We start from the raw sequence: 115343 nt of genomic DNA, 5'->3' as shown, positions 1-115343 counted from the left end.
CCGGTGTGGCGGATCTGCTCCAGCAGGTCGACGACACGGTTGCACCAGCGGACGAAGTCACCGGCGCTCAACGTCGCACCGGACGCCTCGGCGGCACGGAGGCAGTAGTCCAACGGCGCACCGGCGGCCCACTGGTGCACGGCCGTGGCGAAGCCCATGTCGGGGTCACGGGTCAGCGGGAGACGGTGCCGGGCCTCGTCGGAGACCAGCTCACCGTGGATACGGAACACCGCGGACACCGCGTCGGCCAGGGCCTCGGTCGGCACACCGTCCGCGTGGCTCCCCTCGGTCTCCCGCCGGTTCTCGAAGACACAGGTCGACACCACGGCGGCGAGCTCGGCGGGGTCGAGGTCGTCCCACACCCCACGCCGCAGGCACTGGGCGACGAGGAGGTCCGCCTCGTGGTGGACCTGTGCCAGGCGCCGTCCCTCCGCGGTGATACGGGTGCCGGTCCGGTCGCCGTCCTGTCCACCGTCCTGTTCGACGTAGTCGAGTTCCCCCAGGAGGTCGAGGATCCGGTCGAAGGTGCGCGACAGCGACTCCGTCTCCGGGGCGGCGGCCTCCGCCTCACGTTCGAGGGTGCGACGTGCCGCGACGACGCGCTCCGCCGGACGGACGATGTCCTCACGCTCGGCCAGCAGGTGGACCGGGTGGACGTGCACCCGGTCGCGGAGCTCGGCGGCTTTCCGCGACCCGCCCTTCGCCTTCGGCTTGAGGACGCGGGGACGGTCCACCTTCTGGCGCCGCAGGTTGGACGCCACCGCGCGGGAGTGCCGCTTCGGGCTACGCTGCACGCCCTTGTGCAGCGACATGTGGCCCAGCGGCACCGGCACATTGCCAAACGTCTCGGCGGTCACCGGACCGCACCAGCCGTCCTCGGTGATGATCCACGGCCGGGGGCGGCGGTGGTCGGAGTCGCTGCGGGCGACGGTCGCGATCTGCGGGTGCCGTCCCGTCGGCAGGGCGATGATGTCGCCGACCGACAGGCTCGACAGCAGACGGGAGGTCTCCACCTGACGGTCGGCGGCCGAGTCCTTCTTCGCCCGACGCTCCTCCAGCGCCAGGTCCCGCCGGAGTCCGGCGTAGGCCACCGCCTCGTCCGCGCTGACCCGGGCACCCTTCAGGGACGACAGGGTGGTCGCCAGCTCGCGCTCCAGGCGGGCCAGCTCGCGGCGCCGGCGGCTGACCCGCTCGGCCTGCTCCACCACGGTGGACGCCGCCTGGTACTGGGCGAAGGACCGGTCCAGCAGCCGGTGGGACTCGGTGTACCCCTTCGTGGAGATCAGGTTGACCGCCATGTTGTAGCCGGGGCGGAACGTGGAGTCCAGCGGGTAGGTACGGGTCTGGGCCAGGTTCGCCACCGCGTACGGGTCGATCCCCTTCGACCACAGCACCAGGGCATGGCCTTCGGTGTCGATGCCACGCCGGCCCGCACGCCCGGTGAGCTGGGTGTACTGGCCGGGTGTGAGGTCGACGTGGGTCTCGCCGTTGAACTTGACGAGTTTCTCGAGCACCACCGTGCGGGCCGGCATGTTGATGCCCAGCGCCAGGGTCTCGGTGGCGAAGCAGACCTTCAGCAGCCCGCGGGAGAACAGGTCCTCGACGATGTGCCGGAAGGCCGGCAGCATGCCGGCGTGGTGGGCCCCGTAGCCGTTGCCCAGGGCGCGCCGCCACTGCCGGAACCCGAGCACCCCGAGGTCCTCGGTCGCGATCCCCTCGACCCCCCGGTCGACGGTTGCGAGGATCTCGTCGCGGTCGGCGTCGGTGGTCAGCCGCACACGGTCGACGAGGAGCTGGCGGACGGCGCCGTCGCAACCGGCGCGGGAGAAGATGAAGTAGATCGCCGGGAGCATCGAGGCACCGCGCATCTGCGCGACGACGTCGGAGCGCTTCGGCCCCTGACGGCGGCCGGACTCCTCCGCCCGGGTGGCCGCGGCGACCACGGCACGGTTGACGTCGGCGTCACCGTCGGCGCCGCGCCTGTCGTCGTAGAGCGGCATGATCTGCGAGCCCACCGTCATCGACTGGTGCAGCGGGACCGGCCGGTGGGTGGTGACCACCAGGTCGGTGCGTCCGCGCACCGTGGACAGCCACGCGCCGAACTCCTCGGCGTTGCTCACCGTCGCCGACAGACTGACCAGGATCACCGCCGGGTCGAGGTTGAGGATGGTCTCCTCCCACACCGGGCCGCGGGACGGGTCGGCGAGGAAGTGGACCTCGTCCATGACGACGTGGGTGAGGGTGTCGAGGCGGTCGGAGTCGGCGTAGATCATGTTGCGCAGCACCTCGGTGGTCATCACGACCACCGGGGCGTCGCCGTTGATGCTGACGTCACCGGTGAGCAGGCCGACCCGGTCCTCGCCGTAGCGGGCGACGAGGTCGTGGTACTTCTGGTTGCTCAGTGCCTTGATCGGGGTGGTGTAGAAGCAGGTGCCGTCGAGGCGGAGCGCCTCGTGGACGGCGAACTCCCCCACCACCGTCTTGCCGGCGCCGGTGGGGGCGCAGACGAGGACGCCGCGGCCCTCGGCGACGGAGGTCGCGGCGGTGAGCTGGAACTCGTCCAGCGGGAAGGGGTATGCGGCCGCGAACGCGGCGACCGGTGCCGGGAGCGTCCCCGGGTCAGAGGAGGTCATCGAGATTGCTGTCGTCCATCCTGGTCGATGTCGGGTGTGGGGGTGCCTGTGGGGTGGCGCGGGGGACGTTGACCGGGGCAGCGGGTGCGATCGACGACGCGGTCTCGTCGTCCAGGTCGTCGGGCACGGTCTCCAGCCCGTCGAGGCCGGCCTTCTTCGCCCGCCGTCTGTCGTTAATCCGGGTGACCTGGATCGCGATCTCCATCATCAGGCTCATCGACAGGGCCAGGATCAGCATGGACACCGGGTCGCCGCCGGGGGTGACGAAGGCGGAGAGGACGAACAGGACCAGGACGACGTACCGCCGCTTGTCCTTCAGGGTCTCGTAGCTGAGGATGCCGATGACGTTGAGCATCACCGTGATCAACGGGACCTCGAAACTCACGCCGAAGACGAGCATGAGCGTCATCAGGAAGTTGAAGTAGGAGGTGCCGTTCAACGCGGCGATCTGGGTGTCGTCGCCGATGGTCATCAGGAACTCGAGGCCGAAGGCGAGCACGAAGTAGGACAGCACCGCACCGAGCGCGAACAGCAGGGTCGCGGCGGACACGAAGACGCGGGTCCACATCTTCTCGTTCTTCCTCAACCCCGGGGTGACGAACCCCCACAACTGCAGCAGCCACACCGGGGCGGACAACACCAGGCCGGCGAGGAAACCGATCTTCAGCCGCAGCATGAACATCTCGAACGGGCTGGTGGCGAGCAGCCGGCATTCGCCGGTGAGCTCCCCGCCGAACCGCTGTTCGGGCGGGAGCTCGCAGTACGGGGCCTTCAGCAGTTCACCGAGGCTCGGGGTCCCCAGGACGCCGTGGCCGTACCACAGGTACCCAAGGATCGTGCCGACGCCGATCGCCGCGAGCGCGACGAGGATCCGCCGCCGGAGCTCCTTGAGGTGCTCGACGAGGGACATCTCGGCCTCGGTCGGCCGACGACGCTTCCTCGCCAGACGTGTGCGGGGCACCCGGACGCGACGGGGGGCGTCGGGAGAACGGTCAGTCATTGCGGGTCGGGGTGGCCTTCAGGTCGTTCAGGTCGGTCGCGGTGACCGGCTCGTCCTCCACGGACGCCGCCGGCGCGGCGGCCTGCTCGACCTGGGGTGCCGCACCGTCCTTCTTCATCTCGTTCATCTCGGACTTGAAGATGCGCATCGACCGCCCCAGCGAGCGTGCCATGGTCGGCAGCTTGGAAGCGCCGAACAGCAGGACGACAACGAGGACGATAATGAGCAATTGCATGGGTCCGGGCATCATGTGGTGATCACTCCTCGGCCGGTCAGGCCTGGTTCTTCTTGGTCGGGTCGGTGACCGGGTCAGTAGCCGGCTTCGTCGCCGGGTCGGGGACGACGGTGTCGGCGGCCGGCGGTACGGCCCCCTCGACGGGCGACGGCTTGCCGTCGTTCTTCATCTCGTTCATCTCGGACTTGAAGATACGCATCGACCTGCCGGCGGACCGGGCGAGGGTCGGCAGCTTCGCCGCCCCGAAGAGCAGGACGATGACGAGGAGAATGATAAGAATCTCAGGCCAACCGAGGGATCCCATGGGGCAGTGCCTTTCCGTCGCGTGGGTCAGTCATGGATGAGCCATGACTCAGTCAGGGATAACCCTACGCCAGTGAGCGGTAGGCATCCACCGCAGCGCGGGCCCGGGCGGCCACACGGTGTCCGAGATCACACCCCGGGGTGTCCTGCAGGCCGTCCGGGGCGACGACCCCGCGGATCGACGGTGCGTAGGCCAGGAGGAAACGCTCCAACCAGTCCCCCGTGTCCGGGATCGCCGCGCGCAACGGGCCGGGGCCGTCCACCTGCCAGATCGGCAGGTACTCGAACATCCAGGCGGCGTCGTCCTCGAGCTCGATCACGGCCCAGCGCTGTCCGTCGCGGTCGAAGCCGAACGGGTCCTCGGCGTCGACCGTCCGTTCGCGGGCCGGGGGCGCGGGCCGGTCGGTCACCCGGACCGACGACATCCGGGAGACGTTGAAGCACCGCTGGTCGACCGTGTCCGGCGCGTCCCCGCGGGCCCAGAGGTAGGCCTGCCCGTCGATGAACTCCAGCTGGTCGGGAACCAGGGTGCGTGGGGTCACCGAGTCCGAGGACGCCGACCGGTAGGTCAGCTCGATCCACCGGCGCGTCGACAGCGCCTCGCGTAGGGCCGGCAGGTTCTCCGCCAGCACCGGGGCCGTCCCCTGCCCCGGGCCGTCGCCCGCCACCGTGGGCCGGGACGCGGTGGTGAACTCGTCGGGGACGAACCGGTCGCGGCGGTCCCGGACGTCCTGCTGCAGGTCACGGATCATCTCCGCGGCGGAGTCCACGTCCGCCCGGCCGGGGCCGGACATCACGCTGGCCAGGCGTTCCAGGCTGAGCAGCAGGGCCCCCGACTCCGCCGCCGTCAGCGACGGTGCCCGGTCGAGGCCGAGGGAGGTGACGACGTCCACGTGCATCCCGGAGGTCGAGAACTCCAGCAACGACCCTGGCAGGTACGGCGGGAGACCGCAGGTCGCCGCCTGGGTCAGCTCGTGGCGTAGCTGGGGCACGGACACCCCGAACTGGGCCGCCGCGCGCATCAACGAGCCGTCCGGATGGTGCCGGAACCAGGCGATGACCGCCAGGACGCGACGGACCTGCCAGGTGGTGTAGCCGACGGTGCGTCGGCGGGGAACGGGGTCGGTCACGGCCGGTGCTCCTCTCCCCCGAAGGTGCGCACGGCATCCTCCAGGTGCGTGACGATGTCGGCGACGACGTCCGGCGGGTCGACGACGAGGCAGTCCGTGGCGTAGGAGGCGGCCGTGCGGACCAGCCACCGCCGGTCGACCGGGCCGACCAGGCCGTCGGGAGACGCCAGGGCACGGAGTTCCTGGGCGCCGTCGGTGAGGAAACGCACCCGGGCGGTGACCATCGTCGAGGAGGCGCGGAGCCCCTCGGTCACCAGCTCGGCGACGGGACGGTCCGGTGCGGGGTGGCGGATCAGGGTGGCGGCGGCCTCCAGGTCGGCGATGCGCGAGAGCCGGAACGTCCGTTGGCTGTCCCGGTCGAGGTCGAACCCGGTGAGGTAGAGCCTGCCGTCGACGGCGGCGACACCCCACGGGTCCAGACGGCGTAGCTGCGGATCCTCGGTCAACGCCGGCCAGTAGTGGAACCGCAGGCTCAGGTTACGGTCCATCGCCACGTTCAGCGCCTCGATGTCGGCGTCGGTGAGGTCGACGGCGTCGGGCACCGGGGCGGAGAACCCGGGGCCGTCGTCGAGGTCGGACGCCGGTGCCACCGTCGACAGTTTCTGCAGCGCCTGGCGCACCGGGGCGGCGAGCGACTGGTTCGGGACCCACTGCGCGGCAGGGCGCAGGGCCTGCCACCGGGCGTCGGTGACGGCGAGGTCGGGCAGGAAACTCGGGGCGGGGTCGATCCCGTACCGGACCTCGGGGTGTCCGTCGTCGTCGGTGCCGGCGGTTTCCACGACGACCAGGCCGAGCTCGTCGAGGAGCGGCCGGTCGCGGTCGAAGCGCCGGCGGACGGTCTCGACGTCCCCGGAGTAGCCGTCGACGTGCGTCCGGATCCACTGGAGCGACCGTGACCGGTCCGTCAGGGCCAGCACGAGGTTGAGCAGCCGCGACGACGCCGGGTCCCAGTGGATCTCCGCCGGGCGGTTCGCGGGGCTCACGGCGAGGGCTCCGCGAGGATGTCGAGGAGGTGCTCCAGCCCCTCGGCGGTGGGGTCGAAGGGGTCGGGCAGGACGATCTCGTCGCCGCCGTCGCCGTTGACCTTCAGCCGCGTCCAGTCGACCGTCGTCTGGCGGTGGCTGTCCAGCGCCGCGGTGAGGAACCGGCCCCGGGCGGCGGCGCGCGTGGTGGTGGGTGCCGTGTACGTCGCGGCGGTGATGTCGTCGGGGTCGACGAGGGTGGCGACCTCTCCCCTGCGGGCCAGCAGGTGGAACAGGCCGCGGTCCGGGTTGATGTCGTGGTAGGTCAGGTCGACCTGGGCGAGCCGCGGGTCGGTGATCTCCAGACCGCCGCGCTCGGCGATCCGGTCGAGGAGCTTCTTCTTGATCACCCAGTCGATCTCCGTGTCAACCGCGGAGAAGTCACCGGACTCCGCCCCGTCGAGCACCCGGCCCCACAGGTCGACCACCGGGAGCAGCTGGTCGCGCGGTGTCCCTGGGGCGCCCTCGGCCGGCTCCGGACGGTCCTCCATCCAGCGCACCGCCGCGGCGTGGAAGTCGCGCTGGATGCCCAGCGGTGTCGCGGTGCCGCCGTCGCGCAGCGCCAGCGGGGTGGTCCCCGTGGAATCCCGGGCGATCTCGCGGATCGACCGGATCTCGTTGGACAGCTCGCGGTCCGGCAGGTCGACCCCGGCCTCGATCATCTCCAGCACCAGGAGCGTCGACCCCACCTTCAGGGCGGTGGTCGTCTCGGACATGTTGGAGTCGCCGACGATGATGTGCAGCCGGCGGAACCGGGAGGAGTCCGCGTGCGGCTCGTCGCGGGTGTTGATGATCGGCCGGGAGCGTGTCGTCGCCGAGGACACCCCCTCCCACACGTGGTCGGCGCGTTGGGACAGGCAGTACCCGGGCCCGAAGTTCTCGTTCGGGGCGCCGGCGGTCGGCACACTGATCTTGCCGGCCCCGCAGATCAGCTGCCGGGTGACCAGGAACGGCAGCAGTTGGGCCGACAGGCTCTTCAAGGGCATGTCCCGGCCCACCAGGTAGTTCTCGTGGCAGCCGTAGGAGTTGCCGACCGAGTCGGTGTTGTTCTTGAGCAGGTAGACCTTGCCGCCGATCCCCCGCTCCGCCAGCGACGTCTCACAGCGCGACGCCAGGTCGTGGAAGATCTGGTCCCCCGCCCGGTCGTAGGTGATGAGTTGGTGGAGCGAGTCGCACTCGGCGGTGGCGAACTCCGGGTGCGCGCCGACGTCGAGGTACACCCGCGAGGCGTTGGGCCAGTAGACGTTGCTGCTGCGGTAGCGCTCCACCACCGGGGCGAAGAGGTGCCGGGCGACCTCGTCCGGGCCCAGCCGCCGGTGGCTGTCCAGGACGCTGGTGATGCCGAACTCGGTCTCCAGGCCCATGATCCGGCGGGTGAACACGGCCGCCGTGACTACTGCCCGCCCTTCTGGACGTAGGACTTCACGAACTCCTCGGCATTGGACTCCAGCAGGCCGTCGATCTCGTCGAGCAGGTCGTCGGTGCCACTGACCCTGAGCTGCTCCTGGCCGGAGGCGACGGGGTCGGTGGCACCGGCGACGTCACCGTCGTCGGGCCCGCGCCCCCCGTGGACCTGGTTTTGGCTGGAGCCGCCCGTCGAGCCTGATCCGGCTGCCATGGGGAACCACTTCCTTCACGAGTGCTAGAGCGATGGTGGAATCTGTGTTCCGGTGCCTACAGGATATCAGTCGACACCGCCGAGGGAGCCCGGGAGCAGCTCCCCGAGGACCCGGACGAGCCCGGCGGCGTCGTCGACGTCGGCCAGGGCGTCCTGCAGCTGCGCCGCGGTGCCCTGCAACGGGTCAGGGAGCAGGACGCGGGTCGTCGACGACGCCCCGTAGGGGGTGTCGAGGACCAGGGTGTCCCAGTTCGCCGCGAGCAGGTCACCGGAGAACCGGCGGGCCACCTCGCCACGCAGCCAGGCCCGCGTGTCGGCCGGGGCCCGGGCAGCCGCGGCGGCGACATCGTCGGCGGGGACGAGGGTGCGCATCCTGCCCTTCCGGACCAGGGCGTTGTACAGGCCCTTCGCCGGGTCGATGTCGTGGTACTGGATGTCGACCACGGCCATCGTCGGGTGGTCCCAGTCGAGTCCGCGGGCGCGGTAGGCGGTGAGCAGGCTGAGCTTGGCGGTCCAGTCCAGACGGTCGGCGGTGCTCGCCGGGTCGCGCTCCAGGTCGTCGAGGATCTCCCCCCACACCTCGAGCACGAGGTCGTCCCCGTCGTGCCGGTGCGCGGCCGGGACGGCCTCGACGACCCGACGACGGATCTCCCGCTGGATCTCGACCGCGGTGCGCTCCACGTTGCCGTAGAGCCGCACCGGTGCCGAACAGTCCAGGTCACGGGAGATCTGCCGGACGGCGGCGACCGGTTCGTACAGGGCCAGGTCCGAGAAGTCCGCGCCCGCACCGACGGCGTCGAGGACCAGCGCCGTGGTGCCGAGCTTGAGGAAGGTCGCGTACTCCGAGAGGTTCGCGTCGCCGATGATGACGTGCATCCGGGCCCAGTCGTCGCCGACGTGGGACTCGTCGCGGGTGTTGATGATGCCGCGGTTCAGGGTGGTCTCCAGCGACACGGTCGTCTCGATGTAGTCGGCCCGCTGGCTGATCTGGAAACCGGGGGTCTGGCTCTCGGCCCCCAGGCCGAGCCGTCCGGCCCCGGTGTAGACCTGACGGGTCACGAAGTGGGGAATCAGCGCGGCCTGCACCGCCTCGGCGTCGTAGGACCGGGGGTAGAGGTAGTTCTCGTGGGCGCCGTAGGAGGCGCCCTTGCCGTCCACGTTGTTCTTGTGGATCGTCAGCGCCGGCTGGTCGTCCACCGCCGCGGACGCCTGTGCGGCGGTGTGCATCACCAGCTCGCCGGCCTTGTCCCAGATCACCGCGTCCCAGGCGTTGGTGGTCTCCGGCGACGAGTACTCCGGGTGCGCGTGGTCCACGTAGAACCGGGCGCCGGCGGTGGTGACCACGTTCGCCGAGCCCAGCGCGTTGGGGTCGACGACGGGGGCGGTGCGGTAGCGGCGCAGGTCGAAGCCGCGCACGTCGCGCAGCGGCGACTCGGCGTTGTAGTCCCACCGGGTGCGTCGGTTCACCCCCAGCCCCGTGGCGCCGGCGTAGGCGACGACCGCCTGGGTGGAGGTCTCGATCGGGCTGGCGTAGGGGTCGCCCGGGGCGATGATGCCGAACTCGGTCTCGGTGCCGATCAGCCGGCGTGGTGCGGTGCTCACCGGTCGGCCCCCCGGTCTGCGCGCCGGTCTGCCCGTCGGTCTGCCATGGTGATCTCCACGACGCGGCGGGACGAGTGGCCGGAGATCCTGGCCCACTCGGCGGGGTTGGTGGTGTCGGGCAGGTCGTCGTTGTCGCGGCACTCCTCGTCCACCGCGGCGTCCACGTGGGCTTCGGTGACGCCGTCGCCCTCGCCACGCAGGACGTCCTTGATGGCGAGCTTCTTGACCCGGTCGACGATGTTGGCCAGCATCGCCCCCGAGGTGAAGTCGCGGAAGTAGAGGTCGGAGTGGGTTCCGTCGGCGTAGTGCAGGGTGAGGTACGGGCGGTCGTCGGAGTAGAGGTCGTCGATCACCCGGGCGCGCAGCCGGGCGGCCGCCGCGTCGGCCCCGCCGGCGGCCTCGAGGAGCGCGGCGGACACCGGGACCGCGGCGGTGAGGTACTTGCCCAGGATGTCGGCGGCGGCCGCACGGTCGGGCCGCTCCACGCGGATCTTCACGTCGAGCCGGCCGGGGCGCAGGATCGCCGGGTCGATGAGCTCCTCACGGTTCGAGGCGCCGATGACGATGACGTTGCGCAGCCCCTCCACCCCGTCGATCTCGGCGAGCAGCTGCGGGACCACCGTGGACTCGACGTCCGAGGAGACACCGGTGCCACGGGTGCGGAAGATCGCCTCCATTTCGTCGAAGAAGATGATGACGGGCTGGCCGGCGGAGGCGATCTTGCGGGCGCGCTCGAAGATCAGACGGATCTGCCGCTCGGTCTCGCCGACGAACTTGTTGAGCAGTTCGGGGCCCTTGATGTTCAGGAAGTAGGACTTCGCGTCCGGGGTTCCGGCGTCGGTGTTGATCTTGCGGGAGAGGGAGGACGCCACCGCCTTGGCGATCAACGTCTTCCCGCAGCCGGGCGGCCCGTAGAGCAGCACACCCTTCGGCGGCAGCAGGCCGTAGTCGCGGTAGAGATCCGGGTGCAGGAACGGCAGCTCGACGGCGTCGTGCAGCTGCTCGATCTGGCTCTCCAGTCCACCGATGTCGGAGTACGAGACGTCCGGCACCTCCTCGAGGACGAGGTCCTCGACCTCGGCCCGCGAGATCACCTCGAAGGCGTACCCGGCGCGCCGGTCGACGATGACGCTGTCTCCGGGGCCGACCTGCTTGGCGGCGACTTCCGAGGTGAGGGCGCCGGCGCATTTCATGAGGGTCTCTTCGCCGAGCTTGTCGGCGACGACGATGCGGGAGGAGTCGACGACCTCGACGACGGTGCCGATGTCGCCGGAGTCGGCGTATCCGCAGACTTCGACGACCTGTTGGCCCTCCCCCAGGCGGACGAGGGAGCCGGGGGTGAGTTCGCCCGGGGACACCCGGGGGCTGACCGGCAGGCGCATCCGGCGTCCGGCGGTGTGGACCTCGGCGGTGAGGCCGTCGGGGCCGGTGTCGAGCAGGGTGCCGTAGGTGCTCGGGGGTTCGGCGAGCGCGTCCAGCCGGGAGTTCAGTTCGTCCAGCTTGTCGCGGCTGGACCTGAGCATTTCGGTGAGTTTCGCGTTGCGGGTGCCCAGGGTCCGGTTGGCCAGTTGCAGCTGGCGGTAGGACTCAGGGCCGGAGTCGACCCGTGAGGTCGGTCCGCCGTGGAGATTCTGGTCCGTGGTGTGCTGCGTCATAGAGGGCCAGTCTACATGTGGGGCAAAGGTAGCCTATCCAGAACCACGGAACCGCCTCTGTGCCACCCCTGTGCAGGTTCCCCGGTCACGTGCGGGGGTCACGTGCGGGGGTCACTTGCGGGCGCGGCGTTGGGGCTTCGGGGCGACGGTGCCGTCGGCGAGGCGGCGGGCCCAGACGAGGAAGGCGGTGTGGGCGTTCATCCGGTGTTCGGGGCGGGTGGCCAGGCCCTCGACCTTCCATTCGCGGACGAGGGACTCCCAGGCCTTCGGTTCGGTGAAGCATCCCAGTTCGCGGATGCCCTCCATGACCTTCATCAGCTGGGGGACGGTGGCGACGTAGGTCATGAACACCCCGCCGGGGATCAGCAGGTCGCGGACGGTCTCGAGGCATTCCCAGGGGGCGAGCATGTCGAGGATGACCCGGTCGACCGGGCCGTCGGTGTCCTCGACGGTGACGTCCTTGAGGTCGCCGAGGCGCAGGTCCCAGTTGGCGGGGTGTCCCCCCATGTACTCGGTGACGTTGTTCTCGGCGTAGTCCAGGTGGTCCTCGCGGATCTCGTAGGAGATCAGCCGGCCGTGGTCGCCGACGGCGCGTAGCAGGGTCATCGACAGGGCGCCGGAGCCGGCGCCGGCCTCGAGGACCTTGGCGCCGGGGAAGATGTCGCCTTCGACGAGGATCTGGGCGGCGTCCTTGGGGTAGATCACCGCGGCGCCGCGGGGCATCGACAGGACGTGGTCGACCAGCAGGTGGCGGAAGCAGAGGTATTCGCCGCCGACGTGGGAGACGGCCACGGTGCCTTCGTCGCGGCCGATGATGTCGTCGTGCTTGATCTCGCCCTTGTGGGTGAAGTAGCTGCCGCCGGTCTCCAAGGTGATGGTGTAGTGGCGACGCTTGGCGTCGGTGAGCTGGACCCGGTCGCCGGGCTGGAACGGGCCGGAGTAGGCCACGGGGTTCCCCTTTACGTTGGTGCGGCTGTGGACCCGATCAGTGTAACGGCCGGCGGGCCGAGGCACGTCACGGGGCTCACTGGGGTCACAGGGCGGTGGGGACCCCGCAGACCCCGGCCCGGCACACCTGGACCAGTGCCTGCCCCTCCCCCGCGTCCGGGGAGCCCAGGAGCCGGGCACCGTGTTCGACCGGCAGGACCAGACAGGACGTCCCGAGCTGCGCGCGCAGTGCCGCCACCTGGGCGGGGTCGGCGGCGGAGACGGTCGCCTGGACCGGTCCGGCGAGGTGGCATTCGAGGGCGCACAGCCAGCCGCCGGCCTGTGCCAGGTGCTGGTCGACGACGCCGGTGTGGGCGTCGAGGATCCGGCGGGCCTCGGCCGACCAGCGTGCGCCGACGGCCCGGACGTCGGCGTCGTCGAGGGAGGTGGCGAGGGTGCCGGCCATGCTGAGGGCTTCGGCGAGGACCGCCACGGCGGTGGGGGTCGCGCCGTCGTAGGGGTCGCGGGGGCGTACACCGGTGCCGGCGACGGGTGTCGCGGCGTCGTACCAGGTCCCGGCGGCGCGGTGGAAGGTGACCTGGGTGTGGCGCACCAGTTCCGACACCGCCGCCGGTACGTCCAGGCCGTCGTGGGTGTCGCCGCGGTGCTCCCACAGCCGGACCAGGGCGAGCAGCAGCCAGGCGCAGTCCTCGAGGGTGCCCGGCGCGTGGGGGGACCCGGTGCAGCGCACCACACTGCGGACGGTGCCGTCGTCGTCGACGGTCACGGCGTGTTTCCACAGGGCGGTGGTGAGTGCCGCCCCGGCCTCCGGGTCGCCGGCCTCGGTGAGGGCGACGGCGGCCATGGCGTTCCAGGCGGTGACGACCTTGCCGTCGACGGCGGGGCGCGGCCGGGTGGACCGGGCCTGGCGCAGGGTGTCGCGAAGGTCGTCGGGCAGGGGCATGCCGTCGCGCCGGGCGAGGACGACGCGGCCGTCCACGTCGCCCTCCCCGGACAGCCCCAGGTCCTCCAGTTCGCCCGGGGCCCAGGTGTAGGTGTAGCCCTCGACCCGGGTGCCGTCGACGACGGTGTCGGCGTCGAGGCCGCTGGCGAGCAGATGCGGGTGCTCGGTCGCCAGGCCGTCCGTGAGGAAGGCGCGGGTCAGGTCGACGGCTTCGGCGACGAGGGCGTCGTCGGGCCGGTGGGTGCGGTAGGCGGCCAGGGCGCGCAGCAGCAGGGCGTTGTCGTAGAGGGTCTTCTCGAAATGCGGCACCGTCCAGTCGCCGTCCACGCAGTAGCGGTGGAATCCGCCGTCGACGGGGTCGGTGAGCCCGCCCTGCAGCATCGCGGTGGTGGTCCGTCCCACGATGTCGAGCACCTGGTCCCTGGCGGTGGCGGAGTCGGTGCGTTCGGCCCAGCGCACCAGGCCGAGCAGCGTCGCCGACGGCGGGAACTTCGGGGCGCCGCCGAAACCGCCGGTGGGGTGCTCGGAGGCGCGCATCTTCTGGACGACGCGGGTCGGCAGCTCCGCGGTGGCCTCCTGCGCGGCCCAGGACGCGGTGCCGCCGTCCCCGCCGTCCCTGCCGTCCCCGTCTTCCCCGCCGGTGGCGATCGCGTCGTTGAGCCGGGCGGTGAGCCCGTCGACGCGGTCGCGGTCGGACTCCCAGGTGCGCGACACCGCCTCCAGGACCTGACGGAACGACGGCCGGCCCTGCCGCGGGGCCGGCGGGAAGTAGGTGTCGGCCAGGAACGGGCGTCCCGCGGGGTCGGTGAAGACGGTCATCGGCCAGCCGCCCTGCCCGCTGAGGGCGAGGGTGGCCTGCATGTAGTACGCGTCGACGTCCGGGTGCTGCTCGCGGTCGACCTTGACCGCCACCATCCGGGAGTTGATGATCTCGGCGACCGCCGGGTCGCTGAAGGACTCCTCGGCCATCACGTGGCACCAGTGGCACGTCGCGTAGCCGACCGACACCAGCACCGGCACGTCACGCTCGCGGGCCTCGGCGAAGGGGCCGGGCCCCCACGGTTGCCAGTGCACCGGGTTGTCGGCGTGGGCCAGCAGGTAGGGGGACGTCGATCCGGCGAGACGGTTGGAGTTCATGCCCACCACGGTAGCCGGACGTCCCCGCCGACCACAGGAGCGACGAGGGGCGACTACAGTGGCGGCAATGACGTCCCGACAACCCTCCGGAATCGCCGGGCGGCTGCGCCCGGTGCTGTCCGGGTCCGTGACCGACGACCCGGACGTGCTCGCCGCCCACGCCACCGATGAATCGCTCTACAGTCCCGTGGGCGCCCCGGCCGCCCTGGTCCGCGCCGCCGACGCCGACGACGTGGCCGCCACCCTGCGCTTCGCCCACGCCCACGGCATCCCGGTGGTGCCCCAGGGCGCGCGGTCGGGCCTCTCCGGCGGGGCGAACGCCGTGGACGGCTGCATCCTGCTCTCACTGGCGGCCATGACCGACGTCGTGGAGGTCGACGAGGCGAACATGACCGTCACCGTCCAACCGGGGATCGTCAACAAGGACCTCAAGGACGCGCTGCGTCCCCACGGGCTGGCCTACCCACCGGACCCCGGCAGCGTGGCGATGTGCTCGATCGGCGGCAACATCGCCACCAACGCCGGTGGCATGTGCTGCGTGAAATACGGGGTGACCCGCGAATACGTCCGGGAGCTGACGGTCGTGCTGGCCGACGGAACCGTGACCCGGCTGGGCCACCGCACCGTCAAGGGTGTCGCGGGCCTCGACATCGCCGGACTGTTCACCGGCTCCGAGGGCACCCTCGGGGTCATCGTCGAGGCGACCCTGAAGGTCGTGCCGCTGGGACCCGACCCGCTGAGCGCCCTGGCGACCTTCCCCACGGTCCGGTCGGCGGCCGAGGCGGTGTCCGCCTACACCGCCACCGACGCCAGCCCGTCGATGCTGGAGATGATGGACGCCGCCACCATCGCCATGGTCAACGACCTCGGTGACTTCGGCCTCGACGACACCGTGGGGGCACTGCTGCTGATGCAGTCCGACTCCTCCACCGCCGCCGCCGACACCGAGGAGTTCGCCGGCGTCGCCGAGGCCCACGGCGCCCTCGACGTCGCCTTCGCCGACAACCCGGTCGACGCCGAACTCCTCGTCGCCGCACGCCGCTCCGCCCAACCCGCCTGGGAGCACCACGCCCGGGCCCACGGCGGCGGCCAACTGCTCGACGACGTCTGTGTGCCGCGCACCCGGATCGCCGAGTTCTGCGACCGCGTCGAGGACATCGGCAAGGACACCGGAGCACAGGTCGCCGTCATCGGCCACGCCGGCGACGGCAACATGCACCCCTCGGTGTTCTTCGACACCGCCGACGATGCCTCGGTCGCCGCCGCCCAGGACGCCTTCGACCGGATCATGGCCCTGGGCCTGGAACTCGGCGGCACGATCACCGGGGAGCACGGCGTCGGCAACCTCAAGAGCCGGTGGCTCGCCGCCGAACTCGACCAGGGCAACCGCCGCCTGCACCGAGAGATCAAGAACGCCGTCGACCCGACCGGGGTCCTCAACCCCGGCAAGATGCTGGAGCACCTGTGAACACCACCCCCACCGCGCCGGGCCGCTCGGCCGACGTTGCCGACCTTGCCGACCTTGCCGCTGTCCTCGTCGGCTCGCTGAGCACCGATCCGGACATCCTGGCGACCTACGCCACCGACGAGTCCGTCCACCCCGGCAAGGACGCCCTGGCGCTGGTCCGTGCCGCCGGGGTCGACGACGTCGTGGCGACCATGCGCTTCGCCCACACCCACGGCATCCCGGTCGTCCCGCAGGGCGCACGCTCCGGACTGTCGGGCGGCGCGTGCGCCGAACCGGGCTGCATCCTGCTCTCGGTGGCCGCCATGACCACCGTCCTGGAGGTCGACGAGGCGAACATGACCGTCACCGTCGAACCCGGCGTCATCAACAAGGACCTCAAGGACCTCCTCCGGCCCCGCGGGCTGGCCTACCCACCGGACCCCGGGAGCATGGCGATCTCGTCGGTCGGCGGCAACATCGCCACCAACGCCGGCGGGATGTGCTGCGTGAAGTACGGCGTGACCCGCGAATACGTCCGGGAACTCACGGTGGTCCTCGCCGACGGGACCGTGACCCGCCTGGGCCACCGCACCGTCAAGGGCGTGGCGGGCCTCGACCTGGTGTCGCTGTTCACCGGCTCCGAGGGCACCCTCGGGGTCATCGTCGAGGCCACCCTGAAGGTCGTGCCGCTGGGACCCGACCCGCTGACGGCGTTGGCGACCTTCCCCACCGTGGCGGACGCCGTGCGGACCGTGTCGTCGTACATGGCCACCGGGGCCAGCCCGTCGATGCTGGAGATGATGGACGGCACGACCGTCGGCCTCTTGTCGGAGATCGGGGACTTCGGCCTCGACGACACTGTCGGCACTGTCGGCGCCGTGCTGATCATGCAGTCCGACTCCCCCACCGCCGCCGCCGACACCGAGGAGTTCGCCCACGTGGCCGAGGCCCACGGCGCCCTCGACGTCGCCTTCGCCGACAACCCGGCCGACTCCGAACTCCTCGTCGCCGCACGTCGTTCGGTACAGGTCGCCAACGAGCGCTACTGCTCGTCACACGGCGTCGGGCAGATGATCGACGACGTCTGTGTGCAGCGCAGCCGCCTGGCCGATTTCTGCGCCGGCGTCGAGGCCATCCGCGAGGACACCGGCACCATGGTGACCCTGGTGGCCCACGCCGGGGACGGCAACGTCCACCCCTCGGTGTTCTACGACCTCTCCGACGAGGCGTCCGTCGCCGCCGGGATGACCGCCTTCGACCGCATCATGGACCTCGGGCTCAGCCTCGGCGGCACCATCACCGGCGAACACGGGGTCGGTGCGCTCAAGGCCCCGTGGCTGCCCCGCGAACTCGACGACGGCAACCGGCACCTGCACCGCGTGATCAAACACGCCGTCGACCCGACCGCCATCCTCAACCCCGGAAAGATGCTGGAGGCCCTGTGACCCGCCGCCCCCTCGCCCTGTCCCCGTCGCGTGTCGGCGACTACCGGCAGTGCCCGCTGCTCTACCGGCTCCGCGCCATCGACCGGCTGCCCGAGCCCAGTACGGTCGCACAGGTCAAGGGCACGCTGGTGCACGCCGTGCTGGAGGACCTGCACAACCTGCCACGTGACGAACGGACCTACCCCGCGGCGGTGAAGATGCTCACCCCGCACTGGACGGCGATGAAGGACGCGGACGCCCAGCTCGGTAAGCTGGTCCCCGAGGAATCCACGACGGACTTCCTGGTGGACGCCCGCTCACTGGTCAAGGGCTACTTCCAGATGGAGAACCCCGCCGGTTTCGACGCGGAGTCGGTGGAGAAGTACGTCGACACCACCCTGCCCAACGGCGTGCCCGTCCGCGGGTTCATCGACCGGGTGGACGTCGCCCCCACCGGCCAGGTCCGGGTCGTCGACTACAAGACCGGCAAGAAGCCCATCCCCCGGTTCTCCGCGCAGGCGGTGTTCCAGATGCGCTTCTACGCCCTGGTGTGGTGGCGCATGTTCGACCACATCCCCGAACAGCTGCGGTTGATGTACCTCAAGGTCCGTGACGACATGGTGCTCTCCCCCACCCCGGCGGAGCTCAACTACGTCGAGCGCGACCTGGAGGATGTCTGGACCAGGATCGGCGAGGACGCCCGCAGCGGGGACTTCGCGCCGACGACCTCGAAACTGTGCGGGTGGTGCTCCTTCCAGTCCCTCTGCCCCGCCTTCGGCGGGACCCCGCCGGAGTACCCGGGGGTGCCGCAGGAGTTCGCCTGAGTAGTGGCGGGGGTGGTTGCGGGGGTGGTCAGTAGATCCCGACGGCGTCGATGAGGTCGAGGAACGCCGGGGCGACCTGGGTCCGCCACACGACGTCGGCGGTGCGGTCGGCCCGCCCCGGTCCCCCGTTGATCACGAAGACGGGCCTACCCTGCCTGCGGGCGTCCAGCACCAGCCGGTAGCCGCTCATCACCGCCAGGGAGGAGCCGACGACCACCAGGGCGGAGGATTCGGACAGCATCCGTGAGGCCTGTTGCTTCCGCTCGGTGGGCACCGGTTCGCCGAAGTACACGACATCGGGTTTGAGCAGTCGGGAACCGCACCGCAGACAACCGGCCATGGAGAAGTCACGGACCGCCGCGTCGTCGAGGGTGACGTCGCCGTCCGGGTTCACCAGCGACGGATCCAGGTCGATGCTCTCCAGGTAGCCGGGGTTCCTCTCCGCCAGCCGGCCATCGAGGGAGTGCCGGTCTTCGGTCCTGCCGCACTGCAGGCACACCACCTGGGCCAGGTCGCCGTGGAGGGTGAGCAGGTTCCGCGTGCCGGCCCCGGCGTGCAGACCGTCGACGTTCTGGGTGACCACCCCGGTGACCAGGCCCGCCTGCTCGAGTTCAGCGAGGGCGTAGTGCGTGGGGTTCGGCCGGGCTGCAGCCATCCGCCGCCACCCCACGAAGGACCGGGCCCAGTAGCGGTGCGAGGCCTCCGGGTCGTGGCGGAACTCCTGGTAGGTCATCGGGCGGTGCCGGGTCAGCGACCCGGACGGCCCCCGGTAGTCGGGGACGCCGGAGTCCGTGGACACCCCGGCGCCGGTGAGCACCAGGGCCGGTGCCGCGAGCAGCTGGTCGGCCACCGCGGACAGGGCCACCTCAGGGGGTGTGGGGGTGGCGGTCTCGGAGACCACGCGGGCGATGGACCGCAACGCCGACCGGTGTGCCGGAGCCACGAGATCAGGGAGCATCCCCTCAGGCTACCCCTGCAGCTCCAGCCGGGACCACGGTGAGTCCGGGTGGTTCAGGGCCACGGCGACGTCCCGGACGAAACGCAGGCACGAGTCGTCCAGCCGCCCGTCGGCCACCGCGCGTCCCACCACGACGCCGTCGGCGTACTCCGCCCACGTCCGGTAGACCGACCGGGCCGAGTCGAGGGCGCGGGCCAGCAGGTCGGAGCACTCGTCGCCGGTGACCAGACCACCGCCGTGGGCCAGCCAGAGCAGGTGGACGGCGACCGAGACGTCCCACGCCGTGGTCTCGGCCGGAGGCACCTCCGGGAGCGCGGCGACGGCCGTGTCGCTGAGGAACGGGACGACAACGTGGTGGTCGGCGGGGTCGACGGTGCCGAGGACGGTGTGGGCGGCGGGGCGCTGCCCGGCCGGGGTGGAGCACAGGGTGGCCAGCAGTCCACGGTGGGCGCGGTAGCGGGGGTCGCCGCCGGTCGCCAGGCGGGCACGCACCGCCTCCAGGGCCTCACGGGCGGTCCGGATGCCGTAGACGGTGGCCAGGTGGTGCCGGTGGGCCTCGCCGGGGTCGACGACGAAGAGCTTCTGGAACCCCGTATTCGGGAGGTGGGCTTCGGCGGGTCCGTTGACGACGCGGCCGTCGCCCAGGCCGTGCGGCAGGCTCAACGCCCAGGCCCGGGAGGATTCCGGGGTGCGGTCGTCGTCCCAGACCAGACGGAGCGCCGCCCCCGTGGGCGGAAGGGTCAGGAGGGTCGAGCGGTAGGTGGTGGTGTGCGTGGTGGTGTCGACGGGGTGTGTCACACCAACTACGTTAGCCCGGTGAACTACCGAGGGTCGTCGACGACCCGGTTCCCCCCTTGTTCAGGGGTACCCGGGGAACACCCCCGGTGTCCGGGGCCGTCGGTCGCCGTCGGTCGCAGTCCGTTCAGGACTCGACGTACAGCTTCCCGCGCCACACCGGGTGCAGCAGGTTCTCCTTGCTGAGCACCTGGTCGAGGGTCTCCTCGTCCAGCAGCCCACGCTCGAGGACGACCTCACGCACGGACTTGCCGGTACGGGCGCACTCCTTGCCCACCAGGTCACCGTTGTGGTGGCCGATCAGCGGGTTGAGGTAGGTCACGATACCGATGGAGTGCTCCACGTACGACCGGCACACGTCCTCGTTGGCCGTGATGCCCACCACGCACAGCGTGCGCAGCGTGGTGCAGGCGCGGGCGAGCAGCCGGATGGACTCGAACAGCGACTGCGCGATCACCGGCTCCATCACGTTGAGCTGCAGCTGGCCGGCCTCCGCGGCCATCGAGATGGTGACGTCGTTGCCGAAGACCTTGAAGCAGATCTGGTTGACGACCTCCGGGATCACCGGGTTCACCTTCGCCGGCATGATCGACGAACCGGCCTGACGCTCCGGCAGGTTGATCTCGTTGAGGCCGGCGCGCGGGCCGGAGGAGAGCAGGCGAAGGTCGTTGCAGATCTTCGACAGCTTCATGGCCACACGCTTGACCACCGAGCTGGCGTTGACGTACGCCCCGGTGTCGCTGGTGGCCTCCAGCAGGTCGTTGGCGGCGAGCACCTTGAGTTCGGTGACCTCACGCAGCGCGGCGACGACCTGCTGCTGGTACCCCGACGGGGCGTTCACCCCGGTACCGATCGCCGTACCGCCGAGGTTGACCTCCAGCATGAAGTCCGCGGCCCGGTTGAGCTGGGACTGCTCCTCGGAGAGGTTCTGGGCGAAGGCGGTGAGCTCGTCGCCGAGGCTGACCGGCACGGCGTCCTGGAGCTGGGTGCGCCCCATGGTGATGACGTCCCGGAACTCGTCGCCCTTGTTGGAGAAGGCGCGCTCCAGGGCGCTGAGGTGACGGATGAGGTCCTGGAACGCGGTGTGGATGCCCAGCCGGAACCCGGTCGGGTACGCGTCGTTGGTGGACTGGCTCATGTTGACGTCGTCGTTGGGGTTGATGATGTCGTAGCTGCCCTTGGGCTCCCCCAGGTACTCCAGCGCCAGGTTCGCCACGACCTCGTTGACGTTCATGTTCGTCGAGGTGCCGGCCCCGCCCTGGTAGACGTCGATCGGGAACTGGTCCATGCACCGGTGCTCGAGCAGGATCTGGTCGCACGCCCAGACGATGGCCTCGGCCTTGTGCCGGGGCAGGGCGTGCAGCCGCTGGTTCGCGATCGCAGCGGCCTTCTTGACCTGCACCATGCCGCGGATGAACTCGGGCAGCTGGTTCAGGGTCGTCCGCGAGATCTGGAAGTTGTCCACCGCGCGCAGGGCGTGGATCCCGTAGTAGGCGTGCTCCGGGACCGGCATCGTGCCCAGCAGGTCCTCCTCGGTCCGGAAACTGGTGGCGGCGTGCGCACTGAGCGAGTGCGTCTCCGCCGCGGTGATCAGCTGCGTGGACGAGGTGACCGGGGTGGATTCCGGACGGAACTCAGGGACAGTCATGGTGGTACCGGCCTTTCGTGGTGACGGACGACTCGTGGTGGAGCCGTCAGATACGTGCGATGCGGATGTCGCTGGCGAGGATGGCCTCAGCGCCCAGGGCGGAGAGGTTGTCCATCAGGGTGTTGGCGTCCCGTCGGGGCACCATCGCCCGGACGGCGACCCAGTTGTCCTGGGCCAGGGGGGACACCGTCGGTGCGGACAGGCCGGGGGTGACGGCGGCCGCACGGTCGAGGACGTCCCGCGAGCAGTTGTAGTCGAGCATCACGTAGTTGCGGGCGTGCAGGATGCCCTCGATCCGCTTGAGGAGCACCCGCTGACGGTCGTCGACGGACGCCCCGCGACGCCCCACGACCACGGCGGTCGAACTGATCACCGGGTCGCCGAAGGGACGCAGGCCCTGCTGCCGCAGGGTCCGCCCCGTGGACACCACGTCGGCGATGGCGTCGGCCACGCCGAGGCGGATGGAGATCTCCACCGCGCCGTCCAGACGGACGACGGTGGCGTCGATGCCACGGGACCGCAGGTCCCGGCGCACCAGGTTCGGGTAGGACGTGGCGATCCGGCGCCCCTCCAGGGCCTCCACCGTCCACTCCTCGTCCGCGGGGGCGGCGTAGCGGAACGTGGAGTCGCCGAAACCGAGCTCCAGGAGCTCCTCGGTCTCCTCACGGGTGTCGGCGGCGAGGTCGCGGCCGGTGATGCCCATGTCCAGGTGCCCGCTGGCCACGTAGATCGCGATGTCCTTCGGGCGGAGGAAATAGAACTCGACGCCGTTCTCGGCGTCGACGACGGTCAACGACTTCGAGTCGCCACGCCCCGGGTAGCCGGCCTCGGCGAGGATCTCGGTGGCGGTCTCGGACAGCGACCCCTTGTTCGGGACGGCGACGCGCAGCAGGTCAGGAGTACTCACGGCAACCCTCTCAGAGGAACTTGTAGACGTCGGACGGGGTGAGGCCGCGACCGACCATCACCACCTGCAACCAGTAGAGCAGCTGGGAGATCTCCTCGGAGAGCTCGTCGTCGGACTGGTACTCGGCGGCCAGCCAGACCTCCCCCGCCTCCTCGACGATCTTCTTGCCCTGGAAATGCACCCCGGCGTCGAGTGCCTCCACGGTACCGGAGCCGGCGGGTCGTTCCGCGGCACGCTGGGACAGTTCCTCAAACAGGGAGTCGAAGTTCTTCACGGGACTCATTCTGTCACATCCTGCACCGACGTGGTGACGCGGTCACCCTACACGCAGCCGCCCGATCCGCTCCCAGAATCCCCGCAGGTCGGCGACGGTCAACCCGGCCAACCCCGCCTGTCCGTCGCGCAGGGCCGTCACCGGCACCGCCCCGTCGGGAACCTCGGCGTCGGCGGAGGGCAGGCCGACGACCCGGCACCCCGCCCGCACGGCCGCCGTCATCCCGTTGGTGGAGTCCTCGAACACCAGGCAGTCGTCGGGGGCGACCCCGAGACGACGGGCGGCGGTGAGGTAGCAGGTCGGGTCCGGTTTGCCCGCCGGTACCTCGTCGCCGCAGACCGAGCCGACGAAGTGCTCCGTACCGATGGTCTCCAACGCCTGGTCCGTCAAGGAACGGAAGGTGTTGGTCACCACCATCATCGGCACACCCGAGGCGCTGCCCTCCGCCAGGAGGTCGGCGACGCCCGGCAGCAGGTCCAGACCCTCGGCGAAGAGGCGGGACACGTGGTCGTAGACCCACCTGATCCACTCACCGACCTCCTCGTCGGTGGGGTCGAGACCGGCCCACTGCGCGCACAGGCGCACCGTCCCGTCCGCCGTGCCGCCGACGGTCGTCGCCCTGACCTCGGGGGTCAGTTCACGCCCCATCTCGGCGGCCATGGCGTAGGTCGACTCCCCCCACCGTGGCTCGGTGTCGACCAGTGTGCCGTCCATGTCCCAGAGTATCGCCTTCACCCTTGCCATCATGCCTGGGCCGATAGGATCGCACACCATGAGCTACATCACCGACGCATACTTCCTGCAGGGCGCCACGACCGCCGACGACACCGGGACCCCCTGGACCGCGTACACCGCCACCGAGCACACCGTGAGCCCCTGGGGCCCCGACTTCCAGCACGGCGCTCCCCCGTCCGCACTGGTCACCCACGCCATGGAGGGCATCGCGCCCGACGGCGGCCGGCTGGTGCGGGTGACCACCGAACTCCTCGGGGCGGTGCCGGTCGCGCAGCTGCACGTCACCGCCCGGGTGGTCCGCCCCGGCCGACGGGTCAGCTACCTCGAGGCCGTGGTCGTCGACGGGTCCGGTCGCGAGGTCGTCCGCGGCAGTGCCTGGTGGGTGCGCAGCGACGACACCACCGACGTGGAGAACCCCGGTGTGCCGGCTGCCGCCGCGATGGTGCCCCTGTCGCAGGCCGGCGGGCCCGACGCCGACACGTCGTTCCTGGCGACCTGGTCCGGGGCGTTCATCGACTCCCTCGACTTCCGCCCCGTCCCGCCGACGGTCGGCGGACAGCTGTGGGTGCGCAGCCGGATGGCGGTCGTCGCCGGGGTGGAGGACACCCCGTGGAGCAGGCTGATGTCCGTGGCCGACGTGGCCAACGGCACAGACCGGGTGCTCGACCCGCGCGAATGGCAGTTCATGAACACCGACCTCACGGTCTCCCTGCACCGGCTGCCGGTCGGCGGGTGGACCGGGATCCAGGCCGAGGCCAACTTCGGGCCCGACGGGACCGGATTGACCATCGGCCGCCTCTTCGACGAGAAGGGCCCGGTCGGGTCGACCACCCAGTCGCTGCTGCTGCAGCGGCTCGGGTAGCCTACTCCTGCTCGATGATGCGGTCGAGGTCGTCGAGCACCTGACGGGCGTCCGCGCCGACCTCCTCGCACAGCACCGTGACCAGCGCGCGGAAGTCGGTGACCTCCTCGTCCTCGTAGACGGCGCCGGCGTGGCGGTCACTGAGCGCCCGCAGGGCGTCGTGGGCCGAGATCACCTGCAGGACGACCTCCCCGGTGGGGTCGGCCCGCACACCGGAGATCAGGCGGTGGAGGATCTCGGCGGCCTCGTCCACCACGGTGGTGGGGTACGGCGCCTCCCAGAACTCACGGTCCTCCTCCCGCAGGTAGCTGCCGGTGGCCATGGCGTTCAGGTTATCGATGAACTCGTGGCGGGCGGCGTCGGTCGCCGCGGCGAAGCTGTCGGAGCTCACAGTGCCACCCCCAGCAGCGACGCGCACAGCGTGCGGACCCGGTCGCCGGCCGAGTCGTCGGGGGTTTCCGGGCTGTCAGGGCCGTCAGCGGCGGTGACGTCAGCGGCGGCGGTGACGTCCGTGACGTCCCGGCTCCACGCGTCGATCAACGCCAGTGCAGCCGGGGTGTCGAGGTCGTCGGCCAGGGCACCGCGGACCTCCCGGACCAGGCCGTCCACCTCCGAGGCAGGACGCTGCCCCGCCGCCGCGACCGCCCGACGCCAACGCTCCAGCCGCTGCTCGGCGCGTTCCAGGACCTCCGCCGACCAGTCACGGTCACTGCGGTAATGGTCCTCGTACAGGCCCAGCCGCACCGCCGCGGGGTCGTGGCCGTCGGCGGTCAGCCGGGAGACGAACACCAGGTTCCCCAGGGACTTGCTCATCTTCGTCCCGTCCAGACCGATCATCCCGGCGTGCACGTAGTGCCCGGCCATCCGGTCCACACCGTGTGCCGCCTCGGCATGGGCGGCGGAGAACTCGTGGTGCGGGAACCGCAGGTCGCTGCCGCCCCCCTGGACGGCGAACGTCGCCCCCAGCCGGTTGGTGGCGATCGCCGAACACTCCACGTGCCAGCCCGGGCGCCCCGGGCCGAAGGGGGACTCCCACGCGGGCTCGCCCTCACGGTGGGCACGCCACACCAGGGCGTCCATCGGGTGACGCTTCCCCGGACGCTCCGGGTCACCGCCGCCCTCGGCGAAGAAACGGCTCATCGTCTCCGCGTCGTACCGGGACTCGTAACCGAACTGCGCGGTGAAGGTGTGGTCGACGTAGACGTCGGGGAACTCGTCGTCCAGACGGTAGGCCGCCCCGACCGCGAGCAGCCGCTCCACCATGCGGACGACCTCGTCGACGGACTCCATCGCCCCGACGTAGTCGCGCGGAGGCAGCACCGACAGTGCCTCCATGTCCGACCGGAACAGGTCGATCTGGCCGGTACCCAGCTCACGCCAGTCCACCCCGTCCCGGTCGGCACGCTCGAACAGCGGGTCGTCGACATCGGTGATGTTCTGCACGTAGTGCACGCCGTGCCCGTTGTCGAGCAGCTGACGGACCACCAGGTCGAAGGCGACGTAGGTCGCCGCATGGCCGAGGTGGGTCGAGTCGTACGGGGTGATGCCGCAGACGTACACCCCCACCTCCCCCGCGTCCGTGACCATGCCGGTGTCGACCGGCAGGACGCGGTCGGCGGCCGTGTCGTGGAGTGTGAGGGGGACACCGTCACCCGGCAGGGCGGGGACGTCGGGGGCGGACCATGAACGCATGGTGCCAGATTCTAGTCACCGTACGGACCGGCCCGCCCACCGGTCCGGCCGTCAGGCGCTGATGGTTCCGGTGGCCAGCAGGATCAGCACAGCCACACCCACCGGGATCCGCCACAGGGCGAACCAGGCGAACGAGTGGTTGGCGACGAACTTCAGCAGCCAGGCGATGGAGATGTAGCCCAGGACGAAGGCGATCGAGGTGCCGACGGCCAGCTGCAGCCCGGTGGCGGCCTGCCCGGACGCGGGTTCGAAGGCGTCCGGCAGGCTGAAGAGCCCGGACGCCAGGACCGCCGGGATCGCGAGCAGGAAGGAGAACCGTGTGGCGACCTCACGGTCGAGGTTCAGGAAGAGACCGGCGGACACCGTCGCCCCCGAGCGGGACACCCCGGGGATCAGGGCGAGGCACTGCGCGAAGCCCATGATCAGCGCGTCCTTCATGGTCAGTTTCTCGTAGGTGCGCTTGTGGGAGCCGACCTTCTCCGCCCAGATGAAGACGAACGAGAACAGGATCAGCACGATCGCGGTGATCCACAGGTTACGCAGGTTGTCGCGGATGAGGTCCTTGGCCAGGAAACCGATCAGGCCCACCGGGATGGTCGCGGCGATGACCATCCACCCCATCCGGTAGTTCAGGTTGTCCCGTTTCGCCGGGTCGAAGACGCCGGCGAACCACGCCGACAGGATGATCCAGATGTCCTTCGCGAAGAACACCAGCACCGCCAGCTCCGTGCCCAGCTGGACCACGGCGGTGAAGGACGCGCCGGCGTCCTCCCCCCACACCAGCTGCGAGACGATACGCATGTGCCCGGACGACGAGACCGGGAGGAACTCGGTGAGCCCCTGCACGATCGAGAGGATGATGGTCTGCAACCACCCCATGTCGGTGGTGGTGACGGTGCCGCCGGCGTCGGCGGCGAGATACGAGGAGAGCTCCATGGCAGAAGAGCGTACCGTCCCGGAGCCCGCCGCCTCATGTCGGGCGGGGACGGCGTGGCGTCCGGTGTGTAGTAGCGTGATCCCCGTGAGAAGCCTGGTGAACCGGCCCCCAACGTGGCCACGCAAGAGGATGGCGGCGGTCGTGGCACTCCCGGCCGCCGCAGCCCTGACACTGACCGGATGTGCCGAGCAGATGTTCGGCACCGACGGCGACGACGGGCCCGACGGGGAGGGAGAGGTCGTGGTGGGGGTCCCCGCCGAACCCCTGGACTCCCCCGACCGGCCCGGTCCGTCGGAGGCGACCGGGTCGCTCGAGGACGGTGACGAGGTCCTCGGCCTCGTCCGCGCCGGCCTCGTCCGCGCCGGTCTCGGCGACGGGGTCTCCGCCGACTCCCCCGCCCCGGTCGCCGCCCTCGAACAGGGGCGGCTGTCCATCGGCACACTCGGGGACGTCGCCAGCGGACGTGCGACCACCGTCGACGTCGACGACTCCTGCACCACCGTCAGCGGCGCCGTCGACGGTGTCGTCCTCGGATGCGGGACCACCGTGCGCGTCCTGGACGCCGAGGGCGAGGAACAGCGCCGGGTCGACGCGCCGGGTGAGGTGACCGCGGCCGCCGTCCACCCCGACGGGTCCCTGGCGGTGACCGTGGAGTCCGACGCCGACGTCCACTGGTTCTCCCCCGACGGCGAGTCGTCCGGCTCCGAGCACATCACGGACAGCGCCAGTGCGCTGCAGCTCGTCGGCAACACCCGCGACGGCGACCCGCAGTGGCGGGCGGCGCTCGTCGACGCCGCGCAGACCAGCGTCACCGACATCGACATCGCCGACCGGAGCAGGCTCGCCGCGCTGCGCATCGGCCAGGGCGTCGGCACCGTGTCCGCCGGGACGCGGCCCGACGGGGTGCTCGTGGCCTCCGACCCCCGGCGCAACCAGGCGTTGGTCTACACCCTGACCGACGTGATCAGGCACACCCAGTCCGTGCCCACCGGCGACGGCGCCTGGGCGGTGCTGTGGGACTCCGACCGCGAGTTGATGTGGGTGTCCACCACCGGCGACAACACGCTGACGGGCTACGACCTGTCCACCGGGACCCCGGTCGCGGTCGGTGAGGTCACCACCGCCCCCGACGTCCGGCACATCATCGACGACGGCAGCGGTGACCTGCTCCTGGTGACCGCCGACGGCACCCGTGAGTACATCCCCTCCGACGACCTCCCCCGAAAGGACTGACCCATGACCAGCTTCCGTACGATCCGGGGAACGGTGTACGACGCCTCCCTCACACAGCTGTTCCGGCTGCGTGCCGAGCGGATCCACGGTCTGATGTCCCGCGCCCTGGTCGCGGCCGCCGGGTCGGCGACCGCGCGGGCAGCGTTGCGACGGAGCCTCGTCGTCGCCGACCCGGTGCTCGCGCAGTCGGTCGGCGGGGTGCACTTCCCGCGGCCGCTGGGACTGGCCGCCGGTTTCGACAAGAACGCCACCGAGGTCGATGTCTGGGGTCCGCTCGGGTTCGGGTACTCCGAGGTCGGCACCGTGACCGCGGTCCACCAGCCCGGGAACCTCACCCCCCGGTTGTTCCGGCTGCCCGACGACCGCGCGCTCCTCAACAGGATGGGCTTCAACAACGACGGTGCCCTGGCCGCCGCGTACCGGCTGCGGGACCGGGTCGAGCCGGAGCCCGTGGGTGTCAACCTCGGCAAGACGAAGAACACCCCGGCCGACCAGGCACCCTCGGACTACTACGAGTCCGCCCGGGCCGTCGACGCCGTCGCCGACTACCTGGTGATCAACGTGTCGTCGCCGAACACGCCGGGCCTGCGGGACCTGCAGGCCGTGGAGAGCCTCCGGCCGATCGTCGACGCGGTGCGCCGCGCCAGCAACCGTCCGCTGTTCGTGAAGATCGCCCCGGACCTCTCCGACGCCGACGTGGACGCGGTGACCGACCTCGCCGGGGAACTCGGCCTGACCGGGCTCATCGCCACGAACACGACCATCAGCCGCGACGGTCTGCGTACCCCCGCCTCCGACGTGAAGGCACTCGGTGCCGGCGGAATCTCCGGGGCCCCGGTGGCCGAGCGTTCGCTGGAGGTGCTGCGCCGGATCCGTGCCCGCGCCGGCGACGAACTGGTGCTGGTCGGTGTCGGCGGTATCGAGACCGCCGAACAGGCGTGGGAACGCATCGGTGCCGGCGCGACCCTGCTGCAGGGCTACACCGGCTTCATCTACGGCGGTCCGGACTGGATCCGGGACATCCACCTCGGGTTGGCCCGGCAGGTCCGGCGCCACGGGTTGTCGAACCTGTCGGAGGCCGTGGGCGCGGAGCTGCCCTGGATGGAGTGAACCGGCTGAACTGACCGTGAGGGGCGGTCAGTTCTCCGCCCACCCCCACAGCAGCCCACGGGCCGTGGCGGTGAAATTGAGGTTGAACCCGAGGATCGTCGGTGTCGACCGGTCGTCGATCTCCAGGAACGTCGGAAGGGCGTGGACGGCGAAGATGTAACGGTGGGGGCCGTGGCCGGCGGGGGGCTCGGCGCCGTAGTAACCGTGGCTGCCGGAATCACCGCGCAGCGCCACCGCCCTGTCGGGCAGCCCGATGAGCTCGGCGTCGCCGGTGCCCGCGTCCAGCGAGGTGACGGACGCCGGGATGTTGAACACCGCCCAGTGCCAGAACCCGGACGTGGTCGGTGCGTCCGGGTCGTAACAGGACACGGCGTAGGACTGTGTGCCCTCGGGTGCCCCGGACCAGGACAGCTGCGGGGAGACGTCGTTGCCGCCGAGCTGGGCGGTGGGGAGACGGTCACCGTCGTTGAAGTCCGCACTGGTGACGGTGAGGGGCGGGAGGTCGGTCAGCGGCGCGTAGGGGTCGGCCGCGGGGAAGCGGTCGTCGATGTACGTGGGCCGGTGGTGTCGGGGTGAGTCGTTCATGGGACCCAGTATGCCGCACGTCTTCGTACAGCGCAGAAACTATTTCTGTTGATATATGCAGGTGGCCTGTCGCCTGACGGCCGTCTGCCGGGCGGTGCGGCCGTGTGCGGCACGACCGGCGGCGAAATGCGGTTGACCTGTGGTTATCCGGGTCGCTGCGGTCCGATTTGTCACCGCAGCGGTGAATCATTATAGTTACCGGAGTGCGACGGACACGGGGTTGAAAACCTGAACCGTGTTCGGCGTCCGCATCCATGTCCGGGTGGCGGAATGGCAGACGCGCTAGCTTGAGGTGCTAGTGTCCTATTAACGGACGTGGGGGTTCAAGTCCCCCTCCGGACACCACAGAAAGAGACCCACTACGGTGGGTCTCTTTTTTCGTTCCCGCGGCACGGTCCCCGGGTGACCACGGCAGAGACAGGACAGCAGGACATGGGCAGAGACCACCGGGCGTCGCTCCTAGGGCTCGCCGCCCTCGCCGTCGTGGTCCTCGCCGCCGCCGTGCTGCTCCCCACCCCGGACCTCGACACGATCCGCGCCGGCGTCCGCGGCAGCGGTGCACTCTCCTGGGCGACCTTCCTGGTCCTCATGGTCGGCGCCACCCAGCTCCCGGTGCCCCGCACGATCTGGACCGTGGCCGCCGGCGTCCTCTTCGGTCCCGTCGTCGGCAGCGTCCTCGCGCTGGCCGGCATGGCGGTGTCGGTCACGCTGTCACTCGTGCTCGTCCGCTGGATCGGTGGTGCCGCGGTCCGACGGGCCGAACAGGCACCGCGGTTCCGGGCGCTGCAGGGCGCCCTGGAGGACCGGGGCTGGGTCGCGGTCCTCGGGCTCCGGATGATCCCCGTCATCCCCTTCAGCCTGCTGAACTACGCCTGCGGGCTCAGCCGGGTGCCGCTGCTCCCCTGCGTCGTGGCCACCGTCGCCGGCTCCGCCCCGCTCACCGTGGCCGTCGTGGCGTCCTCGGACGTCGTGGTCAACGGCGGGGAACCGTGGTTCCTCGGGGTCAGTGTGGCGCTGGCGGCCGCCGGTGCCCTGCTGACCGTCACCGAATGGCGCAGGATCCGGACCCGGATGGCCGTAGAACCCGGGACGGTCAAGCCCTCACCGTAGACGTGGACTGTAGGATGGCAGGTATGTACGCCGTCCACGCAGCCTACCGGGGAAACTCACTCCGTCGGGCCGACTACGTCCGCCAGGTCGCCGAGGCGCTCGGCAACGCCCCCGACGTCGTCGACGTCCGTGTCCACGGGCCCGAGGACCTCGTGGTCCTCGCCGCCGACGCCGACAGCACGGCGGGGGTCGTGATGAACCTCATCCAGGCCGTCGACTTCGCCATCGGGATCGGCGCCGTCCTCGACGACGGCGCCGGCGAGCCGACCGAGGACGCCACCCTGCGTGAGCACCTCATCGCCGCCGCCGGCCGCGCGGTCCAGGGTGTCCGCCGCTCCGGGGTGATCCGGGCGCGGGTCGAGCTGCCCGGCCCCGGCGGGGTCCAGGCCACCGGACTCGGCGCCGACGTCGCCGGCGACATCGCCGCCGCCTTCACCCTGGTCTCGCACCTGCTGAGCCGCCGCACCGCCGAAGGGCGCGAGGCGACGGCCCTGGTCCGGCAGGGCTACCTGCAGAGTGAGGCCGCCGAGATGGTGGGGATCTCGAAGCAGGCCATGTCCCAGCGTCTCGCCGCCGCCGGCTGGCAGGCGGAGCAGGCGGGCTGGCTCCTCGCCGTCCACATGCTGGCCAGGACCGAAGGTCTCCTACCGGACTGACGGGTCTGTCAGGCCCGGCTCCGTGACGAAGTCGACCAGCCGCTCGACCGCCCCGATCAGCGTGGCGTCCAGGTCACGGAAGGTCTTCACCTTCGAGTAGACGTGCCGCCACCCGTCCGTCGGCGTCCCCCATCCCAGGCGCCGGCAGACCCCGGTCTTCCAGTCCTCGCCGTACGGCACCTGCGGCCACGCACGGATGCCCACCGTGGCGGGCTTCACGGCCTCCCAGATGTCGATGTACGGGTGGCCGGTGACCATCACGTCCGGACCGAGGCCCCGGGTGAGACGGGTCTCCTTGGAGCCCTCCACGAGGTGGTCGGCGAGCACCCCGACCCGGCGTCCCGGCCCCGGCCGGAACTCCGCGAGCATGTCCGGGAGGTTGTCCAGCCCCTCGATGAACTCCACGACCACACCCTCGACACGCAGGTCGTGCCCCCAGACCTGCTCGACGATGGCGGCGTCGTGCAGGCCCTCGACCCAGATGCGCGACGGTGCGGCGACCTTGGCACGCACGTCCTGCACCCGTCGTGACCCGGAGTTGGACCGCTGCTGCCGCGGAGTCTCCGACGGGGCGACGTAGCGGGTCAGGGTGACCGGACGGCCGTCGACGAGGAACCCCCCGGGACGCATCTTGAACAGCCGGTCGCGTCCGTGCCGGTCCTCCAGCCGCACGAACTCCCCGTCGTAGGTCTTCTCGAAGCCCACCACCGCACCGACCCAGCCGCCGTCGGCGACCTCCACGACGGTGCCCGGGGCGGCGGGCACCTCGGGCAGGTCGGGACGGGGGCGTCCACCGGCGGAACTGGGGGCGTGGGGGGATCCGGACCCTCCGAGGATGTCACGGCCGTACCTGTCGTTGAAGCTCATGGACACCGACTCTAGGCTAGGAGCAATGTCGTCCAGAAACCCCGCCGGTGACACCGGCACGATGAAAGCCACCCCACTGCGGGAGCAGCTGTGGTCCCCGGTGCAGAACACCACCGTATGGTTGGGATGGTGGCTCCACGGGCTCGTCTCCGCCGATGACGTGATCGACGCGTTCCAGGACGTCCAGGGCCCGGCCCACACCCTGCTCGTCGACCCGGGCGGCGAGGACCCCTTCGACGGACGTTTCACCGACCGTCCCACCGGCCTGGTCGACCTGCTGCACGCCGTGCGTGAGGTGACACGCGGTGCCCCGTCCGAGCTCTCGTCCCGGCCACTGGTCGGTCTGGTCCTCGCCGGCCCCGGCGACCCGCCCGCCCTCCCGGCCGGCACCCGCGGGGCCACCGCGGTCTCGCAGGCAGGTGCGGGGATCGCCGTCGCCGACGAGGATCCGTCGGTGACCCACGTCCTCGTCCCCTGGGTCGTGGACACGTCCCTGGTGCAGTGGACCTGGTACCGCTGCGTCGGACAGGTCCGGGCCGGGGAGTTCTACAGTCCGGGCGAGGCCGACACGAAACTGCGGGAGGCGACCGAGGCGGCGGCGTCGCTGGTCGAACAGTCCGGGAACCTGCCGGTCAGGCACCGCTCCCCCCGCCTCGCGGTGGGCGCCCTGTCGGACTTCTTCGGTCTTCCCGGTCTGCCCGCCGGAGTGGCCCCGCGGGCCGAGAAACTCATGGCCCGCGCCGATGTCGTCGCCTCGGTCATCGAGGTCACCCGCTCGACGGACCAGGGCGCGGCCCTGGACCCCCACCTGCTCCCCCTCGCCGGGGCCGTCCGGACGGCGAGAATCACCGCAGTCGACCACGCGATGCGTGAACTCCTGCGGTGACGCTGCGGCCGGTCGTCCGGCCTACCCGATCATGCGCACGGCCATGGGCTCGATGCCGTCCCAGCGCACCGGCGAGACCTTGACGACGTCCCCGGACTGCGGGGCCTCGAGCATCGTGCCGTCGCCGAGGTAGAGCGCCACGTGGGAGCTTCCCCCCGGGCCCCAGAAGAGCATGTCGCCACGCTGCGCCTCGGCGACGGGGAGCTGCGTGCCGGAGGTGTACTGGTAGCCGGAGTACTTCTCGAGCTGGATCCCGGCGGCCGCGAACGCGTAGACCATCAGACCGGAGCAGTCGAAGCCGACCTTGGAGTAGTCGCCGTGGGCGTCGGCGACGCCGCCGTCGCGCACACCGAGGGTGGGGCCGTCCTGGTTGCCGCCGCCCCAGGCGTAGGTGACACCGAGCTGGGTCATCCCGCGCTCGATGACGCGTTCAATCTTCTCCTCACGGGTGCCGGACGCGTCGGGCGCCACCGGCGGCTGACCTTCTCCCGGGGCCCCCGGCAGGATGCCGCCCTGGCCGCCCTGCCCGTCCTGGCCCTGCGGGAGGTTGCCGTAGGCCTCCGCGGCAGCGGCGCGTCCTGCGTTCGCCGCGGCCTCGAACGCCCCGTCCGGGTCACCCTGCAGGTGGGAGTTGATGCCGGCGAACGCGGCCTGCCCGGCGGCGTTGATCAGGCCGTCGATCGCCGCCTGGCGCCGTTCGTCCCCGGCCGTGCTTCCCTCGAAGCTGCCGGGAACCGCGTCGAGCCCGGGCAGGTCGACCGAGGACTGCGCGCCGGCCGGATCCTCGGTGGCGGGGTCGGTTGCCGGGACGTCGGCAGGGGTCCCGGCACTGCCCTCGACGCCTTCCTCGAGACTCCCGGTGGCTTCCGGTGCCACCCCGGTGGCGCCGGACTCGGCGGTGTCGGCGGAGCTTGCGGCGTCCTCCCCCGGACCGGACTGTCCGGCTGCCGCGGCGGGGCTCTGCGGCCCCACCTCCTGGTCCTTCGTGTCGACCGGGGCCGGGGTTGCCGGGGTTGCAGGAGTTGTTTCGACGCGTTCGGCGGCGGCCTCGGCGGCGCGCCGCTTGTCGAAGGAGCTGGCTCCCGCGTTCGCCGACACCCGGTCCACGGCCTTCTTCGCGACCGCGAGACGTTCCCTGGTGTCGGAGAGCGTGTTCCTGACCCGGTCGAGCTCCGCGCTCTTCGCGGCGATCGACGACGTGGCGTCGGTGTAGGCCTGTTCCGCCGTCCGGTGCGCGTCCAGCGCCTTCTGGACGAGGCCGTCCGCCTGGTCGCGCGAGTCGCGCAGCGACGCCTCTTCGTTCGCGGCCTGCGTCCGGGCGAGATCGAGGCGGTCGATGTCCGCCTGCTTCTTCTCGGCGGCGAGCCGCATGTAGGTGGCACGGTCGATGGTGTCGCCCGTGGCGTCGGAACCCGACGCGAGGACGACGGGGGATGACTCCCCGCCGCGGCTGTACGCCGACCGCGCGAGCTCGTCGAGGGTGGACTGCGCGTCCTGGACATCCGAGTCCGAGTCGTCGAGACGGCCACGGGCGTCGGTGACCTTGTCCTGGGCCTCCTGGGCGGCGCGCTGGCTCCGGTCGACGTCGACGCGGGCCTTGTTCACCGACTCCCGCAGTCCGCCGAGTTCGAGTTCCAGGGAGGAGACCTCGCCCTCGGTCCTGGACACCTCGCCGACGAGTTCGGCGAGGTAGGCCTCAGGGGACTGGTCGGACGCGCTCGAGGAGGTGTCGGACGGGGCCGCGACGGCTGTCGCCGCGGGGACGGTGAGTCCCGCGGCCACCGCGAAAGACAGCAGTGCCCGAGTGGACCGGACGGTCGACCTACGGACAGTGCCGCGGGCGTTCAGTCGAAGTGCCACGGTGAGTCTCTCCTTGGGGATGGCGTACCGGGTCATCAAGTTCAAGCCGTCGTCCTTGACAGCTTCCTGGTACGGCCGCCTGTCCACCGCGCTTCCCCGCGTGGTGGTCCAGGGCCCGAGGGCCAGGTTCCGGTGGGCCGGTTGTTCACCGCCGGAATTGTCACGAACAGGTCTCGTTCCGATATCGGATCGTTACCAAATGACGACAACTGAACCGTAAGACACTCGCGACCCATGCGAAACCCGGACCCCACTATTCACATAAGAATCACGAAGAACATGTGTCACGCTGAATGCCTTGACCTGCACCGGGAGGCGGAGACTCACAAAGTGTGATCTTCGTCACATCGGTGGCGCTGTCGGCGTGTCTCATTGCGGTGATGACCTCGGCCGTACTCAAACTCTGAACCTTGACTTGAGCATCGACAAGTCGACACCCTTGACCGTGTATGGCTGGATCATGCCACCGCGACGGCGGGTGTCGGTCGGGAGGGTGTCGGAAGAGTAAAGGCCCTGGGCTGGAACGGGCTGGAGCGGTCAGCGCCGGTAGCCGAGCCGCGCGAATGCGGCGGCGACGGCGACGGTGACGAGGACGCCGACGAGGACGGCGACATTGAGCGCGGTGAAGTCCGGCTCGGCGGTCTCGGCCCCGGCCAGGAAGTCGACGACGTCCTGGGGTGCGGTCGACCCCTGCAGGATCCCCTGGTTCGACTCGATCTGGAAGCGTGACATCGAGTCGCTGACGACCTGCGCATTGTGCGGTGCCCGCACGATGACCGTCTGCGCCCCCTCGGAGCCGTCCGGGCGCGTGGAGTCCTTCACTGTCTGCGCGAGGTTCCGCAGCCCGGTGCCTTCCGCGGAGGTCCCGTCGAGGATCACGACGTCGACCCCTTGGTCGGCGAGATCCCGGTAGCCGGCGACGTCGTCCGGGCTGAGGTCGTCGCCGGTCTGAGAGGTGGAGAACCCGGACTCGGCGATGTCGTCGAGGATCGCCTGAAGGTCGATGTTCTCGAAATCCACGGGTGACTCATTTCCTGGCAGGGCCGACAGTTGTTATCTCGCTGTATAGATTTCTAGCATCCACACGGGCTGTGCGGCGGTGCCGACACGCGGGCGGATGGAGGCCTGAATCACGTCGTCCTGCGGTTATGAAGCATTACGTTCGTACTGTTACACTGGTTCCGACGGAATCCGCGATGACTGCTGACACAATGGAGGTAGTCCGCGTCGGCGCCAGTCTTCCCGGTGCCGGGGACGAGGCCGAGACGAGGCCTGCAGGTCCGCGCGGCGGGATGACGTCAGACGAACGTCGTACAACTCGACGACGATAACGAGAAGAGATTCAGGAGCACTGTCGTGACTGAAAGCAAGAATTCCTTTGGAGCCGAGGGGACTCTCGAGGTCGGTGACCGGTCCTACACGATGTACCGCCTCAGCGCGGTCCCGGGCATGGAGAAGCTGCCTTACTCGCTGAAGGTCCTCGGCGAGAACCTCCTGCGCAACGAGGACGGCGCGAACGTCACTCGTGAGCACATCGAGGCCATCGCCAACTGGGACCCCTCCGCCGACCCCAGCATCGAGATCCAGTTCACCCCGGCCCGCGTGATCATGCAGGACTTCACCGGTGTGGCCTGTGTCGTCGACCTGGCCACGATCCGTGACGCCGTCGTCGCCCTCGGTGGCGACGCCGACCAGGTCAACCCCCTGAACCCCGCAGAGATGGTCATCGACCACTCCGTGATCATCGAGGCGTTCGGTGACGAGAACGCCCTCGAGCGCAACGTCGAGATCGAGTACCAGCGCAACGAGGAGCGCTACAAGCTCCTGCGCTGGGCCACCGGCGCCTTCGACAACTTCCGCGTCGTCCCGCCCGGAACCGGTATCGTCCACCAGGTCAACATCGAGTACCTGGCCCGCTCCGTCTTCGACAAGGACGGCCTGGCCTACCCCGACACCTGCGTCGGCACCGACTCCCACACCACCATGGAGAACGGCCTGGGCATCCTGGGCTGGGGCGTCGGCGGCATCGAGGCCGAGGCTGCGATGCTCGGCCAGCCGATCTCCATGCTGATCCCCCGCGTCGTCGGCTTCAAGCTCTCCGGTGAGATCCCCGTGGGCGTCACCGCCACCGACGTGGTGCTCACCATCACCGACATGCTCCGTCAGCACGGCGTCGTCGGCAAGTTCGTCGAGTTCTACGGCAAGGGCGTCGCCGAGCTGCCGCTGGCCAACCGTGCCACCATCGGCAACATGTCCCCGGAGTTCGGCTCCACCGCCGCGATGTTCCCCATCGACAAGGAGACCATCGACTACCTGGCGTTGACTGGCCGCGACCAGGAGACCCTGGACCGCGTCGAGGCATACGCCAAGGAACAGGGCATGTGGCTCGACCCGGAGAACGACGCCGTCTACTCCGAGTACCTCGAGCTGGACCTGTCCACCGTCGTGCCGTCCATCGCCGGCCCGAAGCGTCCCCAGGACCGCATCGAGCTCTCCGACTCCAAGGCACAGTTCCGCAAGGACCTGCACAACTACGCCGACAGCAACTCCGGCAACCAGGAGGCCCAGGACTTCGTCGCCGAGGGCGGCAACGTCGGCGGCCACACCGGCACCCCGGCGAGCGCCGCGGACGCCAAGGGCAACGTGCCCTCCGCCGCGACCGGCAACGAGGGCCGTCCGTCCAACCCGATCAAGGTCAACTACGACGGTCAGGACATGATCCTCGACCACGGCATGGTCGGCATCGCCTCCATCACGTCCTGCACCAACACCTCGAACCCCTCCGTCATGGTCGGCGCCGGCCTGCTGGCCCGCAAGGCCGCGGAAAAGGGTCTGAAGTCCGCACCGTGGGTCAAGACCTCCATCGCCCCCGGCTCCCAGGTCGTCACCGGCTACTTCGAGAAGGCCGACCTGTGGAAGGACCTCGAGGCCATGGGCTTCTACCTCGTGGGTTACGGCTGCACCACCTGCATCGGTAACTCCGGTCCGCTGCCCGAGCCGATCTCCGAGGGCATCAACGAGGCCGACCTGGCGGCCACCGCCGTGCTGTCCGGTAACCGTAACTTCGAGGGACGTATCTCCCCCGACATCAAGATGAACTACCTGGCGTCCCCGATCCTGGTCATCGCCTACGCCATCGCCGGCACCATGGACTTCGACTTCGAGACCCAGCCGCTCGGCCAGGACAACGACGGCAACGACGTCTTCCTGCGCGACGTCTGGCCCTCCACCGAGGAGATCGAGTCGGTCATCAAGTCCTCGATCACCAAGGAGCTCTACTCCGACGACTACGCCGACGTCTTCAAGGGCGACGAGCGCTGGCAGTCGCTGCCCGTGCCGGAGGGCAAGACCTTCGCCTGGGACGACGCCTCCTCCTACATCCGCAAGGCACCGTACTTCGACGGCATGTCGACGGAGCCGGCCCCGGTCTCCGACGTCGCCGGCGCCCGCGTCCTGGCCCTGCTGGGCGACTCGGTCACCACCGACCACATCTCCCCGGCGTCCTCGATCAAGCCCGGCACCCCCGCCGCGCAGTACCTGGACTCCAAGGGTGTCGAGCGCAAGGACTACAACTCCCTGGGCGCCCGCCGTGGTAACCACGAGGTCATGGTCCGCGGAACCTTCGCGAACATCCGTCTGCAGAACCAGCTCCTCGACGGCGTCTCCGGTGGCTACACCCGCGACTTCACCCAGGAGGGCGGCCCGCAGTCGTTCATCTACGACGCGTCCGTCAACTACCGTGAGCAGGGCACTCCCCTGGTCGTCCTCGGTGGCAAGGAGTACGGCACCGGTTCGTCCCGTGACTGGGCCGCCAAGGGCACCCTGCTGCTCGGCGTGAAGGCCGTCATCGCCGAGAGCTTCGAGCGCATCCACCGCTCGAACCTGGTCGGCATGGGCGTCATCCCGCTGCAGTTCCCGGCCGGCGAGTCCTGGAAGTCCCTGGGCCTGGACGGCACCGAGACCTTCGACCTGGCCGGTATCGAGGCCCTGAACGAAGGCACCACCCCGGACACCGTCCACGTCACCGCAACCAAGGAGGACGGCACCACCGTCGAGTTCGACGCGGTCACCCGCATCGACACCCCCGGTGAGGCCGACTACTACCGCAACGGCGGCATCCTGCAGTACGTCCTGCGCAACATGATGAGCAACAAGTAAGAACCGTGTTCATTCCCCGCCCGCCCCGCGGTTGCCGTGAGGCGGGCGGTCGCGTACCGGAAAGGGGCACTGTCCATGCCTAAGGTCAGTGAAACCGACCTTTCCGAGCGGCGCACCGACATCCTGCGCTCAGCCAGGACCTGCTTCGTCACCCACGGGTACGACGGAGCCACGGTCTCCCGGCTGGAGAAGGAGACGGGCAAGTCACGGGGGGCGATCTTCCACCACTTCCGGAACAAGGAGACCCTGTTCCGGGAGGTCGCCCACCGCGACATGGTCCGGATGACCGACCTCGCCGGCAGCCGCGGCATGATCGGGCTGATCCGGCACCTCCTGGAGGACCCCGAGCTCGCCGAATGGTGGGGTCTGCGGGTGGAGATCACCCGCCGCATCCGCCACGACGACCAGCTCCGGGAGGTCTGGGAGCAGGACCAGAACGCACTACGTGCGGCGGTCACCGAGCGACTCGAGGAGCAACGGCAGTCCGGCCGGCTGCGCACCGACATCTCCACCGCCACCACGCTCCAGCTCCTGGAGCTGGTGTTGGAGGGGGTCATGGCGCACCTGGTCTCGGACCGCGAGAGCGGCCTGCTCCCCGAGGCGCTCGACATCGTCGAACAGTCCCTGCGCTCCACGGAGAACCGGGACTGACCGGGGGCCGCGTCGTCCCCCACGCACCGCTCGGCACACGGCACCCACCGACCACGGCCCGTCCGGCCCGGTGGGTGCCGTCGTGCGCCCGGCAAGTAGCATGGGGACCCATGATCGCGATCATGACCGTCACCGGACGGGACCACACCGGAATCATCGCCGCAGTGTCGACCGCCTGCGCCGACCTGGGGATCAACATCCGCAACGTCTCCCAGACCATCATGGACGACTGGTTCACGATGATCCTGCACGTGGAACTCCCCGACGCACTCCCCGTGACCGACGTCAACACCCGCATGTCCACGGTGGAACAGGCCGAGAAGCTGGTCATCACCGTCCAGTCCCAGGCCATCTTCGACGCGATGCACGAGATCTGAGGCGTCCCGGACATGACTGCATTCCTCCCGTCGTCCTCCGTCCTCGAGACGATCGCGATGATCCAGCGCTACCGGTTGGACATCCGCACCGTCACCATGGGGATCAACCTCCTGCCGGCCGTGCGCGCCACCCCGGAGGCCACCTGCGAGGCCGTCTACGACCTGGTCACCTCCCGCGCCGAGCAGCTCGTCCCGGTGTGCACCGGGATCGAGGAGGAGCTCGGCGTCCCGATCGTGAACAAGCGACTCTCCGTCACCCCGGTGGCGCTGGTGTCGTCGGCCGTCCCCGGCTGTGACCCCGTCGACATCGCCCGGGCCCTCGACCGTGCGGCCGTCGCCGTCGGCGTGAACTTCATCGGCGGGTACTCCGCCCTCGTCGAGAAGGGCGGGTCCGCCGGCGACAAGCGGTTGATCCGGTCCATCCCGGAGGCGCTCAGCGAGACCGACGTGGTCTGCTCCTCGGTGAATATCGCGTCCTCGCGCGCCGGCATCAACATGAACGCCGTGCGTGAGATGGGACAGGTCGTCAAGGACTGCGCCGAGGCGACCGCCGACCGCAGCTCCATCGCGTGCGCCAAGCTGGTCGTCTTCGCCAACTCCGTCGGCGACAACCCGTTCATGGCCGGCGCGTTCCACGGGATCGAGGAGCCCGACTGCGTGGTCAGCGTCGGTGTCTCCGGCCCCGGGGTCGTCGACCGCGCTGTGGCGGCGATGGGGCCGGACGCGTCCCTCGACGAGGTCGCCGAGGAGATCAAGAAGGCCGCGTTCAAGGTGACCCGCACCGGCCAGCTCGTGGGCACCATGGCCGCCGAACGCCTCGGCGTGCCTTTCGGGATCGTGGACCTGTCCCTGGCCCCCACCGCCGACATCGGCGACTCCGTGGCCCATATCCTGGAGCACATGGGCCTGGGACAGGTCGGCGGCCACGGCACGACCGCGGCCCTCGCACTGCTCAACGACGCCGTCAAGAAAGGCGGCATGATGGCCTGCTCGCGGGTCGGCGGACTCTCGGGGTCCTTCATCCCCGTCTCCGAGGACGCCGGGATGATCGACGCGGTGCGTGCCGGGAACCTGACCATCGAGAAGCTCGAGGCCATGACGGCGATCTGCTCGGTCGGCCTCGACATGGTCGCCATCCCCGGCGACACCCCGGCGTCCGCCATCGCCGGCATGATCGCCGATGAAGCGGCGATCGGCGTGATGAACCACAAGACCACCGCGGTGCGGGTCGTGCCGGCGGTGGGATCGGTCCCCGGCGACGACGTCGACTTCGGTGGTCTGCTCGGCCACGCGCCGGTGATGCCGGTCAGCACCGTCGACAGCTCGGCGTTCATCGCCCGCGGCGGCTACATCCCCGCGCCCGTCCACGGGTTCCGCAACTGAGGGAGGTGGTCGGACGCGTGCCCCGGATATTCACCCACGCCCGTAGCGCCACCGCCATCGCCGACCCGGGTGGCCTCATCGAGGACGGCGCCGCGACGGGACGCTTCGCGGCCCCGTGTCCCCTGCCTCCCGACGACGAACGCGTCACCGCGGCCCTGCGCGGATCCGGGACGATGCCGGTCTCCGGTGCGCGTCTCCTCGGGCTGGCGACCTCACAGCTCGTCCTCGCCGTCGCCGCGTGCGGTGTCCTTCTCGTCGGCGCCCTGCTGCTCGGCGCCGGGTCGGTGTCCGGCACCGGCGTGGGCGTCGTCCTGCTGCTGCTGGGGGCCGGGATACTGGGGTTCACCTGGACCTCGGCGCGCGGTAGGCGGCGCAGGCTGCTGGCCCTGGCGTCGGCGTGGCAGAACGGCTGGCTCCGCTTCGCCCCCGCCCGCGTGGGAGCCGTGTGGGTCGACCGGCAGGTGACCCACGGCAGGGCGAACAGCCAGGGCGCCAACCAGGACAACCGCTACTGGTTCCGTGCCGTCGTCGAGGTCCACCCCACCGACAGCACCCCGGTGTTCACGGTGGTCACCGACCCCTTCCAGGCACTGGCCGACCACGAGGGCGCCCCGCACGACCTCGTCAGCGCCCCCAACCCCGTCGACGCCTTCGAACCGGAATGCACCAACGGGTGGACCGTCGCCCGCTACCTGGCCGGGGACGACGAGACCCGGTTCGCGTCCGCCACGGTCACCACGAACCTGTCGGTGGCGCAGATCTCGGCCGCGCTCACCGCGGCGGGGGTACGCTGACGGGCGTGCCGCAGGGACACTCCCGCCGCAGCTCCGTCCGGCGCAGTGAGGCGATGTCCGACGCGCCGGTCAGCGCCATCGTCAGGTCCAGCTCGGCCAGGACGTTCTCCACGACCTCCTGGACGCCCCGCTCGCCCGCCACCGCCAAGCCGTACAGGTGCGGCCGCCCGAGCAGGACGGCGTCCGCGCCGAGGGCCACGGCGACCGCCACGTCCCGCCCGGTCCGGACCCCCGAGTCCAGCAGGACGGTGGGGCCGTCACCGAGACGCTCCCTGATCTCCACGAGTGCGTCGAGGGAGGCCACGGCACCGTCCACCTGCCGGCCCCCGTGGTTCGACACGACGACCGCATCCGCCCCGGCCTCGAACGCCCGCTCGGCGTCGTCCGGGTGCAGGACCCCCTTCACCACCACCGGGAGGTGGGTGCGGTGCCGCAGGGTGGCCAGCATGTCCCAGTCGAGACCGGGATTGGAGTAGATGTCCAGGAAGGTCTCCACCGACGCCCGTGGTTCGGGCGCAAGGAGGTTGCGCAGGGTGGGACCCGGGTGATGGCGGGCGATGGAGAACAGCGACGCCACCGCCGCGGGGGTGACCCGGACCCCGGCCGTGCCACCGGACGTCCGGTCGCGCAGACGTCGCCGGACGATCTGGAGGAACCGGTGGTCGGAGGTGTACTGGGCGATGCCCTGCCCCCGGGAGAACGGCAGCGACCCCAGGTTCAGGTCCTGGGGGCGCCATCCCAGGACCGTGGTGTCGAGGGTGACGACGAGCGCCCCCGCCCCGCTGTCCTCCGCGCGGGCAATGAGACTGTCCACGAGGGTCTCGTCCGTCGACCAGTAGAGTTGGAACCAGTGTCCAGCATTTCGGCTTGACTCAGTGGTGTGACGGGCGTTCCGGTAGGTGCTGGCGATCTCCTCCAGTGGCGAGCTGCCCTGGTTGCTCACCACATACGGGACATCCGCCCGGGCGGCGGCGCGGGCGATCATCAGGTCACTGTCCGGGTGGACCAGCGCCCCCGCGCCGACCGGCGCAAGCAGGACCGGGGACGTCAGTTCCTGGCCGAGGATGGTCGTCGACAAGTCCCTTTGCTTGACTCCGTGTGCCATTCGCGGGACGATCCGGTACCTGTCGAATGCCTCCCGGTTGTTGTCCCGGGTCCGCCCCTCCCCGGCAGCACCGTTGACGTAGGCCCAGGCCTTGCGGGACATCGCCCGGCGTGCGGCGCGTTCCAGCCCGGCGGCGTCGGTGGGGACCTTCGGCCGGATGCCGGCGACGCCGGAACGGTAGATGGTGTCCTGGCGGGCCCGGCCGGGGCCTGGTGAGGTGGCGTTGGTGCGGGCGGTGCTGGTGCTGTCCGTGCTGTCCATGGCGCGATGGTATCTCCGGAGAAAGGAACCCCAGGGGCGTTCGGCGAAATCAGCGTCGCCTCCGCTGGGGACGGAGCAACCCGGGAGGTTGGCCACACCGGCCTCCGGGGTTGCTCGCTCCTCCGGTGCGGAGGGAGCTCGGCAGCCGTCGACCGGGCGGACATGGGCTGGGGCACTACGGTCGCGTGTTCGGGAGGGCCCGTCGCCTCCGCTGGGGACGGAGCAACCCCGGAGGATGGTCACACCGACCTCCGGGGTTGCTCGCTCCTCCGGTACGGAGGGAGCCCGGCAGTCGCCGACCGGGCGGACACTGGCTGGGGAACTATGGTCACGTGCTCCGGAGGGCCCGTTGCCTCCCCTGGTGACGGGGCAACCCCGGAGGTTGGCCACACCGGCCTCCGGGGTTGCTCGCTCCCGCAGGATGGATGCGGGACCAGGGGATGATGACGACCTGGGGAAACCCGGTCTAGCTGGGGTTTAGTCAGGCCAGCTCCACGATCTCCATGTAAGCGTCCGACCACAGGTCCTCGTCGCCGTCGGGCAGGACGATGACCCGCTCCGGTTCTAGCGCCCGGACGGCGCCCGGGTCGTGGGTGACCAGGATGACGGCACCGGTGTAGGTGCGCAGGGCGTTGAGCACCTGTTCACGCGACTGCGGGTCCAGGTTGTTCGTCGGCTCGTCCAGCAGCAGGACGTTCGCCCGGGAGCTGACCAGCGTGGCCAGGGCCAGACGGGTCTTCTCACCACCGGACAACGTACCGGCGGGCTGGTTGAGCTGCTCGCCGGAGAACATGAACGCCCCGAGGAGACCACGCAGATCCTGCTCGCCGGCTTCGGGGCAGGCCTGGATCGCGTTCTCCCAGACGCTGGCGTCGGGGTCGATGGTGTCGTGCTCCTGGGCGAAGTACCCGACCTTCAGACCGTAGCCGCTGACGATGCCGCCCTCGCCGTCGGTGCGTTCCACCCCGGCGAGGAGCTTCAGCAGCGTGGTCTTGCCCGCGCCGTTGAACCCCAGCACGACCACCCGCGACCCACGGTCCACGGCGAGGTCGACGCCGGCGAAGACCTCCAGGGAGCCGTACATCTTCGTCAGGCCCTTGGCGTTCATCGGGGTCTTGCCGCACGGTGCCGGCTCCGGGAAGGAGATGTTGGCGTACTTGTCCTCCTGGCGGACCTCGTCGAGATCGTCGATCATGCGGTCGGCACGGGCGATCATCTGCTTGGCGGCGGCGGCCTTGGTGGCCTTGGCACCGAGTTTCGCGGCCTGTTGGCGCAGTGCACCCGCCTTCTTCTCGGCGTTGGCCTTCTCCCGGCGGCGACGTGCCTCGTCGGTGGCACGGGCGTCGAGGTACTTCTTCCACGTCATGTTGTAGACGTCGGCCTCGCCCCGCACCGCGTCGAGGAACCAGACCTTGTTGACCACGGCCTCGAGGAGCTCGACGTCGTGCGAGATCATCACGAGACCACCCTCGTGACGCTGCAGGAAGTCACGCAACCACGTGATCGAGTCGGCGTCGAGGTGGTTGGTCGGCTCGTCGAGGAGCAGTGTCGTCGCCGACCGGCCGGAGCCCGATGTGGCGGCGAAGAGGATCTGGGCGAGCTCGACACGTCGGCGCTGTCCGCCCGACAGTGTCTTGAGCTGCTGGTCGAGGATCCGCTGCGGCAGTCCCAGGCCGTCACAGATCCGGGCGGCCTCGGAGTCGGCCTCGTAGCCGCCGAGGGAGGCGTAGCGCTCCTCCAGGCGGCTGTACTTGATGATGGCGGCATCCCGCTGGGAGTCCGTGCCGGTCTCCATGAGCTCCTGCTGGCGGTCCATCGAGGACCGCAGCTGGTCGAGCCCCCGGGCAGACAGGACCCGGTCGCGGGCGGTCTGCTCGATGTCGCCCTCCTTGGAGTCCTGCGGGAGGTAGCCGATCTCGCCGGAGCGGGTCACGCTTCCGCCGTAGGGCTCGCCTTCACCGGCGAGGATGCGCATGGAGGTCGTCTTGCCGGCGCCGTTGCGGCCGACGAGTCCGATGCGGTCGCCGGGTTGGACGCGGAGCTGCTGACCGGGCGCGTTGAGGAGGGTGCGCGCCCCCACCCGCACCTCGAGGTCCTGAGTAACAATCACAACGGTCCATCGTATCACCGGGGCACAGCAGTTGTGGGGGTGGGCGCCGCGCTCTCCTTCTCCCCCCTAGGGAGAGAGCCGCGTCGTACCTCGCGCCGAGGTCCGAGGGCAGCCCACCCGCCACTTCCGCTGTGGTCCGGTGCAACGGTTCCCCCCGAGCATCCGGACATCAGGTCCCACCGGCCGGGGCCCGTCGGACAGATCTCAATATAACCATTCGCCACCGGTTCGGGGCAGGGTTTGTAAATGATATTTACCGGCGGCGTTAAGGTCGGGGGTAGAATACCGTGGGTGGGTGTGGGGCGGCCGGCTGCGGTCGTCGACTGTTGCCGCCTATGAGCGTATCTTTCGTAGGCAGTTAAGGAACGAGCCAGGAGTGCCCCGGGCCGGGGGTGCCACGACGCCGACCGTCGGACTCCCCTCCCCGTCGTTGACCGATCAAGCCCAGGAGCCCCGCCACCATGCACATCGCCGTCGTCGGTCTCGGTCCAGCCGGGGCGTTGCTCGCCCACCGCGCGGCGGGCCGCGGATGGACCGTGGACGCCTACGACCCGCGGTGCGAGACAACCTCCGACGGGGTCCTGCTCCCCCGGTGGACCAGCACCTACGGTGTCTTCCTCGACAGCCTGCCGGCGTGGGCGCGGGACGTGCTCGCCTTCTCGTCGGTCACCGGGGACCTGGAGGTCCACACACCCCGCCGCAGGACGCTGGGTCGGCGTCCGTACGGTGTCGTCGACCGCGACCTCACCCGTCGCCGGCTGCGGGAGGTGGGTGGGCACCTGCGCCTGCACCGCCGGAAGGTCGACGACCTGAGCCCCGGGGCTCTCGGGGTGGACGTCGTCGTGGACTGCCGTGGCGTCGTCGACCGGGTCGGGGATATCCGGCAGATCGCCTACGGAGTCGTCGTGCCGTCCATGCCGGAGACGCACCAGACGCCGCAGGCGCCTGTCCCCTCGGTGTTCATGGACTGGCGCCCCGCGGGGGGCCCGGGGCACGCGGACCCGCCCAGTTTCCTCTACGTCCAGCAGGTCGACGGCGGAACGCTGTACGAGGAGACCATCCTGGTGACGAGGCAGCGGACCCGGCCGATGCTCGACCTCCTGGAACGCCGGCTCGCCGCCCGGTTACCGGGGCTCACCGGCTGCACCGCGACCGAGACCGTCCATTTCCCGGTCGACCGCCGGGTGCGGGGCTGGTACACCGGCGTGCGGGACGGGGTCGCCGTCTTCGGTGCCGCCGGCGGGCTGACGCATCCGGCGACGGGATACTCGGTCGCCGAGTCGGCGGCCACGGTGGACCGGCTGCTCACGCTGCTCGAGCGCGGTGCACTCCCCTGGCGTGAACGCCTGTCGGCGGCCTGCGCCTACCGGCTCCGGTTGTTCGGCGCCGAACTCGTCACCGCGGCGGACGGGCCGACGCTGCAGCGGTTCTTCGACGCCTTCTTCGCGCTCCCCCCGCACCGGCAGACGGCGTACCTCACCGGTCAACACGGTGGCCGTGTGGCGCTGACGATGCTGGCCCTGGCGAGGTACCCGCGTCGCGTCCTCCCCTTCCTGCGGCCCCTGCCCCGTGTCCTGTGGGCCATGGCCGTCGGCGGCCGGCGTCCCCGGGGTGCGACCCGCCGACGCGGAGAAACCACCACCCGGGGTACGCCTACGGGTCCGTAGGTGTACCCCCGGGTGGTGGTCATGTGCCCGGGTGGGCCGAGCTGTGCGGTGTCACACGCTGAAGCCGAGGTAACGCAGCTGCTCGCGGCCGTCGGCGTTGATCATGTGCGGACCCCACGGCGGCGACCACACCCAGTTGATCCGCAGGGCGGAGATCTGCTCGATCCCGTCCACCACCGCGGTCGTGGCCTGGTCCTGCAGGATGTCGGTCAACGGGCAGGCCGGGGACGTCAGCGTCATGTTGATGACCGCCTCGGTGCCGTTGTCGGTGTGCTCCACCCAGATCTGGTAGACCAGCCCGAGGTCCACGACGTTGATCCCCAGCTCGGGGTCGATGACGTCGAGCATCGCCTCCTCGATCTGGTCGGAGAGCATCACGTCCTCCGGCGGGATGTCCGCCGGTGGTTCCGGCACCGCGTCCAGCGGGTTCGGGTCCATCTGCGGGGCCGTCGGCTCGGCGGCCCGGTCGGGCGCCGCGCCGGTGGTGTCGTCACTCATGGTTTGGTCCTCACTTCTTGTTGGTTGACTCGCTGGTGGCGGCCTCGAAGGCTTTCCACCCCAGCAGGGCGCACTTCACCCGGGCGGGGTACCGGGACACGCCCGCGAACGCCACGCCGTCGCCGATGACGTCCTCGTCGCCCTCGACGGTGCCCCGGGAGGTGACCATCTTCTCGAACTCCGCCAGCTTCGCCATGGCCTCGGGCACGCTCAACCCCGTGAGCTCCTCGGCCATCACCGACGTCGCGGCCTGGCTGATCGAGCACCCCGTGGCGTCGTACGAGATGTCGGCGACGGTGCCCAGGTCCTCCGAGAGGGTCACCCGCAGCGTGACCTCGTCGCCGCAGGAGGTGTTGACGTGGTGCACCTCCGCGTTGAACGGCGTCCGCAGGCCGGCGTGCTGCGGGTGCTTGTAGTGGTCCAGGATCACTTCCTGGTACATCTGCTCGAGCTTCACTGGGGCTGCCTCACGTTCTGGTCCTCCTCGACGGCGGTGCCGAAGAACTGCTGGGCGGCGCGGATGGCGTCGACGAGGGCGTCGACCTCCTCCGCGGTGTTGTACAGGTAGAAACTGGCGCGGGCCGTCGCCTGGACACCGAGGGCACGGTGCGCCGGCCATGCGCAGTGGTGGCCGACCCGGATGCACACGCCGTGGTCGTCGAGGACCTGGCCGAGGTCGTGCGGGTGGATGCCGTCGACGACGAAGCTGACCGCCGAGCCGCGGTCCACGTTCTCGGCCGGACCGACGATGCGGAGCCCCTCGACCGTGGACAGCCGCTCCAGGGCGTAGCCGGTGAGCTCGTGCTCGTGGGCGGCGACGGCGTCCATGCCGAGCGCCTGCAGGTACTCCACCGCGGCACCGAGGCCGACGACCTGGGACGTCATCTGGGTACCGGCCTCGAACCGCTGCGGCGGGGCGGCGTAGGTGGTCTTCTCCATCGTGACAATCTCGATCATCGACCCGCCGGTCAGGAACGGCGGTAGCTCCCGCATCAGCGAGGACTTCCCGTAGAGCACCCCGACGCCGTTCGGCCCGAGCATCTTGTGCCCGGAGAACGCGGCGAAGTCGACGTCCAGGGCATGGAAGTCCACCGACATGTGCGGCACGGACTGGCAGGCGTCCAGGACGAACAGTGCACCCACGGCGCGGGCACGCCGGACGGCCTCGGCGACGTCGAGCTGCGCACCGGTCACGTTGGACTGGTGTGTCAGCGCCACGACCCTGGTCCGCTCCGACAGCCCGAGACTGTCGAGGTCGATCCGTCCGTCCGGGGTGGCCGAGTACCAGCGCAGTGTGGCACCGGTACGCTGCGCGAGCTCCTGCCACGGCACGAGGTTGGCGTGGTGTTCGATCTCGGAGACGACGATCTCGTCGCCGGGGCCGACCGCGAGGTCACCGGCGCGGGGGTCGCCCAGCACGTAGGCGACCTCGTTCAGCGCCTCGGTCGCGTTCTTGGTGAAGGCGATCTCCTCGTCGGCGGCACCGACGAACCGCGCGATGGCGTCGCGTGCGGACTCGTACGAGTCGGTCGCCTCCTCGGCGATCTCGTAGGCACCACGGTGGACCGGGGCGTTGTGCTCCGTGAGGAAGGTCCGCTCGGCGTCGAGGACCTGGAGCGGCCGTTGCGCGGTCGCACCGGAATCCAGGTACACGAGTGGACGACCGTCCCGTACCGTGCGCGACAGGATCGGGAAGTCCGCCCTGATGGCGGCGGTGTCCAGTGGGGTCATTCGGTATCAGACCTTTGCGGTGAATCGCTCGTAGCCGTGCTCCTCGAGGTCCTTGGCCAGCTCGGGGCCGCCGGACTCGACGACACGTCCCTTGGCGAAGACGTGGACGAAGTCGGGGGTGACGTAGTTCAGGATGCGCTGGTAGTGGGTGATCATGATCAGGCCACCGTTCTCACGCTCCTTGTAGCGGTTGATGCCCTCGGAGACGGTACGCAGGGCGTCGACGTCGAGACCGGAGTCGGTCTCGTCGAGGACGGCGAACTTCGGCTTCAGCAGCGAGAGCTGCAGGATCTCGTGGCGCTTCTTCTCGCCACCGGAGAAGCCCTCGTTGACGGAGCGCTCGGAGAACGCCGGGTCGATCTCCAGCTCGTCCATGGCGGTGCGGGCCTCCTTCACCCACTGACGCAGCTTCGGGGCCTCGCCGCGCACGGCGGTGGCGGCGGAGCGCAGGAAGTTCGCCATGGAGACGCCGGGGACCTCGACCGGGTACTGCATGGCCAGGAAGAGGCCGGCGCGGGCGCGCTCGGAGACATCCATGTCCAGCAGGTTCTCGCCGTCGAGGAGGACCTCGCCCTCGGTGATCTCGTACCGGGGGTGGCCGGCGATGGCGTACGACAGGGTGGACTTGCCGGAGCCGTTCGGGCCCATGATGGCGTGGGTCTCGCCGGACTTCACGGTGAGGTTGACACCGTGGAGGATCGGCTTGGGATCCTCGTTCTCGTCCTGCGGGACCACCTGTGCGTGGAGGTTCTTGATCTCGAGAGTGCTCATGATTTCTGTGTTGTTCCTAACCGGGGTGTGGGTGGATCAGAGGACGGTGTTGGCGAGTTCCTGCTCGACGACGTCCTCGAGGTTCTCGCGGATGCCCTCGACGGGGACGCGGCGGATGACGTCGGTGAAGAAACCGCGGATGATCAGTCGGCGGGCCTCTTCGTCGGAGATGCCGCGGGACTTCAGGTAGAACATGTGCTCGTCGTCGAAGCGTCCGACGGTGGCGGCGTGGCCGGCACCGACGATCTCGCCGGTCTGGATCTCCAGGTTCGGCACGGCGTCGGCACGTGCGCCCTCGGTGAGCACGAGGTTCTTGTTGGTCTCGTAGGTGTCGGTCCCGGTGGCCTCCGGACGGATCAGCACGTCGCCGATCCACACGGTGCGGGCCTCGGAACCGTGGCGCCCGGACTCGCCCTGCAGCGCCGACTTGTAGAGCACGTTTGAGCGGCAGTTCGGCACGCTGTGGTCGACCAGCAGACGCTGCTCGAAGTACTGGCCGGAGTCGGCGAAGGAGACCCCCAGCAGCTCGGCGTCGCCGCCGGGGCCGGCGAAGCGGACGTGCGGGACGGAGCGCACGACGTCGCCGCCGAACGTCGCGACGGTGTGCCGGACCGTGGCGTCGCGGCCGACGAGGATGTGCGAGTTGGACAGGTGCACCGCGGTGCGGCCCCAGTCCTCCCACACCACGGCGGTCAGGCGGGCGCCGTCACCGACGACGAACTCCAGGTTGTCGGAGTGCACGCCCTCGCCCTGGTAGCGCAGGACGACGATCGCCTCGGCGTGCGGCTCGAGCTCGATGACGGTGGTGCCGTAGGTGGTCACGTCGTCGCCGGCGCCGGTGACCGTCACGGTGACGGGGGCCTCCAGGACGGTGTCCTTCGCCACGAGCACGTGGTCGGCCACGGAGCTGTTGACCCAGGCCTCGGCGGCCGGACGGTCGACGGGCAGGCCGGCGCGGCCGGTGCGTTCGTCGTCCATGGCCAGCTCGGAGTAGGTCACCCCGGCCTGGTCGCCGGTGTCCACGGTGACCGCGGGACGGGCCGCCGGGGCGGCCTTCCCCGCCGACGCGTCCTCCAGGCCCCGCAGGCGGCGCAGCGGGGTGAAGCGCCAGTCCTCGTCCTTGCCGTGCGGGACCGGGAAGGCCGCCGGGTCGGTGGACTGGAACCGGTCGCCCTTGGTGGGCATGCTGTTGGCGGGGGTTGTCACGGGAGTGGTCATCGGTTAACCCACCGATCCTTCCATCTGCAGTTCGATCAGTCGGTTGAGCTCCAGGGCGTACTCCATCGGGAGCTCCTTGGCGATGGGCTCCACGAAGCCGCGGACGATCATCGCCATCGCCTCGTCCTCCTCGAGCCCACGGCTCATCAGGTAGAACAGCTGGTCCTCGGACACCTGCGAGACCGTGGCCTCGTGGCCGAGGGTGACGTGGTCGTTACGGATGTCGTTGTAGGGGTACGTGTCTGACCGGGAGATCGAGTCGACCAGGAGGGCGTCGCACTCCACGTTGGCCTTCGAGTGGTGGGCCTCCTTGTTGATCTGCACCAGGCCGCGGTAGGCGGCGCGCCCACCGGAGCGGGCCACCGACTTCGAGACGATGTTGCTGGAGGTGTGCGGTGCCATGTGCACCATCTTCGCGCCGGTGTCCTGCACCTGGCCCTCGCCGGCGAACGCCACGGACAGGACCTCGCCCTTGGCGTGCGGGCCGGTCATCCACACCGCCGGGTACTTCATCGTCACCTTGGAGCCGATGTTGCCGTCGACCCACTCCATGGTCGCGCCCTCTTCGGCACGGGTGCGCTTGGTGACCAGGTTGTAGACGTTGTTCGACCAGTTCTGGATGGTGGTGTAGCGGCACCGGCCGCCCTTCTTCACCACGATCTCGACGACCGCGGAGTGCAGGGAGTCCGACTTGTAGATCGGCGCGGTGCAGCCCTCCACGTAGTGGACGTAGGCGTCCTCGTCCACGATGATCAACGTGCGCTCGAACTGGCCCATGTTCTCGGTGTTGATCCGGAAGTAGGCCTGCAGCGGGATGTCGACGTGCACACCCTTGGGCACGTAGATGAACGAGCCGCCGGACCACACGGCGGTGTTGAGCGCGGAGAACTTGTTGTCGCCGGCGGGGATGACCGTGCCGAAGTGCTCCTTGAACAGCTCCGGGTACTCCTTGAGCGCGGTGTCGGTGTCGAGGAAGATCACACCCTGCTGCTCGAGGTCCTCACGGATCTGGTGGTAGACGACCTCGGACTCGTACTGGGCGGCGACACCGGCGACCAGGCGCTGCTTCTCCGCCTCGGGGATGCCGAGCTTGTCGTAGGTCTCCTTGATGTCCTCCGGCAGGTCCTCCCAGGTCTGGGCCTGCTTCTCCGTCGACCGCACGAAGTACTTGATGTTGTCGAAGTCGATGCCGTCGAGGTCGGCGCCCCAGGTCGGCATCGGCTTGCGGTCGAAGGTCTTCAGGGCCTTGAGACGGCGCTCGAGCATCCACTCGGGCTCGTTCTTCTTGGCGGAGATGTCGCGGACGACGGCCTCGGACAGGCCGCGCTCGGCGGCGGCACCGGCGGCGTCGGAGTCGTGCCAGCCGTAGCCGTAGGCGCCGATCGAGTCGATGATCTCGTCGTCGGTCTGCGGCTTCGTCGGCGCCTCCGCGGGCGTCTGGGCCTTGTTGTCGGGTAGTTGTGCAGCTTGAGTCATGTCAACTCTCCTTCGTGGATGAAGGGTGGATTGTGGTCAGCGGGATATGTGTCGTGCAGATACCGTTGCCGTCGGCGATGGTCGCCAGGGGTTGGGTGTGGTGGCCGAGGAGGTCGGTGACCACACGGTGCTCCGCCGCGCAGAGTTCGGGGAACTCGTGGGCGACGTCCTGGATCGGACAGTGGTGGCGGCAGATCTGGACCCCGGTCGCCGCCTCGTCGACGGTGGCCGCGTAGCCCCGTTCGGTCAGGGCCTCGGCGATGCGGCCCGCACGGTCCACGACGTCCTCCGGCACGGAGTCGTCGACGGTCCTGAACAGGTCCTGCATGCGTTGGTCGGCGAACTCGGCGACCGCGTCGTCACCACCGGTGTCCCGGAGGGCCCGGAGGGCCAGGAGCGCGAGTGTGTCGTAATCATGGCCGAAACGGCCCCGTCCGGCGTCGGTCAGCCGGTACAGTCTGGCGGGACGGCCGCGCGTGCGGCCACCGACCGCCCGTGGCGCCTCGGCGGTCTCGGCGAGTCCGTCGGCGACGATGTTGTCGAGGTGCCTCCGCACACCGGCGGCACTCAGTCCGAGCGCCTCGCTGATGTCGGTGGCGCTGACCGGTCCGTTCCGGAGGATCTGCGCCAGAACTTCACGGCGTGTGTCCCGTTCGCTCATGAGCTGTTCCCTCCTCGACGACAGTTGTGACAGCGGGTCATGATTAGACAACACGAGTGTCGCGTAAATCATTCCCGTTGTCTAATAAGGGCAGGCTGACCTGTTGTTTCGCTGCTCTACCGATCCCGGCATTTCCGCAACACCGGGCGTCCCGTGCCCGGTGTCCGCGACCCGGCCCGTAGAATGCCGGTGTGACCCAGCCACCTCCCTCTGACAACACCGTCTCCGGTGACGGGCCCCGCCGGGTCCGCGGGCTCGGGGGCATGTTCGGGCTCCTGCCGAACATCGGCACCGCGGGCTCGCGCAGCGCCCTGCTGCACACCGCCAGCCCCGCCGCCTCGACCCGCCGCTTCACCTCGTCCGAACTGCTGAGGCTGCGGCTGGGGATCTTCACCGGCATCGTCGGCTCCGTCCTCATCGGTGTGGGCGGCATCGGCGCCGGCGCACTCCCGGTGGTCGGCAACTCCCTGTGGTCGCTGCCGGTCAGCGGCTTCCTGTCCCGCATGCTGCACTCCACCACCGTGGCGGTGTTCGTGGGGATCAGCCTGCTCATCGTCGGCTGGCTCCTGCTCTGGCGCTACTGCGTGCCGTCGAAGGACACCCCTGCCCCGCTGCTGCCGATGGCGTCGCTGGTGCGTATCGGCGTGCTCTGGGTCCTCCCCCTGCTGGCCACCGCTCCGATGTTCACCCAGGACATCTACTCCTACCTGGCGCAGGGCTCGATCGCGGCGCAGGGGATGGACCCGTACTCCGCCGGGCCGGTGGACCTGCTCGGGGTGGACGACGACCTGGCCCGGTCCGTGCCCTTCGAATGGTCCCACTCGCCGGCGCCCTACGGGCCGGTCGCCGAGGGGATGGCCGCGGTTATCTCGAAGGCCACCGGCGACGTCATCGCCGCCGGCGTAATCGTCCACCGGCTCATCTCGGTCGCCTGCGTCTTCGTCGCGGCCTGGGCCGTGGTCCACCTGGCACGGCGGTGCGGGGTGCACCCCCAGGCCGCGCTGTGGCTCGGGATCCTCAACCCGCTGGTCTACCTGCACCTGGTGGCGGGCGTGCACAACGAAGCGGTGATGATGGGGCTGCTGCTCGCCGGCGTCGAGTGCGGGCTGCGCGCCGTCGACCCGGACCGCGCCACCGTCGCCGGACGGTGGATGTGGGGCGCGGTGGGTGTGGTCCTGATCAATTCCGCGGGGATGGTGAAGGTCACCGCATTCCTGGCGCTGGGGTTCGTCGGCGTCGCCCTGGCCCGTCACCTGGGCGGGAGGTTCCGCGACCTGGTCGTGGCCGCCCTGGTGTACGCCGTCGGGACGGCGGCGGTCGTGGCGGCGGTGTCGCTGGGCTCCGGGCTCGGCTTCGGCTGGATCATGGTGCAGGGCGGGGCGACCGAGGTCATCAGCTGGATGTCCGTGACCACCGACATCGGCCTGCTCACCTCGAACACCGGACAGTGGCTCGGTCTCGGCGACCACGGTGAGGCCGCCCTGGCGACCGCCCGGCTGATCGGCCTGATGATCGGGGCCTTCTGGGTGGTGCGCATGCTCTGGGCCGCGTTCCAGGGGCGGGTGCACCCCGTCGGCGGGCTGGGGGTGGCGACGTTCTTCCTCGTCGTGTTCTTCCCCGTCGTCCACCCCTGGTACGTGCTCTGGGCCGTCATGCCGCTGGCGGCGTGGGCCAACCGCGCGACGTTCCGCGTGGCCGTGGTCGCCTACTCCGCGGTCCTGAGCTACTTCATCCTCCCCCGCGGCCTGAACCTGCCGCCGTCCACCGTGGCGGTGATGTACCTGATGTCGGCACTGTTCTCCGTGGTGCTCATCGTCCTCGGCTGGCTGCTTTACCAACGCCGCAAGGCCACCGGCTAGACTCTGGGCCGTGGATAGCGCTGGGATGGACGCCGACGGTCGACCTGCACTCCGCCTGCGGGGCGTGGTCAAGAGGTACGGGGACCTCACCGCCGTCGACGGTCTGGACCTCACCGTCGGGCAGGCCGAGGTGCTCGCCCTGCTCGGCCCCAACGGCGCCGGCAAGACGACGACGGTCGAGATGTGCGAGGGGTTCCTCGTCCCCGACGCCGGCACCGTCGAGGTCCTGGGCACCGACCCCGCCCAGGACACCGACCGGCTGCGCGGGCGCATCGGGGTGATGCTGCAGGGTGGCGGGGCGTACCCGGGGATCCGGGTCGGCGAGATGCTGGCGCTCGCCGCGTCCTACTCCGCCGACCCGCTCGACCCGGCCTGGCTCCTGGACACCGTGGGGCTCACCGGGCACGAGAAGTCCAGCTACCGTCGACTCTCCGGCGGCCAGCAGCAACGGCTCTCCCTGGCTCTGGCCCTGGTGGGGCGTCCCGAACTGGTGTTCCTGGACGAACCGACCGCCGGGCTCGACGCCCAGTCGCGTCTGGCGGTGTGGGACCTCATCGCCGCGCTGCGCAACGACGGGGTGTCGGTGGTCCTCACCACCCACCTCATGGACGAGGCCGAGGCCCTGGCCGACCAGGTCGTGATCATCGACCACGGCAAGGCCGTGGCGCAGGGCACCATCAGTGAGCTCACCAGCAGCGCCGACCCACGGGTCGCGGTGGCCACGGACCGCGAGATCGACCTGCGCGTCCTGTCCGACCGCCTCGCACCCCTGGGGGCCACCGTCTCGGTGACCCGTCCCACCCTGATCACCGTCTCGGCGCCGGTCACCCCGGAACTGATCCGCGAGATCACCGACGAAGCCGCCCGCCAGGAGGTGCTGGTCACGTCGCTGGACGTCGACCAGCGCAGCCTCGAGAGCGTCTTCCTCGACATCACAGGAAGGGAGATCCGGGCATGATCCGGTCCCGACAGACCACGGGGCGTTTCACCCCCGGGCAGTTCACCCCCCGCCCACGGCAGGCACCGACCGGACGCATGCTCCTGGCGCAGGCCCGCATCGAGACCCTGCTGTTCCTCCGGCACGGTGAGCAGCAGCTCCTGTCGCTGGTGATCCCCCTGGGGCTGCTCGTCGCGCTGAGCCTGATCCCCCTGGTCCCGTTGGACGACCCGGTGCAGAGCATCTACCCGATGACCGTCGGCGTCGCCCTGATGAGCGCCGGCTTCACCGGACAGGCGATCGCCGTCGCCTTCGACCGCCGCTACGGCGCCCTCAAACGCATCGGCGCCTGCGGCGTCCCCCGTCACATCCTGATCAGCGGGAAGGTCCTGGCGGTCGGTGCCGCGGTCCTGGTGCAGCTCGTAGTGCTCACCGTCGTCGCACTGCTGCTGGGCTGGTCCCCGAGCGCCACCGGGGCCCTGCCGGCACTGCTGTTCACCGTGGTCGGCGTCGCCACGTTCACCGCCCTCGGCCTGCTGCTGGGCGGCACGCTGAGCTCGGAACTCGTCCTGGCCCTGGGCAACACCATCTGGTTCGTGCTGATGGGTGCGGCGGTCCTCACCACCATGGACACCGACATCCCCGGACCGGTGGAGGGCGTCCTGGGGGTGCTGCCCTCGGTGGCGCTCACCGACGGCCTCGTCGACTCCGCCGCAGGGTCGTTCAACCCCGCGGCACTCGCCGTCCTCGCCGCCTGGGGCGTGGTGGGTGGCGCATTGGCGGTCCGGTTCTTCTCCTTCACCATGGACGACGACTGACCGGTCGCCGGGACACCGTCCCGTCGCTGATTACGGTCGCCGTGCCCGGGGGCGATAGACTGGACGACCGTGAAGGTCTCGCAGAAAACCCAGGACAACAGCCCTCCAGCCAGTGAGAACAGTGGGAACCAGGCCACCGCAGCCAGGGTGGGAGACACCACCCTGCCCCGGATGCGCGCCCGGGTGGACGCCACCGGCCACCCGGTCAACCGGTTCCTCCTGCGCCTCTACACCGCGATCCTGGTGTTGTGCGCGAAGACCCCCGTCCCCACGGTGCGCCGGCAACGCCTGTACGCGGTGATCCTCATGGTGTGCCAGGGAGGGATCACCTTCACCGGGTCCCTGGTGCGCGTCACCGGCTCGGGCCTGGGGTGCCCGACCTGGCCGCAGTGCCACCCGGGGTCACTGGTCCCGGAGTCCGGCACCACCCCGGCCATCCACCAGGCGATCGAGTTCGGTAACCGGATGCTCACCTTCGTCCTGATCATCGCGGCGTTGGTGGCCTTCCTGGCCGTCCTGCGCGCCGCCCGGCGTGACTCGATCCTGCACATCGCCTTCCTCCAGGGGCTGGGCATCATCGCCCAGGCGGTCATCGGCGGCATCACGGTGCACCTCGACCTGGCCTGGTGGATCGTGATGGCGCACTTCCTGCCGTCGATGGTGCTCGTGTTCTTCGCCGCGGTGATGGTGGTCAAGATCGGCGAGGACGACGACAGCCCCCGTCGCGCGACCATGCCGAAGGCCCTGCGGTGGGCGACGTGGGGGTCGGCGCTGACCCTCGCCCTGACCCTGGTGACCGGCACCATGACCACCAGCTCCGGCCCGCACGCCGGTGACGAGGCCATCCAGGAGAGCGACCGGCTGCAGCTCGCGCTCTTCGAGATCGCGAACCTGCACGCCCACGCGATGTACCTGTACATGGGCATCACCATCGGTCTGCTCGCCGGCCTGCTCGCCGTCCACGTCGACCGCCGCATCAAGACGGCCGCGGTGGTGCTGATCATCGGGATCATCCTGCAGGGCGTCGTCGGCGTCGTCCAGTACAACCTGGGCGTGCCCCGGTGGACGGTCCCGCCGCACGTGCTCGGCTCGGCGGTCGTCGCCGCGGCGACGGGGCTGCTGTGGTCGATGCGGTTCCGGCGCGGTGAGGACGCCGCCGACCGGGACTACGACACCGAGGACGCCGTCGCACAGCGCTGAGACTCTCCGCTGAGCCACGCGAGACGACCGACGCCCCGTCCCCCACCGAAGGGGGACGGGGCGTCGCTCGTCGTACCGGTCAGAGCCGGGCGGAGCGGGTCAGAGCCCGAGCAGCTGCGGGACGGTCTCCAGTCCGAGCACGGCGTCGACGGACAGGCCGACGAAGAGGACCGAGAGGTAGTTGTTCGACAGGAAGAAGAGGTTCATCGGCTTGACCTTCACACCCTTCTTCACCCCGTTGTGCAGGCCGTGTGCCCGCAGGATGAACCACGCGCCGCTGAGCAGGGCCACCACGGTGTAGACCCACCCGGTGGCCGGGACCAGCAGCAGGGAGGTGACCACCGTCGCCCAGGTGTACCAGAGGATCTGACGGGTGACCTCGAGCGGAGGCTTCACCACCGGCATCATCGGCACACCGGCGGCCTCGTAGTCCTCGCGGTACCGCATCCCCAGCGCCCAGGTGTGCGGCGGCGTCCAGAAGAAGATGATGAGGAAGAGCACCAGGGCCTGGGCCCAGGACAACCAGCCGGCGTTGAAGGAACCGCCGTCGGCCTCGGTCACGGTGGCCCAACCGACCATCACCGGCATACAGCCGGCGGCACCGCCCCAGATCACGTTCTGCCAGGTGCGCCGCTTGAGCCACTTGGTGTAGACGAAGATGTAGAACCAGATCGTCAACAGGATGAACCCGGACGCCAGCCACGAGTCGCAGAGCAGGCCCAGCCACAGCACGCTGCCGACGGTCAACGCCCAGGCGAAGATCCTGGCCTCGGTCTTGTTGACCGTGTGCTTGGCCAACGGCCGGCGGTGGGTACGACGCATCTTCTGGTCGATGTCGTAGTCGGCGACCATGTTGAAGGTGTTCGCCGCGGCGGCACCCATCCACCCACCGACGAGCGTCAACAGGATCAGCCCGAGGTTGATCTCCCCGCGCTGCGCCTGGAGCATCGACGGGATGGCGGCGACAAGTAGCAGTTCAATGACCCGGGGTTTCGTCAGCGAGATATACGCCTTGATCTTGTCCACCGGTCAGTCCGCCTCCATAAACGCCATCGGTCACCGTGCATCCCTGGTCGTCGGGACGCACGGATCTGCCAAACGGACAGGTTACCTGAGGCAGTGGTGGGACCGGAAACCGTTGTCGCCGAGCCAGGTGACCACCGGCCCCGCCTGGGTCCGGCCGGGGTCTGCCTGGGTCCGGCCCGGGTCCGCCGGTGACACGGCGGACCCGGGGACACTAGACTGGTCCGGGTTACACGGGCTCCGCCCGGCGGCCAGCCGTGGTCGCTGTGCCGGTCGCTGTGCCCGTGTCCCCTTACGCCACAGACGACAGGAAGGCTACCCAGCGTGACACTCCCCAAGGACCTCGAAGCCCGCACGGTCCGGAAGTACCCGGACGACTGGACCGAGCTGGACACCCGGGCCGTCGACACGGTCCGGGTCCTCGCAGCCGACGCTGTCGAGAACTGCGGCTCCGGGCACCCCGGCACCGCCATGTCCCTCGCCCCGCTGGCCTACACCCTCTACCAGCGGGTGCTGCGCCACGACCCGTCGGACCGCAACTGGCTGGGCCGTGACCGGTTCGTCCTGTCCGCCGGCCACAGCTCGCTGACCCAGTACATCCAGCTCTACCTCGGCGGCTTCGGTCTGGAACTGGACGACATCAAGGCGCTGCGCACCTGGGGCTCCAAGACCCCGGGCCACCCGGAGGTCGGCCACACCGACGGGGTGGAGATCACCACCGGTCCCCTGGGCCAGGGACTGGCCTCGGCGGTGGGCATGGCCCTGGCCGCCCGTCGTGAACGTGGGCTGTTCGACCCGGAGGCCCCGGAGGGCACCTCCCCGTTCGACCACCACATCTACGTCATCGCCTCCGACGGGGACCTGCAGGAGGGCGTCACCTCCGAGGCGTCGTCGTTCGCCGGCACACAGCAGCTCGGCAACCTCATCGTCTTCTGGGACGACAACAGCATCTCCATCGAGGACAACACCGACATCGCCTTCGGTGAGGACGTCGTCGCCCGCTACGAGGCCTACGGCTGGCAGACCCTCGACGTCAACGCCGAGGACGTCACCGCCATCCTCGAGGCGGTGGAGACGGCGAAGGCCGACACGACCCGTCCGAGCTTCATCCGCGTGCGTTCGGTGATCGGCTACCCGGCGCCGACGAAGATGAACACCGGTGCCGCCCACGGTGCCGCACTGGGTGCCGAGGAGATCGCCGCGGTCAAGGAGATCCTGGGCTTCCCCACCGACGAGAACTTCCCCGTCGAGGCGGAGGTGGTCGAGCACACCCGGCAGCTGGTGGAGCGTGGCCGCGAGGCCCACGACGCCTGGCAGCGCGACTTCGACGCCTGGGCGGAGAAGAACCCCGAAGCCCGCGCACTGCACGACCGCATCGCCGCCCGCGAACTCCCGGAGGGCTTCGACGCAGACCTGCCGTCCTGGGACGCCGGTGAGAACCTCGCGACCCGTAAGGCCTCCGAGGCCGCCCTCCAGGCACTGGGTGCCACCCTGCCGGAGCTGTGGGGCGGTTCGGCCGACCTCGCCGGCTCCACCAACACCATCATCAAGGGCGAGAAGAGCGTCGGCCCGGAGTCCATCTCCACGGACACCTGGTCGGCACACCCCTACGGCCGGAACCTGCACTTCGGCATCCGTGAGCACGGGATGGCCGCGATCCTCAACGGCATCGCCCTGCACGGTGCGACCCGTCCCTACGGGGCGACGTTCCTGCAGTTCGCCGACTACGCCCGTGGTGCGGTACGCCTCGGCGCCCTGATGAGCACCGACGTCTACCACGTGTGGACGCACGACTCCATCGGCCTCGGCGAGGACGGCCCCACCCACCAGCCGGTCGAGCACCTCGCCGCGCTGCGTGCCATCCCGAACTTCGCGGTGATCCGTCCGGCGGACGCCAACGAGACCGCCCAGGCATGGGCCGCGGCGCTCAAGGCCCCCGCGGGCCCGAAGGCACTGGTGCTCACCCGTCAGGGTGTGCCGGTGCTCGAGGGGACGAAGGAGAAGGCGGCCGAGGGTGTCGCCCGCGGCGCCTACGTCCTGGTCGAGTCCTCCACCGAGACCCCGCAGGTGATCCTGATGGGGTCCGGCTCCGAGGTGCAGCTGGCCGTCGAGGCCGCCGCCGCCCTCGAGGCCGAGGGTATCGGCACCCGCGTGGTCTCCGTGCCCTGCATGGAGTGGTTCGACCAGCAGGACGCCGACTACCGTGAGTCCGTCCTCCCCTCCTCGGTCACCGCCCGGGTGTCCGTCGAGGCCGGCATCGCCATGCCGTGGAAGGGCTACACCGGCACGGCCGGACGCACCGTCTCCCTGGAGCACTTCGGGGCGTCCGCCGACTACAAGACGCTGTACCGCGAGTTCGGCATCACCGCCGACGCCGTCGCCGCGGCCGCCCGCGAGATCCTCTGAACCTGCACCACCTCCGACGCCTCCCGCACGTCGGGACTCTGACACCCCTAGAGCAGAAAGCTGGTTGATCACCCGTGAACCACGTACATGAACTCTCCGCCGCCGGTACCTCCGTGTGGTTGGACGACCTCTCCCGAGACCGGCTGACCTCCGGCAACCTCGCTGAACTGATCAGCGGGACCGGGATCGTCGGGGTCACCACCAACCCGGCGATCTTCGCCAAGGCGATGTCGGCCGGCACCGCCTACGACGAGCAGATCGGGGCGCTGAAGGCGGCCGGCGCCGGTGCGTCCGAGGCCGTGTTCACCATGGCCGTGGAGGACGTCCGCAACGCCTGCGACGCCTTCGCCGCCGTCTACGAGGCGTCGGGAGGCGTCGACGGGCGGGTCTCCATCGAGGTCGACCCCGGTCTCGCCGACGACCGCGAGGGCACCGTGGCACAGGCGAAGCAGCTGTACGCCGACGTCGCACGCGAGAACGTGATGATCAAGATCCCCGCCACGGAGGCCTGCCTCCCGGCCATCACCGAGGTGCTGGCCGCCGGGATCAGCGTCAACGTCACCCTGATCTTCAGCGTCGAACGCTACCGTCAGGTCGTCGCCGCGTTCATCGAGGGCATCTCCCAGGCCCAGGCCAACGGCCACGACCTGTCCCGTATCCACTCGGTGGCGAGCTTCTTCGTCTCCCGCGTGGACACCGAGGTCGACCGCCGGCTCGCCGAGATCGGCACCGCGGCGGCCCTGGCAGTGCAGGGCAAGGCGGGTCTGGCCAACGCACGCCTCGCCTACGAGGCGTTCACCGTCGACCTGCTGCAGGACTCCCGGTGGGAGCAGCTGCAGGCCGCCGGCGCGCACGCCCAGCGTCCCCTGTGGGCCTCCACCGGGGTGAAGAACCCGGACTACCCGGACACCCTGTACGTCACCGGCCTCGTCGGTCCGCAGACGGTCAACACCATGCCCGAGGACACCCTCGACGCCACGATCGACCACGCCACCGTCACCGGTGACACCCTCACCGGCACCGGCGACGACGCGCGCGAGGTCTTCGCCGCACTGGAGGACCTGGGCGTCGACCTCGCCGACGTCTTCCGCGTGCTGGAGCACGAGGGCGTCGAGAAGTTCGTCAGCTCCTGGCAGGAGCTCCTCGACACCATCGGGGAGCGTCTGTGAGTTCCGGATCCCCGCTGTGGGAGAACCCCTTACGCGACTCCGCGGACCGTCGTGTCCCCCGGATCGCCGGTCCCAGCGGCCTGGTGATCTTCGGGGTCACCGGTGACCTGGCACGCCGCAAACTTCTCCCGGCGGTGTACGACCTGGCCAACCGGGGCCTGCTGCCCGCGGGCTTCAGCCTGATCGGTTACGGACGCCGGGACTGGACCAAGGAGGAGTTCGAGGCCGAGGTCCTCTCCGCGGTCCGTGACCGGGTGCGCACTCCCTGGCGTCAGGCCGTGTGGGAGCAGCTCGCCGCCGGTATCCAGTTCGTCAAGGGCGATTTCGTCACCGACTCCGCCTTCGACGACCTGGCGGCGATGACCCGCCGTATGGACGAGGAACGTGGCACCGGCGGAAACTGGGCCTACTACCTCTCCGTCCCGCCGCAGTACTTCTCCGAGGTCTGCAACCAGCTGGAGCGCTCCGGGCTGGCGGACTCGACCGACGGGTGGAAGCGCGTCGTCATCGAGAAGCCGTTCGGGCACGACGAGGAGTCCGCCACCGAGCTCAACCGGATCGTCAACTCCGTGTTCCCGGAGTCGTCGGTGTTCCGCATCGACCACTACCTGGGCAAGGAGACCGTCCAGAACATCCTGGTGCTGCGGTTCGCCAACCAGATGTTCGAGCCGTTGTTCAGCTCCGGCTACATCGACCACGTGCAGATCACCATGGCCGAGGACATCGGCCTCGGCGGCCGTGCCGGCTACTACGACGGCATCGGTGCCGCCCGCGACGTGATGCAGAACCACCTGCTGCAGCTGCTGGCACTGGTGGCGATGGACGAACCGGTGACCTTCTCCCCCGACGAACTCAAGGCGGAGAAGCTCAAGGTCCTCAAGGCGACCCGTCCGGTCGGCCCGTTCGCCCAGACCACCGCCCGCGGCCAGTACACGGCCGGGTGGCAGGGCTCGGAGTTCGTCCCCGGACTGCGCGAGGAGGACGGTTTCGACCCCGCCTCCACCACCGAGACCTACGCCGCGGCCACCTTCGAGATCAACTCCCGTCGGTGGGCCGGGGTGCCGTTCTACCTGCGTACCGGCAAGCGCCTGGGCCGTCGGGTCACCGAGATCGCCCTGGTGTTCAAGGACGCCCCCCACCAGTCCTTCAGCCCGGAACAGACCGAGGCGCAGAACTCCAACGTGCTCGTCATCCGGGTCCAGCCCGACGAGGGTGTGCTGCTGCGCTTCGGTTCGAAGGTCCCGGGATCGGCGATGGACGTGCGCGACGTGAACATGGACTTCTCCTACTCCGAGGCGTTCACCGAGCAGTCCCCGGAGGCCTACGAGCGACTGATCCTCGACGCCCTGCTGGACGAGGCCAGCCTGTTCCCCACCAACGAGGAGGTCGAGGAGTCCTGGCGGATCCTCGACCCGGTGCTGAACTACTGGGCCACCGCAGGACGCCCCGAAGACTACGAGTCCGGCACCTGGGGCCCGTCCGGTGCCGACCGGATGCTGTCCAGGCACGGCAGGAAATGGAGGCGTCCCTGATGCCATCGACAACATTCATCGACGCCGGCGACCACGCCGCCGTCGTCGACCTGGGTACCACCACCACCCACGAGCTGACCGACCGGCTGCACCGGCTGCGGGAGGAACGCGGCGAGATCGCCACCGGCCGGGTACTGACGCTCATCGTGTCCGTACGGTCCGAGGAGGACCTCGACACGGTGGTCAACGCCACCGTCGACGCCTCGCGGGAACACCCGGCCCGGGTGATCTTCGTCGTGCACGACAGGTCGACCTCCCAGGTCAGCATGGACGCGGCGATCCACCTGGGCGGTACCGCCGGTGCCTCCGAGATGATCCTGATGCGTCTGCACGGCGAGCTGGCCGACCACGCCGACAACGCCGTGACCCCCCTGCTGCTGCCGGACACCCCGGTGGTGGTGTGGTGGCCGTTCACCTCGCCGCGGAACCCGGCGGCCGACTCCCTCGGCGCGTTGGCGACCCGCCGGATCACCGACAGCTTCGCCGACGCGGCGGCCGGACGCGGTGCCGAGGCGATCTTCCGTCGCCGCATCGGCTACTCGCTGGGTGACTCGGACCTGGTGTGGAGCCGGATCACCCCGTGGCGTGGGCTGCTGTCCAGCGCCCTGGACCAGCGTGCCGGCGACACGGTGCAGTCGGTGGAGGTCTCCGGCCCCGCCGACGACCCGGCCGTCGACATCGCCGCCGGCTGGCTGGCCGACAGGTTGAACGTCCCGGTCACCCGCTGCGCCGACGGGTCCCCGGCGGTGCCGCTCGACGACGAGGACGAGCCGATGTTCCCGATCCAGCGCACGGTGATCAACTGCAGCGGTGGCACCGTGGAGCTCACCGTGCTGAACCACCGTTCCGTGCGGGTGAGCACCGGTGTCGGCACCGACACCGTGGTGAACCTGTCGCGTCGTCAGGTCGGCGACTGCCTCGCCGAGGAACTGCGGCACCTGGAACCGGACCGCGCGTTCGGCCAGGCGCTGCACGGCCTCCCGCGGGTCCGGACCCCGCGCGACGGCATGAGCGCCTCGATCCCCTTTTCCGCCCAGGAGAGCACCCGATGAACGATCCGACGAATGACCCGAGGAACCTGCACGTCAGCGGGTGGGACACCCCCGACTCCCTGGCACAGGGGGTCGCCCGCGAGATCGTCGAGCTCGTGGCCGGCGTGCAGCGCGACGGCGGGGTCGGCGACGACGGCTACGCCCGGATCGTCCTGACCGGCGGCGGCGCCGGTGGCGCGGTCCTCCGCGAGCTCGCCGCACTCGACCACGCTGCCCGCGTCTCGGCGGACTCCTTCCCCGTCACCGCGGTCGACTGGGCGAAGGTCCACGTCTTCTTCGGCGATGAGCGGTTCGTGCCCGCCGGGACGACCGGGCCCACCGCACGCAACGACGAACTGGCGGACACCGAGCTGCTCTCCCACGTGGAGATCCCCGCGGCGAACGTCCACCGGGTCGCCGTCCCCGGTGACGACGGACCGGCCGACGGTCCGGCGCTCGACGCCGCCGCGGCCGGGTACGCCGCCACCCTCGCGGTCTTCGCCCCCGACGGTTTCGACCTGCACCTGCTGGGCATGGGGCCGGAGGGGCACGTCAACTCCCTGTTCCCGCACACCGCGGAACTCGCCGCGGCCCCCGGGACGTCCGTGGTGGCGGTGCGTGACTGCCCCAAGCCACCGGCGGAGCGGGTGTCGCTGACCCGCGAGGCGGTCCACCGGGCCGCGGAGGTGTGGCTGTTGGTCACCGGTGAGGCCAAGCGGGAGGCCGCCGCCGAAGTGGTCTCCGGAGAGGATCCGGAGCAGTGGCCCGCCGCCGGGGTGTCGGGGTTCCGTCGCACCGTCCTGCATGTCGATGCGGCGGCCGACCCCCGCTGAACCGGCGACCGGGTAACCGGGACGTCGGCCGGCGCCCCACCACGATGAAGGCCGCCCCCGGTCACGGGAGCGGCCTTTCTCTGTCGCGGGGACTGCCCGGTGTCAGCCCACGTTGTAGTGGACGACGAGGTTCAGCCCGACGATGGCGGCGATCCAGATCACGGCGGTGGTGACCGTCAGCCGGTCCAGGTTCTTCTCCACGACCGTGGAGCCGGAGAGGCTGGACTGCATCCCACCACCGAAGAGGCTGGACAGACCGCCGCCCTTCCCCTTGTGGAGAAGAACGGACAGCCCCAGGATGAGGCTGGTGACCACCAGAACGATCTGGAGGGTGAGAACCATGCGAACTGCCTTACGTCGGTCGGGGCCATGCGGTAACCACACCATCATAGCCCACGTGGGGGAAACGGGACACCTGCGACACTACCCGGAGTTACGCAGCCCCGTCGCCAGGCCGTTCATGGTCAACCGGATGCCGTCGAGCACGTCGTCGCCGCGGTCACCGGCACGGTACCGTCGCAGCAGCTCCAGCTGCAGCAGATTCAGCGGCAGCAGGTACGGGAAACGGTTGCGCACCGACAGGGCCAGGGCCGGGTTGTCGGCGAGCAGGCTGTCCTGCCCGGTGATCTCCAGGCACATCCGCAGGGTCAGGTGGAACTCCTCGACGATGGTGTCGTAGATCCGCCGGGCGTCGTCCCGGTCGGGCACCAGCTCCGAGTACAGCTCCGCCACCGAGAGGTCGGCCTTGGCCATAACCTGCGCCATGTTCGACAGCACGGAGCGGAAGAACGGCCAGGTGCGGTGCAGCTCCTGCAGGTACCCGAGGCGGCCCTCCCCCTCCGCGGTCCAGTCACGCAGCGCCGATCCCACGCCGAACCAGCCGGGCAGCATGATGCGGGACTGCGACCACGACAGCACCCACGGGATGGCGCGCAGGTCGGCGATGCTGCTGGTCTGTTTGCGGGAACTGGGCCTGGAGCCGATGTTCAGGTTGCCGATCTCCTCCAGGGGCGTCGAGGAGGTGAAGTAGCCGATGAAGCCGGCGTCCTCGTGCATCAGCGAGGAGTACGCCGCGCGTGACAGCCCGGCGATCTCGCGCATGGCGGTGTAGGCGCGGTCGGGGTCGTCGATCCGGTCGACCGGCAGCAGGCTGGCCTCCAGGGTGGCCGACACCAGTGCCTCGAGGTTGCGACGGGCGACGGAGGGCACACCGTACTTGGCGGAGATGATCTCCCCCTGCTCGGTGATCCGGACGCTGCCCTGCACCGCACCGTCCGGCTGGGCGAGGATCGCCTCGTGGCTGGGGCCACCGCCACGCCCGACGGTGCCGCCGCGGCCGTGGAACAGGCGCAGACCCACCCCGGCGTCGCGCGCGGCGTCGACGAGGGCCAGTTCGGCGTCGTAGAGCGCCCAATTCGCCGCGAAGTAGCCGCCGTCCTTGTTGGAGTCGGAGTAGCCCAGCATGATCTCCTGGACGCCGCCGCGCTGGGCCACGTAGTCACGGTAGAAACGGTGGCCCCACAGCTCCTGCACCACCGCCGCCCCGTTGGCCAGGTCGTCGATGGTCTCGAACAGCGGGATCACGTCCACCCCGCCGGTGACCACCCCGTCGGTGACGTCGATGAGCCCGACCTCCTTGAGCAGGATCATCGGTTCGAGGATGTCGGAGACACTCGAGGCCATGGAGATGATGCAGTGCGGGACGGCGTCGGGACCGAACCGGGCGACGGCGTCGGCGGCGGCGCGGAAGATCCCGAGTTCGCGTTCGGTCGCCTCGCTCCACCGGGCACGCGGGTCCGTGAGCGGTCGCGGTGAATGCAGCTCCCGGGTCAGCAGGTCGACGCGCTGCTGTTCGTCGAGTGTGCCGTAGTCGCCGGTGCCGTCGGTCACGCCGGCGCGGGCGAACATCTCGGTGAGGATGTCCTCGAAGCTCTCGGAGTTCTGCCGCAGGTCGAGGCTGCTGAGGTGGAAGCCGAAGGACCGGGCGGCGGCGATGACGGTCGCCAGGCGGTGGTCGGCGATGAGACCGTCGGCGCTGGCACGGAGCGAGGCGTCGACGGTGTGCAGGTCGGCGAGGAAGTCGTCGGCGTGCGCGTAGGGCTCGTGGGGGCCGAGGGAGGTGATCTCGGCGGCGACGGACCCGCTGATGCGGGCGGTGGCTGTGGCGGCGATGCGGCCGCGGATGCCGTGCACCGCGCGCCGGTAGGGTTCGTCGGCGCGGGACGGGACGTCGTTGTGGCCCCGGTCGGCCAGTTCGTCGAGCCCGGCGGTGACGACGGTGAAGCGGCTCGACAGGCTTAGCTCGTGCTCCAGGTCGTGGAGCTGGGTGAGGTACCAGTCGAAGACGGTCTGCGCCGCGCGGGAGGTGGCGTAGTCCACGGTGTCGCCGGTGACGAAGGGGTTGCCGTCGTGGTCACCGCCGATCCAGCTGCCGGGGCGCACCACCGGGGTGGACGGGACCGAGTCGCCGTAGCGTTCGCGTAGTTCGCGGGTCACGCGCCGGTTGATCTGCGGGATCTCCTGCAGCAGGCTGATGGTGAAGTAGCGCAGCCCCACGTTGATCTCGTCCTCGATGCGGGGACGCACCGAGCGGATCAACGCGGTCTGCCACAGGATGGTGACGCGGCGGCGGATGTTGCGGTCGATGCCGGCGAGCCGTTCGTCGCTGCGGGCCGTGCGCCCGGCGGTGAGGATCCGGCCCCGGTTGCGCATCAGCCGGGTGATGTCCCACTGCACGTCGAAGACGGTCCGCCGACGGGTCTCGGTGGGGTGCGCGGTGAGGACCGGGGCGACGTAGGCCGACTCCACCGCACGGGAGACCTCGGTGGCGGTGACACCGCCGTCGTCGAGCGCCTTCCACGCCGCCTGCAGCGACGCCCGGCTCGGGGGTTCGCCCTCGTCGGCGAGCCGTTCACGGAGGCGTTCCTCGTGCAGGTCCTCGGCCAGGTTGGCCAGCAGGGCGAAGTGGGAGAACGCCCGGATCAGCGGGAGGGACCGCTCGGCCGGGAGGTCCCGCAGCCGGTCGGCGAGTCCGGAGAGCGTGCCGTCGCCGTGCCGGACGCTGAAGGCGGCCCTGCGGGTGTCCTCCACGAGCGCGAAGACGTCCTCCCCCTCCTGCTCCCGGATGACGTCGCCGAGGATCGCGCCGAGGTACCGCAGGTCCTGCCTCAGCCCGGGGACGATCTCGGGTTCCTCCCGGACCGGTGGGACGACGGGGATCGCGGTGCCGGGCACCGTGGTGTCGGAATCATCGAGGGGGGAAGTCATTCCCCCATTGTGCCCTCAGCGACCGGCCTTCGCAGCGGCTGCGCACAGGCGTGCGAAATCCTCGCCGTCGAGGCTGGCCCCGCCGACCAGTCCGCCGTCGACGTCGGGCTGGCCGACGATCTCGGCGACGGAGTCGGTCTTGACCGAGCCACCGTAGAGGATGCGCACACCGTCGGCGGTCTGCTGGTCGGCGAGCTCGGCGACGAGCCCGCGGATCGCCGCGCACACCTCCTGGGCGTCCGCGGCGGAGGCGACCTTGCCGGTGCCGATGGCCCACACCGGCTCGTAGGCGACGACGACCTCGGCCAGGTCGGCGGCGGACAGCCCGGCGAGGGAGGCGCGGGTCTGCTCGACGACGTAGCTGACGTGCCCGCCGGACTCGCGGACCTCCAGGGGCTCACCGACGCACACGATCGGTGCGATGCCGGCGCCGAGGGCCGCCTTGGCCTTCGCGGCGACGGTGGCGTCGTCCTCACCGTGGTACTGGCGACGCTCGGAGTGCCCGACGACGACCCAGCTGCAGCCGAGCTTGGCGAGCATCGTGGCGGAGACCTCGCCGGTGTAGGCGCCGGACGCGTGGACGGAGACGTCCTGGGCACCGTAGGTCAGCGGGATCTTCTCGCCGTCGACGACGGTCTGCACACTGCGGATGTCGGTGAACGGCGGGATGACCGCGACGTCGACATGCTCGTAGTAGTCCTTGGGCAGCGCGAAGGCGAACTTCTGGACCACCTGGATGGCCTCCAGGTGGTTGAGGTTCATCTTCCAGTTGCCGGCGATCAGGGGGGTGCGTGACATGGTGGGTGCTCCTCAGTTCTCGAGAACGGTGATACCGGGCAGTTCCTTGCCCTCGAGGAACTCGAGGGAGGCCCCGCCGCCGGTGGAGATGTGGCTGAAACCGTCCTCGTCGAGGCCGAGGGTACGCACGGCCGCGGCGGAGTCCCCGCCACCGACGACGGAGAAGGCACCCGCGCCGGTGGCGGCGATGATCGCCTCGGCCACTCCCCTGGTCCCCTCGGCGAAGGCCGGGAACTCGAAGACGCCCATCGGGCCGTTCCAGAAGACGGTCTTCGCCGCACCGAGGGTCGCGGCGAAGGCGGCGACGGCGTCCGGTCCGATGTCGAGGCCCATCTGGCCGTCGGGGATCGCGTCGGCGGCGACGGTGGTGGCCGGGGCGTCCGCGGCGAACTCGGGGGCCACGACGACGTCGGTGGGCAGGGCGATGACGTCACCGAAACGGTCCAGCAGGTCACGGCAGGTGTCGACCATGTCCTCCTGCAGCAGCGAGCTGCCCACGGAGTGCCCCTGCGCGGCGAGGAAGGTGAAGCACATGCCGCCGCCGATGATGAGGGTGTCGACCTTGGGGGCGAGCGCCTCGATGACACCGAGCTTGTCGGAGACCTTCGACCCGCCGAGGACCACGGCGTAGGGGTGCGCCGGGTCCTCGGAGACGGTGCGCAGCACCTCGAGCTCGGACTGGACCAGACCGCCGGCGTAGTGCGGCAGCAGGGCGGCCACGTCGTAGACGGAGGCCTGGCGGCGGTGCACCACGCCGAAACCGTCGGAGACGAAGGCGCCGTCGTCACCGGTCAGGGCGGCGAGTTCGGCGGCGAAGGCCTGGCGCTCGGCGTCGTCCTTCGAGGTTTCACGGGCGTCGAAGCGGACATTCTCCAGCAGGAGGATGTCGCCGTCGTTGAGGCCGTTGGCCCGCTCGTGGGCGTCCTCGCCGGTGACGTCGCCGGCCAGCGGGACCCACTGGTCCAGGCGCTCGGCCAGGGCCTCGGCGACGGGCGCGAGGGAGAACTCCGGGTTCGGCTCACCCTTCGGACGGCCGAGGTGCGCGGCGACGATGACGCGGGCGCCGGCGTCGATGAGGCGGCGCAGCGTCGGCACGGAGGCGTCGATGCGGCCGGGGTCGGTGATGTCGCCGTCCTTGAGCGGGACGTTCAGGTCGGCGCGGACGAGGACGTGTCGTCCCTCGACGCCGTCGGCGATGAGGTCGTCGATGGTCTTCACGGTCATGGCTTCAAAGTCTCCTGGGGTGCGAACGTGGGGGTCGGACAGGGTGGTCGGACAGGGTGACGGCGGGTCGGCATGTGCCGACCCGCCGTGGGACCGGAGGAACCGGCCGGTACAGCTACCAGACTACTGGACGGACTAGAGCCGCTCACCGACATAGGCCGTGAGGTCGACGAGACGGCGGGAGTAGCCCCACTCGTTGTCGTACCAGGAGACGACCTTGACCTGGTTGCCGATGACCTTGGTCAGGCCCGAGTCGAAGATCGAGGAGTGCGAGTCGCCCACGATGTCGGTGGAGACCAGCGGCTCGTCGTCGGAGTACGCCAGCACGCCCTTGAGGTCACCCTCGGCGTGCTTCCTGATGGCGGCGTTGACCTGCTCGACGGTGACCTCGGAGGCGGCCTCGAAGGTCAGGTCGGTGACCGAACCGGTCGGCACCGGCACGCGCAGGGCGTAGCCGTCGAGCTTGCCCTTGAGCTGCGGGAGCACCAGGGACACGGCCTTGGCCGCGCCGGTGGAGGTCGGCACGATGTTCAGGGCCGCGGCGCGGGCACGACGCAGGTCCTTGTGGGGGGCGTCGTGCAGGCGCTGGTCGCCGGTGTAGGCGTGGATGGTGGTCATCAGACCCTTGACGATGCCGAACTCCTCGTCCAGGACCTTCGCCATCGGGGCCAGGCAGTTGGTGGTGCACGACGCGTTGGAGATGATCGTGTGCTTCTCCGGGTCGTAGTCGGTGTGGTTGACACCGACGACGAAGGTCGCGTCCTCGTTCTTCGCCGGGGCGGAGATGATGACCTTCTTGGCGCCGGCGTCGATGTGCGCCTTGGCGGCGGTGGCGTCGGTGAAGAACCCGGTGGACTCGATGACGATGTCGACGTCGAGCTCGCCCCAGGAGAGGTTCTGCGGGTCGCGCTCGGCGGTGACCACGATGCGCTTGCCGTCGACGGTGATCGACTCGTCGTCGTAGCTGACCTCGGCGTCCAGACGGCCCAGGATGGAGTCGTACTTCAGCAGGTTGGCCAGCGTCTTGTTGTCGGTGAGGTCATTGAAGGCGACGACCTCGAGGTCAGCGCCGCTGTCGCGGAGAGCCCGGAAGAAGTTGCGGCCGATCCGGCCGAACCCGTTGATTCCTACCCGTACCGTCACGATGGATCTCCTGTTCTCGATGAGTGGTGAGTTGCCGCCACCAGACTACAGCGGAATCAGGCGGGGTGTCGGGAAGCTAGTCGGTGTCGGTGTCGTCCGAGGTCGACCGGTCGTCCCCGGGCTCGCCGGTCTCGGCAGGACCGTCGGTGCCGTCACTGTCGTCGAGGTCGAAGATGTCGTCGGTGACGGCGGCGTGGGTGTCGGGGATCCCGAGCTCGGAGGCGCGGTGGTCGGCCATGGTGAGCAGCCGGCGGATCCGGCCGGCGACGGCGTCCTTGGTCATCTGCGGGTCGGCGAGCTGACCGAGTTCCTCCAGGGACGCCTGGCGGTGCTGGACGCGCAGGGTACCGGCCTGCACCAGGTGCTCGGGGACGTCGTCGCCGAGGATCGTCAGCGCCCGGTCGACCCGCGCGGCGGCGACGACGGCGGCCCGGGCGGACCGCCGCAGGTTGGCGTCGTCGAAGTTGGCCAGCCGGTTGGCGGTGGCGCGCACCTCGCGGCGCATCCGCTGTTCCTCCCAGTCCAGGCGGGTGCGCTGGGCACCCATCCGGGTCAGCAGGTCGCCGATGGTCTCCCCGTCGCGGATGACCACGCGGATCACCCCGCGGGTCTCCTTCGTCTTGGCGGTGACGCCGATGCGGCGGGCGGCGCCCACCAGTGCCAGGGCCGCCTCGTTGCCGGGGGTGGTGACCTCCAGGGAGGACGACCGGCCGGGTTCGGTCAGCGAGCCGCGTGCCAGGAAGGCACCCCGCCAGGCGGCCGTGCACTGGTCGGCCGTGCCGCCGATGATGTAGGGCGGCAGGCCGCGCACCGGACGTCCCGCCCGGTCGATCAGGCCGGTGCGGCGGGCCAGCTCGGTGCCGCCGCGGGCCCACCGCAGGACGTACCGCGAGGAGTTGCGCAGGTTCCCCCCGCTGACGACCTGCAGCTCGGCGGTGAGGTCGAAGAGGTCGTCGACGAAGCGGGCGACCCGCCGGGCGGTGGCGCCGCTGTCGACCTCGGCCTCGACGACGACCTGCCCGGCGACCAGGTGCAGCCCGGCGCAGTACCGCAGCAGACCCGAGACCTCGGCGGTCATGACCTCCGGCCGGGTCTCGGTGACCCTGGCCAGTTCATCCTTCACCTCAGACGTCAGTGCCACTGTGGCTGTCGCCCCTTTCCTCCGGGTGTCCCGGCTCGTCGTGTGTACCGGGTGATCCTACCGTGGCGGTGGCGGGACGTTCCCAGTCGGCGAGCTCACGCAGGACGCCGGCGAGCTTCTCGGAGGAGTGGCGGTCGGTCCACCGGCCGCGGTCGTCGTCCTCACGGACGTCGCGGTACAGGACGGTGGCCCCCAGGCGGGCGGCGGCGCGTTCCATGTGTCGGCGTTCATGGCCGGGCAGCAGCACGGAGGTGTCGACCACGACCACGTCGACGCTGAGCGTGGGACAGTGCTGCAGCAGCATGTGGATGTGCCGTTCCATGGAGAACCCGCTGGTCTCCCCCGGTTCAGCGACGAGGTTCATGATCACCGCGCGGGTGGCGGTGGTCTCGGCGAGGGCCTCGACGATGCCGGGCATCAGCAGGTGCGGGATCACCGAGGAGAACCAGGAGCCGGGCCCGAGGGTGACCAGGTCGGCGTCGAGGATCGCCTGGACGGCCTCGGGGGACGCCTCGGGGTCCTGCGGGATCAGGCGCACCCGGCGGACCTGGCCGAGGGTGGAGGCCACGGCGACCTGGCCGCGTACGGAGTTGACCTCGCGGGGGTCGTCGCCGATGCCCTGGACCTCCGCTTCGAGGTCGAGCGGTTCCGGTGACATCGGCAGGACGCGCCCGCGGATGCCGAGCAGGTCACTGAGTTCGTCCAGGGCCTCGATGCTGGAACCCAGCACCTCGGACAGGCCGGTGAGCACCAGGTTGCCCACGGCGTGCCCGGCCAGCGCCCCGTGCCCGGAGAAACGGTGCTGGAGGGTGCGTTCCCACAGGTGTCCGCGCGGGGTGTCGCGGACCAGGGCGGCCAGGGCCATACGCAGGTCGCCGGGGGGCAGTGAGCCGAGTTCGCGGCGCATCCGGCCCGAGGAGCCGCCGTCGTCGGCGACGGTGACCACCGCGGTGACGTAGTCGGCGGCGGCGCGGGCTGAGCGCAGGGTCGCGAACAGGCCGTGTCCACCGCCGAGCGCGGTGACCCGTCCGAGGGCGAAACCGGGATCGTCGGTGGAGTCGGTCGAGTCGGTGGGGCCGGTCATGCGTTGGTCTCCTTCCCCGCGCTGGTGCGTCCGGGACGCCCCGGTTCCAGGTCCCGGTGGATCGTCCGGACGTCGAGGTCGGGGTTCGCCGACAGGCGGGTGGCGAGGGCCTCGGTCACCGCCGGGCTGCGGTGCTGGCCGCCGGTGCAGCCGATGGCGACGGTGATGAACCGTTTGCCTTCCCGTCGGTATCCGGGTAGTGCGGTGGACACCATCGCCTCCAGCAGGTCGAGGTACTCGGTGGCCTCGGGCCGCGACAGGACGAAGTCGGCGACGGGGGTGTCCAGTCCGCTGTAGTCGCGCAGCTCCTCCTCCCAGTGCGGGTTGGGCAGGAACCGTGCGTCCAGCATGATGTCGACGTCGCGGGGGGCGCCGTTCTTGAAGCCGAAGGACTGCACGGTGATGTGCTCGCGGCGGTCGGACAGCGCCTCGAAGTACCCTTCGAGCGCCCGGCGCAGGTCGTGGACACTGGTGCCGGAGGTGTCGATGACGAGGTCGGCGCGCTGCCGGATGCCCTCCATCATCTCGCGCTCCCGGTCGATGCCGGCCTGCAGGGTCTCCCTGCCCTGCAGCGGATGGGTGCGACGGACCCGGCCGTAGCGGCGGATGAGGGTCCTGTCGTCGGCGTCGAGGTAGAGCACCACGGGACGCCGGCCGGAGTCGTGCAGGCTGGAGAGGACGTCAGTCAGGGAGCCGACGAAGTCACGGGAGCGCACGTCGGTGACCACGGCCAGGCGTTCGACCGGGGAGTCGGACTCGAAGCTGAGCTCGACCATGCGCATGATCAGCTCGGGCGGCAGGTTGTCGGCGACGTACCAGCCCATCTCCTCGAGGACGGTGGCGGCCTCCTTGCGGCCGGCCCCCGACATCCCGGTGATGAGGACCAGCGACGCCTCCTGCTGGTCAGGTCGCGTGCCCGTGTTTCGGGTGGCATCGTTCATGACACGATTCTAGACCGAACCCTCCGGCTCCGTCAGTGCGTCGACCACAGCCTGGGCCAGGGCCGGCCCGAATCCCGGGACCTGCGATATCCCCTCCACGCCGGCCTCGCGGACCTTCGCCACCGACCCGAAGTTCCGCACCAGCTCGGCACGTCGTTTCGGCCCGAGTCCCTTGACCTCGTCGAGGGCCGAGCGCGTCATCCGCCGGCCCCGGCTGGAGCGGTGGAAGGTGATCGCGAAGCGGTGGGCCTCGTCGCGCAGCTGCTGGATGAGGTACAGCGCCTGGGAGTTACGGGGCAGGATCACCGGGTACTCGTCGCCGGGCACCCACAGCTCCTCCAGACGTTTGGCGACCCCCACCAGGGTGACGTCGGTGACCCCGAGTTCGTCGAGCACCGCCTGGGCGGCATTGACCTGCGGTTTCCCGCCGTCGACGACGAAGAGCTGCGGCGGGTAGGCGAACTTCCTCGAGCCCGCCTCGACCTGCTCCACGGTGACCTCGCCGTCGAGCAGGTCACCGCCGTCGTCGCCCTCTGGCACGGCCGTGCGGTCCTTGTGGTGGCGCTTGAAACGGCGCCGGACGACCTCGGCGATCGAGGCGACGTCGTCGGAGTGCCCGTCGCCGGCGGCCTCGCGGATGCGGTACCGGCGGTAGTCGGACTTGCGCGGCAACCCGTCCTCGAACACCACCAGGCTGGCCACCACGTCGGTGCCCTGGATGTGGGAGATGTCGGTGCACTCGATGCGCAGCGGGGAATCGTCCATCCACAGCGCCTCCTGCAGCTCCTGCAGCGCCGCCGAGCGGGTGGTGAGGTCACCGGCGCGGGCGATCTTGTGCTGCCGCAGGGCCTGGGTGGCGTTGGTGGTGGCGGTCTCCATGAGCGAGCGCTTGTCCCCGCGCTGCGGCACGCGCAGGGTCACCCGGGCGCCGCGCAGGACGGTGAGCCAGTCGGTCAGCCGGCCGGCGTCGGTCGGCTGCACCGGGACGAGGATCTCCCGCGGTACCGGTTCCAGGGTGACGCCGTCGGGCTCGCTGACCCGGGAGTTGCCGCCGACGGCGGATTCGGTGGCGTCGGCGAGTTCGGCGTTCTGGCCGTAGAACTGGGTGAGGAAGTCCTCCAGCAGGGTGGGCCACGTCGGGTCGGAGCCGTCGGTGCCGTCGGTGGCACCGGTACCGTCAGTGCCCCCGGCACCGGTGGTGTCGTCGGTGGACGCCTTCTTCTCCACCACCCAGCCGCGCTGGCCGCGGATCCGTCCGCCGCGCACGTGGAAGACCTGCACGGCGGCCTCCAGCTCGTCACTGGCCACGGCGACGAGGTCGGCGTCGGTGTCGTCGGAGAAGACCACGGCCTGCTTCTCCACCGTCTTCTCCATCGCCCCGAGCTGGTCCCGCAGCGACGCGGCACGTTCGAAGTCGAGGTTCTCGGCGGCCTCGGTCATCTCCCCCCGTACCTCGCGCATCACCCGGTCGGTGTTGCCGCCGGCGAGGAAGGAGCAGAACCCGTCGACCAGCTCGCGGTGCTCCGACGGCGAGACCCGCCCGACACAGGGTGCCGAACAACGGTCGATGTAGCCCAGCAGGCAGGGGCGCCCCAGCTGCTCGTGGCGCCGGTAGACCCCGGTGGTGCAGGTACGGACGGGGAAGACACGGGTCAACGACTCCAGGGTGTCCCGGATCGCCCACGCCTTGGGGTACGGCCCGAAGTAGCGCACGCCCTTCTTGCGCGGGCCCCGGTAGAGGAAGGCCCGCGGGTACTGCTCCTTCACGCTGACAGCCAGCATGGGGTAGGTCTTGTCGTCCCGGTACATCACGTTGAACCGGGGGGCGAACTTCTTGATCCAGGTGTACTCGAGGTTCAGTGCCTCGATCTCGCTGCCGACGACGGTCCACTGGACGTGGTCGGCGGTGTGCACCATCGCGCGGATCCGCGGTTCGAGGTTGCCGGGGTCCTGGAAGTAGTTGGACAGCCGGCTCCGCAGGTTCTTCGCCTTGCCGACGTAGATGACCCGGTCGTCGTGGTCGCGGAAGGTGTAGACCCCCGGACTGGTGGGGATCGTTCCGGGGGCGGGGCGGTAGGAGGCGGGGTCGGCCATGAACTCGAAGCCTACCCTCCTACTCGTCGGGCATGTAACGGTCCTCCAGGACGCGGAACTCCTCCACCTTCGCGGCGATCGTGGACTTGTCGGCGACCTGGAAGGCCATCATGGGGACGAACTCGAAGTCCGGCAGTTCCAGCCGCGCCCAGCGGGCGTTACGGGGGAACGAGAGGCCGTGGATGATCGACCAGCGGTAGAACTGGGCGCCGAAGATGTTGCGTACCTCGACCCCGTCCTCGTTGACGCGCACCCGGGGGCGCAGCAGCATCAGCACGACACCGGAGATGATCACCCCGATGCCGATGAAGGACCACTGGTCGACGGTGCTGACGGTGGCGCCGGTGTCCCCCACACCGGAGACGACCGCCATGAAGACGTGCACGGCCATGACCACCACGGCGCCGATGACCGCCCACCACCGCAGGCTGGTGGAGGTGACGGTCAGCAGCCACTCGCCCTGCTGCCTCCCCGTGCCCTGGTGTGCGCTGACGGGCGCCGGAGCGGCGTCCTGTCCGGCGACGGACTCGGCGGTCTTGGACACTGATTCAGAGCTGCTCACGGCTCACCAGCCTACCCCCGCCGTTCGACGACGGCGAAACCATACGGCGGAACGGGGACGGTGCGGGCACCCCTGAGACCCCTACCGTGCCGAGCGGATGTCCCGCAGCACCAGCAGGGAGTGCAGGGCGGCGCGGGCGGCGTCGGCGCCCTTGTCCTCCAGGGCCCCCTCGCCGCCGGACCGGGCGACGGCCTGCTCCTGGTTCTCCACGGTGAGCACACCGTTGCCGACGGGCTTGCCGGAGTCGAGCGACACCCGGGTCAGCCCGTAGGTCACGGCGTTGCAGACGTGGTCGAAGTGGGCGGTCTCCCCACGGATCACGCAGCCGTTGGCGACGACGGCGTCGAAGTTCTTCGCCGCCTCCGCGGCGACGACCGGCAGTTCGACCGCCCCGGCGACCCGCCACTGGCCGACGTAGGCGCCGGCGTCGCGCAGCGCGGAGACGGCGTGGTCGTGCAGCCGGTCGGTGATCTCCGCGTTCCAGGACGCGGTGACCACGGCGACGCGGTATCCGGCACCGGAGTCACGGGTGAGGGTGATGTCGGCGAGTCCGTCCGAGGGCATGGTGTCTCCTTCTCAGGGTGCGGGTGTCAGGGTGCCGCGGGGGTCAGTGAGTCGATCTGGTGGCCCATCCGGTCACGCTTGGTGCGCAGGTAGGCCTCGTTCTCCGGGTTGGCGGGCAGCTCCACCGGCACCCGGCGGGTCACCGGGATGCCGTGGCGCTCCAGGTCAAGCCGCTTGCCCGGGTTGTTGGACAGCAGGGCCACCGAGGTGACCCCGAGGTCGCGCAGGATCTGCGCGGCGGCACTGTACTCGCGCGAGTCCACCGGCAGGCCCTGGGCGGTGTTGGCGTCGACGGTGTCCATGCCGTTGTCCTGCAGGTTGTAGGCCTTGAGCTTGGGCACCAGGCCGATACCGCGGCCCTCCTGGCCGCGCAGGTACACCAGCACCCCGCGGCCCGCCTCGGTGATCCGGTCGAGGGAGGCGGCGAGCTGTTCACCGCAGTCGCACCGCAGTGAGCCGAAGATGTCGCCGGTGAGGCATTCGGAGTGGATGCGCACCAGCACGTCCTCGCCGTTGTCGGCCCGTACGTCACCGGCGACGAGGGCGACGTGCTCGACGCCGTCGACCAGGCCGCTGTAGGCCACGGTGTGGAAGTTGCCGAAGCGGGTGGGCAGGCGTGCCTCCACGCTGCGGGTGACCACCGGGGTGTGCACCCGGCGCCATTCGGCGAGCTGCTCGATGGAGATCAGTGACAGGCCGTGTTCGTCGCAGAACCGGCGCAGTTCGGGCAGCCGGGCCATGCCGGTGGGGTCGTCCTCGGAGACGACCTCGCACAGCACACCGGCGGGACGTAGTCCGGCGGCGCGGGCGAGGTCCACCGAGGCCTCGGTGTGGCCGCCGCGCTGGAGCACGCCGCCCTTCTTCGCCCGCAGCGGGACGACGTGGCCGGGGCGGTTGAAGGACTCGCGGGTGGCCGTCGGGTCGGCGAGCAGGCGCAGGGTGCGGGCACGGTCGGTGGCGCTGATACCGGTGGTGATGCCCTCGGCGGCGTCGACGGTGACGGTGTAGGCGGTGCCGCGGACGTCCTCGTTGCGGGCGACCATCGGCGGCAGCCCGAGCCGGTCGGCCTCGTCGTCGGGAATGGCGGCGCAGATGTAGCCGGAGGAGTGCCGGACGGTGAAGGCGACGGTCTCCGGGGTGGCCATCTCCGCGGCGAAGATGATGTCGCCCTCGTTCTCCCGGTCCTCGTCGTCGACGACGACGACCGGCTTGCCGGCGGCGATGTCGGTGATGGCGTCCTCGACGGGGTCGAGCAGGCTGACCCGGTCGCCGGCGGGACGGGTGGTGTCGTTGAGGTCGCTCACTGGGCGTCTCCTTCTGCCTGGGCGAGCCGGTCAAGGTACTTGGCCAGGACATCGCACTCGATATTGACGGTGTCGCCGGCGGCGAGGTCGCCGAGCATGGTGTCGGTGAGGGTGGTGGGGATCAGCGAGACCTCGAACCACGGGTCGGTGACGGGCCCGACCTCGGCGACGGTGAGCGAGACCCCGTTGACGGCGATGCTGCCCTTCTTCGCGATGTAGCGGGCCAGACCGGCACTGTCGGCGGAATTGTCTCCGTCGGCGAGGGTGAAGCGGAAGACCTCCCACTCGCTGCCCCGGGTGCGGGACACCAGTGTCGCGGTGCCGTCGACGTGTCCCTGGACGATGTGGCCGCCCAGGCGCCCGCCGGCCGGGGTGGCGCGCTCGAGGTTGACCCGGTCCCCGGGGCGTGCGGACCCCAGGGCCGTGTAGTCGAGCGTGACCTTCATGCAGTCGGCCCAGAAGCCGGTGTTGTCGAACTCTGTGACGGTGAGGCACACCCCGTTGACGGAGATGGAGGCCCCGTGGGTGGCGTCCTGCACCACGTGGTTGCAGGAGATGCGGATACGCTGGGCGTCTGCGGTGCCGTCGACCTCGGCGACCGTGCCCGTCTCCTCGACGATTCCGGTGAACATAAGTGTTCAGTCTAGGGCAGGACGGCGCCCCGATGTACAGCGGGGCACGTCACTGCCCGGGGCTGTGCGCGACCTGGACCACACGGGCCACACGCGACCGGTCAAGCCATTGCGCCCGGCCGGGAGGCATACGGCGGAACTTCATCCCGGGCCAGATCTGCCCTTCCTGGAGGGCGCCGGAGAGCTGCACGCCGTTGGCACCGGTGGTGTTGTTGGTCGAGCGCCGTGATCAATCTGCCGTTCGCCGGCCGCGCGGGTCACATGGTCAGGATGGTCGGCGTGGACGCCGAGCTAGCCAGGATTCTCCGACTTGTCCCGTGCCGATCCGACTGGGCCGCGGGCGGTGGTAGTGGCCGGGTCTCCACCACCGACCACGGTCCGTTCAGGGGGCCGGCACGGCTCAGGGATAACGAGGGTCCCAGCTACTGGATCCGTAGGTGTTCTCTGAGTGGAAAAGCGCAATCGACGGAGGTCGTCAGCATTCAGGCCAATGAGCCTCACAATCACAGACCGGGTAGGCAATGCGTTTCTACTGCATTTGACGGATAGGCCGGGACCTTTAACGTCCAGATCGGCGCTGCTTGGCAACTATGTTGACCCTTCATCAGTATAGAAACGTGATAACTAACCCGTTCCGATTCATAAAAATCAACAGAAACTCCGCCCCTCGTCGGCACCTTAACGTGGATTGCACGCCCGCGTCGTCACGGTCAGCACGTCCCCGCCGATGGTCTCTGCCGACCTCAACGTGAACCGCTGGATACCAGCCATCGTCGTGGTCGTTCCCGGGCCGGCCACCACCGCAGGAAGACCCGCGCCCAGCAACGCCGGAGCGGTGTACGCCTCCACCGCGTGGACAAGGCCGGCGGCGATGAACGCCGCCGCCAGATGCGGGCCACCCTCCACGAGTACGTCCACCACACCCCTGGCCGCAAGCTCGTCGAGCACGACCTCCAGGTCACGGGTCGGCACATGCACCGCCGGGTGGATCGCCGCCTGCCCCGGGAGACCGGTCAGGCCCACCACCACACGCAACGGCTGGTGGTCGTAGAGGCTGCCGTCCGGCCGCCGGGCCGTGAGCCGCGGATCGTCCGCCGCCACCGTGCCCGTGCCCACCACGACCGCGTCCCGCCGGGAACGGTCCAGGTGCACCCGGGCACGCGCCGGCTTCCCGGTGATCCACTGCGAGGACCCGTCCGTCGCCGCGGCGAAACCGTCCATCGTGGCCGCGTACTTCAGCGTGACATGCGGACGCCCCAGCCGGCGCGACACCAGCCACGGCTCCACACTGAACACCGGCATCCCCACCGGGAGGTCACCGTCCTGCAGCAACGGGCCGACGACCTCCACCCCACGGGCCCGCAGGTACCCGGCCCCGCCACCCTCGGCATCCCCCGGGTCGGCGAAGACGTACACCACCCGGCTGATCCCCGCCTCCAGCAACGCCTGGCTGCACGGACCGGTCCGACCGGTGTGGTTGCACGGCTCCAGGGTGACGACAGCCGTGCCACCCCGGGCCCGCTCCCCCGCCTCCGCCAGGGCCACGACCTCGGCGTGGGCACCGCCCGGCGGATTCGTCGCACCGACACCGGCCACCGTGCCGTGGGCGTCGAGGACCACCGCACCCACCGGAGGATTCGGCGAGGTCGTCCCCCGCACCCTGTGGCCGGCCGCGTCCGCCTCGAGTACCGCGTCCGCGAGGGCCCCGGCCTCGTCCCGACCGACCCCCGCCGCGGTGAGCAGAGGCAGCAGTGCCGCCGCCGTCATGCCCCGGCGACGGCCGCTGCCGCGGTGGTGCGCAATTCGGTGACACGCGCCTCCGGCTTCTCCGCACCGAAAACGCTCGATCCGGCGACGAACACGTCCACCCCCGCCTCGGCACTGACCCCTACCGTGTCCGGGCCGATGCCGCCGTCGATCTCCACGAGCGTCCCCAGCCCGTCGGCGTCGATCCGGGCGCGCAACGCACGGACCTTGTCCAGCACCTCCGGCATGAACGACTGCCCGCCGAAGCCCGGCTCCACACTCATCACCAGCACCGTGTCGAACGCGTCGAGGTGGTCCAGCAGCGGCTCCACCGGGGTCCCCGGCTTCACACTCACCCCGGCCTTCGTCCCCGCCTCCCGCAGCGTGGTGGCCAGTGCGACCGCGGCGTCGACGTCCTCCACCGCCTCCAGGTGGAAGGTCACGTTGCCGAACGCGGCGTAGTCCGGCGCCCACCGGGCCGGGTCCTCGATCATCAGGTGCACGTCCAGGAACGTGTCCGTGGACCGGCGCACCGCCTCGGCCACCGGCAGCCCGAAACTCAGGTTCGGCACGAAATGGCCGTCCATCACGTCGATGTGCAGCCAGTCCGCCCCCGGCACCAGGGCGATACTGCCCCGGAGGTCGGCGAAATCGGCGGCGAGGATGGACGGGGCGATCAGCGGTGCTCGGCGTGCGGAACTCATGCCCGCGATTCTAGCCGGTCGCTGTCGGCACAGGCCGGCGAAGCACGGCGAAGAACATCGCGTCCGTGCCGTGGCGGTGCGGCCACAACTGGACGAACGGGCCGTCGACACCGGTGAGCTCCGGGAACAACGCCGTGGCGTCCTCGATCACCGCACCGGTCTCCTCGGCCACCGCGCGCACCACCTCCGTGGTCTCCGCCGGGTGCGGCGAACAGGTCGAGTAGACCGTGACCCCGCCCGGCGCCGTCGCCGCCAGCGCCGAACGCAGCAGGTCGCGCTGCAACGACACCAGCGGCGCGACATCGGCGGCGTCCTTGCGCCAACGTGCCTCCGGGCGCCGACGCAGCGCACCCAGACCCGTGCACGGGGCGTCGACCAGCACCCGGTCATACCCCGGCCGGTCGCCGGCCGGCACGTCCAACCCCTGGATCCCGGACAGCTCGCGGCCGTCACCCACGTGCACCGTCACCGGCAGACCGCGGGTGGCCGTCCGCACGAGCTCGGCACGGTGCTCCGCCGGCTCCACCGCATCCACCCGGGCACCGTCGCCCATGGCCCACGACGCCAGGAACGCCGTCTTGCCACCGGGACCCGCGCACAGGTCCAGCCACCGGCCCCGGTCGCCGTCCACGGCGGCACGCAACAGGGCCAGGGCGATGAGCAGACTGCCCTCGTCCTGCACCGACGCCAGGCCCTCCTGCACCGGCTCGAGCGTGCCCGGATCACCCTCGGGCAGGTACACCGCGTACGGCGACCACCGGCCCTCCTCGCCGCCGGTGACCAGGGCCAGCTCCTCGGCGGAGATCTGGCCCGGCCGCGCCGCCAGGTGCACCTGCGGACGCTGGTCGTCGGCGTCCAACGCCGCCTCCAGCTCCTCCGCCGGGGACTCCGTCGTCCCGCCGAGGGCACCGTTGAAGACCTCGGCGACCCACAGCGGGTGGGCGTGGCGCAACGCCAACGCCGCCAACGGCTCCGCCCCGGCGGTCACCGTGTCCAGCCACTCCTGCGGCGACGACCGGGTGATCCGACGCAGCACACCGTTGGTGAACCCGGCGGCCTTCTCCTCACCGTTGGCCTTGACCAGCTCCACCGTGGTGTTCACCGCTGCATGGTCGTCCACCCGGGTCCGCAGGATCTGGTAGGCGCCCAGACGCAGGGCATCCAGCACCGTTTCGTCGATCTTGCCCACCGGCCGGCCCGCGGCCTCGGCAATCACCGCGTCCAACAGCCCCCGGGCACGCAACGTGCCGTAGGTGAGCTCCGTGGCGAACGCGGCGTCGCGTCCCGACAGGCCGGCGGACTTCAGCGCCCCCGGCAACACCAGGTTGGCGTAGGCGTCCTGCGCACTGACCTGCCGCAGCACCCCGAAGATCACGTCGCGCACCCGGTCGCCCGACCCGCGGGCCGAGCGCTTGTCCTCGTGCTCCTTGCGGTGCGACTCACTGCGCCGCCGGTAACCGGCGGTCCCTTTCTGCCCCGGGCGCCCCTTGGCGGGCTCGCCGGACGTCGACCGTGCGCGGAAACCCGCCATCAGGACACTCCCTCTGCTGTGCTGTCGAATACCACCGTACGCCCCTGGCCGAACAGGTCCGACCGGCCACGGGCCCAGTCGGCGGCGGCCATCATCTTCTTGCCCGGCGGCTGGACCCGGGTGACCTCCAGGACACCGTCGCCGGCGCCCACGAACACCGCGTCCTTCGTGGCGTGCACCTGGCCGGGTGCGAGCGCGGGTGTGCTGTCGGTGCTGTCGGCACTGTCGGTGACGCGCATCAGCCCAAGCTTGTAGCGCTCCCCGTCGAGCACCGTCCACGGGCCCGGTGCCGGGGTGTGTGCCCGCGCCGTACGCTGCACCACCGCCGCCGGGGCACGCCAGTCGACCCGGGCGTCGGCACTGGTGATCTTCGCGGCGTAGGTCGACTCCTCCTCCGACTGCGCCACCGGCACCACCGCGCCGGACTCCAGGCCCGTCAGCGTCTCGGCCAGCAGTACCCGCCCGGAGTAGGTCAGCCGGGTCAGCAGGTCGTCGGCGGTGTCCTCGGGCCCCACGGCCTCGGTGACCTCCCCGGTGACCGGGCCGGCGTCCAGCTCCGGGACGATCCGGAACGTCGTCGCCCCGGTCGTCTGGTCCCCCGCGGCGATCGCGGCCTGCACCGGCGCCGCACCACGCCACCGCGGCAACAGGGAGAAGTGCAGGTTGATCCAACCGTGGGTGAAGATGTCCAGCACATCCCCCGGCAGGATCTGGCCGTAGGCCACCACGGCCACCGCCTCGACACCGTCAGCGGCGTACCCGCGCAGGATCTCACGGACCTCCGCGGCGTCCTCGTGGCCGGGCTTCAGGGAGGTGAACTTGTGCACCGGGACCCCGTGGGCCCCGGCGACCTCGGCGACCTTCGACGGGTGCAGAGTGCGGCCGCGGCCGCGTCGGGCGTCCGGCTGGGTCAGCACGGCGACGACCTCGTGGTCGGATTCGTTGAGCAGGTACTCCAGCGTCACGGCAGCCGGCTCCGGGGTGCCGGCGAACAGGATCCTCATCGGTTGAACCACCCACTCGCCCGGATGTCCGCCATCACCGCACGCCGGTCGGTCGGCTCCATGCGCTGGAAGAACATCACCCCGTCCAGATGGTCGGTCTCATGCTGGACACACCGGGCCATCAGGCCGCTGACCTCACGGTCCACCGGCGCGCCGTCCACCGTGACACCGGTGACACGCACCCGGTTGTGACGGGTCACCTGCCCGCCGGCGTCCGGCACCGACAGGCAGCCCTCCCGGGCGGTCTGCACCTCGTCGTCGAGCGCCTCCCACACCGGGTTGATGATGTGGCCACGGTCGCCGTCGCAGTCGTGGACGAAGACCCGGCGGGTCACGCCGACCTGGTTGGCGGCCAGGCCCACCCCTCCGGCAGAGTCCATGGTCTCCAGCATGTCGTCGATGAAGGCGGGCAGGGAGTCGTCGCCGGTGGGGTCGTCCACCGGGTCGGCGACCGTGCGCAGCACAGGGTCACCGAAGAGACGGATATCGAGAACGGTCATGGCGCCACAGTCTACCGTCGCCGGGTCACGGCGCCGCTACCGGTCCGCTGGCCCCAGACCCGGATGCCACCACCACACCTCGCGGTCCGTCGGCAGCTCGCGGGTCCGCAGCACCCGGGCCCGCGGGTGCGCCAGATTGTGCTCCACGGTGTCCAGCACCTCGGCCACGACCTCGTCGAGCGCGATCTCGACACTGGCGTCCGGGTACCGCAACAGCGTCCACCCCCACCGCACCGCCGCATTCCCCTTCCACCGGTCCTTGATGAAGTCCTCGGCCGACGCAGTCTCCGAGGAGTGGTACAGCCGGCTGTCGATCTCGACGCACACCCGGGCCTCGGGGATCACGATGTCGAAACGGTACCCCCTGACCAGCATGTTGACCTCCACACTGACCTCCAGCCCGTCGAGCGCGGTCATGAGCGCACGCACCACCTGCAACTCGAGGTAGCTGGCCGTGCCCGTGACCAGGCCCGCGGTGAGATCAGCGGCTCGGGCGCGGTCCGTGGGGCCCAGGGCCGCGAGGTCCGCCGCCAGCCTCTCGTTACCGCGCACCCCGGTGTAGGCCTGCTGCAGGAAGTTGCGCCGCCGCCAGACCGCGACCTCCCCACAGGCGACGGCGGTGGCCAGCGGTGTCAGGACCGGCAGACCGTCCACCACGACCCCGCGCGTCCGTCCGGCGCCCGACAACCGCAGATACCGGCCGCCTTTCCTGCTGGTACCCCGTGGCACCGCCGCCTCGGCCGGCCAGACCATCGGCTGTAGCCCGTGCAGGAACCCCGCCGTCCGGCCGGTGTAGACCAGCCCGGGCCGGGCCCACACCAGTGCGGCGAGCCGGACCAGGTCGGTCGGTTCCTCCGTGCCGTAGATGCCGTGGGCCATCCTGTGGATCTCCCCGCGCCGGACCGCCCCGGCGATCTCGTCGGCGCTCTTGCCCGCCGCCCGCAGTTCGCTGGTACGCCAGAACCTCTTCTGCATGGACTTCCCCCTAGTTTCCCCCGAGAGCCGGCCCCCTGCCGCTCCTGGTGCCCCCGACGATAGCCTCCCGAGCCGTCGTCGGGTACCGGAATCCGCGAACCGGTGACGCCGGACGTCGAATCCTGGCATCCATCACCGGGGGTCCGACCCGGCTACCCCACCCGCACCGGGTCGACGACGATCCGCAGCGGGTCGGTCTGACGCCGGGTGGCACGCAGGGACTGCGCCGCACGCAACGACGCCCCCAGCGCCTCCACCGTCTCGCCCGGGGCCTCCGCCGGCACCGGCACCCGGATGATCAACCGTCGCGCCTGGTCCGCCTCCCGGTCGCCCAACCCGGCCGGAAGACGCACCCCCGGCGGCAACTCCACCGGGCCGAGGCGCTCGACCCCACCGACTTGCTCCGGCGGGGTCCAGGCGGCCTCGAACTGCTCCAGCGAGGTCGACGTCCCGTCCACCGCGATCAGCGTCACCGCCGGCGGGAAGGACGCCTCCCTCCGTGCCGCCAGCTCACGGGCGGCCGCACCCTCCGGGTCCCACCGGATCAGCGCCTGCACCGTCGGGTCGTCCGGCGCCACAGCCACCACGACCTCACCACCGCGTTCCCGCGGCACCGCCAGACACGACGCCTGCATCCACTGCCGCAGGGCGTTCTCCCCGGCACGCAGATCCTCACGGCCCAGGGTCAGCCAGGTGTCCAGCACCACCACCGCACCGTAGCCGCCACCGTCGACGACCGGTTCCGCCCCCGGAGTCGCCACCACCAGACCCGGACGGGACGGGACACCGGTGCGCGTCTGCCCGCCCCCGGAGACCACCACCGGCACCCCGGGGAAGGCACGGCCCAGCTCCTCGGCGGTTCGCTCCTGGCCGACCACCGACATACGCAACGCGTGACCGCCACACCCGCCACAGGTGAAGTGCCCCTCTAAGGCACCGCACCACCGGCACCGCGGGGAGACAGGCATGGCCCCGCCGGATCCGCCTGACCTGTCCGACCCCGCCGGCAGCTCCAGCGGCCCGTTGCACCGCCGGCACCGTGCCGGGGTGCGGCACGTCGCACACGCCACCGCCGGGGCGTACCCACGCCGCGGCACTTGCACCAGGCACGGCAGACCCGCTTCCAGGCTCCGGCGCATCGCCTTGACCACCGTCGAGGACAACCGGGCGTGACCGGCGTGGGCGTCGTGGATGTCGTCGAGGGCGTGAACCCACGGCATCCGTTCCCGGAGCGTGCCCTGCTCCGGGCGCAGCGTCGGGGTGAACCCCTCCTCGACCCACTGCTGGACCTCCGCCGACCGGTGCGCCCCACCGACCAGCAGGGCCGTGGACTCCAGCTCCGAGCGCAACCGCAGCACCTCCCGGGCGTGCAGGTACGGCGCCCGCGGGTCCACCAGACTGTCGTCGGCCTCGCCCAACAGCACGATCAGGCGCAGATCCTGCACCGGGGCACTCGCCGCCGACCGCGTGCCGACGACCACCCGCCCCTGGCCGGCGAGGACCGACAGGTACCGCCGGTAACGGGCGGCCGGGCCCACCTTCGCGCTCAGCTCCGTGATCTGCGCCGCCGACAGGTACACCCGCAACGCGGCGACCAACCGGTCGACGTCCCGCTGGTCCGGGGCCACCACCAGCACCCCGCCCCCGGCCCAGGCCACCGAGGACACCGCCTCCGCCACCCGGGCCGCCCAGTCCTCCCCCGGGGCCCACAACCACGACGCGCGGGCCTCGCGCCCGGCATGCACCGCACGCAGGAAACTGTCGGCGTGCCGGTACCCCGCCCACCCGGACACCGCCGCGTCACGCGGTGCGGCCACGAGGTCGTCCCGGGACACCAGCGACCCGTACAGGTCCTCCCACCCGGCGCCCCCACCGAACAAGCCGTCCTTCTCCGCCGCGGCGTGCCGCGCCGGCACCAGGGCACGGATCACGTCCGAGCGGGTGCCGGCGTACCGGTCGGCGAGATGGTTCACCAGCGACCACAGGCGCGGCGGGACCAGCTGCACCGGGCTGATCACCCGGTTCAGCGGCGCCAGCGTACCGACATGGTCGGTGGTGCGACGCCGCTCCACCAGCAGCGCGTCCACCAGGCGCCCGGCGAACCGCACCCGCACCTTCACCCCCGGACGCGCCTCGTCGGCGAGGGCAGGCGGGACCGCGTAGTCGAAGAGCCGGTCCAGGTGCGGCATACCGAGCAACGGCAACACCCGGGCGACCGGGTCGGTCACCCCGGGTACCGTCCCCGCGGCCGTGTCGGAGGAGTCCGCCACCGGGTGTGCCTACTGCGCCACGGTCGCCGCGACGATCCCCTCGACCGCCGCGGTCAGGGCCCCGGCACGGTCGGTGTTCTCCCACGGCAGGTCGACGTCGGTACGGCCGAAGTGGCCGTAGGCGGCCGTCTGCGCGTAGATCGGGCGCAGCAGGTCCAGGTCACGGATGATCGCGCCGGGGCGCAGGTCGAAGACCTCGCTGACAGCCTGCTGGATCTGCTCGTCGGTGAGTCCGTCGCGCGCGGTGCCGAACGTCTCCACGTACAGGCCCACCGGGCGGGCACGGCCGATGGCGTAGGCCACCTGCACCTCGGCGCGGCGGGCCAGGCCGGCGGCCACGATGTTCTTCGCCACCCACCGCATCGCGTAGGCGGCCGACCGGTCGACCTTGCTCGGGTCCTTGCCGGAGAACGCGCCACCGCCGTGGCGGGCCATGCCGCCGTAGGTGTCCACGATGATCTTGCGCCCGGTCAGCCCGGCGTCGCCCATCGGCCCGCCGAGGATGAACGAGCCGGACGGGTTGATCAGCAGCGTCAGCTCACCGGTCACGAAGTCCTGCAGGCCGGCGTCCTCGATGACCCAGTCGACCACGTGGGTGCGCAGGTGCTCGGCGAGCTCCGCCTGGCTGATCTCCTCGTCATGCTGGGTGGAGATGACCACGGTGTCCAGGTGCGACGGGCGGCCCTGCTCGTCGTAGGCGAAAGTGACCTGGGTCTTGCCGTCCGGACGCAGGTGGTTGACGATACCTTCCTTGCGCACCTGGGTCAGCCGGCGCGACAGCCGGTGCGCCGTGGCGATCGGCAGGGGCATCAGCTCGGGCGTCTCGTCGGTGGCGTAGCCGAACATCAGGCCCTGGTCGCCGGCACCTGCCTGGTCGACGTCCTCGTACTTGTCGTCGGCGGCGCCGCTGCGGATCTCGTGGGAGGTGTCGACACCGTCGCCGATCTCCTGCGACTGCTCGCCGATGGCGATGTTGACCCCGCAGGTCCGGCCGTCGAAGCCCACCGACGAGGAGGTGAACCCGATGCTCAGCAGCGTCTCGCGGACCAGCTTCGGGATCTCGACGTAGGCGTCGGTACGGACCTCGCCGGCCACGTGCACCTGGCCGGTGGTGACCAGGGTCTCCACGGCGACGTGGGAGTGCGGGTCCTTCGTCAGCAGCGCGTCGAGGATCGTGTCGGAGATGGCGTCACAGATCTTGTCGGGGTGGCCTTCGGTCACGGACTCACTGGTGAAGAGACGGGGGCTTGCATTGGACGAAGTGGTCACTGTCCTGACTTCCTGACTTCCTGTCGCGATATGTCTTGTGATTCCTGAGCGTGGTGCGCGCCCGAACGTCACCATCCTAGACCAAGCAGTCTGTAAGGTGGTGACACAGGGGCGGCCCCGCCGTGTCCCGGCCGCGGTGTCAGCCGGGCAGCAGCTCCTCGAGCGCGTCGACGATGTACGAGGCCACGATCAACTTCGAGGCCTCCGGCACCTCGGTGACCTCCTCGGCCCCCGGACGCTCGCCCGGGGTGAGGATCCAGCCGCGGCTGTCGTCCTGGCCGAAGACGACCCCGTCACCTACCGCATTGCACATCAACAGGTCGCAGCCCTTACGCTCCAGCTTGGCACGGGCGTGGTCCAGCGGTGAATGACGGTCGTCCCCGGTCTCGGCGGCGAACCCGGCGATCACCAGGTCCTCCGGCAGACCGCCGGCACGCCGGCGCTCCACCAGTCCCCGCAGGATGTCCGGGTTCTCCGTCAACGGCAGGGTGGACAGGTCGTCCTCCCCGCCCTTCTTCAGCTTCGCCCCGGCCGTGGTCGCCGGACGGAAGTCCGCCACCGCCGCGGCCATGACCACCGCGTCCACCCCACCGGCCAGCTCGCCGACAGCCTCGTCGAGCTCCCGGGCACTGCGGACACGGGTCACCCGGGCACCCGACGGCACCGGCAGATCGTCGGTGACCCCGGCCACCAGCTCCACCTGGGCACCACGCTGCACGGCGACATCGGCCAGGGCGAAGCCCTGACGTCCCGAGGACGCGTTGCCGAGGTAACGCACCGGATCCAACGCCTCGTGGGTACCGCCGGCGGTCACCAGGATGCGCCGGCCCGCCAACGACTGGCGGAAGACACCGAAACGCTCCCGCGCCGCCGTCGCCAACGCCCCGATGTGCTCCGGCTCCGGCAACCGTCCGGCGCCCGAGTCCGTCCCCGTCAACCGGCCGTGCGCGGGTTCCAGCACCGTGACCCCCCGGCGGCGCAGGGTCGCCACGTTCTCCCGGGTCGCCGGATTCTGCCACATCTCGGTGTGCATCGCCGGAGCCAGCACCACCGGACACGTGGCGACCAGCACGCTGGCGGTCAGCAGGTCGTCCGCCCGGCCGTGCGCCAGCCGCGCCAGCAGGTCCGCGGTCGCCGGGGCCACCACGATCAGGTCGGCGTCCTGCCCGAGCCGCACGTGACGGACCTCGTCGACGCCGTCGAAGACCGTCGTCGACACCGGGTTGCCCGACAACGCCTCGAAAGTCGCCGCACCGACGAAACGCAGTGCGGACTCGGTCGGGATGACGTGCACGTCATGCCCGGCCTCGGTGAAGTGGCGCACCAGGGCACCGGACTTGTAGGCGGCGATGCCGCCACCGACGCCGACGAGCACGTTCAGATTGTTTTCACTCACGGGTCACCAGCCTAGCCCACCGCCCCGCGCCACCGTGGGGCGGGAACGGGTCAGGCCCGTCACCGACGTCCCCTCCCCCGGTGACGGGGGACGACGACGTCCGTGACGGGCCCGGACACGGCGGAGGGCGGTGTCAGCCCTCGGTGTGCTCCAGCAGGTCGCCCTCGATCTCACGCAGCGCCACCGACAGCGGCTTCTCGTGGGCCTCCGGCGTGACCAGCGGGCCGACGAACTCGAACACGCCGTCACCGACGGTCTGGAAGTAGTTGTTGATCTGGCGCGCGCGCTTGGCCGCGAAGATCACCAGGGCGTACTTCGAGGACACCTTGGTCAGCAGATCGTCGATCGGCGGGTTCGTGATGCCGACCGCCGGGTCGAAGACGGTTGAGTTGTCGTTGGTTTCCACTCCACACCTTTGTTTCTCGAATAGTCTTACTGTGCGCGTCCGGTCAGCAGTGCGCTGATCTCGGCGACGGCCTCGGTGACGTCCCGGTTGACGACCACACGGTCGAACTCGTCCTTGGAGGCCAGTTCCTCCCGGGCGGTCTCCAGGCGACGACGGATCACGTCCTCGCTCTCGGTACCGCGGCCGGTCAGTCGTTCCACCAGGTCCTCCCAGGTGGGAGGCGCCAGGAACACCGTGAGGGCTTCGGGCATCATCTGCTTGATGTTGCGGGCACCGGCCAGGTCGACCTCGACCAGCACCGGGCGACCCGCCTGGAGGGCCTCGGTGACCGGCTGCCGGGGAGTCCCCGACAACTGCAGCCCACCGTGGATCTCCGCCCACTCAAGCATGAGACCACTGTCCACCTCGTCCCGGAAACGCTCCCGGGAGACGTAGTGGTAATCCCGTCCGTCGACTTCACCGGGACGGGGGTCCCGGGTCGTCCACGACACACTGAAGAAAAGGTGCGGGACCGTCGCCTTCAACTGTGCGACGACCGTGGACTTCCCGACCGCCGACGGTCCCGCCAGGACGACCAGGTGCGGTCCGGACACGTCCGTGCCCTGCCCTTCGGCCTGTACTTGCGGGGTCAAGGCTCCTAGACCTCGAAACCGAAGCGCTCCAGCAGGGCACGACGCTGACGGTCACCGAGACCGCGGAGGCGACGGGTCGGGGCGATCTCCAGCTCGGTCATGATCTCCTGCGCCTTGACCTTGCCGACCTTGGGCATGGCCTCGAGAAGGGCGGACACCTTCATCTTGCCGATGATCGCGTCATCGTCGGCGTCAGCAAGGACCTGCTTGAGGTCGGTGCCTCCACGCTTGAGCTTCTCCTTGAGCTCGGCACGGGCCTTGCGGGCCTCGGCGGCCTTCTTCAGGGCTTCTGCACGCTGCTCCGGGGTCAACTGGGGAAGGGCCACGGGTTCCTCCGTCTTGTTCTGTGGTTCGATGTCACTTGCTCTGGGGTACTTCAGGTGTTTCAGCCGGCCGGAACGACGTCCGACCGTCAGCCTCGACGAATCCTAGCGATGCGCTGTGCCGAATAGCAACAGCCCCACACGGAAAGTACGCGCCTGGTGCTTGTCGGGCGCCCGGCGACCCCCTCCCCGCATTGCCACGGGAGGAGCGCCGCAGGTCGCGACCATGAAACAACGCGCCAAGTGTAGCACTACGACCGGGGGAAGTTGAACAAACCCCCAGTTCGCACTGCGCCGGGCGGTGCCGGACAGCGCGCTCAGACCTGCGGGAACGCCGCCGACGCCTCGACGACGGCCCGGCGCAGATCCCCAACATCCGGGCCCGCCGAGAGCACGGACCGCGAGATGTTGGGGCTGGCCCACTTCTCCGCCGTTCCGGCGATCCGGCGGATGTCGTCGGCCGCCCCGCCCTGGGCGCCGACCCCGGGCATCAGGACGATGCCGCCGACGTCACACAACTCCGGCGGGTCGGTGACCGTCGCACCGACGACCACGCCGACGTTGCCGCCGCCGGCGTGCCGCGCGTTGTGCGACGCCGCCCAGTCGACCACCGATTGCGCCACGCTGCCGCCACCGGGGGTCGTCAGGGTCTGGAACTGCGGCCCCTCGGGGTTGGACGTCGCCGACAGGACGATCACCCCCCTGCCGGTCGCCTCGCCGGCGTCCAACGCCGGGGCGAGGGAATCCAGGCCGAGGTACGGCGACACGGTGACCGCGTCCGCGCACAGCGGCGAGTCGTCCGACAGCCACGCCCGGGCGTACCCGGCCATCGTGGAGCCGATGTCACCGCGCTTGGCGTCCGCGATGACCAGGGTGCCGGCCCGCCGCAACTCCGCCAGGGACTTCTCCAGCACGGCGAGTCCGTCCGACCCGAAGGCCTCGTAGAAGGCCACCTGGGGTTTGACGACGCAAGCGGTGTCGGCGAAGGCCTCCACACAGCGGCGCGAGAACTCCTCGAGCCCGGCGACGTCCACGCCCAGGCCCCAGGACTCCAGGATGCCCGCGTGCGGGTCCATGCCCACGCACAGCCGGCCCAGGTCCCGGGAGCGGGCCAGGTAGCGTTCGCCGAACGTCCCGTCAGAAGTTGTCATGCTTGACGTCCTGGATCGCGCGGACCACGGTGGTCGAGCCCTTCAGCGCCTCGATCCCCTGCACCGCGGCGACGGCACCCTGGACCGTGGTCACGCAGGAGACTCCCTGGCGGACCGCGGCGGCACGGATGTCGTAGCCGTCCCCGCGGGCGGCGGCGGTGCCGGCCGGGGTGTTGAGGATGAAGTCGATCGACCCCTCGTCGATGAGGTCCACGACCGACCGCTTGCCGGGCTCGGCGGCACCGGACTCGATGTCGGTCTGCTTGGCCACGACCTCGCACTCCAGGCCGTTGCGCCGCAGCATCGCCGCGGTGCCCTCGGTGGCGACCAGGTCGAACCCGAGCGACGCCAGCCGCTGGATCGGCAGGATCATGGTCCGCTTGTCACGGTTGGCCACCGAGACGAACACCCGTCCACTGGTGGGCAGGGAGCCGGTGGCGGCCTCCTGGGACTTGGCGAAGGCGGTACCGAAGTCCGAGTCCAGGCCCATGACCTCGCCGGTGGACTTCATCTCCGGGCTCAGCAGGCTGTCGAGCATGTCGCCCTCCGGGCTGCGGAAGCGGTTGAACGGCATGACCGCCTCCTTGACCGCGATGGGGTGGCCCAGCGGCAGCGAGCCGCCGTCCCGGTCCCCGGGGATCAGGCCCTCGGCGATGAGTTCCCGGATCGGGGTGCCGGTCATGATCCGCGAGGCAGCCTTGGCCAGCGGCACACCGGTGGCCTTCGAGACGAACGGCACGGTGCGGGAGGCGCGCGGGTTGGCCTCGATGACGTAGAGGATGTCGTCCTTCAGGGCGAACTGGATGTTCATCAGGCCCTTGACACCGATGCCGTGGGCCAGTGCCGCGGTGGACCGGCGGACGTTCTCGATGTCGCCCTCCCCCAGCGTCATCGGCGGCAGGGCGCAGGCGGAGTCACCGGAGTGGATGCCGGCCTCCTCGATGTGCTCCATGACCCCGGCGAGGTAGACCTCCTCGCCGTCGCAGAGGGCGTCGACGTCGATCTCGATGGCGTTGTCCAGGAAGCGGTCCACCAGCACCGGGTGGTCCGAGGTGATCTCGGTCGCCCGCTCGATGTAGTCCTCCAGGGAGGCCTCGTCGTACACGATCTCCATACCGCGGCCACCCAGCACGTAGGACGGGCGGACCAGCACCGGGTAGCCGATGCGGGACGCCACGTCGCGCGCCTCGGCGAAGCTCGTCGCCGTACCGAAGGCCGGCGCGGGCAGCCCCGCCTTCTCCAGCACGGTGCCGAACTCGCCGCGGTCCTCGGCCAGGTTGATGGCCTCGGAGGTGGTGCCGATGACCGGGACGCCGGCGTCGGTGAGACGCTGCGCCAGGCCCAGCGGGGTCTGGCCGCCGAGCTGGACGATCACGCCGGCCACGGTGCCGGACTGCGTCTCGGCGTGGTAGACCTCCATGACGTCCTCGAAGGTCAGCGGCTCGAAGTACAGGCGGTCGGCCGTATCGTAGTCGGTGGAGACGGTCTCCGGGTTGCAGTTGACCATCACGGTCTCGTAGCCGACCCGGGACAGCTCCAGCGCGGCGTGCACACAGGAGTAGTCGAACTCGATGCCCTGGCCGATCCGGTTCGGGCCGGAGCCCAGGATGATGATCTTGTCGCGGTCACGCTGCTCGGCGACCTCGGACTCGGCCTCCGGGTCGAGCTCGTAGGCCGAGTAGTGGTACGGGGTCTGTGCCTCGAACTCGGCGGCGCAGGTGTCCACGGTCTTGAACACCGGGCGGATACCCAGCGACCACCGCAGGGCGCGGACGCCGTCCTCGCCGGCGAGCTCCGGACGCAGGGCGGCGATCTGGGCGTCGGACAGGCCCATGTACTTCGCCTCACGCAGCAGCTCCTCGGAGAGCACCGGGGCGTCCTCCAGCTCGGCGCGGAAGTCCACCAGTGCCTTGAGCTCGTGCAGGAACCACGGGTCCACGCCCACCGAGGCGCGGTGGACCTGGTCCACGGTCGCGCCCAGACGCAGGGCGAGCTCCATGTCGTAGATACGGCCCTCGGTCGGACGGCCCAGGTCGTCGAGCACGGCCGCGAGGTCGGTGGCACGGTCGCCCGCGAAGTACTCGTCGCTGGTGGTCCAGAACCCGGCAGGCTTGGTCTCCAGGGAGCGCAGCACCTTGTTCAGCGCGGCGATGTAGTTGCGGCCCACGGACATGGCCTCGCCCACGGCCTTCATGGTGGTGGTCAGGGTGTCGTCGGCGCCGGGGAACTTCTCGAAGGCGAAGCGCGGTGCCTTGACGATCACGTAGTCCAGGGTCGGCTCGAAGGCGGCCGGGGTGACCTGGGTGATGTCGTTGCGCAGCTCGTCGAGGGTGTAGCCGATGGCCAGCAGGGCGGCGATCTTGGCGATCGGGAAACCGGTGGCCTTGGACGCCAGGGCCGAAGAGCGCGAGACGCGCGGGTTCATCTCGATGGTGATCAGGCGGCCGTCCTCCGGGTTGACGGCGAACTGGATGTTGCAGCCACCGGTGTCGACACCGACGGCGCGCAGGATGGCGATGCCCTGGTCACGCATGATCTGGTACTCACGGTCGGTGAGCGTCATCGACGGGGCGACGGTCATCGAGTCGCCGGTGTGCACGCCGAGGGCGTCGACGTTCTCGATGGAGCAGACGACCACGGCGTTGTCGTCGCCGTCGCGCATGAGCTCCAGCTCGTACTCCTTCCAGCCGAGGATGGACTCCTCGATGAGCACGTTGGCCTCCGGGGAGGCGGCCAGGCCACCGCCGGCGATGCGGTCCAGGTCCTCGTAGGTGAAGGCCAGGCCGGAGCCCAGGCCACCCATGGTGAACGAGGGGCGCACGACGACCGGCAGGCCCAGCTCGGCGACGGTGTCGTGGACCTCGTCCATGTTGTGGCAGACCCGGGACCGTGCCGAGTCGCCGCCGATGGAGGCGACGATGTCCTTGAACTTCTGGCGATCCTCACCACGCTCGATGGCGTCGATGTCGGCGCCGATGAGCTCGACACCGTACTTCTCGAGGATGCCGGCGCGGTCCAGCTGGATGGCGGCGTTCAGCGCGGTCTGCCCGCCGAGGGTCGCGAGCACGGCGTCGACCGGGTGGCCGGCCTCCTTCTCCGCGGCGAAGATCTTCTCGATGTACTCGGGCTGGATCGGCTCGATGTAGGTGTGGTCGGCGAACTCCGGGTCGGTCATGATCGTGGCCGGGTTGGAGTTGATCAGCGAGACCCGCAGGCCCTCGGCCTCCAGGGCGCGGCAGGCCTGGGTGCCGGAGTAGTCGAACTCACAGGCCTGGCCGATCACGATCGGGCCGGAGCCGATGACGAGGACGTGGTTGATGTCGGTGCGCTTCGGCATTTAGTTGTTCCCTTCCATCAGTTCGATGAACTGGTCGAACAGCGGATTGGCGTCGTGAGGACCGGCGGCGGCCTCGGGGTGGTACTGGACGGAGAAGGCAAGGCCGTTGTCGAGGGCGACACCCTCGACACAGTCGTCGTTGAGGCAGGTGTGGGTGACCTGGGCGGTGCCGAAGTCGGTGTCGAAGGGCTCACCGGCGCGGCCCTTCAGGGCGAACCCGTGGTTCTGTGAGGTGATGTCGATCTTGCCGGTGAGGTGGTTGAGCACCGGGACGTTGATCCCGCGGTGGCCGAACTTCAGCTTGTAGGTGTCCATGCCCAGGGCACGGCCCAGGATCTGGTTACCGAAGCAGATGCCGAACAGGGGGATCTTCTTCTCCAGCACGGTACGGACCTGCTCGACCATGACGTCGGCGGTCGCCGGGTCGCCGGGACCGTTGGAGATGAACACGCCGTCCGGCGAGTACTGCTCGATGAGCGGTTCGACCGGGCTGTTCGCCGGGACGACCACGGTGCGCACGCCACGGGCGGCGAAGTTGCGCGGGGTGTTGGTCTTGATGCCCATGTCGTAGGCCAGCACGGTGAACCGGGCCTCGGCCCCGTCCTCGGGTTCCAGGACGTAGTTCTCGTCGGTGGAGACCTCGGTGGCCAGGTCTGCACCGGCCATCGACGGCTGGGCGTTGACCTCGGCGACGAGGTCCTCGACGGGACGCCCGGCGGCCTCGCCGCTGAAGACGGCGGCGGCCACCGACCCCTTGTCCCGCAGGTGCCGGACGATCGCGCGGGTGTCGACACCCTGGATGCCGATGACCCCCTGCTTCTCCATCTCCTCGGCGAGGCTGCGGTCCGCCCGCCAGTTGGACACGGTCCGCGACAGGTCGCGGATCACCAGTCCGGCGACCCAGATGTGGTCGCCGTGGGACTCGCCGTCCTCGTCGTTCCAGCCGGTGTTGCCGATCTGCGGGGCGGTGGCGACGACGATCTGCCGGTGGTAGGACGGGTCGGTCATCGTCTCCTGGTAACCGGTCATGCCCGTGGTGAACACGGCCTCGCCGAGGGTGGTGCCGGTGGCGCCGAAGGCCCGGCCACGGAACACCCGTCCGTCGCCGAGCACCAGCAGCGCGGGGGTGCGGGAGGAAGTCACAGCAGTACTCTTCTCTGTCGTATCTGTCGTATCTGTCATATCGGTCATTTGTCGCTCACCTGGCCGTCCCGGCAGGTCACCTTGCCGCGCAGCAGCGTGGTGGTCACCTTCACGGGCAGGTCCATGCCCTCGTAGGGGGTGTTGGAGGATTTCGACGCCATCTCCCCGCCCCGGGCGGTCCACCGGAGCCCCGGGTCGACCACGCACAGGTTCGCGGGTTCGCCCACGGCCACGGGACGGCCGTGGCCCGGCAGCCGCAGGATCTCGGCCGGCCGCTCCGACATCACCCGGGCCACGAACCGCCAGTCCTGGCGCTCCTGCCCTTCCGGCGGGTCGGTGACGAAGAGCTGGGCGATGACCGCCAGCGAGGTCTCCAGGCCGAGCATCCCGGGGCGCGCCTTGTCGAACTCGCAGCACTTCTCCTCGGAGCCGTGGGGGGCGTGGTCGGTCGCCACGCAGTCGACGGTCCCGTCGATCAGGGCCCGGCGCAGGGCCAGGGTGTCGCGGGTCTCGCGCAGCGGCGGGTTCACCCGGAAGTGCCCGTCGTAGGTCTCCAGCTTCTCGTCGGTGAGGATGAGGTGGTGCGGGGTGACCTCGGCGGACAGCGGGATGTCGTGCTCGCGGGCCCAGCCCAGCAGTTCCACGGTGCCCTCGGTGGAGGCGTGGCAGATGTGCAGCCGGCCGCCGTAGTCGCGGGCGAGCAGGGCGTCGCGGATCACGATGGACTCCTCGGCCACCCGCGGCCAGCCGCGCAGGCCGAGGCGGGCGGCGGTCTCGCCCTCGTGGGCGACGGCGCCCTCGGTGAGGCGGGGCTCCTCGCAGTGCTGGGCGAGCAGCACGTCCAGGCCGCCGGCGTACTCCACGGCCCGGCGCATCAGCCGCGGGTCGTCGACGCACTTGCCGTCGTCGGAGAACATGCGCACCTTCGCGTCCGAGTCGGCCATCATGCCGAACTCGGTGAGTTCACGGCCCTGCAGGCCCCGGCTGATGGAGCCCACCGGGTGCACGTCGCACAGGTTCGTCTGCTGGCCCTTGAGCCAGACCATCTCCGCGATGGCGGGGGTGTCGGTCACCGGGTCGGTGTTGGCCATGGTGAACACGGCGGTGAAACCGCCCCGGGCGGCGGCGGCCGACCCGGTGGCGATGGTCTCGGTGTCCTCACGGCCGGGTTCGCGCATGTGCACGTGCATGTCGACCAGCCCCGGCAGCAGGACCTGTCCGTCCAGCTCCAGGACCTCCGCGGCCGGGGCGTCCACCGTGCCGGCGGCGGCGATCACGACGATCACACCGTCGCGGACCAGCACGTCCTGCGGCTCTCCTTCGCCGTAGGGCCGGACGCCGCGCAGCAGCACCTCGCCGTCGGCGGCCGGGTGCAGCGCACCGGTGGCCGGGTAGTCGTTCACGTTCTTCTCCTCCGTGATGGGTGTGGTCGTCATCGGTTCTCCCCCGCCGTCGCGCCTGCGCCGACGGTGTCGCCGTCGCCGCCGTCGGTGCCCACCAGCAGGGTGAACAGGGCTGCCATCCGCACGTGCACACCGGCGGTGACCTGGTCGAGGACCACGGTCTGGGGTGCGTCGGCGACGGCGTCGTTGATCTCCATGCCGCGCAGCATCGGGCCGGGGTGCAGGACGATGGCGTCGTCCTTCAGCGACTCCAGCCGCGCCGCGGACAGCCCGTAGCGGGTGGCGTACTCGCGGTGGGACGGGAAGAACCCGCCGTCCATGCGCTCGGCCTGGACACGCAGCATCATCACCGCGTCCGCGGTGGCGATGGCCTCGTCCATGTCGTGGCTGATCCGCACGGTGCCGGTGGAGCCGGGGTGCGGGTTGACCCAGTGCTCGATACCGGGGGCCAGCAGCGTCCGCGGGGCGACGAAGGTGACGTCGACCCCGAGCGCGGTGAGCAGCAGGGCATTCGACCGGGCGACACGCGAGTGCAGGATGTCACCGACGATCACCACGTGGGCGCCGTCGAGGGTGCCGAGCCTGTTGCGCAGGGTCACCGCGTCGAGCAGGGCCTGGGTGGGGTGCTCGTGGGAGCCGTCACCGGCGTTGAGCACGCTGATGCCGTCGCTTCCCTGCCCCACCCAGTTCGCGACCTGACGGGCCGCACCGGACGACGGGTGCCGCATGATGATCGCGTCGGCCCCGATAGCCCGCAGAGTCAAGGCGGTGTCCTTGAGGGACTCCCCCTTCTTCACCGACGACGAGGAGGCCGAGATGTTGATCACGTCGGCGCTCATCCACTTGCCCGCGGTCTCGAAGCTGGACCGGGTACGGGTGGAGTTCTCGTAGAACAGGGTGAACACGGTGCGGCCGCGCAGGGTCGGCAGCTTCTTGACCTCGCGGTCGCGCAGGGAGTCGGCGAAACGGTCCGCCTCGTCCATCAGCAGCGTGATCCCGGCGGCGTCGAGGTCGGCGATACTCAGCAGGTGCTTCATGCGTGGTCTCCTTCGGGCGCCGTGTCTGCCGGGCGCAGGAGCTCCACGCGGTCGGCACCGTCGATCTCGGCGAGGGAGACACGGACGTCTTCACTGGTGGAGGTGGGGATGTTCTTGCCGACGTAGTCTGCCCGGATCGGCAGTTCGCGGTGACCGCGGTCGACGAGGACGGCGAGCTGGACGATGCGGGCACGGCCCACGTCCTGCAGGGCGTCCAAGGCGGCGCGGATGGTGCGCCCGGAGTAGAGCACGTCGTCGACGAGGACGACGGTGGCGCCGTCGATGCCGTCGCGCGGGACGCTGGTGGGCTTCAGCGCCCGGTGCGGGGTGGTCGTCAGGTCGTCACGGTAGAGGGTGGCGTCCACGGAACCGTGGAAGACCGAGACACCGCTGAACTCCTCGATCCTGGCCGCCAGTCGCGCCGCCAACGGCACGCCCCCCGACGGGATCCCCAGGAGCACGACCCGGTCCGACCCGGGGCTGTCCAGCGCTGTCTTCTCGATGATCTGGTGCGCGATGCGTGCGACAGTACGTCCGACGTCGTCCGCGCCCATGAGGGCGACGGTGGTTCCGTCGGAATGCTGTGTGCTCATCGTGACCTCCTTCCCCGCCTCACTGGACGGATCGTTAAAGGTGGTCGGCGCCGGCTCTCACCGACTCCTTGTTCCGTGCTGAAGTTTAGCACGGAACCGACGTCACTTCCCGCCGGTCTCCCCCGCAGGGCCCCGGTCGTCCGGGTCCTCCGGCCGGTCGGTGTCCTCCGGGACGATTCCGGCGATGAGGGACTCGGCCTCGGCCCGCTCGGCATCCTGCGCCGCACGCGCCTCGGCGGCCCTGCGCTCGTCGTCGGCGAGACGCTTGTCCCGGGCGATACCGTCCAGGACGGCGTTGATGTAGCCGGGTGCCTTGTCGTGGGAGTACTCCGCGGCGAGCCCGATGCCCTCCTTGAGCGCCACCCGGTCGGGGACCTCGTCGTTGTACATCAGCTCCCAGGCCGACACCCGCAGCACGGCGCGGTCGACCGCCGGCAGCCGGTCCAGCCGCCAGGTGCTGCTCAGGTGCGCGGCGATGGCCGTGTCGAGCTCGTCGAGCGCCGACGCGACCCCGGGGACGATCCGGGACGTGTACTCCGGCACCGGCTTGACCTGGTTGGACTCGTCGCGCGCCAGCTCGACACGGTCCTGCACGATCTCAACCGGGTCGATGTCGCGGAACTCCGCCTCGAAGAGGATGTCGACGGCACGCTGACGGGCCTTGAACCGGGCCCCGTGGCGGCGATAAGACTCGCCGGATTCTTTGTCTGCCATGGGGTTCTAGCTGTTGACGCGGGAGAGGTACTCGCCGGTACGGGTGTCGACCTTCACGACGTTGCCGGTCTCCAGGAACAGCGGGACCTGGATCTCGGCACCGGTCTCCAGGGTGGCCGGCTTGCTGCCGCCGGTGGAGCGGTCGCCCTGCAGGCCCGGGTCGGTGTGCTGGATCGCCAGGTCCACGGAGACCGGCAGCTCAGCGAACAGGATCTCGCCGTCGTGGAAGGACAGCTGCACACGCATGTTCTCCAGCAGGAAGCGGCCGGCGTCACCGAACTTGTCGGCGGCGACCTCGAACTGCTCGAAGTCCTTGTCGTCCATGACGACGAAGTTCTCGCCGTCGTTGTACAGGTAGGTCATGTCCCGACGGTCCACGGTGGCGGTCTCGACCTTGACACCGGCGTTGAACGTCTTGTCGATGGTCTTGCCGGAGACGACGTCCTTGAGCTTGGTCCGGACGAAGGCGGGGCCCTTGCCCGGCTTGACATGCTGGAACTCGATGATCTGCTGCAGCTTGTTGTCGATCTTCAGCACAAGACCGTTCTTGAAATCCGCGGTTGTCGCCACGTGTTTGCTCCCTGGATATCTCGGTTGGGTGGTCAGCCGAACAGTTTAGCAGCCCACCGTTAGACCACCTGTAACGCGGTGGACGAGGGGTTCACCGACTCCGCACCCTGCGCGGTGACGATGTAGGTGTTCTCGATGCGCAGACCGGTGCGTCCCGGCAGGTACACACCCGGTTCGATCGTCAACGTCATCGACTCCGCCAGGGTCTTGTCCCGCGGGGTCCGGGACGCGGCGTACGGCGCCTCGTGCACGTCGAGGCCCACGCCGTGGCCGGTGGAGTGCACGAAGTACTCGCCGTAGCCAGCGTCGGCGATGATGTCCCGGCACACCTTGTCCACGTCGAACAGGCCCGCCCCGGGGCGAACCGCCTCGACACCGGCGCTGAACGACCGGTGGACCAGGTCGTACAGTTCGCGGGACAGTTCGTCCGGCTCCCCGACGCAGACCGTGCGGGTCTGGTCGGAGGCGTAGCCGTCCAGCCACACCCCGAAGTCGACGGTGACCAGGCCCGGCACGATGACGTCCCGGGAGACCCCGGCGTGCGGCTTGGCGCCGTTGACACCCGAGGCCAGGATCGTGTCGAAGCTCAGGCCGTCCGCCCCGGCGGCACGCAGGCGGTGCTCCAGGTCCGCGGCGGCCTCGATCTCGGTGATGCCCTCGCGGATCCCGCCGGCGGCGATGAACTCGGTGAATACGGTATCCGCCAGGCGTCCGGCCTCACGCAGGGCGTCGAGTTCGGCGTCGTCCTTGACCAGACGGGCCGCCTCGACGGCCCCGGTGAGGATCGGCGGGTCGCCCAGTTCACGGGCGTCGGCGACGGACAGTCCCGGTTCGATGGCGAAGGTCCCGGACCCGGCGACGTCACGCAGTTCACCGAGCAGGTCCCGGGTGATGCGGATGTCGACCCCCGGGGTCCCGGCGGTCTGCTGACGGACCTGGGTGTCGTACCGGCCGTCGGTGGCGACGGTGACGTCCCCGGAGGTGTCGAGGAGCAGGGCGGCGTTGGATCCGCTGAACCCGGTGAGGTAGCGGACGTTCTTCAGGTCCGTGACCAACAGGAAGCTGTGGCCCGCGGTGGCGACGGTGTCGGCGACGGCCTGGCGGCGGCGGAGAAAATCTGTCATGCCGACCAGGTTACGCCCCGGCGTCCGCCTGCCGTACAAGGTGCTCCAGGGCCATGGTGTAGCCCGCGGAGCCGAGCCCGGCGATGACCCCGCGGGCGATCGGCGAGAGGTAGCTGTGGTGCCGGAACGGCTCGCGTGCGTGGATGTTCGACAGATGGACCTCCACGAAGCCCGCCCCGTCGGCCACCTCGGCCAGGGCGTCGCGCAGGGCGACCGAGGTGTGGGTCAACCCGCCCGGGTTGATGATCACCGCGTCGCCGTCGTCGGCGGCCCGGTGGACGCGGTCGATCAACGCGCCCTCGTGGTTGGACTGCAGGAAGTCGATCTCCACGCCCAGCCGGGCGGCGTCGGCGCGGAGGCCGTCCTCGATGTCGGCGAGGGTGGTCGACCCGTAGATCTCCGGCTGGCGGCGGCCCAGGCGGTTGAGGTTGGGCCCGTTGAGGATGACGATGCGCATGACGGTGTTCCTGTTCTACAGGTCTACTGGTGGTTGTCGGTGGTGGTGTTGAGGTAGGCGGCGGTGAGGTCGTCCTGCGACGGGTCCACCAGCGTCCGGGGGACGTAGGAGCCGGTGGCGTCACCGACGACCACGATCCGCAGGCTGCCGTCCCGGTTCTTCTTGTCCCGGGCCATGACCTCGGTCAGTTCCTCCAGGGAGGCGTTGCCGTAGCTGGTGGGCAGGCCCACGCTTTCCAGGATGCGGCGGTGCTGGTTGACCGCCTCCCCGCTGAGCAGGCCGGCGGCGTGGGCGAGCTCGGCCTCGAAGACCATGCCCACGGCCACGGCGTGACCGTGCCGCCACCGGTAGTTCTCGTGCTGTTCGACGGCGTGACCGTAGGTGTGGCCGTAGTTGAGGATCTCCCGCAGCGACGACTCCCGCAGGTCCTGGCCGACCACGTCGGCCTTGACGGTGATCGCGGCCTCGATGAGGTCGGGCAGCGTGCCGTGGGGGTCGCAGGCGGCGGCTGCGTCCGCCTCGTACAGGTCGAGGATGCGCGGGTCGCGGATGAACCCCGCCTTGATGATCTCGGCGCTGCCGGCGACGATCTCGGCGTGCGGGAGCGTCTCGAGGACGTCGAGGTCGACGAGCACCGCCGACGGCTCGTGGAAGGCGCCGACGAGGTTCTTGCCCGCGGCGGTGTTGATACCGGTCTTCCCGCCAACCGCGGCATCGACCATGGCCAGCAGCGTCGTGGGGTACTGGACGACGCGGACGCCGCGCATCCAGGTCGCCGCGATGAAGCCGGCCAGGTCGGTGGTCGCTCCCCCGCCGACGCCGACGACGACGTCCTGGCGGGAGAGCCCCGCCCCGGCGCAGACGTCCCAGCATTCGGCTGCGCCCGCGACGGTCTTGGCGGCCTCGGCGTCCGGGGTCTCGTACAGGAACGGTTCCACACCGGCGGCCCGCAGGCCGTCGGCGACGCGGGCCGCGAGACCGGCCAGCGGCGGCTGGTGCAGGACCACGGCACGGCGGGCGCCGGGGACACTGTCCGCCACCGCCGTGGTCAGGTCGCGGCCGATGACCACGTCGTAGGGACTGTCCGTGGCGACATGGACCGTCCGGGTCTGGTGTGCGTTCACAGGTGTGCCCCTTCCCCGCTGTCGGGATCGTGCTGGTCGTCGTGTACCCCGATCAAGGCCAGGACCTCCGCCACGGTGTGACGCGGGGTCCTGCCGTCGGCGTCGACGACATGGGTGGCGACGCCCCGGTAGAGCGTCTCGCGCTGGGCGAGGATCTCCTGGTAGCGCTCCCGGGGGTCGCCCCCGTCGGCGGCGGCCAGCACCGGCCGGGTCGCCAGGTGGGCGGTCCGACGGGTGCCTTCCTCGGCGGAGACGCGCAGGTACACCACGGTGTGGTCGGCGAGCAGCCGGCGGGTCGCCGCCGACAGCACCGCCCCGCCGCCGAGGGAGACGACCCCGTCGGAGTCCAGGGCGCGGGCGACGTAGGTCTCCTCCCGGCGCCGGAACTCCGGCTCTCCCAGTAACGTGAACAACTCGCCGCAGGACATGGCGTTGTCGCGTTCCAGCAGGGTGTCCGAGTCCACGACCCCGCACCGCAGGACCTCACCCAGGGCCTGCCCGACCGTGCTCTTGCCTGCCCCGGGAGGGCCGACCAGGACGACGCGTGGCAGCTTCTGCTCGGTCATCTACGCCTCGTCCCAGGTCAGTCGGCTGTCTACGTCATCGAGGTAGGCCAGGTAGTTGCGGCGGGTCTCCGCGACGCTGTCACCACCGAACTTCTCCAGGACAGCCCGGGCCAGCACCAGGGCGACCATCGACTCGGCAACGACGCCGGCCGCGGGGACCGCGCACACGTCGGAGCGCTGGTGGATGCCGGTCGCCGGGCGTCCGTCGTCCATGTCGACGGTCGCCAGTGCCCGCGGCACCGTCGAGATCGGCTTCATCGCGGCCCGCACGCGCAGCTGCTCGCCGTTGGTCATGCCGCCCTCGAGACCACCGGCACGGTTCGTCCGACGGCTCACCCCGGCGGTGCTGTCGAGCCGGTCGATCTCGTCGTGAGCCTCCGACCCGCGCCGACGGGCCTCGTCGAAGCCGTCACCGATCTCCACACCCTTGATCGCCTGGATACTCATCACCGCCTGGGCCAGCTGCCCGTCCAGGCGGCCGTCCCAGCTGACGTGGGAGCCGAGTCCGACCGGGAGGCCGGACACCACGACCTCGACGACGCCGCCGAGGGTGTCGCCGGACTTCCGGGCCGCCTCGATCTCGGCGATCATCGACTTCTCGTGGGAATCGCCGTGGGTGGTGAACGCACGCACCGGTGAGCCGTCGACCGCGTCGAGGTCCCCGGGGGTGGGGGCCGGGCCGGTGTAGGTCTCGGACGGTCCGATGGACAGCACGTGGCTGACGACCTCCGCGCCGGTGACCTCACGCAGCAGGGCCCGGGCGAAGGTCCCGGCAGCCACGCGGGCGGCGGTCTCGCGGGCGCTGGAACGCTCCAGGACCGGACGTGCCTCGTCGTGGCCGTACTTGACCATGCCGGAGAAGTCCGCGTGGCCGGGACGCGGGCGGGTCAGGCGTGCACCGCGACCGGAGTTCATCTCCTTGACCACGTCCTCGTCGGACATGTCCAGCGGGTCCGCCGACATGATGGTGGTCCACTTCGGCCACTCGGTGTTGCCGATCATCACCGCAACCGGGGACCCGATGGTCGTGCCGTGGCGTACACCACCGAGGAACGTCACCTCGTCGGCCTCGAACTTCATCCGGGCACCGCGGCCATAGCCGAGGCGCCGTCGGGCGAGTTGGCGGGACACTTCGGCGCGGGTGACTGGCACCCCGGCGGGAATGTCCTCGACAACGGAAACAAGGGCCTGGCCGTGCGATTCCCCGGCAGTCGTCCATCGAAGCATGCCCCGTATTATCTCATGATCGCCCGACGGAGGTCACCACCACCCGCCATTTATGACCCCGGTCACCACCGCCGTGGCGACGAGCATGCCCGGACCGTGCGGCAACGACCCGCCCCGGACCCCCGGGAACAGGCCGAAGAGCAGGGTGACCACCGAGGCCAGCGCCACCGTCCACAGCAGTCCGGCCACACCCCCTACCGCCACCGCGACGGCCCCGAGACTCAGCCCCAGCTTCGCGTCGCCGCCTCCGGCGCGCAGCCGTGCCGACAGACTCCCGGGAAGACGGCCCGGCACGGTGCACAGCAGGAACCAGGCGATCCCTCCCAAGACCGCCCACCCGTGCCCCAGGGCGACCAGCACCGTCCACACCACCGCACACCCCGGCAGCGTCAGCCGGTCCGGCAGCCGGCGGTCACGCACGTCATGGACGGTCAGCGCCCCCGCCCACGCCAGGACGACCGCACCCCCGAGAACCAACCCCCCGACTCCCCCCACGGGCGTCTAGTCCCCCGACTCCGCCGTGTCCCCCGGGTCCGCCGCGTTCGCCTCCGCGGTCCGCCGGTGCGCCCGCAGCAGGCGGTACATGCCCTCCGTCGACGGCGTCTCGCCGGTGAACTGGCGGAACTGCTCCACACCCTGCCCGGCGAGCATCAGCAACCCGTCCGACACCGGACGCCCGGCCCCACGGGCGGCGAGCATCAACGGTGTGGGGTACGGGTCGTAGATGACGTCCACCACCGCCGCGGCCATGGCCAGCTGCTCGCCCACGGCACCGGCACCGGCGGCCGGGATGGTCGAGACCACGACCTCGGCGGCGGCGCAGACCTCGCCGAGGCGGGCGTCGTCCAACCGGAGCCAGTCGAACTCCATGCCGTAGGACTCCACCAGGTTCTGCAGGTTCAGGGCCCGCTCCGACCGGGCCAGGACGGTGACCGAGCTGAAGCCCGCGGCCGCCAGCGCCGCGACCGCCGGACGCGCCGTCCCGCCGTTGCCGACGACCACACCCCGTCCCGAGCCCGGGTCCTCGTCGAGGACGGCCCGCAGACAGGCGGAGAGACCGTCGACGTCGGTGTTGTCGGCCACCCAGCTACCGGTCGGCTCCCCGGCGTCGTCACGCACCGGCACCAGCGTGTTCGCGCTGCCGATCAGCGCGGCACGGTCGGTGACATGGTCGGCGAGGTCGTGGGCGGCGGACTTGCCGGGCATCGTGACCGAGAAACCCCGGACACAGGCCGGCGACTGCTGCAGCAGCCGACGCACCTCCGAGGGCTCACCGGCCTCGACCCGCACGTACACCAGGGACTCATTGCCCAGCATCGCGGCGCTGCCCAGGTGGATCACCGGCGACAACGAATGCCGCACCGGGCGCCCCAGCACGGCGCACAGCTGTGCGGGCGTCTCCCCCGCCGCCGCGGCGTCCTGCAGTTCGGCCGCCAGCGAGAGGAACTCCTCCACGCTGTAGACCTCGGGCGCGTCATTCCCGGTCCCGTTCACCATGGTCCCATCCACCTCACGTTGTCCGTCTGTCGTCGATACACGTTCACGTGCCGCGCTGCGGCACTGGAGCTCTACAGCTCTACAGCTCTAGAGCCCTACAATCTTACCGGGCGCTGTCGAGCACACCGTTGCGCCGCGACTCCTCGATGGCCGCCTCGTGGTCGGCGAACGAACGGTTGAACACCGTGCGCCCGTCCATGTCCACCGTCACGAAGTACAGCCAGTCGCCCTCCGCCGGGTGCTCGACGGCCTGCAGCGCGGTGATCCCGGGTGAGGCGATCGGGGTGTCGGGCAGCCCCTTCTTGGCGTAGGTGTTCCACGGCGTGGTGCGGGCACGGTCGTCGTCGGTCGTCGCGACCTCCTGGGCGGCGACGTCGTAGTTCACCGTGGAGTCGAACTCCAGCTTCTGGTCCTCGGCCAAACGGTTCAGGATCACCCGGGCCACCTTGTCGAAGTCGCCCTCGGGGGCCTCGCGCTCGATCAGCGACGCGGCGGTGATCATCTGGTACGGGCTCAGCCCCACCGTCTGCGCGGTCTCGAGCAGCCCGGTGCCCTCGTAGATCTCCGCGGAATCCTGCACCAGCGACGTCAGGATCTCCTTCGGGCCGGCGGTCGGGTCGAACAGGTGCACACCGGGGGCGATCAGGCCCTCGATCCGCCGGGGGTCGTCCCCACGCGCCTCGACGCTGTCGACGGCCCACTCCGGGACACCGAGTTCGGCGGCCGGGGTGGTGGCGATCGTCTCCCGCAGGTCGTCGACGCTGACGCAGTCCTCCAGGCCGTCGGTCAGCCCCTCGCGGCAGGAGTTCTCGGCGATCGCGGTGAAGATACCGGACCGGGTCTCCCCGCCGACCACGGCGACGTCCTCGAGCGTCACACCGGTCGGGATGTCGATGACACCGAGACGGCGCTCGTCGTCGGTGAGCGCCTGCATCGCGGCGTCCGCCGACATCTTCTGCTGGAGGGCGTAGTACCCGGCCTCCAGCCCGCGGGTCTCACCGCGCTGCTCGGCCTCGTCGGCAGCGGTGATCATCGCCGAGCGGGACCCGACCACGTCGTCCTCGAGCAGCTGCGGGACCAGGCCGGACACCGTGTCGCCCTCGTCCACCCGGACGAGCACCACGTTGCCGTTGCCGGCACCGTCGTAGTCCCGGGTCCCCACGACCTCGCGCTGGTAGTAGACGTAGACCACGACAAAGACGAGCAGGAGGACCAGTGCGAGGCTGATCGCTATGGACCACTGTCTACGACGGCGGTACCTGGGTTCGGTCCTGATCTTTCGAGGCAAGGTTCACTCCCACGTCTCTACTGTGTGTACAAGGTGTCACTACGGCAAGAAAACACTGTTGCGCGTCATTCTTGCACGAGATGGCCGGAAGTCATTGATCAGACACCCGATTACGGGCGCTCCGGGCATCGAGCCACCCCTGCAGGATGTGCACCGCGGCAGCCTGGTCGATACGGGACCGGCCCTTGCGCTCACTGACTCCCGAGGCCCGCATCGCGCCGGTCGCGGCGACGGTGGACATGCGTTCGTCGACGAGGCGTACCGGGACGGTACCGAGTGCGTCGCGCAGCGCCGCCGCGTAGTTCTCCGCCCGGACCGTGCTCTCGGTCGTGCGGGAACGCAACGTCACCGGCAGCCCGACGACGACCTCCACCACGAAGTTCTCCTCGACGAGCTCGATGATCCGGGGGAACTCGGAGCCGGGACGTCGACCACTGCCCTTCTCGGCGGCGACGGTCTCCAACGGAGTCGCGAGGATACCGTCCGGGTCCGACAGCGCCACACCGATGCGCACCGTACCCACGTCCAGTCCCAGACGACGGCCCCGGCCGGGGTCGTCGTCACCGGGACGGTCCGGGGTCGTCATCACTTGTCCCCGGACAGGACCGACTCCACGTGGGGACGCACCGCGGCGACGGCCGCGTCGACGCCCGACACGTCGGTGCCGGACCCCTGCGCCATCGCCGGCTTCCCGCCGCCACGGCCACCCACCAGCGGGGCGATCGCCTTGACGATGTCACCGGCGGCGAGGCCGCGCGCGACCGCGGCATCGGTGACCGCGGCGATGAACGGGACCTTCCCGGACTCCGGGTCGGCCGAGGCGAAGACCACGACGGCCTCCCCGGTCCCGAAGCGGGCCTTGGCGTCGTTGGCCAGCGTGCGCAGGTCGCCGCCGGACACCCCGTCGGTGACACGCGCGGTGACGACCCGGACGCCGTCCACGGTGACCGCCTGGGCCACGTAGTCGCCGACCTTGGCGGTCAGCTCCGCGGTGCGGAACTGGGTGATCCGCTTCTCGGCGGCCTGCAGACGCTCACTGATCTGGGCGAAACGCTCAGGCAGCTCCTCGGCCGACACCTTCAGACGCGAGGCCAGCGAGCCCGCGACGGCGTTCTGGTCCGCCAGGAACCGCATCGAGTCCATGCCGGTGTACGCCTCGATCCGGCGGGTGCCCGAACCCACCGAGGACTCACCGAGGATGGTGACCGGCCCCACCTGGGACGAGTGGTCCACGTGGATACCGCCGCACAGCTCCATGGAGAACGGGCCACCGATCTCGACGACACGCACCCGGGAACCGTAGTTCTCACCGAACAGCGCCATCGCCCCCATGGCCTTCGCCTCGTCGAGGCTGGTCTCGATCGTGTTCACCGCGTAGTCGGTGTCCACGGCCTCGTTGGAGATCTCCTGGATGCGGCGCAGCTGGTCGGCGGTGAGCTGGGTCCCGTAGTTGAAGTCGAAGCGCAGGTACCCCGGCTTGTTCATCGACCCGGCCTGGACGGCGGTCGGCCCGAGGACCTGGCGCAGCGCGGCGTGGATCAGGTGGGTGCCGGAGTGGGCCTGGCGGGCGGCGTGCCGCCAGGCGTGGTCGACGTGCGCGGCGACGGTGTCGCCCACGGCGAGTTCACCACCGGTGACGCGGACCCGGTGCAGGGAGACCTTGCGGCCGGTCTTCTGCACGTCCAGGACCTGGCCGACGCCGCCGGGGCCGGTGACGGTACCGCGGTCGGCCATCTGGCCGCCGGCCTCGGCGTAGAACGGGGTGCGGTCCAGGATGACCTCCACCTCGCTGCCCTCGGCGGCGCGGTCGACGAGGGCCCCGTCGGCGACCAGGCCGAGGATGCGGGCCTCGGCGTCGGTGGTCTCGTAGCCCAGGAACACCGTGGGGTGGTTGTCCACGAAGGAGCGGTAGACCGAGACGTCGGCGTGCACCTGCTTCTTGGCGCGGTTGTCGGCCTTGGCGCGCTCACGCTGCTCGGACATCCGGGCGTCGAAACCGGCCTTGTCCACGGTCAGTCCGGCCTCGGAGGCCATCTCGACGGTCAGGTCGATCGGGAAGCCGTGGGTGTCGTGGAGGACGAAGGCGGCGTCGCCACCGAGCTCGGTACCGCCGGCGGCCTTGACCTTGGCGGCTGCGTCCTCGAACAGGCGGGTGCCGGACTCCAGGGTCTTGAGGAAGGTCGTCTCCTCGCCCACGGCCACCGCCCGGATACGCTCCCAGTTGTCGGCGATCTCGGGGTACGACGGGGTCATGGTGCCGCGCACGGTGTCCATGAACCTCTCCATGGTCTGCCCCGTGGCACCCAGCAGGCGGGCGGACCGGATGATACGACGCAGCAGACGCCGCAGGATGTAGCCACGACCCTCGTTGCCCGGGGTCACCCCGTCCAGGATCAGCATCAGCGCGGTGCGGCTGTGGTCGGCGATCACGCGGAAACGCACGTCCTCCACGGAGTTCTCGACCCGCCCGTACACCGACCCGGTGAGCTGCTCGGCGACCGCGATCACCGGGGCGAGCAGGTCGGTCTCGTAGACGTTTTCCACGCCCTGCAGGATGCAGGCCACCCGCTCGATGCCCATACCGGTGTCGATGTTCTTCTGCGGCAGCTCCCCGATCGGCGGGAACCCGTCCTTGGGGCTCTTCTCACCGCGGATGTCCTGCATGAACACCAGGTTCCAGATCTCGATGAACCGGTTCTCGTCGGCGGCGGGGCCACCGTCCGCGCCGTACTCGGGACCGCGGTCGTAGAAGATCTCGGAGCAGGGGCCACCGGGACCGGGGATACCCATGTCCCAGTAGTTGTCCTCGCCGCCACGGCGCTGGATCCGCTCCAGCGGCACCCCGATCTCCTCGTGCCAGATCGCGGCGGCCTCGTCGTCGGAACGGTACACCGTGGGCCACAGCCGCTCGGGGTCCATCCCGAAACCGCCTTCGGCGACGGGGTTGGTCAGCAGGTCCCAGGCGAACCGGATGACCTCGCGCTTGAAGTAGTCGCCGAAGGAGAAGTTGCCGGCCATCTGGAAGAAGGTGTTGTGGCGGGTGGTGATGCCCACCTCCTCGATGTCGAGGGTGCGTACGCACTTCTGGATCGAGGTCGCCCGCGACGACGTCGGGGTCTGCTCGCCGAGGAAGTACGGCTTGAAGGGGACCATACCGGCGTTGACGAACAGGAGGTTCGGGTCGTCCAGGATCAGCGAGGCGCTGGGCACCTCGGTGTGACCTGCCTTCACGAAATGATTGAGGAATCGCTCGCGGATCTCATGAGTCTGCACAGTTACGGAACCTTCTTGATAGCTGGATCGTCGACACGGTGTCTTAACCGGAAACAGTCTACCCGTTGCCCCGCACGATCCCGCGAAGGGTCTCCAGCCGGGGCTTGAGGGTGTGCTCACGGCCGTGGTCCGTGGGCAGGTAGTACCGGGCGTCGGCGAGGTCCTCGGGCAGGTAGTCCTGCCGCAGGACGCCCCGCGGATCCTCGTGCGGGTACCGGTAGCCGACGGCGTTGCCGAGCGCCTCGGCCCCGGAGTAGTGCCCGTCCCGCAGGTGCGGGGGCACCACCGGGCCCTTGCCCTCCCGCACGTCGGCCAGGGCGGCGTCGATGCCGCGGATCACGGAGTTCGACTTCGCCGCCGTAGCGATGTGCACCGTGGCCTGGGCCAGCGGGATCCGGCCCTCCGGCATGCCGATGAAACTCACCGCCTGGTGCGCCGCCACCGCCGCCTGCAGGGCGGTCGGGTCGGCCATGCCGACGTCCTCCGAGGCGTGCACGACCAGCCGGCGGGCGATGAAACGGGGGTCCTCCCCCGCGTCGATCATGCGTGCCAGGTAGTGCAGTGCGGCGTCCGGGTCCGACCCCCGCAGCGACTTCACGAAGGCGCTGGTGATGTCGTAGTGCT

Annotated in this window: 103 protein-coding genes and 1 tRNA gene (2 of these 104 only partly in view); 25 read left to right on the top strand and 79 right to left on the bottom strand. The window is 70.3% G+C overall.

Annotated elements, in window-relative coordinates; all coding sequences use genetic code 11:
- From MUN33_RS13570 to MUN33_RS13515, 12 genes are all read right to left on the bottom strand, one after another.
- On the bottom strand, positions 1-2633 hold the 5' portion of the coding sequence (locus MUN33_RS13570; RefSeq protein ID WP_244805429.1) for a DEAD/DEAH box helicase. It extends 79 nt beyond the left edge of the window; 2633 of the gene's 2712 nt are visible here — the first part of the coding sequence; the start codon lies at positions 2631-2633; its stop codon lies off the left edge, out of view.
- The gene (gene tatC, locus MUN33_RS13565) at positions 2620-3633 is read right to left on the bottom strand and encodes a twin-arginine translocase subunit TatC (RefSeq protein ID WP_369414971.1); all 1014 of its coding nucleotides are present in this window, start codon (positions 3631-3633) and stop codon (positions 2620-2622) included. The genes MUN33_RS13570 and tatC overlap by 14 nt, the downstream gene beginning before the upstream one ends.
- Positions 3626-3883, bottom strand: coding sequence for a Sec-independent protein translocase subunit TatA (gene tatA / locus MUN33_RS13560; protein ID WP_255806797.1), 258 nt, complete (start codon positions 3881-3883; stop codon positions 3626-3628). Before tatA (MUN33_RS13560) ends, tatC begins: the two co-directional genes overlap by 8 nt.
- 22 nt (positions 3884-3905) lie before the next feature.
- A complete protein-coding gene (gene tatA, locus MUN33_RS13555) occupies positions 3906-4172 on the bottom strand; it encodes a Sec-independent protein translocase subunit TatA (protein ID WP_244805428.1) in 267 nt (88 codons plus the stop codon).
- A 64-nt stretch (positions 4173-4236) separates the two neighbouring features.
- Entirely contained in the window at positions 4237-5301 is a 1065-nt protein-coding gene (locus MUN33_RS13550) for a WYL domain-containing transcriptional regulator (RefSeq protein ID WP_244805427.1), read from the bottom strand.
- Positions 5298-6284, bottom strand: coding sequence for a helix-turn-helix transcriptional regulator (locus MUN33_RS14270; RefSeq protein WP_244805426.1), 987 nt, complete (start codon positions 6282-6284; stop codon positions 5298-5300). The genes MUN33_RS13550 and MUN33_RS14270 overlap by 4 nt, the downstream gene beginning before the upstream one ends.
- A complete protein-coding gene (pafA, locus tag MUN33_RS13540; protein ID WP_244805547.1) occupies positions 6281-7687 on the bottom strand; it encodes a Pup--protein ligase in 1407 nt (468 codons plus the stop codon). Before pafA ends, MUN33_RS14270 begins: the two co-directional genes overlap by 4 nt.
- A gap of 29 nt (positions 7688-7716) precedes the next feature.
- Positions 7717-7941: a ubiquitin-like protein Pup gene (locus MUN33_RS13535; protein WP_244805425.1), complete on the bottom strand. Its 225-nt coding sequence runs from the start codon at positions 7939-7941 to the stop codon at positions 7717-7719.
- A 66-nt stretch (positions 7942-8007) separates the two neighbouring features.
- A complete protein-coding gene (gene dop, locus MUN33_RS13530) occupies positions 8008-9543 on the bottom strand; it encodes a depupylase/deamidase Dop (RefSeq protein WP_244805424.1) in 1536 nt (511 codons plus the stop codon).
- Positions 9540-11198: a proteasome ATPase gene (arc, locus tag MUN33_RS13525; RefSeq protein ID WP_244805423.1), complete on the bottom strand. Its 1659-nt coding sequence runs from the start codon at positions 11196-11198 to the stop codon at positions 9540-9542. Before arc ends, dop begins: the two co-directional genes overlap by 4 nt.
- Before the next feature lie 111 nt (positions 11199-11309).
- On the bottom strand, positions 11310-12146 hold the full coding sequence (locus tag MUN33_RS13520) for a tRNA (adenine-N1)-methyltransferase (protein WP_244805422.1): 837 nt from the start codon (positions 12144-12146) through the stop codon (positions 11310-11312).
- An 85-nt stretch (positions 12147-12231) separates the two neighbouring features.
- A complete protein-coding gene (locus MUN33_RS13515; RefSeq protein WP_244805421.1) occupies positions 12232-14226 on the bottom strand; it encodes a thioredoxin domain-containing protein in 1995 nt (664 codons plus the stop codon).
- A gap of 67 nt (positions 14227-14293) precedes the next feature.
- Here MUN33_RS13515 and MUN33_RS13510 point away from each other — a divergent pair, with 67 nt between their 5' ends.
- The 3 genes from MUN33_RS13510 to MUN33_RS13500 are packed head-to-tail and all read left to right on the top strand — an operon-like array spanning position 14294 to position 17921.
- Positions 14294-15694, top strand: a complete 1401-nt coding sequence (locus tag MUN33_RS13510) for an FAD-binding oxidoreductase (protein ID WP_244805420.1) — start codon at positions 14294-14296, stop codon at positions 15692-15694.
- Positions 15691-17118: an FAD-binding oxidoreductase gene (locus MUN33_RS13505; protein ID WP_244805419.1), complete on the top strand. Its 1428-nt coding sequence runs from the start codon at positions 15691-15693 to the stop codon at positions 17116-17118. Before MUN33_RS13510 ends, MUN33_RS13505 begins: the two co-directional genes overlap by 4 nt.
- Entirely contained in the window at positions 17115-17921 is an 807-nt protein-coding gene (locus MUN33_RS13500; RefSeq protein WP_244805418.1) for a RecB family exonuclease, read from the top strand. Before MUN33_RS13505 ends, MUN33_RS13500 begins: the two co-directional genes overlap by 4 nt.
- 28 nt (positions 17922-17949) lie before the next feature.
- On the opposite strand, the gene MUN33_RS13495 is transcribed toward MUN33_RS13500, so the two are convergent.
- The 6 genes from MUN33_RS13495 to MUN33_RS13470 all read right to left on the bottom strand — a co-directional run bounded on the left by MUN33_RS13495 (position 17950) and on the right by MUN33_RS13470 (position 23247).
- Positions 17950-18879, bottom strand: coding sequence for a Sir2 family NAD-dependent protein deacetylase (locus MUN33_RS13495; RefSeq protein ID WP_244805417.1), 930 nt, complete (start codon positions 18877-18879; stop codon positions 17950-17952).
- A 9-nt stretch (positions 18880-18888) separates the two neighbouring features.
- Positions 18889-19677: a DUF1266 domain-containing protein gene (locus tag MUN33_RS13490; RefSeq protein WP_244805416.1), complete on the bottom strand. Its 789-nt coding sequence runs from the start codon at positions 19675-19677 to the stop codon at positions 18889-18891.
- A gap of 124 nt (positions 19678-19801) precedes the next feature.
- Positions 19802-21322 carry an aspartate ammonia-lyase gene (gene aspA / locus MUN33_RS13485; RefSeq protein ID WP_244805415.1) on the bottom strand — a complete coding sequence of 507 codons (1521 nt, stop codon included), beginning with the start codon at positions 21320-21322 and terminating at the stop codon, positions 19802-19804.
- A gap of 46 nt (positions 21323-21368) precedes the next feature.
- The gene (gene hisG, locus MUN33_RS13480) at positions 21369-22214 is read right to left on the bottom strand and encodes an ATP phosphoribosyltransferase (protein ID WP_244805546.1); all 846 of its coding nucleotides are present in this window, start codon (positions 22212-22214) and stop codon (positions 21369-21371) included.
- 25 nt (positions 22215-22239) lie between these two features.
- Complete coding sequence (locus MUN33_RS13475) at positions 22240-22503, bottom strand: phosphoribosyl-ATP diphosphatase (protein ID WP_244805545.1); 264 nt, start codon at positions 22501-22503, stop codon at positions 22240-22242.
- Between the two features lie 42 nt (positions 22504-22545).
- Positions 22546-23247 (bottom strand): HAD family hydrolase, encoded by a 702-nt coding sequence (locus MUN33_RS13470; protein ID WP_255806863.1) that lies wholly within the window; start codon positions 23245-23247, stop codon positions 22546-22548.
- Positions 23248-23275: 28 nt separating this feature from the next.
- On the opposite strand from MUN33_RS13470, the gene MUN33_RS13465 reads away from it, so the two are divergent.
- Positions 23276-24100 (top strand): thioesterase family protein, encoded by an 825-nt coding sequence (locus tag MUN33_RS13465; protein ID WP_244805413.1) that lies wholly within the window; start codon positions 23276-23278, stop codon positions 24098-24100.
- 1 nt (position 24101) lies between these two features.
- Here MUN33_RS13465 and MUN33_RS13460 read toward each other — a convergent pair whose 3' ends face one another.
- The 3 genes from MUN33_RS13460 to MUN33_RS13450 are packed head-to-tail and all read right to left on the bottom strand — an operon-like array spanning position 24102 to position 26728.
- Entirely contained in the window at positions 24102-24491 is a 390-nt protein-coding gene (locus MUN33_RS13460; RefSeq protein ID WP_244805412.1) for a hypothetical protein, read from the bottom strand.
- The gene (mshC, locus tag MUN33_RS13455) at positions 24488-25792 is read right to left on the bottom strand and encodes a cysteine--1-D-myo-inosityl 2-amino-2-deoxy-alpha-D-glucopyranoside ligase (RefSeq protein WP_244805411.1); all 1305 of its coding nucleotides are present in this window, start codon (positions 25790-25792) and stop codon (positions 24488-24490) included. The genes MUN33_RS13460 and mshC overlap by 4 nt, the downstream gene beginning before the upstream one ends.
- Positions 25793-25843: 51 nt before the next feature.
- Positions 25844-26728 (bottom strand): undecaprenyl-diphosphate phosphatase, encoded by an 885-nt coding sequence (locus MUN33_RS13450; RefSeq protein WP_439647861.1) that lies wholly within the window; start codon positions 26726-26728, stop codon positions 25844-25846.
- 142 nt (positions 26729-26870) lie between these two features.
- Here MUN33_RS13450 and MUN33_RS13445 point away from each other — a divergent pair, with 142 nt between their 5' ends.
- Positions 26871-27962, top strand: a complete 1092-nt coding sequence (locus tag MUN33_RS13445; RefSeq protein ID WP_244805410.1) for a hypothetical protein — start codon at positions 26871-26873, stop codon at positions 27960-27962.
- A gap of 3 nt (positions 27963-27965) precedes the next feature.
- Entirely contained in the window at positions 27966-29072 is a 1107-nt protein-coding gene (locus tag MUN33_RS13440; RefSeq protein ID WP_244805409.1) for a quinone-dependent dihydroorotate dehydrogenase, read from the top strand.
- Between the two features lie 27 nt (positions 29073-29099).
- Here the strand turns inward: MUN33_RS13440 and MUN33_RS13435 are convergent, their stop codons facing one another.
- Positions 29100-29657, bottom strand: a complete 558-nt coding sequence (locus tag MUN33_RS13435) for a YbhB/YbcL family Raf kinase inhibitor-like protein (RefSeq protein WP_244805408.1) — start codon at positions 29655-29657, stop codon at positions 29100-29102.
- Between the two features lie 256 nt (positions 29658-29913).
- Here MUN33_RS13435 and MUN33_RS13430 point away from each other — a divergent pair.
- The 3 genes from MUN33_RS13430 (at position 29914) to MUN33_RS13420 (ending at position 31423) form a co-directional block, all read left to right on the top strand.
- A tRNA-Leu gene (locus MUN33_RS13430) sits at positions 29914-30002 on the top strand.
- Between the two features lie 87 nt (positions 30003-30089).
- Positions 30090-30767 (top strand): TVP38/TMEM64 family protein, encoded by a 678-nt coding sequence (locus tag MUN33_RS13425; protein ID WP_244805407.1) that lies wholly within the window; start codon positions 30090-30092, stop codon positions 30765-30767.
- A gap of 23 nt (positions 30768-30790) precedes the next feature.
- A complete protein-coding gene (locus MUN33_RS13420; protein ID WP_244805406.1) occupies positions 30791-31423 on the top strand; it encodes a DNA-binding protein in 633 nt (210 codons plus the stop codon).
- On the opposite strand, the gene MUN33_RS13415 is transcribed toward MUN33_RS13420, so the two are convergent.
- Complete coding sequence (locus MUN33_RS13415) at positions 31412-32290, bottom strand: DUF3097 domain-containing protein (RefSeq protein ID WP_244805405.1); 879 nt, start codon at positions 32288-32290, stop codon at positions 31412-31414. The two genes, MUN33_RS13420 and MUN33_RS13415, sit on opposite strands and share 12 nt — an antisense overlap.
- Positions 32291-32315: 25 nt before the next feature.
- Here MUN33_RS13415 and MUN33_RS13410 point away from each other — a divergent pair, with 25 nt between their 5' ends.
- A complete protein-coding gene (locus MUN33_RS13410) occupies positions 32316-33176 on the top strand; it encodes an Rv1486c family protein (protein WP_244805404.1) in 861 nt (286 codons plus the stop codon).
- A gap of 21 nt (positions 33177-33197) precedes the next feature.
- Here the strand turns inward: MUN33_RS13410 and MUN33_RS14180 are convergent, their stop codons facing one another.
- Entirely contained in the window at positions 33198-35036 is a 1839-nt protein-coding gene (locus MUN33_RS14180; protein WP_369414970.1) for a DIP1281 family NlpC/P60 protein, read from the bottom strand.
- Between the two features lie 537 nt (positions 35037-35573).
- Complete coding sequence (locus MUN33_RS13400) at positions 35574-36056, bottom strand: Rv1476 family membrane protein (RefSeq protein WP_244805403.1); 483 nt, start codon at positions 36054-36056, stop codon at positions 35574-35576.
- Between the two features lie 336 nt (positions 36057-36392).
- On the opposite strand from MUN33_RS13400, the gene acnA reads away from it, so the two are divergent.
- The 5 genes from acnA to MUN33_RS13375 all read left to right on the top strand — a co-directional run bounded on the left by acnA (position 36393) and on the right by MUN33_RS13375 (position 42399).
- Positions 36393-39194 carry an aconitate hydratase AcnA gene (gene acnA / locus MUN33_RS13395; RefSeq protein ID WP_244805402.1) on the top strand — a complete coding sequence of 934 codons (2802 nt, stop codon included), beginning with the start codon at positions 36393-36395 and terminating at the stop codon, positions 39192-39194.
- Between the two features lie 75 nt (positions 39195-39269).
- On the top strand, positions 39270-39845 hold the full coding sequence (locus MUN33_RS13390) for a TetR/AcrR family transcriptional regulator (protein ID WP_244805401.1): 576 nt from the start codon (positions 39270-39272) through the stop codon (positions 39843-39845).
- A 110-nt stretch (positions 39846-39955) separates the two neighbouring features.
- The gene (locus tag MUN33_RS13385; protein ID WP_244805400.1) at positions 39956-40222 is read left to right on the top strand and encodes an ACT domain-containing protein; all 267 of its coding nucleotides are present in this window, start codon (positions 39956-39958) and stop codon (positions 40220-40222) included.
- 12 nt (positions 40223-40234) lie between these two features.
- A complete protein-coding gene (locus tag MUN33_RS13380) occupies positions 40235-41605 on the top strand; it encodes a PFL family protein (RefSeq protein WP_244805399.1) in 1371 nt (456 codons plus the stop codon).
- Between the two features lie 17 nt (positions 41606-41622).
- Positions 41623-42399 (top strand): hypothetical protein, encoded by a 777-nt coding sequence (locus MUN33_RS13375; RefSeq protein ID WP_244805398.1) that lies wholly within the window; start codon positions 41623-41625, stop codon positions 42397-42399.
- On the opposite strand, the gene MUN33_RS13370 is transcribed toward MUN33_RS13375, so the two are convergent.
- On the bottom strand, positions 42377-43765 hold the full coding sequence (locus tag MUN33_RS13370) for an alpha-hydroxy-acid oxidizing protein (RefSeq protein WP_244805397.1): 1389 nt from the start codon (positions 43763-43765) through the stop codon (positions 42377-42379). The two genes, MUN33_RS13375 and MUN33_RS13370, sit on opposite strands and share 23 nt — an antisense overlap.
- A gap of 481 nt (positions 43766-44246) precedes the next feature.
- A complete protein-coding gene (locus MUN33_RS13365) occupies positions 44247-45875 on the bottom strand; it encodes an ABC-F family ATP-binding cassette domain-containing protein (protein ID WP_244805396.1) in 1629 nt (542 codons plus the stop codon).
- Between the two features lie 461 nt (positions 45876-46336).
- On the opposite strand from MUN33_RS13365, the gene MUN33_RS13360 reads away from it, so the two are divergent.
- Positions 46337-47542, top strand: coding sequence for a lycopene cyclase family protein (locus tag MUN33_RS13360; RefSeq protein ID WP_244805395.1), 1206 nt, complete (start codon positions 46337-46339; stop codon positions 47540-47542).
- Positions 47543-47593: 51 nt separating this feature from the next.
- Here MUN33_RS13360 and MUN33_RS13355 read toward each other — a convergent pair whose 3' ends face one another.
- The 7 genes from MUN33_RS13355 to MUN33_RS13325 are packed head-to-tail and all read right to left on the bottom strand — an operon-like array spanning position 47594 to position 53897.
- Positions 47594-48040 carry a metal-sulfur cluster assembly factor gene (locus tag MUN33_RS13355; RefSeq protein ID WP_244805394.1) on the bottom strand — a complete coding sequence of 149 codons (447 nt, stop codon included), beginning with the start codon at positions 48038-48040 and terminating at the stop codon, positions 47594-47596.
- Positions 48041-48050: 10 nt separating this feature from the next.
- Positions 48051-48497, bottom strand: coding sequence for a Fe-S cluster assembly sulfur transfer protein SufU (sufU, locus tag MUN33_RS13350; RefSeq protein WP_244805393.1), 447 nt, complete (start codon positions 48495-48497; stop codon positions 48051-48053).
- Positions 48494-49771 carry a cysteine desulfurase gene (locus MUN33_RS13345; protein ID WP_244805392.1) on the bottom strand — a complete coding sequence of 426 codons (1278 nt, stop codon included), beginning with the start codon at positions 49769-49771 and terminating at the stop codon, positions 48494-48496. Before MUN33_RS13345 ends, sufU begins: the two co-directional genes overlap by 4 nt.
- Positions 49772-49777: 6 nt before the next feature.
- Positions 49778-50542: a Fe-S cluster assembly ATPase SufC gene (gene sufC / locus MUN33_RS13340; RefSeq protein WP_244805391.1), complete on the bottom strand. Its 765-nt coding sequence runs from the start codon at positions 50540-50542 to the stop codon at positions 49778-49780.
- A 36-nt stretch (positions 50543-50578) separates the two neighbouring features.
- Positions 50579-51760: a Fe-S cluster assembly protein SufD gene (gene sufD, locus MUN33_RS13335; protein ID WP_244805390.1), complete on the bottom strand. Its 1182-nt coding sequence runs from the start codon at positions 51758-51760 to the stop codon at positions 50579-50581.
- Positions 51761-51763: 3 nt separating this feature from the next.
- Entirely contained in the window at positions 51764-53236 is a 1473-nt protein-coding gene (gene sufB / locus MUN33_RS13330) for a Fe-S cluster assembly protein SufB (RefSeq protein WP_244805389.1), read from the bottom strand.
- Between the two features lies 1 nt (position 53237).
- On the bottom strand, positions 53238-53897 hold the full coding sequence (locus tag MUN33_RS13325; RefSeq protein ID WP_244805388.1) for a helix-turn-helix transcriptional regulator: 660 nt from the start codon (positions 53895-53897) through the stop codon (positions 53238-53240).
- A 191-nt stretch (positions 53898-54088) separates the two neighbouring features.
- Between MUN33_RS13325 and mptB the strand changes: the two genes are divergently transcribed.
- The 4 genes from mptB to MUN33_RS13305 all read left to right on the top strand — a co-directional run bounded on the left by mptB (position 54089) and on the right by MUN33_RS13305 (position 58711).
- Complete coding sequence (mptB, locus tag MUN33_RS13320; protein WP_369414969.1) at positions 54089-55756, top strand: polyprenol phosphomannose-dependent alpha 1,6 mannosyltransferase MptB; 1668 nt, start codon at positions 54089-54091, stop codon at positions 55754-55756.
- A gap of 25 nt (positions 55757-55781) precedes the next feature.
- A complete protein-coding gene (locus MUN33_RS13315; RefSeq protein ID WP_244805542.1) occupies positions 55782-56714 on the top strand; it encodes an ABC transporter ATP-binding protein in 933 nt (310 codons plus the stop codon).
- Positions 56711-57511: an ABC transporter permease gene (locus MUN33_RS13310; RefSeq protein WP_244805387.1), complete on the top strand. Its 801-nt coding sequence runs from the start codon at positions 56711-56713 to the stop codon at positions 57509-57511. The genes MUN33_RS13315 and MUN33_RS13310 overlap by 4 nt, the downstream gene beginning before the upstream one ends.
- Positions 57512-57682: 171 nt before the next feature.
- On the top strand, positions 57683-58711 hold the full coding sequence (locus MUN33_RS13305) for a COX15/CtaA family protein (protein WP_244805541.1): 1029 nt from the start codon (positions 57683-57685) through the stop codon (positions 58709-58711).
- Between the two features lie 99 nt (positions 58712-58810).
- On the opposite strand, the gene MUN33_RS13300 is transcribed toward MUN33_RS13305, so the two are convergent.
- Positions 58811-59737, bottom strand: a complete 927-nt coding sequence (locus MUN33_RS13300; RefSeq protein ID WP_244805386.1) for a heme o synthase — start codon at positions 59735-59737, stop codon at positions 58811-58813.
- Between the two features lie 321 nt (positions 59738-60058).
- On the opposite strand from MUN33_RS13300, the gene tkt reads away from it, so the two are divergent.
- From tkt to pgl, 5 genes are all read left to right on the top strand, one after another.
- Complete coding sequence (tkt, locus tag MUN33_RS13295) at positions 60059-62140, top strand: transketolase (RefSeq protein ID WP_244805385.1); 2082 nt, start codon at positions 60059-60061, stop codon at positions 62138-62140.
- A gap of 74 nt (positions 62141-62214) precedes the next feature.
- Positions 62215-63309, top strand: coding sequence for a transaldolase (gene tal / locus MUN33_RS13290; RefSeq protein WP_244805384.1), 1095 nt, complete (start codon positions 62215-62217; stop codon positions 63307-63309).
- Positions 63306-64841, top strand: coding sequence for a glucose-6-phosphate dehydrogenase (zwf, locus tag MUN33_RS13285; RefSeq protein WP_244805383.1), 1536 nt, complete (start codon positions 63306-63308; stop codon positions 64839-64841). Before tal ends, zwf begins: the two co-directional genes overlap by 4 nt.
- Complete coding sequence (locus tag MUN33_RS13280; protein WP_244805382.1) at positions 64841-65893, top strand: glucose-6-phosphate dehydrogenase assembly protein OpcA; 1053 nt, start codon at positions 64841-64843, stop codon at positions 65891-65893. The genes zwf and MUN33_RS13280 overlap by 1 nt, the downstream gene beginning before the upstream one ends.
- The gene (pgl, locus tag MUN33_RS13275) at positions 65890-66705 is read left to right on the top strand and encodes a 6-phosphogluconolactonase (protein WP_244805381.1); all 816 of its coding nucleotides are present in this window, start codon (positions 65890-65892) and stop codon (positions 66703-66705) included. The genes MUN33_RS13280 and pgl overlap by 4 nt, the downstream gene beginning before the upstream one ends.
- Before the next feature lie 102 nt (positions 66706-66807).
- Here the strand turns inward: pgl and secG are convergent, their stop codons facing one another.
- The 44 genes from secG to MUN33_RS13055 form a co-directional block, all read right to left on the bottom strand.
- Positions 66808-67047 carry a preprotein translocase subunit SecG gene (gene secG, locus MUN33_RS13270; RefSeq protein ID WP_244805380.1) on the bottom strand — a complete coding sequence of 80 codons (240 nt, stop codon included), beginning with the start codon at positions 67045-67047 and terminating at the stop codon, positions 66808-66810.
- A gap of 81 nt (positions 67048-67128) precedes the next feature.
- Positions 67129-69888 (bottom strand): phosphoenolpyruvate carboxylase, encoded by a 2760-nt coding sequence (gene ppc, locus MUN33_RS13265; RefSeq protein ID WP_244805540.1) that lies wholly within the window; start codon positions 69886-69888, stop codon positions 67129-67131.
- A gap of 99 nt (positions 69889-69987) precedes the next feature.
- On the bottom strand, positions 69988-70770 hold the full coding sequence (gene tpiA / locus MUN33_RS13260) for a triose-phosphate isomerase (protein WP_244805379.1): 783 nt from the start codon (positions 70768-70770) through the stop codon (positions 69988-69990).
- Between the two features lie 12 nt (positions 70771-70782).
- Positions 70783-71994 carry a phosphoglycerate kinase gene (locus MUN33_RS13255; RefSeq protein ID WP_244805378.1) on the bottom strand — a complete coding sequence of 404 codons (1212 nt, stop codon included), beginning with the start codon at positions 71992-71994 and terminating at the stop codon, positions 70783-70785.
- Between the two features lie 135 nt (positions 71995-72129).
- On the bottom strand, positions 72130-73137 hold the full coding sequence (gene gap / locus MUN33_RS13250) for a type I glyceraldehyde-3-phosphate dehydrogenase (protein ID WP_244805377.1): 1008 nt from the start codon (positions 73135-73137) through the stop codon (positions 72130-72132).
- Between the two features lie 76 nt (positions 73138-73213).
- Positions 73214-74278 carry a DNA-binding protein WhiA gene (gene whiA / locus MUN33_RS13245; RefSeq protein WP_244805376.1) on the bottom strand — a complete coding sequence of 355 codons (1065 nt, stop codon included), beginning with the start codon at positions 74276-74278 and terminating at the stop codon, positions 73214-73216.
- Positions 74262-75362: a gluconeogenesis factor YvcK family protein gene (locus tag MUN33_RS13240; protein ID WP_244805375.1), complete on the bottom strand. Its 1101-nt coding sequence runs from the start codon at positions 75360-75362 to the stop codon at positions 74262-74264. Before MUN33_RS13240 ends, whiA begins: the two co-directional genes overlap by 17 nt.
- Entirely contained in the window at positions 75359-76303 is a 945-nt protein-coding gene (gene rapZ, locus MUN33_RS13235) for an RNase adapter RapZ (protein ID WP_244805374.1), read from the bottom strand. Before rapZ ends, MUN33_RS13240 begins: the two co-directional genes overlap by 4 nt.
- 9 nt (positions 76304-76312) lie before the next feature.
- Entirely contained in the window at positions 76313-78397 is a 2085-nt protein-coding gene (gene uvrC, locus MUN33_RS13230) for an excinuclease ABC subunit UvrC (RefSeq protein ID WP_244805373.1), read from the bottom strand.
- A 19-nt stretch (positions 78398-78416) separates the two neighbouring features.
- A complete protein-coding gene (locus MUN33_RS13225) occupies positions 78417-78848 on the bottom strand; it encodes a PH domain-containing protein (RefSeq protein ID WP_244805539.1) in 432 nt (143 codons plus the stop codon).
- A 192-nt stretch (positions 78849-79040) separates the two neighbouring features.
- The gene (gene ribH / locus MUN33_RS13220; protein WP_244805372.1) at positions 79041-79523 is read right to left on the bottom strand and encodes a 6,7-dimethyl-8-ribityllumazine synthase; all 483 of its coding nucleotides are present in this window, start codon (positions 79521-79523) and stop codon (positions 79041-79043) included.
- Positions 79524-79549: 26 nt separating this feature from the next.
- Complete coding sequence (locus tag MUN33_RS13215; protein WP_439647860.1) at positions 79550-80827, bottom strand: bifunctional 3,4-dihydroxy-2-butanone-4-phosphate synthase/GTP cyclohydrolase II; 1278 nt, start codon at positions 80825-80827, stop codon at positions 79550-79552.
- Entirely contained in the window at positions 80824-81459 is a 636-nt protein-coding gene (locus MUN33_RS13210; RefSeq protein ID WP_244805371.1) for a riboflavin synthase, read from the bottom strand. The genes MUN33_RS13215 and MUN33_RS13210 overlap by 4 nt, the downstream gene beginning before the upstream one ends.
- A gap of 678 nt (positions 81460-82137) precedes the next feature.
- Positions 82138-83226, bottom strand: a complete 1089-nt coding sequence (ribD, locus tag MUN33_RS13205; RefSeq protein WP_244805370.1) for a bifunctional diaminohydroxyphosphoribosylaminopyrimidine deaminase/5-amino-6-(5-phosphoribosylamino)uracil reductase RibD — start codon at positions 83224-83226, stop codon at positions 82138-82140.
- Positions 83223-83909, bottom strand: coding sequence for a ribulose-phosphate 3-epimerase (gene rpe, locus MUN33_RS13200; RefSeq protein WP_244805369.1), 687 nt, complete (start codon positions 83907-83909; stop codon positions 83223-83225). The genes ribD and rpe overlap by 4 nt, the downstream gene beginning before the upstream one ends.
- A 10-nt stretch (positions 83910-83919) precedes the next feature.
- A complete protein-coding gene (locus MUN33_RS13195; RefSeq protein ID WP_244805368.1) occupies positions 83920-85440 on the bottom strand; it encodes an RsmB/NOP family class I SAM-dependent RNA methyltransferase in 1521 nt (506 codons plus the stop codon).
- Complete coding sequence (fmt, locus tag MUN33_RS13190) at positions 85440-86444, bottom strand: methionyl-tRNA formyltransferase (protein ID WP_244805367.1); 1005 nt, start codon at positions 86442-86444, stop codon at positions 85440-85442. The genes MUN33_RS13195 and fmt overlap by 1 nt, the downstream gene beginning before the upstream one ends.
- Positions 86441-86944 (bottom strand): peptide deformylase, encoded by a 504-nt coding sequence (def, locus tag MUN33_RS13185; RefSeq protein ID WP_244805366.1) that lies wholly within the window; start codon positions 86942-86944, stop codon positions 86441-86443. The genes fmt and def overlap by 4 nt, the downstream gene beginning before the upstream one ends.
- A 36-nt stretch (positions 86945-86980) precedes the next feature.
- Positions 86981-87919 (bottom strand): type IV toxin-antitoxin system AbiEi family antitoxin domain-containing protein, encoded by a 939-nt coding sequence (locus MUN33_RS13180; RefSeq protein WP_244805365.1) that lies wholly within the window; start codon positions 87917-87919, stop codon positions 86981-86983.
- A gap of 152 nt (positions 87920-88071) precedes the next feature.
- A complete protein-coding gene (locus MUN33_RS13175) occupies positions 88072-90189 on the bottom strand; it encodes a primosomal protein N' (protein ID WP_500790166.1) in 2118 nt (705 codons plus the stop codon).
- 9 nt (positions 90190-90198) lie between these two features.
- On the bottom strand, positions 90199-91458 hold the full coding sequence (gene metK, locus MUN33_RS13170; protein WP_244805364.1) for a methionine adenosyltransferase: 1260 nt from the start codon (positions 91456-91458) through the stop codon (positions 90199-90201).
- Positions 91459-91597: 139 nt separating this feature from the next.
- Complete coding sequence (gene coaBC, locus MUN33_RS13165) at positions 91598-92854, bottom strand: bifunctional phosphopantothenoylcysteine decarboxylase/phosphopantothenate--cysteine ligase CoaBC (RefSeq protein ID WP_244805363.1); 1257 nt, start codon at positions 92852-92854, stop codon at positions 91598-91600.
- Positions 92855-92987: 133 nt separating this feature from the next.
- Positions 92988-93260 carry a DNA-directed RNA polymerase subunit omega gene (gene rpoZ, locus MUN33_RS13160; RefSeq protein ID WP_038548496.1) on the bottom strand — a complete coding sequence of 91 codons (273 nt, stop codon included), beginning with the start codon at positions 93258-93260 and terminating at the stop codon, positions 92988-92990.
- 26 nt (positions 93261-93286) lie between these two features.
- Positions 93287-93853: a guanylate kinase gene (gene gmk / locus MUN33_RS13155; protein ID WP_439647865.1), complete on the bottom strand. Its 567-nt coding sequence runs from the start codon at positions 93851-93853 to the stop codon at positions 93287-93289.
- Between the two features lie 44 nt (positions 93854-93897).
- Positions 93898-94218 carry an integration host factor, actinobacterial type gene (gene mihF, locus MUN33_RS13150; protein ID WP_244805361.1) on the bottom strand — a complete coding sequence of 107 codons (321 nt, stop codon included), beginning with the start codon at positions 94216-94218 and terminating at the stop codon, positions 93898-93900.
- A gap of 314 nt (positions 94219-94532) precedes the next feature.
- Entirely contained in the window at positions 94533-95366 is an 834-nt protein-coding gene (pyrF, locus tag MUN33_RS13145; protein ID WP_244805360.1) for an orotidine-5'-phosphate decarboxylase, read from the bottom strand.
- The gene (carB, locus tag MUN33_RS13140) at positions 95353-98703 is read right to left on the bottom strand and encodes a carbamoyl-phosphate synthase large subunit (RefSeq protein ID WP_244805359.1); all 3351 of its coding nucleotides are present in this window, start codon (positions 98701-98703) and stop codon (positions 95353-95355) included. Before carB ends, pyrF begins: the two co-directional genes overlap by 14 nt.
- Entirely contained in the window at positions 98704-99885 is a 1182-nt protein-coding gene (gene carA, locus MUN33_RS13135; RefSeq protein WP_244805358.1) for a glutamine-hydrolyzing carbamoyl-phosphate synthase small subunit, read from the bottom strand.
- A gap of 5 nt (positions 99886-99890) precedes the next feature.
- The gene (locus MUN33_RS13130; protein WP_244805357.1) at positions 99891-101282 is read right to left on the bottom strand and encodes a dihydroorotase; all 1392 of its coding nucleotides are present in this window, start codon (positions 101280-101282) and stop codon (positions 99891-99893) included.
- On the bottom strand, positions 101279-102286 hold the full coding sequence (locus MUN33_RS13125) for an aspartate carbamoyltransferase catalytic subunit (protein ID WP_244805356.1): 1008 nt from the start codon (positions 102284-102286) through the stop codon (positions 101279-101281). The genes MUN33_RS13130 and MUN33_RS13125 overlap by 4 nt, the downstream gene beginning before the upstream one ends.
- Complete coding sequence (pyrR, locus tag MUN33_RS13120) at positions 102283-102879, bottom strand: bifunctional pyr operon transcriptional regulator/uracil phosphoribosyltransferase PyrR (protein WP_244805355.1); 597 nt, start codon at positions 102877-102879, stop codon at positions 102283-102285. Before pyrR ends, MUN33_RS13125 begins: the two co-directional genes overlap by 4 nt.
- Positions 102880-102981: 102 nt before the next feature.
- Positions 102982-103593, bottom strand: coding sequence for a transcription antitermination factor NusB (gene nusB / locus MUN33_RS13115; protein WP_244805354.1), 612 nt, complete (start codon positions 103591-103593; stop codon positions 102982-102984).
- Between the two features lie 6 nt (positions 103594-103599).
- On the bottom strand, positions 103600-104163 hold the full coding sequence (gene efp / locus MUN33_RS13110; RefSeq protein ID WP_244805353.1) for an elongation factor P: 564 nt from the start codon (positions 104161-104163) through the stop codon (positions 103600-103602).
- A 59-nt stretch (positions 104164-104222) separates the two neighbouring features.
- Positions 104223-105287 carry a M24 family metallopeptidase gene (locus MUN33_RS13105; protein ID WP_244805352.1) on the bottom strand — a complete coding sequence of 355 codons (1065 nt, stop codon included), beginning with the start codon at positions 105285-105287 and terminating at the stop codon, positions 104223-104225.
- A gap of 10 nt (positions 105288-105297) precedes the next feature.
- Positions 105298-105744 (bottom strand): type II 3-dehydroquinate dehydratase, encoded by a 447-nt coding sequence (gene aroQ, locus MUN33_RS13100; protein WP_244805351.1) that lies wholly within the window; start codon positions 105742-105744, stop codon positions 105298-105300.
- A gap of 23 nt (positions 105745-105767) precedes the next feature.
- Entirely contained in the window at positions 105768-106868 is a 1101-nt protein-coding gene (aroB, locus tag MUN33_RS13095) for a 3-dehydroquinate synthase (protein ID WP_244805350.1), read from the bottom strand.
- Complete coding sequence (locus MUN33_RS13090; protein ID WP_244805349.1) at positions 106865-107434, bottom strand: shikimate kinase; 570 nt, start codon at positions 107432-107434, stop codon at positions 106865-106867. Before MUN33_RS13090 ends, aroB begins: the two co-directional genes overlap by 4 nt.
- Complete coding sequence (aroC, locus tag MUN33_RS13085; protein WP_244805348.1) at positions 107435-108661, bottom strand: chorismate synthase; 1227 nt, start codon at positions 108659-108661, stop codon at positions 107435-107437. It lies immediately after the preceding gene.
- A gap of 33 nt (positions 108662-108694) precedes the next feature.
- The gene (locus tag MUN33_RS13080; RefSeq protein WP_244805347.1) at positions 108695-109156 is read right to left on the bottom strand and encodes a prepilin peptidase; all 462 of its coding nucleotides are present in this window, start codon (positions 109154-109156) and stop codon (positions 108695-108697) included.
- 6 nt (positions 109157-109162) lie between these two features.
- The gene (locus tag MUN33_RS13075; RefSeq protein ID WP_244805346.1) at positions 109163-110158 is read right to left on the bottom strand and encodes a shikimate dehydrogenase; all 996 of its coding nucleotides are present in this window, start codon (positions 110156-110158) and stop codon (positions 109163-109165) included.
- A gap of 103 nt (positions 110159-110261) precedes the next feature.
- Entirely contained in the window at positions 110262-111446 is a 1185-nt protein-coding gene (mltG, locus tag MUN33_RS13070; protein WP_244805345.1) for an endolytic transglycosylase MltG, read from the bottom strand.
- A 91-nt stretch (positions 111447-111537) separates the two neighbouring features.
- Positions 111538-112032 carry a Holliday junction resolvase RuvX gene (gene ruvX / locus MUN33_RS13065; protein ID WP_244805344.1) on the bottom strand — a complete coding sequence of 165 codons (495 nt, stop codon included), beginning with the start codon at positions 112030-112032 and terminating at the stop codon, positions 111538-111540.
- Positions 112032-114719, bottom strand: coding sequence for an alanine--tRNA ligase (gene alaS / locus MUN33_RS13060; RefSeq protein WP_244805343.1), 2688 nt, complete (start codon positions 114717-114719; stop codon positions 112032-112034). The genes ruvX and alaS overlap by 1 nt, the downstream gene beginning before the upstream one ends.
- 58 nt (positions 114720-114777) lie before the next feature.
- Positions 114778-115343 carry the final stretch of a replication-associated recombination protein A gene (locus MUN33_RS13055; protein ID WP_244805342.1) on the bottom strand. 805 nt of this gene lie beyond the right edge of the window, so the window shows 566 of its 1371 coding nt (coding positions 806-1371); its start codon lies off the right edge, out of view; its stop codon occupies positions 114778-114780.

Origin of the sequence: Corynebacterium kalidii, assembly GCF_022869005.1 — a bacterium.
GTDB lineage: Bacteria > Actinomycetota > Actinomycetes > Mycobacteriales > Mycobacteriaceae > Corynebacterium > Corynebacterium kalidii.
The sequence above is the reverse complement of the archived record's forward strand: the minus strand, read 5'-3'. Positions and strand labels throughout refer to the sequence as shown.

Coding starts and splice junctions, on each gene's coding strand:
- tatC (WP_369414971.1), bottom strand. CDS start 3,633: ATGACTGACCGTTCTCCCGACGCCCCCCGTCGCGTCCGGGTGCCCCGC.
- tatA (WP_255806797.1), bottom strand. CDS start 3,883: ATGATGCCCGGACCCATGCAATTGCTCATTATCGTCCTCGTTGTCGTC.
- tatA (WP_244805428.1), bottom strand. CDS start 4,172: ATGGGATCCCTCGGTTGGCCTGAGATTCTTATCATTCTCCTCGTCATC.
- pafA (WP_244805547.1), bottom strand. CDS start 7,687: ATGGGCCTGGAGACCGAGTTCGGCATCACCAGCGTCCTGGACAGCCAC.
- MUN33_RS13535 (WP_244805425.1), bottom strand. CDS start 7,941: ATGGCAGCCGGATCAGGCTCGACGGGCGGCTCCAGCCAAAACCAGGTC.
- arc (WP_244805423.1), bottom strand. CDS start 11,198: ATGACGCAGCACACCACGGACCAGAATCTCCACGGCGGACCGACCTCA.
- MUN33_RS13515 (WP_244805421.1), bottom strand. CDS start 14,226: ATGAACTCCAACCGTCTCGCCGGATCGACGTCCCCCTACCTGCTGGCC.
- MUN33_RS13510 (WP_244805420.1), top strand. CDS start 14,294: ATGACGTCCCGACAACCCTCCGGAATCGCCGGGCGGCTGCGCCCGGTG.
- MUN33_RS13495 (WP_244805417.1), bottom strand. CDS start 18,879: ATGCTCCCTGATCTCGTGGCTCCGGCACACCGGTCGGCGTTGCGGTCC.
- aspA (WP_244805415.1), bottom strand. CDS start 21,322: ATGACTGTCCCTGAGTTCCGTCCGGAATCCACCCCGGTCACCTCGTCC.
- MUN33_RS13470 (WP_255806863.1), bottom strand. CDS start 23,247: ATGGCAAGGGTGAAGGCGATACTCTGGGACATGGACGGCACACTGGTC.
- MUN33_RS13465 (WP_244805413.1), top strand. CDS start 23,276: ATGAGCTACATCACCGACGCATACTTCCTGCAGGGCGCCACGACCGCC.
- mshC (WP_244805411.1), bottom strand. CDS start 25,792: ATGCGTTCATGGTCCGCCCCCGACGTCCCCGCCCTGCCGGGTGACGGT.
- MUN33_RS13450 (WP_439647861.1), bottom strand. CDS start 26,728: ATGGAGCTCTCCTCGTATCTCGCCGCCGACGCCGGCGGCACCGTCACC.
- MUN33_RS13440 (WP_244805409.1), top strand. CDS start 27,966: ATGACCAGCTTCCGTACGATCCGGGGAACGGTGTACGACGCCTCCCTC.
- MUN33_RS13435 (WP_244805408.1), bottom strand. CDS start 29,657: ATGAACGACTCACCCCGACACCACCGGCCCACGTACATCGACGACCGC.
- MUN33_RS13425 (WP_244805407.1), top strand. CDS start 30,090: ATGGGCAGAGACCACCGGGCGTCGCTCCTAGGGCTCGCCGCCCTCGCC.
- MUN33_RS13420 (WP_244805406.1), top strand. CDS start 30,791: ATGTACGCCGTCCACGCAGCCTACCGGGGAAACTCACTCCGTCGGGCC.
- MUN33_RS13415 (WP_244805405.1), bottom strand. CDS start 32,290: ATGAGCTTCAACGACAGGTACGGCCGTGACATCCTCGGAGGGTCCGGA.
- MUN33_RS13410 (WP_244805404.1), top strand. CDS start 32,316: ATGTCGTCCAGAAACCCCGCCGGTGACACCGGCACGATGAAAGCCACC.
- MUN33_RS13390 (WP_244805401.1), top strand. CDS start 39,270: ATGCCTAAGGTCAGTGAAACCGACCTTTCCGAGCGGCGCACCGACATC.
- MUN33_RS13385 (WP_244805400.1), top strand. CDS start 39,956: ATGATCGCGATCATGACCGTCACCGGACGGGACCACACCGGAATCATC.
- MUN33_RS13380 (WP_244805399.1), top strand. CDS start 40,235: ATGACTGCATTCCTCCCGTCGTCCTCCGTCCTCGAGACGATCGCGATG.
- MUN33_RS13370 (WP_244805397.1), bottom strand. CDS start 43,765: ATGGACAGCACGGACAGCACCAGCACCGCCCGCACCAACGCCACCTCA.
- MUN33_RS13360 (WP_244805395.1), top strand. CDS start 46,337: ATGCACATCGCCGTCGTCGGTCTCGGTCCAGCCGGGGCGTTGCTCGCC.
- MUN33_RS13355 (WP_244805394.1), bottom strand. CDS start 48,040: ATGAGTGACGACACCACCGGCGCGGCGCCCGACCGGGCCGCCGAGCCG.
- MUN33_RS13345 (WP_244805392.1), bottom strand. CDS start 49,771: ATGACCCCACTGGACACCGCCGCCATCAGGGCGGACTTCCCGATCCTG.
- sufC (WP_244805391.1), bottom strand. CDS start 50,542: ATGAGCACTCTCGAGATCAAGAACCTCCACGCACAGGTGGTCCCGCAG.
- sufD (WP_244805390.1), bottom strand. CDS start 51,760: ATGACCACTCCCGTGACAACCCCCGCCAACAGCATGCCCACCAAGGGC.
- sufB (WP_244805389.1), bottom strand. CDS start 53,236: ATGACTCAAGCTGCACAACTACCCGACAACAAGGCCCAGACGCCCGCG.
- MUN33_RS13325 (WP_244805388.1), bottom strand. CDS start 53,897: ATGAGCGAACGGGACACACGCCGTGAAGTTCTGGCGCAGATCCTCCGG.
- MUN33_RS13315 (WP_244805542.1), top strand. CDS start 55,782: ATGGACGCCGACGGTCGACCTGCACTCCGCCTGCGGGGCGTGGTCAAG.
- MUN33_RS13310 (WP_244805387.1), top strand. CDS start 56,711: ATGATCCGGTCCCGACAGACCACGGGGCGTTTCACCCCCGGGCAGTTC.
- MUN33_RS13305 (WP_244805541.1), top strand. CDS start 57,683: ATGCGCGCCCGGGTGGACGCCACCGGCCACCCGGTCAACCGGTTCCTC.
- MUN33_RS13280 (WP_244805382.1), top strand. CDS start 64,841: ATGCCATCGACAACATTCATCGACGCCGGCGACCACGCCGCCGTCGTC.
- pgl (WP_244805381.1), top strand. CDS start 65,890: ATGAACGATCCGACGAATGACCCGAGGAACCTGCACGTCAGCGGGTGG.
- secG (WP_244805380.1), bottom strand. CDS start 67,047: ATGGTTCTCACCCTCCAGATCGTTCTGGTGGTCACCAGCCTCATCCTG.
- tpiA (WP_244805379.1), bottom strand. CDS start 70,770: ATGTCACGCACCCCCCTGATCGCCGGCAACTGGAAGATGAACCTCAAC.
- MUN33_RS13255 (WP_244805378.1), bottom strand. CDS start 71,994: ATGACCGTGAAGACCATCGACGACCTCATCGCCGACGGCGTCGAGGGA.
- MUN33_RS13240 (WP_244805375.1), bottom strand. CDS start 75,362: ATGACCGGCCCCACCGACTCGACCGACTCCACCGACGATCCCGGTTTC.
- rapZ (WP_244805374.1), bottom strand. CDS start 76,303: ATGAACGATGCCACCCGAAACACGGGCACGCGACCTGACCAGCAGGAG.
- uvrC (WP_244805373.1), bottom strand. CDS start 78,397: ATGGCCGACCCCGCCTCCTACCGCCCCGCCCCCGGAACGATCCCCACC.
- ribH (WP_244805372.1), bottom strand. CDS start 79,523: ATGCCCTCGGACGGACTCGCCGACATCACCCTCACCCGTGACTCCGGT.
- MUN33_RS13210 (WP_244805371.1), bottom strand. CDS start 81,459: ATGTTCACCGGAATCGTCGAGGAGACGGGCACGGTCGCCGAGGTCGAC.
- ribD (WP_244805370.1), bottom strand. CDS start 83,226: ATGACGGCGGCGGCACTGCTGCCTCTGCTCACCGCGGCGGGGGTCGGT.
- rpe (WP_244805369.1), bottom strand. CDS start 83,909: ATGAGTTCCGCACGCCGAGCACCGCTGATCGCCCCGTCCATCCTCGCC.
- MUN33_RS13195 (WP_244805368.1), bottom strand. CDS start 85,440: ATGGCGGGTTTCCGCGCACGGTCGACGTCCGGCGAGCCCGCCAAGGGG.
- fmt (WP_244805367.1), bottom strand. CDS start 86,444: ATGAGGATCCTGTTCGCCGGCACCCCGGAGCCGGCTGCCGTGACGCTG.
- def (WP_244805366.1), bottom strand. CDS start 86,944: ATGACCGTTCTCGATATCCGTCTCTTCGGTGACCCTGTGCTGCGCACG.
- MUN33_RS13180 (WP_244805365.1), bottom strand. CDS start 87,919: ATGCAGAAGAGGTTCTGGCGTACCAGCGAACTGCGGGCGGCGGGCAAG.
- pyrF (WP_244805360.1), bottom strand. CDS start 95,366: ATGACAACTTCTGACGGGACGTTCGGCGAACGCTACCTGGCCCGCTCC.
- carB (WP_244805359.1), bottom strand. CDS start 98,703: ATGCCGAAGCGCACCGACATCAACCACGTCCTCGTCATCGGCTCCGGC.
- carA (WP_244805358.1), bottom strand. CDS start 99,885: ATGACAGATACGACAGATACGACAGAGAAGAGTACTGCTGTGACTTCC.
- MUN33_RS13130 (WP_244805357.1), bottom strand. CDS start 101,282: ATGACGACCACACCCATCACGGAGGAGAAGAACGTGAACGACTACCCG.
- MUN33_RS13125 (WP_244805356.1), bottom strand. CDS start 102,286: ATGAAGCACCTGCTGAGTATCGCCGACCTCGACGCCGCCGGGATCACG.
- pyrR (WP_244805355.1), bottom strand. CDS start 102,879: ATGAGCACACAGCATTCCGACGGAACCACCGTCGCCCTCATGGGCGCG.
- nusB (WP_244805354.1), bottom strand. CDS start 103,593: ATGGCAGACAAAGAATCCGGCGAGTCTTATCGCCGCCACGGGGCCCGG.
- MUN33_RS13105 (WP_244805352.1), bottom strand. CDS start 105,287: ATGACAGATTTTCTCCGCCGCCGCCAGGCCGTCGCCGACACCGTCGCC.
- aroQ (WP_244805351.1), bottom strand. CDS start 105,744: ATGCGCATCGTCATCCTCAACGGGCCCAACCTCAACCGCCTGGGCCGC.
- MUN33_RS13090 (WP_244805349.1), bottom strand. CDS start 107,434: ATGACCGAGCAGAAGCTGCCACGCGTCGTCCTGGTCGGCCCTCCCGGG.
- aroC (WP_244805348.1), bottom strand. CDS start 108,661: ATGCTTCGATGGACGACTGCCGGGGAATCGCACGGCCAGGCCCTTGTT.
- MUN33_RS13075 (WP_244805346.1), bottom strand. CDS start 110,158: ATGGTGAACGGGACCGGGAATGACGCGCCCGAGGTCTACAGCGTGGAG.
- ruvX (WP_244805344.1), bottom strand. CDS start 112,032: ATGACGACCCCGGACCGTCCCGGTGACGACGACCCCGGCCGGGGCCGT.